Genomic DNA, 114950 nt, shown 5'->3' with positions numbered 1-114950 from the left:
GACCTGCTGACTCGAAGGGGCGAGCTGCCCGGGAACCGGCCGAGCGCGGTGGGACGGGAAGTCGGTGAGCACGGCTTGGGCCGCGCGCCGGCCGGAGACGAGGGCGCCCTGGAGGGAGCCGGTGTCGCGGTGGTCGCCGCACACGTACAGCCCGGCGCGCAGGCGCACCGGCTTGCGCAGCGGGTACGGCGGCGGCATCGCGGGCAGCGCCGCCGCGATCGGGTACGTGGCCACGTGCTCCCAGCCGGAGGTGTCCCCGTAGATCTCGCTCAGGCGCCGGCGGACCGGGCGTTCGTCGGTGTCCAGCCCCAGGACCGACGTGGACACCAGCGCTCGCCCGTCGGCGGAGTACTCCGGGGCCGCGTCCGTGAGAACCAGGGTGTCGGTGATGGCCCCGGTGGCGTCGACGATCTGGATCGGCTCCCGCAGGGGCGAGCGGGGAGCGGCGTGGTAGAAGGTGGTCACCGCGCGCATCGGCGGCACCTCGATCTCGCTCAGCAGGTCACCCGCCGACCGGGGGTCGGCGGCCACCACCACGGCCCGCCCGCCGATCGTGGTGCCGTCCGCGAGGCGCACGCCGCCGGCCGCGACCTCGCGCACGCGGGCGCCGAGGGTGACGGTGCCCGGCGGCAGCCGGTCGGCCAGCTGACGCGGGATCTGGCCCATGCCGAGCGCGGGCAGGCCGATGGTGCCGCGCGCGAACGCCCGCCAGAACAGGTGGAAGACGCGGCTGGAGGTCTCCAGGTCGCGTTCGAGGAGCACGCCGGCCAGGAAGGGACGCATCAGGCAGTCGATCATCTTGGCGGACATGCCCCAGGCGCGCAGTTCGTCCTCGGTACGCCGCTCACGCCCGCCGCGCAGGCGGGAGCCGGGCAGGACCAGGTCACGTGCGGTGACGGCGGCGAGCGCGGCCTTGTCGCGGAGCGTGCCGACGCCGGTCAGCAGCCCGCTCAGCGCGTGCCGGGGATGCCGCCACGGCAGCATCACCCTGGCCCGGGCGTGGGCCCCCTGGACGATCAGTCCCGAGGCGAAGGGCCGCAGGTCGAGCGCGCCGATGTCGAGGACGCGGCGGGCCTCGGGGTAGGCGGTGTTGAACACCTGGTAGCCGCGGTCCAGCCGGAACCCGCCGACGACGTCGGTGCGCACCCGGCCGCCGACGCCGTCGGACGCCTCCAGCACGCGTACCGGAACGCCGGCCTCGTGCAACCGCACCGCGCAGGCCAGCCCCGCCATCCCGGCTCCCACCACGATGACGGCTCCGCGCGTCTCCCGATCGTTGTCCATACCGCGGCCCTACCCGCGTTCACGCAGCTCAGACCTGCTGTGGGTGAACGCGGCCCCCCTAGTCCGGCAGGTCGGACTCCGCGTCGCGCAGCTCGTCGAGGGCCTCGCGCAGGTGTCCCGCCAGCTCCCACGGATCGGGCACCATCTCCCTGTCGGTGACCACGCCGATGTCCAGCGAGCCGTCGTAGGAGAACGCCGTCAGATTCACCCCGCCGCTCACGTCCGTGATCACCGACACCGGATAGTGGGTCAGCAACCGCGCCCCGCACACGTACAGGGGGAACTGCGGCCCCGGCACGTTCGAGATGGCCACGTTGATGGGCGGCGAGGTCTGCCCGACGAGCCCGAACGCCGACCTGGAGGCCAGCCCCATGAGCGCGGCCGGCATCGACTCGCTGAACTCGCGCAACCACCGCGCCGGCGACAGCGCGAACCTGTCCTTGATCCGCTGCATGGCCTGCCGCACCTGGTGCAGCCGCGCGACCGGATCGTCGAGGTGCACGGCCAGCGGCGCCGTCATGATCGCCACCTGGTTGCCGCGCCCCTCGACCCCGGCGGCCCGCAACGAGAACGGCACGCCGGCCACCAGCGGCTGGCGCGGGATCCCGCCGTGCGCGGCCAGCCAGCGGCGCAGCGCTCCCGCGCACACGGCCATGACCACGTCGTTGACGGTCACCCCGAACGCCTTGCGCACCTGCTTGATCTCCTCCAGCGGCAGCGACACGAACGCGAAGCGCCGATGCGCCGAGACGGGCCCGCTGAACGGCGTCCTCGGCGCGGGCAGCGTGGGCAGCTCCGGCGCCTGCCCGGACCCGGCCAGCCGGCGGGCGAGCCCCGAGACGAGGTGGCTGCCCGGGATCCAGGACACGACGGGGATCTCGTCGAGGTGGGGGATGGCGCGGGCCGCGAACCGCACGGCGTAGGCGGGATTGCCGGCCAGCCTGGCCAGCCCGCGGGCGAGCATCTCCGCCGCTCCGGGCGGCGGCGCGTCGCGTTCGGGTGACCCGGCGGGCGGCGCGGCGGGCGAGGGGCCGGTGTCGAGCAGCGCGGCCAGCACGTCGGCGCCGCCGATCCCGTCCACGGCCGCGTGATGGACCTTGGTGTAGAGGCCCATGCGGCCGCCGGACAGCCCGTGGATCAGGTAGATCTCCCACAGGGGCCGCGATCGGTCGAGCCGGCGGGCGTGCAGCCGGGAGACCTGCTCGGCGAGCTGCCGGTCGCCGCCGGGCGGCGGCAGGCCGATCTCGCGTACGTGGTAGTCGAGGTCGAGGTCGTCCTCCTGCCGCCAGTACGGGTGGTCGAGCCCGAGCGGCACCGGGGCGAGTTTGCGCCGCAGCGCGGGCACGTACGGGAGCCGCTGTTCGAGCAACGCCTGCAGGTCGGCCCGGTTGAGGTCGCCATCGAGGATGGCCAGGCCGGCGATGTTGGCGATGTTCGTGGCGGTCTCGAAATGGAGGAACTGCGCGTCCAGGGCGGCGAGCTGGGGCATGGGTCACACCTCCGCCCCGAACCAATCAGAGTCCGTCCGCCACTTCAAGCGCGGGCGCGGCGCCGGGCTCGGCGAAGGCCAGCAGACGCAGGCCCTCCTCCTCCAGGACACCAAGGTCCGGTACGCCGGGCGAGCTCGTGGTGAACGGGCTGATGAGGAGCGTGGCCTTCTTGGCCGTGCGCTTGATCTGCCAGGTCCCCGCCGCGAAACCGTCGATGAGATAGACGGCCTTGATCCGCAGGTTCTTGGTCGTGACACGGCTCCTGTGCTCGTCGGCCAGCACGCGGTTGCGGTCGGCGTGACCGAGGATCAAGGTGTCGAAATCGGGCAGGAAACGTACGGGCGCGGGCGTGTCGCCACCGGGCCGGGGCGCGCCGGGCAGGTCGAAGAGCGTCTTGCCCGCGAACGGAAGCCGTTCCAGGTCCATCGCCTCCATGACGGGCCGCAGACCGCCCAGCCCCGACCAGGTCTGCACGTCGGCGGGCGTGGCGGGGCCGAACGCGGCCAGGTATCGCTCGACCAGCGTCTCCAGCCCGCCGGACGGCCTCAGCTCCATGCCCGGCAGCGCGAACGCCGCATCGCGCGGAAAGCTCCACCGGTCCTCGGTCGGCACCATGACCAGCGGCGTGAGCATGCGCACCGCGTACCCGAGCGCCCGGTCGTCGGCCCCGGGGAACTCCGCCAGCAGCCGTGGCCGCAGCTCGTTGAACGTCAGCGGCCCGCCGGCGAGCAGCCGGTCGGCGGCGGCCACGACCGCCTCGACGTCGATGCCCTCGAACCGGCGCATCGCGGCGGCCAGCATCGGCCGCAGCGCGAGCCGGAACGCCGCGAAGTCCGCGGCCGTCACCAGGTGCAGCGTGGCGCGCCACATGGTGGCCCGCACCAGGGTGCGGGCGTGCAGCGCCGCGTGCAGATCGTCCCGCTCGAACCCCTCCAGCCGGGACCACACCCCCAGGTACGGCGGCCTCGGCTCCTGCGCCTGCAGCCCCGCCAGGCGGCCGATGACGTCCGCCACGTCCCCCTTGTGCCGGGTGAGCAGATGCTGGCGGGCCAAAGTCGCCCGGTTGAGGTCTCTGAGGGTGAGCATTTACCTATCATGCCTTTCCCGATTAAAGCGGTGCGCTCCTCGTATCCAGCCCTGACCGACGGCTACGCCTACCTCGACGGCGCCGCGGGCACGCAGACCCCCCGATCGGTGATCGACGCCATCTCCTCCGCCTACCGGACCGGGATCGGCAACGTGGGCGGCGCCTTCCCCGCCAGCCACCGCTCCGGCGCGATCGTGGCGGCCTGCCGCGCCGCCGTGGCCGACCTGGTCGGCGGCCATCCGGACGGCGTCATCCTCGGCCCGAACATGACCACGCTGACCTACCGCCTCGCCAGAGCGCTCGCCGGCCCTGGCGACGAGGTGGTGGTCTCCAGGCTGGACCACGACGCCAACGTGCGCCCCTGGACCCAGACCGGCGCCACCGTCCGCTGGGCCGAGGTGGACCCGGTCACCGGGGAGCTGCCGGTCGAGCAGTACGCGGAGCTGATCGGCGGGCGCACCCGCGTGGTGGCGGTGACGGCGGCCAGCAACATCCTGGGCACCCGGCCCGACGTGGCCGCGATCGCGGAGCTGGCGCACCGGGCGGGCGCCCTGACGTACGTGGACGGCGTGCACGCCACCGCGCACGGCCCGGTCGACATGCGCGCGCTGGGCGCCGACTTCTACGCCACCAGCGCCTACAAGTGGTCGGGCCCGCACATCGGCGCCGTGGTGGCCGACCCGGCGCTGCTGGAGACCGTCAGGCCGGACAAGCTGGCCTCCTCGGCCGACACGGTGCCGGAGCGGTTCGAGACCGGGACGGCGGCGTTCGCCGACCTCGACGGGGTGACGGCGGCCGTGGACCACCTGGCGTCCATGGTCCCGGGCGCGGGCGGCCGGCGCGAGCGCCTGCTGGCCTCGATGGCCGCGGCGGAGGAGCACGAGATGGAGCTGTTCGGGGCGCTGCTGGAGGAGCTGGAGACCATGCCGCACGTCACGGTGTACGGCAAGCCGGCCAGGCGGACCGCCACCGCCTATTTCAACGTGGCCGGCCGCACCCCGCGCCAGGTCGCCGAGCACCTGGCCGGGCGCGGCGTGAACGTCTGGAACGGGCACAACTACGCCTGGGAGTTGACCGCCGCGCTCGGCATCCGCGACTCGGGCGGCGCGGTGCGCGCGGGCCTGGTCCCCTACAACGACCGCTCCGACGTGGATCGCCTCCTGGAGGGCGTGGCCCGCCTGGGCTGAGGCGTGTTCGTCCCGTCGCCGACCGTCACACGGGCAGGTCTTGCCTCTTTCGCGACGCGCCGCTGACCCGGACGGCCCGGCCAGAATCGTCAAGCCTGCGCCAATGGCCGCCTTACGGCGATGAAAGGCGGGCGAGGCCGAGGTAAAAAGCCTTATCGGCGAGGCGGTGTTCGCGCAAGGAAAGCGCGCGAACACGTTTTGGCAATCGCCGGCGCCATGAGGCGGCCGAGAAAAAACAGCGGCCGCACCCTTGACGTTTCCCGGTCGCGACCGGCCACGATGAGAGAGGCAGGAGGACCAGCAAGCAGCGGGGAGGATTCCGTGCTCAAAGAAGCATGCGCTATCAGCGCCCTTGTGGCTGCCACTCTCGTCCCTTCGGCGGCCGCCCAGGCGAACGCCGCCAAGGTCAGAACCGCCGATACACCCACGTCATCCACCTCACTCGGCGACTGCGCGTCCAGCAGAAACGCGGACTGCAAGTGGTATGACAAAGGCAACAAGAGATGCCTCTTCTGCAAGAAAAAGAAGGGCGGCTGGAAGAAGCAGCACTGCGAACAGAAGGAGCATGAGTCGACCGAGACCGAATGCAAGACGACGACTCCGGACCCGGCCATGCCGAAACGCACTTGCAGAGTCTGCGTCAACCAGAAGGGTAAGCAGGTCTCCAAGGAATGCAGCACCGCGCCCTAGAGCCTGAAGCTGCGCCTCTCCCGACCCGGGTGAAATGAACGACTGCCCTTCCGCGCTTCGCGGGAGGGCAGTCGTCGTCCGGATCGCCGCCGCGAAGACCGGTAAGATCGTCCGGGTGAGCCTGCCTGTCCTACCTGACCTGGCGGCGCTGCCGATGGAGCCGGCGCGCGACCCGTACCACGTCTATCTCGACTCGCTCACCAGCCCGGAGTCGCGCCGCACCATGCGCGGCTGCCTCGACCGGCTGGCCCGGCTGCTCACCGGCGACGAGGCCGCCACGGGCGCGGGCCAGCCGTGGCATCTGCTGCGCTACGAGCACACCGTGCGCATCCGCACGATGCTCACCGGCCAGGGCTGGTCGGCCGCCTACGTGAACAAGCACCTGGTGGCGCTGCGGCGGGTGCTGAAGGAGGCGTGGCGGCTCGGCCAGAGCAGCGCCGAGGACTTCGCCCGCGCCTCCGACCTCGCTCCGGTACGCCAGAGCCGCCTGCCCACCGGTCACCACGTGCCGCCCGAAGTGGTCGGCGCGGCCCTGTCCGCCTGCGACGACGCACCGGCCGGGGTGCGCGACGCGGCACTGATCGCCGTCCTCTACTCCACCGGCTGCCGCCGCGCGGAGATCGGCGGGCTGGCGCTGGCCGACTACGACCCGGGGGCGCGCTCGTTGCGGGTGCGCGGCAAACGGGACAAGGAGCGGCTGGTCTATCTGACCACCGACGCCATCGGGCTGGTCGAGCGCTGGCTGGCGATCCGCGGCGGCGGCCCGGGGGCGTTGTTCTGCCCGATCAGCCGGGCCGGGCGGCTGCGGGAGCGCGACGGGCGCCCGGTCGGGCTGACCGGGCAGGGCATCGCCGACATCCTGGCCCGCCGGCTGGGCGCGGCGGGCGCGTCGCGGCGCACGGCGCACGACTTCCGCCGGACGTTCATCGGCGAGCTGCTGGACGCCGGGGTGGACCTGGCGACGGCACAGGCCCTGGTCGGCCACTCGTCGCCGGCGACCACGGCCCGCTACGACCGCCGCCCGGAGAAGACCCGCCGCGAGGCCGTGGACCGCCTCCGCCTGCCCGCCGCCCGCCCCCTCTCCTGACCCGCCTTCAGCCCGCCAGGCGCGGCACGATGCCGGTGGTGTGCAGCCGGTCGCGGGCGGCCGCGATGGCCTCCGTGGTCGTGGCGAAGACCTGCCCCGCCTGGCTCAGCCGGGCGATCACGCCGAGCGCCTCCAGCGGCTGGTGGTGCCCGTCGGGGATGCCGGAGACGTAGACCGAGATGCCGCGCCCTTCGAGGCGTTCGATGGCGTCGCCGAGCTTCAGCGCGCCGCTGGCGTCGATGGTGGTGACGCGCGACATCCGCAACACCACCACGGACACGCCGGTGACCTGCGACAACTCCAGCAGGAAGCGGTGGGCCGCGGCGAAGAACAGCGGCCCGGCCAGGCGGTAGGTGACGATGTGCTCGGAGAGCCGGGCGTGCTCGTCCACGGTGTGGTGCGGCTGCAGGTCGTGACGGAGCGGCTCGGCGTCGAGGCGGGCGTTGCGGGCCATCGCCCGCACGGCCAGCGCCCCGGCCACGACCAGGCCGAGGATGACGGCCAGGACCGTGTCGAGCGTCAGCGTGGCGACGGCGGTCAGCACGAGGACCAGCGCGTCTCCCCTGGTGGAGCGGAACATGGCCCGGACCGCGTCGACCTCCACCATGCGCACCGACGTGGCCAGCAGGACGCCGGCCAGCGCGGCGAGCGGGATCCGGGAGACGAGCCCGGCGGCGGTGTAGACGATCGCGCCGAGGATGAGCGCGTGGGCCAGCGCGGCCAGCCGGGACTGGGCGCCGGAGCGCACGTTGACGGCGGTGCGCACGATAGCCCCCGTGCCCGGCATGCCGCCGAACAGGGGCGTGACGAGGTTGGCCAGACCCTGGCCGAACAGCTCGCGGTCGGGGTCGTGCCGCGGCCCTCGGCTCATGCTGTCGGCCACGGTGGCCGACAGCAGCGACTCCAGGGCGGCCAGGGCGGCCACCGCGATGGCCGGCGCCATCAGGGACGGCATCGCGGCGGGATCGAGGAACCGCAGCGACGGCGCGGGCAGCCCGGCGGGCAGGTCGCCGATCCTGGCCAGCGGCAGGCCGGCCAGCTCGGCGGCGACGGTGGCGAGGGCCACGGCGAGCAGCGAGAACGGCAGCGCCGGCCGCAGGCTCGCGGCCACCAGCAACGCCGCGGCCATGAGCAGGGTGACGGACATGGCCCACCAGTGGGGCCTGGCGAGGAAGTCCATGAGCGCGTGCCAGGCCACGACGGCGACCTTGTCGCTCACCCTGGCGTCGACGCCGAGCGCGTGCGGGACCTGCTGCAGGCCGATCACGCAGGCGATGCCGACGGTGAAGCCCGCCACGACCGGAGCGGGGAGCAGGGCCATGTAGCGGCCGGCGCGGGCCAGGGCCAGCCCGACCAGCAGCAGCCCGGCCAGCACGCCCACCGTGAGCACGCCGGTGGCGCCGTGCGCGCTCATGATCGGCATGAGCACGACCGTCATCGCGCCGCTCGTGCCGGACACCTGCAGCGGCGATCCGCCGAACATCGCGGCCAGCGAGCCGGCGACCACGGCCGTGGCCAGGCCGGAGGCGGCGCCCATGCCCGAGCTGATGCCGAACCCGAGGGCCAGCGGCAGCGCGACGATCGCCACCGTGAGGCCGGCGAGCAGGTCCTGGCGGGGCCGGCGGCGCATGTCGGCCAGCGTGTCGCGTTCGGGAAGCAGGGAACGGATCCGCGCCCAGATCGCGAACAGCACGCCGGTCACGTGTTGTCGCCCTTCGAACTCGCCGTGTGATCGGTCGTGCGCGTGCAAGGTTCGCCCATCTTGCGCTCCTTTGGGTAAAGCCAGCCCCGCAATGTGGTCAAGAGGTCGTCAGGATATCAAGTACACCCCTTCCCACCTGGTTAAACGGGGTACGGCCAGGATGTTCGCCAGACGTGAAACTCACGGTCAGCGGGCGGCGAGCGACAGCAGGGCGAACGCGTGCTCGGCGGCGTCCACCGCCTCGCGCTCGACCTCCGCCAGCGGCCTGCCCGCCGCCAGCAGCGCCCAGGTGCGGCGCGACAACACCCGCTGCGCCGCGAGCGCCTGCGCGGCGACCAGATCGGCGGTCAGCTCGTCCGTCGTCTCGGCGAGCGCCTCGGCCAGCGCCCGCTCATCCAGCGACATCTGCTGGAACAGCCGGGCCACCAGGCTCGGGGTGGTGAACACCATCCGGTGATAGGCCACCACCTGGGGGTGGTCGTTGAGCCCGGTGACCGGATCGCGCCGGGCGAGCCCGTCGAGGAAGTGGCGGCGCAGCGCCTCCAGCGGCCGCTCGCCGGCCCGCCGCCCCCGGACCACGCGGGCGGCCTCGCCCCGATGGTCGGAGATCCGGTGCAGGACGAGGTCCTCCTTGGTCGGGAAGTACTTGAACAGCGTCGGCTTCGACACCCCGGCCGCGGCGGCGATCTCGGTCACGGGCACCTCGTCGAAGCCGCGCTCCAGGAAGAGCGCGATGGCCGCCGCCGAGATGGCCTCGTGCACACGCCGGCGCTGGAGCTCACGCAGTCCTGTCATGAAGCACACTCTAGCAAAGTGTTAACCTGGTCAATATCTTAACCGAGTTAACACTTGCGGAGGTGTCATGGCGACGCTCGACGACGAGCGGCAGTACGTCGAACACTGCCTGACCGGGCTGCGCAGAATGCTCGACGGCGCGCGGAACAACGTGATCGTCGGCGAGAGCGTGGCCGGCGACCGCTACAGCGCCGAACGGCTGGGCCGCCACCTCAAGAGCCTGGCCAAGGAGCTGAGCGAGGAGCCGGAGGGGCCGCCGTTCTTCGGCCGGCTCGACTTCGGCCAGGGCTCGGCCGAGCACCGGGGCCGGGCTTACCACATCGGCCGCCGGCACATCACCGGCGAGGGCGGCGGCCCGCCCGTGGTGATCGACTGGCGCGCGCCGGTCTCGCGCGCCTTCTACCGGGCCAGCGCCCGCGACCCCCAGGGCGTCGCGGTCCGGCGCCGCTTCGGCTGGTCCGGCGGCACGCTCACCGGGTTCGAGGACGAGCGCCTCGGACAGGGCGAGGAGGGCGAGAGCCGGATCCTCGCCGCCGAGATCGAACGCCCCCGCGTCGGCCCCATGCGCGACATCGTCGCCACCATCCAGCCGGAGCAGGACGACCTCGTACGCGCCAGGCTGGACGCCTCCCTCTGCGTCCAGGGCGCGCCCGGCACCGGCAAGACCGCGGTCGGCCTGCACCGGGCGGCCTACCTGCTGTACGCCCACCGCGACCGCCTGAACCGCTCCGGCGTCCTGATGCTCGGCCCCAACCGGGCCTTCCTCGGCTACATCTCGGCCGTGCTGCCCGCGCTCGGGGAGGTGGACGTCGAGCAGACCACCCTCGAACGCCTGCTCGCCTCCGTCCCCGTCACCGCGCGCGACCCCGAGCCCGCCGCGCTGGTCAAGCACGACGCGCGCATGGCCCGGGTCCTGCGCGAGGCTCTGTACGGGCGGATCGCGAAGCCGGCCGGGCCCGTGGTGGTGTCCGACGGCTCCTACCGGTGGCGGGTGAGCGAGGAGAGGCTGCGCCGCCTCGTGGACGACACGCGGCGCGAGGCCCTGCCGTACGGGATCGGGCGCGAGCGGGTGCGGGCCAGGATCGTCGAGGCGATCCGGCGCCAGGCCGAGGCGCGCGGGGCGACGGCGAACGCGGCCTGGACCCGCAAGATCGGCCGCGGCGTCACCCCGTTCCTGGACGCCCTCTGGCCGGCCGTCAAACCGGAGGAGGTCCTGTACGAGGTGCTGCGCGGCCCGGCGGACGGCCCGGACCCGGCGGCGGGCGTCCTGACCCCGGACGAGCGTGCGGCGATCACCTGGGCCAGGCCGCCGCGCAGCGTCAGGAGCGCCGCGTGGACGCCGGCCGACCTGGTGCTCCTCGACGAGATCGGCGCGCTGATCGAACGCCCGCGCGGCTACGGCCACGTCATCGTGGACGAGGCCCAGGACCTGTCGGCGATGGAGTGCAGGGCCGTGGCCAGGCGCAGCGAGCACGGCTCGCTGACCGTGCTCGGCGACCTGGCGCAGGGCACCACGCCGTGGGCCGCGACGTCCTGGCCGGAGCACATGGCGCTGCTGGGCAAGCCGGAGGGCCGGGTCATCGCGCTGACGACCGGGTTCCGCGTCCCGGCGGTGGTGGTCGAGCTGGCCAACACGCTGCTGGCGGCGCTGGAGGCGGAGGTGCCGGCGACCCGGTCGTACCGGTCGGACGGCAGGTTGCGCGTCACTCCGTCGCCCGCGTTGGCGGCGGGCGTGGTCGAGGCGGCGCGGGAGGCGCTGACGTTCGAGGGCTCGATCGGCGTGATCGCCGCCGACACCGCCGTGGAGACGCTCACGTCCGCGCTGTGGGACGCGGGCCTGGACGTCGGCGGGCGCCTCACCGTCATGCCCGCCTCGCTCGCCAAGGGCCTGGAGTACGACCACGTGATCGTCGCCGAGCCCGCCGCCATCGCCGAGGCCGAGCGGCGCGGCCTGAACCGGCTGTACGTCGCCCTCACCCGGGCCGTCTCCCGTCTGGACGTCGTGCACGCCAGGCCCCTTCCGCCGCAACTTTCTCGCCCTGTAGAAGCCGCCTGAAATGGGCAGATGTCCTGGTTACATCGACTCGACAGGACCTCGTGCTCGGTGTGTGATGTGTTTCACGTATCGAGAGGAGCCCGCTAGTGACCTCGTCGCAGGAGCCGCCCCAGGGTGACGATCCGCATACCCGCGAGGGTCAGTGGTCGCAACCTCCGCCTTATCCGCAGCCGCCCTACAAACAGCAGCCGAGCAACCAGGTCTTGTCGATCATCGGGTTCGTCTGCGCCGTGGTGGCCGTGCTGTTCATCCCGATCCTGTTCGGCCTGGCCGGCATCGTGCTCGGGATCGTCGGGCACACGCGGGGCGAGCCGCTGGGCAAGTGGGCCGCCGTCGCGGCGGGCGTGGGGATGATCGTCGGCATGGTGCTCGGCGCCATCGTCATGAGCGGCACGTCCGCCTGACCGGCGCGTCCGCCTGACCGGCACGCCTGACCGGCACGCCTGACCGGCACGGCTGACCGGCACGGCTGACCGGCACGGCTGACCGGCACGGCCGTCCGCCGCACGCTTTCGCGCACCCCGCCGTGACATCCTGGAGGGGTGCTGTCGCCCATCGACGTGCTGCGTGAGCAGATCATCGCCCATCTGGCCCTCTTCGACCGCCGCGAGGTGCCGCCCGTCGGAGGGGTGCGCCGGGCCGCCGTGACCGTGTGCGTGCTGGAAGACGCCGAGCGCCTCCCGTACACCGTGCTGATCAAGCGGGCCGCCCGTGGCCGCAACCCCGGGCAGTGGGCGCTCCCCGGCGGACGGCTCGACGACGGCGAGCAGCCGGTGGAGGCGGCGCTGCGGGAGCTGGCCGAGGAGACGGGCATCTCGGGGGTCGAGGTGGCCGGGCTGCTCGACGACTTCGTCACCGACTCCGGATTCGTGATCACGCCGGTGGTGGCGTTCGGCGGACGGCAGGAGCCGGTGGCCGATCCGCGCGAGGTGGCCTCCGTGCACGCGGTGCCGCTGGAACGGTTCCTGGCGCCCGGGGTGCCGCGCTGGCAGGGGGAGTTGCTGCAGATGCCGCTGGGGCCCTCGATCGTGGTGCACGCGCCGACCGGGGCGATCCTGTGGCAGTTCGCCGAGGTGGCGCTGCGCGGCCGTGAGCAGCGGGTCTTCGACGTGGTCCAGCCGCGCTGGACGCGGACGTAACCGGCCGGGCCGCACCACTACCGCCAATCCGGCCAGCACCACTATGCCGCGAATCCGGGGGCGGAGTGGTGCTGGCTCCGTCCCGGATCGGCGGCTTCCATAGGGGTCTGGCGGCGCGCCGGTCCTGACGGGCGCGCCGGGCGCGGCCGACGGGGGGACCGGCATGACAAGCAGGGACGCCACGATCTTCGGCGACATCGTCGCGGCGGCCCTTCGCGGGGGCTGGCGGGTGGCGGACCGGGGTTTCTGGCAACTGGCCGAGCCGGACGGCTACCGGATGCCCGCGCAGGGCTGGAAGCTGCACGTCTCGGCCACGATGCTGGCCGCTCCCGTCGTGCTGTCCAGGGTCGCTGGGGTGCTGGCGCGGGAGCGCTGCGCGTTCAAGTTCGCGGCCACGCTCGACGACTACTGGGAGCTGTGCGGGCCGCACGGCGACCGGGCGCAGGGCGGCAAGCTCGTCACCGTCTACCCGCCGGACGACCGCGCGTCGGCGCGGCTCGCGGGCCTGCTCGACGAGGCGACCCGCGGGCTGCCCGGTCCGGCGGTGCTGTCCGATCGGCCCTTCCGGCGGGGCGGCATCGTCCACTACCGGTACGGCGCCTTCGAGGGCCACCGGCTGCTCGGCGCCGACGGCTTCTACGAGGTGTGCCTGCGCTCGCCGCAGGGTGAGCCGGTACGGGACGAACGGCTGCCACGCTTCACACCCCCACCGTTCGCGATCTCCCCCTTCACCACCTCCGACATCTCCGCCGCCGCCGCCGAAACCGCCGAAACCGCTGGGACGGAGCCGGTGCGCGCGCCCGACGCGACGCCGCAGGCCGTGCTCCTCGACGGCCGGTACGTGGTCCGCGAGGCCATCAGGCACGGCAACCGCGGCGGCGTCTACCTGGCACGCGACACCGAGACCGGTGAAGAGGTCGTCGTCAAGGAGGCCCGGCCGCACGCCTGCGCCGACCTGAGCGGCGCCGACGCGCGCGACAAGCTGGCCGCCGAGCGCTCCCGCCTCGACACGCTGGCCGGCACCGGCGCCGTCCCGGCCGTGGTGGGCTTCTTCGAGCAGGGCGGGCACGTCTTCCTGGCCGAGGAGCTCGTGCCGGGCACCACCTTGCAGCGCTGGTCGGAGCGCACGGCCGGGCCGCTGGGCGACGACGGGTTCGGCGGGGCGGCCGGCGACGTGCTGCCTGTCGCGCGCGGGCTGGTGCGCGGGCTGACGGCCGTCCACGAGCGGGGGCTGGTGCTGGTGGACCTCTCGCCGGGGAACGTCATGGTGCGGCCCGATGGCGAGGTGCGGCTCATCGACCTGGAGTTCGCGGCCGAGCGCGGGGCGACCGTGCTGATCGGGGGCACACCGGAGTTCATGGCGCCCGAACTGGTGCCGCACCGGGGACGCCACAGACCGGCCCCGGAGCCGTCAGCCGACCTGTACAGCCTCGGGGCGATGCTGTTCTTCCTGGCCACCGGGAGCGGCCCCGGACTCATGGAGGGGACGGCTCCGGGGCGGGTGGCCGCGCACGCGCGCCGGGTCAGCGCGGCGAACCCGACGCTCGCGCTGCTGTGGCCGCTGGTGGCGGGCCTGCTCACCGGCCCGGAGGACCGCTGGCCCCTGGACAGATGCGCCGCCTTCCTCCAGCGGCTCACCCCGGACGAGCCCGCGCCCCACCCGGCCAAAACTCACGGCCGCCCCACGGAAGCCGGTGCCGCGGCTGCGGGGGAATGGGACGAGCTGATCTCGGATGGGCTCGCGTGGCTGGCCGAGACGATGGACCGCCGCGAGGACGCGCCGTCCCTGTGGCCGGACCGCGTCCAGGGCCTGCACGCCGACCCGTGCGCGGTCGCGCACGGAGCCGCCGGAATCCTCGCCGTGCACACCGCCGCCGCCGCCGACACCTCGGCGATCACCCGGTGGTTGCGGCGGCGCATGGAGGCCGAGGCCGTCTGGCCGCCCGGTCTGCACATGGGCCGGTCAGGAGCCGTCTGGGCCCTGTACGACGCCGCCACCGGCCCCGAGGACCGGGCCGCCGCGCTGCGCGCCGCGCGCAACCTGCCCACGGCCCACCCCAGAACCGACGTCACCCACGGCCTGGCCGGCTGCGGCATGGCGGTGTTGCGCCTGGCGCTGCTCTCGGGCGACGCGCGTCTGCGCGAGCAGGCGGTGACCACGTTCACCCACCTGCACGCCGCCGCCTCCTACCCCGGCGGCCACCCCCGATGGCCCGCCCACAGCCGCGACGCCCGCACCCGCGGCACCGGCGGCCATCTCGGGTTCGCGCACGGCGTCGCCGGCATCGCCACGGCCCTGCTGTACGCCGCCACCACCCTCGGCCGCCCCGACTGGATGCCGGCCGTGCACGGAGCCGCCGCCCTGCTGCGCCGACGCGCGGAGCTGGACGGCGACACCGCCTGGTGGCCCACCCTGCGCGACGACCCGGCCACGGCCAGGCCGCGCCGCCCGCACTGGTGCAGCGGATCGTCCGGCATCGGCTCCTTCCTGGTGCGCTACTGGAGGGTGACGGGCGACGAGGCGGCCCTGTCGCTGGCCGGGCAGGCGGCCTCCGCCGTGCACCGCTCCCGCTGGCGGATCGGCGCCGCGGCCTGCCACGGCCTGCCGGGCGAAGGCGACTTCCTGCTCGACATGGCGGCCTTCACCGGCGAGGCCCGCTATCGCCGGTGGGCCGGCGACGTGGCCGGGTGCCTGGCCGCCAAGGCCGTCAGGACGGGCCGGCTGCTGCTGGTCCCCGACCCGTTCGACACGTTCGTCCCCGGTTATCTGGGGGGCGTGGCCGGAACGCTCGCGTTCCTGCTGCGCCTGCGGCACGGGCACGCCCGGCCCTGGATGCTGGACGACGTCGCCGGCCTCGGCCGCCGGCCCGTTCCCGAACTCGCCGCCGCGGTCTCCTGACGGCGGCGGTCGACATATCGGCATCGAGACGAGGGAGGGGGTGAAACATATGTCGTTCGACGTTCAGGACCTCCAGGCTCTTGGCGAGCGTGAACCGGTCGCCTCAGCGGCCCTGTATACGAACTGCTTCAAGCACGTTGGATGCACCGACTGGGCCGGCAACGTCGCCGACTGACGCGGAGCGCGCCACGTCGCCCATGGCCGCGTGCGCCCGGAGCGATCCGGCGTACGCGGCCGCTCGTCTCACCTGAAGGACGTCAACGGGGGGTCCCGAACCCGCGCCGACCTGGAGCGAAGTGGCCTGCGCCGGTCATACGTCACCCAAGGGCGCGCCAAAGGGGCCGACGCGATTACCCCGATGGCCGGACCGTGTGCTTAACTCGATATTGCCGATGTGGTCTGTGTCCCCCGGGCCGCAAATTACCGCCTTCACGGAATACCGTTCGGCTGGAGCCGTGTTGTGCACCTCGCCGAGGAGGCGACCGCCACATCGGCCTTAACAGCTTTTCCCAGGCGTCCCGGCCATCAGGCCGGGACGCCTGCTTTATGGTGGGGTGGCCGACCGCCCGATGATCCAGGAGAGCTCGTTGCTTTACGAAGTGGTCAAGTTCGCCGCCGCACCGCTCGCCCATGCGATGTGCCGGCCGCACATCTCCGGCGCCTCGCACGTGCCGAGGACCGGACCCGCGATCCTGGCCGCCAACCACCTGTCGGTGCTCGACTCGTTCCTGCTGCCGGCGCTGCTGCCCAGGCACGTGACGTTCACCGCCAAGACCGAGTATTTCGCGGGCAACCCCGTCTCCGGGTTCTTCATGCGGCTGGGCGGCAGCCTGCCGATCGACCGCGAGAGCGCGCACGCCGCGCAGGCCATGCTCGACGCCGCCGCCGATCTGCTGGAGCGGGGGGAGCTGTTCGGCATCCATCCTGAGGGCACCCGCTCCCCCGACGGCCGCCTCTACCGCGGCAAGATCGGGGTGGCCTGGCTGGCGCTCAAGACGGGGGCGCCGGTGCTGCCGGTGGCACTCAGCGGCACCGAGAAGGTGCTGCCCCTGGGCGCGAAGGTGCCGAGGCCGGCTCGGATCGGCATCTCCATCGGGGAGCCCATGCGGTTCGAGGGCGACCACACCAAGGCGCGCGATCGCCGTCGGGTGACCGACGAGATCATGGCCGCGATCCAGAAACTGTCCGGGCAGGAATACGTTCCCGCCTACGCCTCCAGCGTCAAGGCCGCCGGCGGCGTGGCTTAGGCTCGGTCATCCGTCGTCGAGGAGCAGGGGGCTGATCAGTGGCACGGGGCCGTACCATCGCGATCGTGTCCGGCGTCACCGTGCTCGCGGTGGGGGCCGCGGCAGGCGGCGCGTACTACATGCTGCACACCAGGGGCACGCCCGCCGAGACCGCGCAGCGCTTCGTGGCCGCCTGGCAGGCGGGCGACGACCCGGCGATGGCGGCCGAGCTGGCCACTGCGCAGCAGCTCGGCGTCTATGACCAGCAGCGCAGTGCGCTCGCCGTGGAGTCCGCCGCGATCAAGCTGGGCCGGATCACCGAGGGCGACGGCCGCGCCAGCGCCCCCTACACCGCGACGTTCGCCCTCAAGAACGTCGGCGAGTGGTCCTACGACGGCCAGATCGACCTCGTGGTGGCCGACCGCCACTGGAAGGTCGACTGGACGCCCACGACCCTGCATCCGTCGATGACGCCGGGGGCCGCCTTCGCCCTCAAGACCGACTGGCCCGGCCGGGCCGAGATCACCGACGCCGGCGGCGACCGCATCGACACCGGCGCGGTGGGCGGGTCCGTGCAGCAGCTCGTCGGCTATCTCGACAAGGCCACCAAGAAGGACGTGGCCAAGCTCGGCACCTCCTACAAGACCGGGCAGGCCATCGGGCGCGGCGGGCTGCAGGAGACGTTCCAGAAGCGGCTGGCGGGCACGCCGGCCACCCAGATCCAGCTCGGCGGCAAGACGCTGCAGACCATCGAGGGCACCGACGGCGAGCCCGTGCAGACTACGCTCGACCCCCGCGTGCAGGCCGCCGCGGTGGGCGCGGTCAAGGACATGAAGAAGCCCACGTCGATGGTGGCGATCAAGCCGGCGACGGGCGAGATCCTGGCCGTGGTGAACAACCAGGGCGGGTTCAACCGGGCGCTGGACGGCCGTTATCCGCCCGGGTCGACGTTCAAGGCCGTCACGGCGATCGGGCTGCTGGCGGCGGGGATGGCTCCGCAGGACAGGGTGACGTGCCCGATGTACGCCACCGTCGGCGGGCTGAAGATCCGCAACTCGGAGAAGGAGGAGTTCGGGTCGTTGTCGTTCCTCGACTCCTTCGCGCACTCGTGCAACACCACGTTCGCGCCGCTGGCCGAGTCGAAGCTGGGCGCCGACAAGCTGCTCGACGTGGCTCAGGACGTCGGCTTCAACCAGCCGCTCAACATCGGGGTGCCCGCGGCCAAGGCCAGCTTCCCCAAGGCGCAGTCGGACGCCGAGCTGGCGGCCGAGGCGTTCGGGCAGGGCCGCATCACGGCCAGCCCGCTGTCGATGGCCTCGGTCGCCGCCGCGATCGCCGACGGCACCTGGCGGCCCCCGACGCTGGTGCCCTCGCTGAAGCAGAAGGCCACCGACCGGGAGCTGCCCGACGGGGTGAAGGACCAGTTGCACTCGATGATGGCGGCCGTGGTGTCCAAGGGCACCGCCAGGTCGGCGGGGCTGCCCTCGGGGACACACGGCAAGACCGGCACCGCCGAGTACGGCACCGGCGAGAAGCTGAACAGCCACGCCTGGTTCATGGGGTTCAAGGACGACGTGGCTTTCGCCGTGGTCGTGGAGGGCGGCGGCGGGGGTGGCGCGGTGGCCGCTCCGGTCGCGGCCTCCTTCCTCAAGGGGCTGTGAGCCGCCGGCGCGCGACGGTCTACGATCGGGTCTCGCACACGTGCTCGACGCGTCACCCGAGAGAAGGATCGCCCAGCATGACCCGCCTGCACTCCTATCCTGTCGTCGTCACCTGGACCGGCGACAAGGGCACCGGCACCAGCGGCTACCGCGACTACGGCCGCGACCATGACCTGTCCGCCGAGGGCCGTCCGGACATCGCGGGCACCTCCGACCCGGCCTTCCGCGGCGACCCGTCCCGCTGGAACCCGGAGCAGCTCCTGGTCGGCTCGCTGTCGCAGTGCCACATGCTGTGGTATCTGCACAAGTGCGCCACCTCGGGCGTGGTCGTCACCGCCTACGCCGACAACGCCGTCGGCACCATGGCCGAGACCGCCGACGGCGGCCACTTCACCGAGGTGGTGCTGCGCCCGGTCGTCACCGTGGCGTCGCCGGAGATGATCGAGAGCGCCGTCCGGCTGCACGAAGACGCGCACGCGGCCTGTTTCATCGCGCGCTCGGTCAACTTCCCGGTGCGGCATGAGCCCACCGTCGTGACCGGCTGACTCAACCGGGCGGCACGCGGCCGAAAGTCGGTGGATCTTACTGGCTCGGGTGCGCCACGCTGGGGGCGTGAACGAGCTTCTGGGCTATCCGGCCGACGCGCGGCTGCTGATCGTGAACACCGATGACTTCGGCATGTACCGGGCGGTCAACGAGGCGGTCGTCCGCTCGATCGAGGAGGGGATCGCCGGTTCGTGCAGTCTGATGACGCCGTGTCCTGGCGCGTCGCACGCCATGGAGCTGCTGCGGGATCGGCCGGAGATCTCCTTCGGCATCCATCTGACGCTGGTCTGCGAGGCGCCCGTCCAGCGGTGGGGGCCGCTGACGGCTCCGGAGAAGGTGCCGTCGCTGCTCGACGGGACGGGCGGGCTGTTCACGCCCGGCCGCATTCCCGAGTTGCTCGCCCAGGCGCGGCTGGAGGAGGTCGAGCTGGAGTTTCGGGCGCAGATCACCGCCGCCACGGACGCGGGGCTCGCGCCGACCCATCTGGACTGGCACTGCCTGGCCGACGGTGGGCGCGCCGACATCTTCGACCTGACCGTGGCGCTGGCCGGCGAGCACGGCCTGGCGGTGCGGGCCTGGCTCGATCCCGCCCGCCATAAGCTGCGCGAGCGGGGGCTGCCGGTCGTGGAGCACGACTTTCTGGACAGCTTCCGGCTGGACCTCGACGGGAAGGCGGCCGCGTACGCGGAGCTGCTGCGCGAGGTGCCGGCCGGATTGAGCGAATGGGCCGTGCATCCGGGGCTGGGCGACGCGGAGGCGCGGGCGGTGGATCCGGAGGGGTGGCGGGTACGGCTCAGCGACCATGAGTTTCTCACCTCGCCCGAGGCGCGCGAGCTGATCCGGCGGGAAGGGATCGTGGTGATCGACTACGGGACGCTACGGCGGGCATGGTGAGGCGGACCCCTCGGTGACGTCACGGGAGGACGTCGCCGGCGAGGCCGCTCGCTCGGGACTGACACTCAGAAGGCCGCGGCCAGCGCCAGGGCGGCGGCGGCCTCGTGCCGGAGAACCATGATCAGAAGGGTGGCGACCAGCGTGGCGATGAGCAGCCAGCTGATCAGGATGATGACCGTGGAGCGACGCGGCCGATGCCGGCCTGCGCTCTGATCGTTGGACCTCGCCTCGCTGCGACGAACCCGCTCGTTGAACGACTCAAGCCGTGCGACGAGTCGCGGATCGTCATCGACGAGGTGCTGCTCGATCTGGGCCAGCATCCGCTCCTCGTCCTGCGACCAGGCCATAGACGCACCTCCGGAACGCAAGCTCTGTGGCGTCTTTCTGCCCAACCCTGAAGATCATTAGCCCCCCGCTGACCATGTAATTGCCTGCTCTTTTCGGTTTGCGATCAAGCCGAACTCTTGTTCTAATCATGGAATGCGCTGGGACAACCTGCGCCCGGCCACCCCTGGCCGGGACGATCCGGCCGTGCCGCTGTTCGCCGGCGGCGCGGTCACCCGCACCTTCGGCACACCCGAGTTCAAGGGGATGACCTTCTACGAGATCCACGCGAAGTCCATCGTCAACCGGGTTCCCGGGGCCAGCCGGGTTCCGTTCGACTACACCATCAACCCTTACCGGGGCTGCAGCCATAGCTGTATTTACTGTTTTGCCCGAAAAACGCACGAATATCTGGATTTGGATTCCGGGGCGGACTTCGACTCCCAGATCATCGTCAAGGTCAACGCGGCCGAGCTGGCCCGCAAGGAGCTGGCCTCGCCGCGCTGGGGCGGCCACCCCGTGGCCATGGGCACCAACGTCGACTGCTACCAGCGCGCGGAGGGCCGCTACCGGTTGATGCGCGGCATCCTGACCGCGCTGCGCGACGCAGCCAACCCGTTCTCGATCCTCACCAAGGGCACCCTGATCCTGCGCGACCTCGACCTGCTGACCGAGGCCGCCGACGTCACCGAGGTGAGCGCCGGCGTGTCGGTCGGCTTCACCGACCCTGACGTGTGGCGGGCGGTCGAGCCGGGCACGCCCCACCCGCGCCGGCGCCTGGAGACGTGCGCGACGCTCAACGACAACGGCGTCGCGTGCGGCGTCCTGATGGCACCGATCCTGCCCTACCTCACCGACTCCCCCGCCCAGCTCGACCGCACCGTCAAGGAGATCGCCGAATCGGGCGCCACCCACCTCGTCCCGATCGTGCTGCACCTGCGGCCGGGGGCCAGGGAGTGGTGGCTGGCATGGCTCGCCCGCGAGCATCCGCGGCTGGTGCCCCGCTATCGGGAGCTGTACGGCCGCGGCTCCTACGCGCCCCAGGCCTACCAGCAGCGGATCACGGATCGGGTGCGGGAGCTCGCGCGGCGCCACGGCGTCGGCCGCGCCGTCCCGGCCATGGCCCGCCGCCTCCCACCCCGCCCCGCCCCGGGCGCCGCGGGCCCCCCGATGCCCGAGCAACTACGCCTGCTGTGACCACCCGCAAGCCGACGGCCCGGCACATGGCACCCGCAGGTGCGACGACGCGGTGGATCCCGGAGCCTTGGTGCACGAGTTCGAGCAGCGGGCCGCCGGAGCCGTGGCGCACGAGTTCGAGCAGCGGGCCGCCGGGGTCGGCGCATGGCGGCCGGAGCCGCCGGGCGCCGCCCCTCCCGTGAGGTGGTATGTCGTGTTTCGTGGATAGATGGGTATTAAGTGGCTTGGTGTGCCAATCTGGCGCATCTCGTCCGTTCAGGGGGATTCCACATGGCTGACACGAAGAAGAAACCGGCCGCGAAGTCCGGCAAGTCGAAGAAGCAGGCCATCAAGAGCAGCCGCCAGGCCAAGGAGACCAAGCGGGAAGGCCGGAAGACGACCGACGAAGGCTGACCCGGGCCGGGCGGGCGCAAGCCGCCCGGATGACATGATCTGACAGCCGAGGGCCGGTCCCCGGCTGTCAGATCGATCGTGGAGTTGCACTCATGTCGGCCTACCTGCGCTTCCCCGCCGTCTTCCAGGATGTGGTCGTCTTCGCCGCGGAAGACGACCTGTGGATGGTCTCCGCCCAGGGCGGCCGGGCGTTCCGGCTGACCGCCGGACTCGCCGAGGCCGGCTATCCGCGCATCTCCCCGCCCGGCGACCAGCTCGCGTTCGTCGGGCGCGAGGAGGGGCCGGAGGAGGTCTACGTGATGCCGTCCGGTGGCGGCGCGGCCCGCCGGGTGACCTTCCACGGGGCGCGCTGCACGGTGACCGGCTGGGACCCCGAAGGGCGCATCCTGTACGCCAGCGACCAGTCCCAGCCGTTCGAGGGCCGCAAGTGGCTGCACCGGGTCGCGCCGGGCGGAGTGCCGGAGCGGCTGCCGTACGGACCGGCGAACTCGATCGCGCACGGGCCGGACGGCATGATCGTGCTCGGCCGCAACACCGCCGACCCGGCGCGGTGGAAGCGGTATCGCGGCGGGACGGTCGGCGACCTGTGGATCGACCCGACGGGCGACGGCGAGTTCCGGCGGCTGATCAGGCTGCCGGGCAACCTGGCCTCCCCCTGCTGGAGCGACGGCCGGGTGTGCTTCATCTCCGACCACGAGGGCGTCGGCAACGTCTACTCCTGCACCCCCGACGGCGAGGACCTGCGCAAGCTGACGCGGCACGACGACTACTACGCCCGCAACCTGTCCGGCGACGGCCACCGGCTGGTCTACCACGCGGGCGGGGACCTCTACCTGCTGGATCCCGGCGAGCGGGCCCGCAAGCTGGACGTGCGGGTGGCCAGCTCCAGAACGCAGCGCAACCGCAGGTTCGTGGAGACCGCCGACTACCTCGACAGCGCCACGCTCAGCCCCGACGGCAGCGCGCTGGCGGTGACGGCGCGCGGCAAGGCGTACGCGATGGCGCACTGGGAGGGCCCGGTGCGCCAGCACGGCGCCCCCGACGGCGTCCGCTACCGCTTCCTGACCTGGCTGAACGACGGCGAGCGGCTGATCGCGGCGGCCAGCGGCGACGGCGACGAGGAGAAGCTGGTGCTCCTCGAAGGCCACGCGGGCGGGACGGCGACGGAGCTGGCCGGGCTGGGACGGATCAACGACCTGGTGCCCGACCCGGCGAACGACCGCGTGGCCGTGCTGAACCACCGCGACGAGCTGCACGTGCTCGACCTGTCCACGGGGCAGGCCACGCTCGTCGAGGCCAACCGGCACGGCCCGCCGGAGGATCCGGCGTGGTCGCCCGACGGGCAGTGGCTGGCCTACACCAGCCCGCTGGGCCCCCAGACGAGCGCGATCAAGCTGCACCATCCGGAGAGCGGGCGGACCACGCAGGCCACCGAGCCGGTGCTCAAGGACTCGATGCCGGCCTTCGATCCGGAGGGCCGCTACCTCTACTTCCTCGGCCAGCGGGTCTTCACGCCCGTCTACGACCAGCTCCAGTTCGATCTGGGTTTCCCGCTCGGCACCCGCCCGTACGCGGTGGCGCTGCGCGCGGACGTGCCCGACCCGTTCGTGCCGCGGCCGCGCCCCCTGGACGCCAAGGACCAGGACGACGAGGACGACGACGGCGAGGAAGGGGAGGAGCCGGAGCCGCTGCGCGTGGACCTGGACGGGCTGACCCGCCGCGTCACCGCCTTCCCGCTGCCGGAGGGGCGCTACGAGCAGGTGGCCGGGCTCAAGGGCAAGGCGCTGATCCTGACCAGCCCGATCGAGGGCGACAACACGCTGCACCTGTACGACTTCGCCAAGGGCAAGAGCGAGACGTTCGCCGAGGGCGTCAGCGAGTTCGAGCTGGGCCGCGACCACAAGACGCTGCTCTACCGGGCCGGCTCCAGGGTGCGGGTCGTCAAGGCGAACGAGGCGCCCGAGAACGACGAGGACGCCCCGGGCCGCGAGAGCGGCTGGATCGACCTGTCGCGGATCAAGGTGTCGGTGTGCCCGGAGGCCGAGTGGCGGCAGATGTTCCGGGAGGCGTGGCGGCTGCAACTGGAGAACTTCTGGACCGAGGACATGGCCGGCGTGGACTGGCAGGCCGTCTACGAGCGCTACCAGCCGCTGGTGGAGCGGGTGACGACCCGGGGCGAGTTCTCCGACCTGCTGTGGGAGCTGCACGGCGAGTTGGCCACCAGCCACGCGTACGAGAGCGGCGGCGAATACCGCCCGGGCCCCGACTACAGCCAGGGCAAGCTGGGCGTGGACTGGGACCATCGCGACGGCGTCTACCACATCCGCGCCATCGTGACGGGCGATCCCTGGGATCCGCAGTGCACCTCGCCGCTCAACAGGCTGGGTCTCGACGTACGCCCCGGAGACGCGGTCCTGGCCATCAACGGCGCCCCGATCGGCACCACGGCCACCCCGAACGAGCGTCTGGTCAACCAGGCCGGCGAGGAGGTCGAGCTGACCCTGCGCCGCGAGGAGCGGATCTTCACGGCCACGGTGCGCGCCATCGCCGACGAGCAGCCGGCCCGCTACCGCGACTGGGTCAACCTCAACCGCGCCGAGTGCCACCAGCGCACCGGCGGGCGCGTCGGCTACCTGCACGTGCCGGACATGGGGGTGGAGGGGTTCGGCGAGTTCCACCGCGGGTTCCTGTCGGAGTACGACCGGCACGCGCTCATCGTGGACGTGCGCTTCAACGGCGGCGGCCACGTGTCGGCGCTGCTGCTGGAGAAGCTGGCCCGGCGCCGCCTCGGCTACGACTACCCGCGCTGGGGCGACCCGGAGCCGTACCCGCCGGAGTCGCCGCGCGGCCCGCTGGTGGCCATCACCAACGAGTGGGCGGGCTCCGACGGCGACATCTTCAGTCACACCTTCAAGCTGCTGAAACTGGGCCCGCTGGTCGGCAAGCGCACGTGGGGCGGCGTCATCGGCATCTGGCCGCGTCACCAGCTCGCCGACGGCACCGTGACCACACAGCCGGAGTTCTCCTTCGCCTTCGACGACGTCGGCTGGCAGGTGGAGAACTACGGCACCGATCCGGACATCGACGTCGACATCACCCCGCAGGACTACGCGCGAGGCGTGGACACCCAGCTGGAGCGGGCCATCGACGTGGCGCTGGCGCTGCTGGCGGAACACCCGCCGCATACTCCTGATCCACGACACAGGCCGCGTATGCAACCTTAAGCACCCTTCCGGCGTCTAAAGATCATAGGTGGGGATAGCGCATAGGGGATGAACATCGTGCACCCCGCCCAGGCAAGACAATGGGCCGGTGGTGGGGCGTACGTCCTCATCACCGGCCACGTGTGTCCAGACTTGTTCCGCTAAAGAGGGGGTCTTGTCACGTGCGCGCACTGGCACGCAAGGGAAAGTCCACGGTCGTCCGGCTGTACCGGGGGTACAACCGGCGCAAGGTGCAGAAGGCGCCGCCGCCGTCGACCAAGCAGGTCCGCATCCTGCTGCTGCACGCCTACGGCATGGGCGGCACGATCAGAACCGTGTTCAACCTGGCGAGTTACCTGGCCAAGGAGCACGACGTCGAGATCGTGAGCATTCTGAAGGAGGCCGAGGAGCCGTTCTTCCCGATCGACCCGCGTGTGCGTTTCCGCTTTCTCGACGACCGGCTGCGTCCCAGCCCCGACCCGCTGCGGGCGGTGTTGTCGAAGATGCCCAGCCGGATCATCCCCAAGGAGGAGTCGGCCTACCACCGCTTCAACCTGTGGACCGACTACAAGCTGGCCCGCTATGTACGCTCGCTCGACACCGGCGTGCTGATGGCCACCCGCCCCGGCCTCAACCTGGCGATGGCCCAGTTGGCCCTGCCCAGCGTGATCACGATCGGGCAGGAACACGTGGCGCTGCGCACCCAGTCGGAGCCGATCCAGGAGCTCATCAAGTGGCGCTACCGCCGCCTCGACGCCCTGGTCACCTTAACCAAGGCCGACCTGCGCGACTACCGTGAGACGCTGCCGAAGAAGCCGAAGAAGCTGGTCCGCATCCCCAACGCCGTGCCGCCGATGTCGGGCGACGTGGCCAAGCTCGACGCCAAGGTGGCCATCGCGGTCGGCCGGCTGACCCGCATCAAGGGCTTCCACCGGCTCATCACCGCGTGGGAGACGGTCGCCGCCACGCATCCCGACTGGAAGTTGCGCATCTTCGGCGCCGGGCCGCAGGAGGAGAACCTGGCCCAGCAGATCGTGGACGCGGGCCTTTCGGGCAAGGTCGAGCTGCCGGGGCCGACCAGTGACGTGGGCGCCGAGCTGGAGAAGGCGTCGATCTACGCGCTCAGCTCCCGCCACGAGGGTTTCCCCATGACGATCCTGGAGGCGATGGCCAAGGGGCTGTCGATCGTCAGCTTCAACAGCCCGCACGGCCCCAAGGAGATGATCACCCACGAGGTGGACGGGCTGCTGGTCAAGCCGCGGACGAACGCGAACCTGGCCGCCTCCCTCATCCGGGTCATCGAGGACGAGCAGTTGCGCCGCGAGCTGGCCGCGGGCGCGCTGGAGACGGCCCGCTCCTACGACGTCGACGTGATCGGCCAGAAGTGGGACGCGCTGCTGGCCGAGCTGCTGGCCCGGCGCGACGGCACGTACGTCCGGCCCACCCCGCCACCGTCCCCCGGCACACCGGCCGCCGACGCACCAGCCTCGGATCCAGCGGCCACCGGAACACCGGCCTCGGACGCAGCGGCCCATGGCACACCGGCCGCCGGCACGGCGTCCGCCGGGGTCACACCTCGGAGCCCGTGAGCTCCACCGGCTCGGCGATGACGTCCACGAGGGCGCCGTTGCGGTAGACGGTGATCGGCAGCGGCCGCCCGATCGCCTCGGCGAACATCAGCCGCTGCAGGCTCTGCGCGTCACCCACCGGATGGCGGCCCGCGCTCAGGACGAGGTCCCCCGCGCGCAGCCCCGCCCGGTGGGCGGGCGAGCCGGGCACCACCTCCATCACGCGCAGCGCCCCGTCCTGCCCGGTGGGCCGCCGCAACCGCTCGGGCAGCGGCGCGGGTGAGGTGACGAGCCCCAGGAACGCCCGCCTGACCCGGCCGTCCCTGATGAGCGCGGCGATGATGGCGCGGGTCGTGCCGTTGATCGGCACGGCCAGCCCGACGCCGACCCCGGCCACGGCCGTGTTGATCCCGACCACCCGCGCGCGGGAGTCGGCCAGCGCGCCGCCGGAGTTGCCCGGGTTGAGGGCCGCGTCGGTCTGGATGACGTCCTCGATCAGGCGTACGGCCGCCCCGCTGCGCGCGGGCAGCGAGCGGCCGAGCCCCGACACCACCCCGGCCGTCACCGATCCGGTCAGCCCGAGCGGGTTGCCGACCGCGACCACGAGCTGCCCCACCACCAGCTCGTCGCTGTCGCCGAGCTCGACCGGCGGCGGGGTGGCCGTCCGGGCCCTGAGCACCGCGAGGTCCGAGAGCGGGTCGCGGCCGACCACCTCGAAGTCACCGGATGCGCCGTCGGCGAAGGCGACCGTGCCGGCGCGGGCGGAGCCGACCACGTGCGCGTTGGTCAGCAGGAAGCTCGGCGAGCCACGGGTGAAGACACGATCCGTCAAGACGTCGTTCGCGTCGATCACCACGCCGGAGCCGCTCCCCCTGGGCACGCGCACGGCGGCGACCTTCGCGAGGAGCTCGGCGGCGACCGAGGACACGACCTGGGAGTAGGCGTCGAGGGGATCGGCCACGGTGACCTCCAGATGATTACCCGCTTACACAGTAACTCCGGAGGCACCGTCGCGCCGCTACCCGACGGCCTGGGCCAGGAGGAGGCCGCCGCAGGCCGCGCCCAGGCCGGCGAGCACGCTGCCCACGGCGTTGGCGACGGCGTGGAATCCGGCCCCCTTCTCCAGCAGCCGCACCGTCTCGTAGCCGAACGTCGAGTACGTCGTCAGCGCCCCGCAGAACCCGGTGCCCGCCAGCGTCATCATCCCGTCGCCGACCGGCAGCGCGGCGAGGAAGGCGAGCAGCGCCGAGCCGATCACGTTCACCGTCAGGGTGCCCCACGGGAAGCCCGTGTCGTGCCGTGCCCGCACCGCCCGGTCCGTGAGGTAACGCACCGGCGCCCCCACGGCGGCCCCCAGCACGATCAGCAGCAGCGTCATCGCGCACCCGTCAGACGCCCGGCGGCCCGCCTGGCCAGCCAGGTGCCCGCGGCCACGGCGGCCAGCGCCGCCACCAGCGTCGCGGCCAGGTAGGCCAGCGCCGTCAGCGGCGCCCCCGCCCCGGCCACCCGCTGGATCTCCACCGCGTACGCCGAGAACGTGGTGTAGCCGCCCAGCACGCCCACCCCCAGGAACGGCCGCACCAGCCGGTGCGCCCGCCACACCTCCGTGACCGCCACCATGAGGATCCCGATCAGCAGGCAGCCCGACACGTTCACCCAGAACGTCCCCCACGGGAAGTCCGCGGGCCCGGCGGGCAACACCGTCTGCACGCCGTGCCGCGCCAGCGCGCCCAGCGCGCCCCCGGCCGCGATCACGGCGACCACCGGCCCCTGCGACTCGGCCCGCCGCTCGGCACCATGGGCATCGTGCGGCTCGGCACCATGGGCATCGTGCCGCTCGGCACCATGGGCATCGTGCCGCTCGGCACCATGGGCATCGTGCCGCTCGGCACCATGGGCATCGTGCCGCTCGGCACCATGGGCGTCGGCGGCCGGATCTTCTGGACGATCAGTCACACAACCCTCCCTGTGTCGAAACGGCCGATGCCGGGAATTTCTCTAGACAACTGGAGCCACGGGAGGCCTGATTGAGCACGAAGGACGCGATCGCGTTCCTCGCCGGAGCCATCATCGTCGCTTCCTTCGTCGGCACCGCCAAGTCTCCGCCGGCCACCGCGGCCAGCCCGCTGGGCAACGTCAGCGGCACGCTGCCCGGTCTGGCCCCCATCATCTCGGACGCCGAGAAAGCCGAGGCACGCGGTCTCGTCAAACGGCTGCGGGTCAAGGGCTTAGGCCCCAACACGGGTTACGAGCGCACGAGGTACGGCGAGAACTGGGCCGACGAGGCGACCGGGGTGCCGTACGCGCGCAACGGCTGCCGCACCCGCGACGACCTGCTGGCCCGCGACGGCCGCGAGGTGAAATATCGTTCGGGGTCGAGCTGCGAGGTCGTCTCCATGGAGCTGACCGACCCCTACACCGGCAGGATCATCCACTGGCACAAGGCCGACGCCGACGAGGTGCAGGTGGACCACGTGGTGCCGCTCAACTACGGCTGGCGCATGGGGGCGCCACGGTGGTCCATGTCCAAGCGGCTCGACTTCGCCAACGACCCGCTCAACCTGCTGCCCGTGGACGGTGCCACGAACGAGGAGAAGGACGCCTCGGGCCCGGCGAGCTGGCTGCCGCCGCAGAAGGTCATCCGCTGCGCCTACGTCACGCGCTTCGCGCAGGTGGCGCTGAAGTATGACGTGCCCGTCACCGCCTCCGACCGCAAGGCCATGCTCGCGCAGTGCCGTTAACGCGGGTCGATCCAGGAGAAGCCGTGCTTGAACGTCTGCTCCGCGATGACCTGTTGCCCGGCCGCGTTGGGATGGAAGTAGTCCCACCCGCTGACGTGGGCGATGGTGAAGGGGTAGGAGAAGACCGCGCCGCCGTCGGTGCGGCAGCCCGGGCCGTACGCGGCGCAGAGCTCGGCCGCCGCCCGGTTGTAGTCCAGCACCCGCGCGCGCACCCTGGCCCGGCGCTCGTCGTCGGCGCGCTTGGCCGAGCTGGGGTCGGCCAGCATCGTGGGGCAGACCTTGCCGAGGGTCCAGAACGTGCGGGCGAGCGCGTTGTCCTTGCCGACCTTCCACAACCGCCGCAGGTCGGGAACGCCCGCGATGAGCACCCTGGCCCGCGGCATCCCGGCCCGCAGCTCGGTGAGCGCCCCCGCCATCCGCCGCCGGTAGGCCGGCACGGGCGTCATGGCCTGCTCGGTGCGCGCGCACGCGTCGTTGGCGCCCACGAGGATCGTCACGTAGTCGGCCTTGGCCGCGATCGCCTTCTTCACCTGGCCGAGCAGGTCGGCGCTGGTCGCGCCGGGGACGGCGAAGTTGAGATTGTGCTTCTGGAGCGTTCCAGAGAGCTGAGCCAGGCGCTGGTAGTGGCTGCTGACCACGGGACTGTCACCGGCGGACCACGAGCGGGAGACGCACGAGACGTACCAGCCGCAGGCGTTGAAGCCGGTGGAGATCGAGTCGCCGAGCGCGGCCATGATCTCGGGGACGGGCTGGGCGGCCGAGGTGTCGGCGCGCGCGCCGACACCTGAACCGGACAGGACAACCACTGCTGCGAGGACGGGCCCCAGGCGACCGATCATGAGCCCAAAGGTAGGGAGCCGATCACGGGCCTGCTATGGCGTTTCGGCAAGGTCTGTGATTTCAGGACCCACTTCCTATCATCGCTTGACAGACCCCTCGCGATCAGGTTGCTCCCAATACCCACCGACGTGCGGTTTTATCCGGGTGCGTTGACCGTAATCTCGCATTCACGGGGGCCCGAGTCGAACGTGTTCAGTTCCCGCATAGAGTGTCTCGGGTGAGTGTCGCGCTCGGAACAACCCACCCGCTACCGGTTCGCACCACCCTCGTAGGCGACCCCGGCGACCTGCTGGCCTCCCTGCCCGCAACGGCACCCTATGCCTGGGTCAGACATGGTGAGGGCCTGGTCGGCTGGGGGGAGGCCGCCCGCGTGGCCGTCCCGCCGGGTCCCGGCCGGTTCGCCTGGGCCCGCCAGTGGCTGGCCACCGTCTTCGGTGACGCCCACGTCGACGACGCGGTGCGCACGCCCGGCTCCGGGCCCGTCGCCTTCGGCAGCTTCACCTTCGACGAGGACGCCGCCGGCTCCGTCCTGGTCGTCCCGCGGGCCGTGCTCGCCCGCCGCGACGGCCACGCCTGGCTGACCACCGTCGGCGAGGCGCCGCTGGAGTCGTTCACCCCCGTCCGCGAGCCGGGCCGCATCAGCTACGGCGACGGCAGCCTGACCGCCCCCGAGTGGGAGCACGTCGTGGCCCGCGCCGCCCAGCGCATCCGCGACGGCGAGCTGGAGAAGGTCGTGCTCGCCCGCGACCTGCTCGCCACCGCCGAGCGCCCCATCGACGTGCGACTGCTGCTCACCCGGCTGGCCCTGCGCTATCCCGAGTGCTACACGTTCTCGGTCGCCGGGCTCGTCGGCGCCACCCCCGAGCTGCTGATCCGGCGCACGGGGCAGGAGATCGAGTCGCTCGTGCTGGCCGGCACCACGGCGCGCGGCATCGGCCCGGCCGACGACATCGCCCGCGGGGCCGCGCTGTTCGCCTCGCAGAAGGACCGGCACGAGCACGAGTGCGCCATCGCCTCGGTGCGCCAGACCCTCGCCCCGCTGTGCTCGGCGCTGAAGACGCCCGACGAGCCCGAGCTGCTGGTGCTGCCCAACGTCCAGCACCTGGCCAGCCATGTCACCGGGCGGCTGGCCGACGGGGCGTCGGTGCTCGACGTGGTCGCGGCCATGCACCCGACGGCGGCCGTCGGCGGCACCCCGACGCCGACCGCCATCCAGGTCATCAGGGAGCTGGAGGGCATGGACCGGGCCGGCTACGCCGGGCCCGTGGGCTGGATCGACGCCCACGGCGACGGAGAGTGGGGCATCGCGCTCCGCTCCGGGCTGGTCCAGGGGCGCCGGGCGCGGCTGTTCGCCGGCGCCGGCATCATGGGCGACTCCGACCCGTCCTCCGAGCTGGCCGAGGCGCAGGCCAAGTTCCGCGTCATGCAGTACGCGCTGGAGGGGTGACCACGCGGCCCTGGCGCCGTTCGGCCACGCATGATCAGGCCCGTCGCGATCAGGCCGGGACGCGATCAGGCCGGGACGTGATCAGGCCGGGACGCGATCAGGCCGGGACGTGATCAGGCCGGGACGCGATCAGGCCGGGACGTGATCAGGCCGGGACGTGATCAGGCCGGGACGTGATCAGGCCGGGACGTGGATGTCGGCGCCCACGTCCACGCGGGCCCGCCCGGCCGTCAGCGTGGCCACCCAGTCGGTGAACGCCGCCACCTCGTCGTCGCCCACCGCGACCGCGAAGGTGACCTGGCCCGCGTACGTCACGTCCTGGACCGCGTAGCGGGAGGCGCGCAGGTCGTTCTCCACCCGCCCGGCCTGGTCGTGCGCCACCGCGACGCCGACCAGCTTGGCCGGGACCATCCGCACCGGCTCGGCCCGGTCGAGGGTCTCGGTGACCGCCGAGCCGTAGGCGCGCACCAGGCCGCCGGCGCCCAGCAGCGTGCCGCCGAAGTAACGCGTCACCACCGCCACCACGTCGCTGAATCCCCGGCCGACCAGGGCCTGCACCATCGGGGTGCCCGCCGTGCCGCCCGGCTCGCCGTCGTCGTCGCCCTTCTGCACCCGCTGCCCGACGACGTAGGCCGTGCAGTTGTGGCTGGCGCCGGCGTGCGCACGGCGGCGCCCGGCGATGAAGGCCGCCGCCTCCTCGACCGTGCGCGCGGGGGCCAGGGCGCAGAGGAAACGCGAGCGCCGCGCCTCGGTCTCGTGCACGGTGACGGTCGTGAGAGTGAGGTACGAGGCTGGCACATTCGACAGGGTATGCCCTGCGCCCGGAGAACTTCGCGGGCTACCATGCCGTCCATATGGACTTACGGGAGGGTCTTATGGACACTGCCAACGACATCATGCCCTTGGTGACCGCGGCTATCGGCGCCTATGGCACGAGTGTGCTGGCCAAGACCAACGAGCTGGCCGCCGAGACCGCCGTCGCCCGCGGCACCCGCATCCTGCAGCGGGTCTTCGGCCGCGGCGACACCTATTCCAGCAAGGTGGTCGAGCGGCTGGCGGGGTCCGACGACGAGGCCGCCCGCGAGGCGCTGCGGCTGGCGATCGTGGAGGCGTTCCAGGCGGACCCCATCCTCGCCGGCGAGGTCGCGGCGATGCTGCCCCGGGTGGCGGTGGCCGCGTCCGGGGACCGCTCGGTGCGAGATCGGCCGGCTCCCTGACGGATGGTCAGGGGAGGACCTCCCGCAGCAGCTCGCGCTCGCGCGTCCTGCGCTGCCACTCCCTGGGGTAACCGAGCGACACCTCCTCGAAGCGCACGCCGTCGTACCAGGTCACGCGGGGGATGTGCAGATGACCGTAGATCATCGCGGCCGTCCGGTAGCGCGTGTGCCAGTCTCTCGTGGCCGTCGTCCCGCACCATTGGGCGAACTCGGGATAGTGCAGCACGTCCGTCGGCTCGCGGACCAGCGGATAGTGGTTGACGAAGACGAGCGGCACGTCGTCCAGCTCCGCCAGCCGCCGCTCGGTCAGCTCCACCCGCGCCCGGCACCAGGCCTCGCGGCTCGGGTACGGGTCGGGGTGCAGCAGGAACTCATCCGTGCACACCACCCCGGTGCTGTGCGCGTAGGCCAGGCCGCTCTCCTTCGTGCGGTGGCCCGGGGGCAGGAACGTGTAGTCGTAGAGCAGGAAGAGCGGCACGATCCTGACCGGCCCGCCCCTGCCCTCCCACAGCGGGTACGGGTCCTCGGGCGTGAGCACGCCCAGCTCCCTGCAGATCTCCACCAGACGTTCGTAGCGGGCCACGCCCCGCAATTCCGGCAGCTCCCCCTTCGGGGTCCACAACTCGTGGTTGCCCGGCGCCCACACCACCCGCTCGAAGCGGCCGGCCAGCAGGCGCAGTGTCCAGGCGATGTCCTCCAGGAGCTCGCCGATGTCCCCCGCGACCAGTAACCAGTCGCCGGAGGACGTGGGTTTCAGGTCCTGCACGATGGCCCGGTTCTCGGCGTACGACACGTGCAGGTCGCTGACCGCCAGCAGTCTGCTCCCGTCATGCGAGGCCATGCAGGATCCCCCTTCGTCCGGTAGGACGAGCATGACACGGACGGGGCCGGCGCGGCATCAGGTGACCGGCGAGCTGGAAGCGGCGCCGTCGATCCGGCAGCCGCCAGCGCGGTCCCGGCGGCCCTTCCGGGCCGCCGGGTGAAAACCCGCGCCCCGGTAATAACGGTCCCGGGGGCCGATCGCACCACAGCTCCACGCCGAACGCCTTTACAAAGTAGATCCGGGTGTACGTCCCGCCGACAGGATCATTCCGCGTCCCGCGTCGAGGCCACCTCACGAACCCGTCAAATCTCCATCTGATCCCGCTTCAGCTCGTGGGCCAGCTCGTCCAGCTCCGCTCCGCCCGCCATGAGCGCGGTCAGCTCGTCCGTGGTGATCTCGGCCTTGCCGAACTCCCCCAGGCTGGTCCCCCGTTTGAGCAGCAGGAACCGGTCCCCCACCGGATAGGCGTGATGCGGGTTGTGGGTGATGAAGACGACGCCGAGGCCCCGGTCGCGGGCGCGGGCGATGTACCGGAGCACCACGCCCGCCTGCTTGACCCCCAGCGCCGAGGTGGGCTCGTCGAGGATGAGGACGCGGGCGCCGAAGTAGACGGCCCTGGCGATGGCGACCGACTGCCGCTCGCCGCCCGACAGCGTGCCGACCGGCTGGTCCACGTCGCGGATGTCGATGCCCATCGCCCGCAGCTCCTCGCGGGCCACCCGGCGGGCCTTGGCCACGTCGAAGGCCAGGCCCTTGCGCGGCTCGGAGCCGAGGAAGAAGTTCCGCCAGACCGACATGAGCGGGATCATCGCCAGGTCCTGGTAGACGGTGGCGATGCCCCGGTCGAGCGCGTCGCGGGGGCCGCCGAAGCGCACCTCCTCGCCGTCCACCAGCAACACGCCCTCGTCGTGCTGGTGCACCCCCGCGAGGATCTTGATGAGCGTGGACTTGCCCGCGCCGTTGTCACCGAGCACGCAGGTGACCCGGCCGGCCTCCACGGCCATCGACACCTCGCGCAGCGCCAGCACCGAGCCGAACGTCTTGCCGATGCCCCGGGTTTCCAGAATCAATGCTTCACCTCCTCGGCGTACCGCCTGACCAGGCGGTTGGCCAGCGTGGCCAGCAGCAGCATGGCTCCCAGGAAGAACTTGAACCAGTCGGCGTCCCAGCCCAGGAAGACGATGCCCTTGTCGGCCATGCCGAAGATGACCGCGCCGACGGCGGCTCCGACGGCCGAGCCGTACCCGCCGGTGAGCAGGCAACCGCCGATGACGGCGGCGATGATGTAGATGAACTCCTGGCCGATGCCGATGTTGGCCTGCACCGACGTGTAGCGCAGCGCCAGGATCGAGCCGACCAGCCAGGCGGCGAACGCCGTCGTCATGAACAACGCGATCTTCGTACGGGCGGCGGGCACGCCCACCGCGCGGGCCGCCTGCTCGTTGCCGCCCACCGCGAAGATCCAGTTGCCCGCCTTGGAGCGCATGAGCACCCAGGTGGCCAGCGCCGTCGCCACGATCCACCACAGGATCGCCACCCGGAAGGACGTCCCGCCGATCTCGATCGTCCCGGCGAACAGGGCGTTCGCGCCCTCGAACCCGGACGCCCGCCGCAGGCCGCCGACCTGCACGGTCCCGGTGATGGCCTTGGTCACGCCGAGGTTGACGCCCTGCAGCATGAGGAACGTGCCGAGCGTGACGATGAACGACGGCAGCCTGGTCCTGGTGACGATCAGCCCGTTGGCCAGCCCGATGCCCAGCGCCACGACCAGGCCGACCAGCATCGCCAGCCACACGTTGAACCCGTAGCGGGTGGCCAGCGTGACCAGGATCAGCCCGCTCGTGCCGGTCAGCACGCCCGCCGACAGGTCGAACTCGCCGCCGATCATCAGCAGCGCGACCGCGACCGCCATGATGCCGAGCGTGGCGGCCGGATCGAGCCAGTTGGCGATGCCGGCCGGCGACCTGAACACCGGGGACTGCGCGGCGAAGAAGGTGAAGACCACGACCAGCCCGACCACCGCGCCGAGCTCGGGCCTGATGAGCAGGCGGCGGGCCGGCCCGAGGCCGGCCACCCGCTCGTCGGCCCGCACCGGCGCGGTGGTCATCGGGTGCCCGCCGCGGCCAGCTCGGCCACCTGCTCGGCGTTGTCCTTGGTCACGAAGCCCGGCCCGGTGTTGACCGGCAGGCCGCCGCCGACGGTGTTGAGGTTGTTCTTGTACAGGCCGAGGAACGTGATCGGCAGGTAGCCCTGCAGGTACTGCTGCTGGTCCACGGCGAACAGGACCTCACCGTCCTTGATCGCGGTCACCACGTCGGCCGACAGGTCGAACGTCGCCAGCTTGGCCTGCGACCCCGCGTCCTTGATGGCGTCCCTGGCGGCCACGGCGACGGCCGGGTTGAGCGCGAGCACGCCGTTGACCTGCGCGTCCGTCTGGAGCTTGGCGGTCACCTTGGAGGTGACGTCGGCCAGGTTGCTCACGTCCACCTGCAGCCGCTCGACCGTGCCGCCCAGCGTCTGCTCGGCGCCCTTGCACCGCTGGTCGAGGCCGACGTTGCCGGCTTCGTGGATGACGCACAGCAGCTTGGTGACGCCGGCCGCCTTGAGCTGCTCGCCCGCGCCGCGCCCGGCCACGTCCTCCGACTGGCCGACGTGCGTGATGGCGCCGAGCGCCTTGGAGGAGTCGGCGCCCGAGTTGATCGTCACGACCGGGATCTTCGCCGCGACGGCCTTGCCGACGGCCTCCTTCAAGGCGTCGGGGTTGGCCAGGGAGACCACGATGCCGTCCACCTTCGCGGAGACGGCCTGGTCGATGAGCTGCGACTGTTTGGCGGGGTCGCCGTCGCCCTGGTAGGTGACCTGCACGCCGTACTGCTTGCCCGCGGCCTCGGCACCGTTCTTGACCACGTCCCAGAAGGAGTCGCCGGGGGCGCCGTGGGTGATGACGGCGAAGTTGCCGCCCGGCGCCGCGGGCGCGGAGGCCGCCGGCGCGCTCTGCGTGGGGCTCTGCCCTCCCGAGGATGAACAGCCGGTCACCGCGAGCGCGCCCAGCAGCGCCAGCACGATCGGGGTACGTCTCATAGGACACCTCCAAGACCAACGGGCTTGGCCCTGGTTCTACCTCAATATCATCTGTTTGTATAGACATGCTGACTTATGCCCAGCACGTTCACCGCTCGTTCCGTGTGAGGAGATGCCCGTGCATTCCTTCTTATCCACGCTGCTCCTGCTTCTCACCCCCGTGACGGCACCGGCCACCGGCCTGCCCACCGTGACGGCCGCCGCAGAGACCCCGCCCCTGCACGACGACGAGGCGGGCGGCCACGCCAACGGCGACGACCCGGCCATCTGGGTGCACCCGTCGCGCCCCGGCAGGAGCGTGGTGATCACCACCGCCAAGGAGGGCGGCCTGTACGTCTACTCCCTGTCCGGCGCGCAGCTCCAGCACCTCCCGGCCCAGCCCGCCCCCGGTCCCGGCCACGAACCGGGCCGGCTCAACAACGTCGACCTCGTCCACGGGTTCCGCCTGTCCACGGGCGCGCGGGCGGACCTGGCCGTGGCCTCCGACCGGGGGCGCGACCAGCTTCGGGTCTACGCGATCGACCCGGCCGCGGCCGCCGCCGGCCGGCCGCCGCTGACGGACGTCACCGACGCCTCGGCGCCGTTCGTGTTCAACGCGACCCAGGAGGAGGTCGACGCGGCCGAGACCGCGTACGGGCTGGCCGTCGCGGGCACCCACGTGCTCGTCAGCCGCCGCCACACGACCACGCTCGGCCTGCTGCGGCTCGTGGCCGCCCCCGGCGGCAAGGTCACCTACCAGCGGGCCCGCACCCTGGACCTGCCCGCGAGCTTCCCCCTGCCGGACGGGACCACCTGGGCGCCGTGCGCAGAGCCGGGTGAGCTGCCGCAGGTCGAGGGCATGGTCGTGGACGCCGAACGCGGCGTGCTCTACGCCGCGCAGGAGGACGTCGGCATCTGGCGCCTGCGCGCCGACCTCACCGGGCGGCCGGCGCTGATGGACAAGGTCAAGGAGTACGGCCGCCAGGACGCCTACGACCCGGCCACCGAGGAGTGCGTCCCCGGCCAGGACCGCGGCTACGGTGGCGAGCACCTGGCCGCCGACGCCGAAGGGCTGACGATCTACCGGGGCGACGGCGGCCGGGGTTATCTGCTGGCCTCCAGCCAGGGCGACGACACCTTCGCCGTCTACGACCGCGACGGCGGCGCGCACCTCGCCCAGTTCCGCGTCGGGCCCGGCGACCGGGCCGACGGCGCCGAGGTCAGCGACGGCGCGATGGTCACCAGCGCGTCGCTGGGCGGCGCGTTCCCCCAGGGCCTGCTGGTCGTGCACGACGGCGCCGACACCCCGGCGGACTCCGACCGGGAGACCACCAACTTCAAGCTCGTGGACTGGCGCAAGGTGGCCCGCATCCTGGAGCACCGCGCTTAGGCGGCGAACACCGTCACCAGTCGCCCCGGTAGAGCTGGCCGCGTACCGCGCCGCCGGGGAACTCGGCGGTGTGCAGGTTCACGTACCAGTTCTTCGGGTTGTTCCAGATGCGGCGGCCCAGCGCGGCGGGGGTGGCCACGCTGCCCGCCACGCCGTTGACGCCGGCCGGCAGGCCCTTGGCCGCGGCGAAGAACGGCACGACCACCGGCCCGTTCCTGCCCTTGACGGCGCGGTGGATGTGCGCGCCGACCGGCGCCCCGATCCGCTTCCACGCGGTGGCGAACCACACCCGGCCGCCCTCCGGCTGCACCAGCCACCCGGCGCGCCCGTCGCCGTCGCCGACCTTCGTGCCGGGCGCCGCCACCTCCTGCCGCCCGTCGGCCCGCGTGGTCAGCGTGTGGCCGAACCCGTGCGACAACACCGACTCCAGCTCCACCGGCCGGATCCGGTGGAGCTGTGCCCGTACGGCGCCGCCGCCGAATTCGGCGTTGTGCAGGTTGGCGTACCAGTTACCGGGATTGTTGATGATGCGGCCGAGCAGGTTGAGGTCCTTGACCACGACCGTGCCCTTGACGGCGTGCAGCGAGGCGGGCAGCGCCTGGCCCAGGAACGGGACCCTGACGTCGCCGTTCTGGCCGGCCCGGCCCCGGTGGATGTGGAACCCGCTGGGTGCGGCGAGCCGCTGCCACCGGACGGCGTAGTCGACGCGGTGGCCGTGGATGCGGAACACGGCGAGCGCGCTGCCGTCCGGGTCGCCGACCTTCGTGCCCTGAGCGGGCACCTCGTTCGCGCCCTTGAGCGACGCGGCCAGGTAGATGGGCGTGCTTGCCTGCGCGGACAACGGGCTGAGCGACGTGGCGACCAGGGCGACGGCCGCGGCCAGGCCGGTGACGATGAGGGGGCGCATGTTCATGATGACCCTTTCGGTGGTCTCTGGCGTGGTACGGCTTCCTCCGCCGCCAGGTTCAACCACCGGAGAATCGAGCGCCCGGCGCCTAACGCGGCAGGCCCGCCGCGGGCCGGGTGCCCGTCGCCTTGAGCGCCTCGATCACGCTGCCCAGATGGCGGCGGACCGCCAGCTCCGCCGCCCGTGGATCGCGGGCGCAGATCGCCTCGATGATCGCCTGGTGCTCAAGGAGGGAGACCGCGGGCCGGCCGGGCTGCAGGGCCAGCCGGAACTGGTGGCGCACGCTGCGCGCGCGCAGCCGTTCCAGGACGCGCTCCGCCGTGCCCTGCTCGCCGAGGTCGCGGATCCGCCGGTGCAGGAGCTGGTTGGCCGCGGAGTAGGCCAGCACGTCGCCGGCCGCCACCGACTCCGCCATCCGGGCGCCGATCCGGCGGAGCTCCTCGATGTCGGCGGCCGTCACCCGCTCGGCCGCCTTGGCCGCGCACAGGCCCTCGACCACCATCCGGACCTCGGAGATCTCGATCGCCTCGTCGAGGGGGACCGCGCGCACCCGCGCGCCACGGTTCTGCACGCGCTCCACGAGTCCCTCGTTGGAGAGCTGGAGCAGCGCCGCGCGGACGGCGCTGCGGCTGGCCGAGAAGCGTGCCGCCAGGTCGACCTCCACGAGGCGCTGGTCCGGAACGTATTCGCCGGTGGCGATGGCGTCGCGGATCTCGCCGAGCACCTGGTCCGGATCCGTCTCCACCCGCCTGACGGGCGGGGACCCGGGTGCGGGCGCGGCCGTGGCGCCGGCCTGCGGGGTCTTCAGCTCAGCCGACACGTCAAGTTCCCCCACGTCCCACCAGTCATCCGCAGCCGTGCTGACGAGATGAATGGTAGCGGCCACCCGGACGGGATCATGGCGCGATGTCCGGCGCCTATACTGTCAACCACTTCAAGTCGCCATTCTGCGGCGACCGGCGCGGGAGGAAGGCATGGGAGCGGGCGACCCCCAGGACCTCGTCGTGCAGATCCGCCGCTCGGTGCTGGACGGGCACTTCGCCGCAGGACAGCGGCTCGTCGAAGCCGAGCTGTGCGGCCTCTACCACGTCAGCCGGTCCACCGTGCGGCAGGCACTGCGCGAGCTCGTCGCCGACGGCCTCATCGAGGTGCAGCGCAACAAGGGGGCGCGGGTCCGGGTGATCTCCACCGCCGAGGCCGTGGAGATCACCGAAGTGCGGATGGTGCTGGAGGGCCTGCTGGCGGCGAAGGCCGCGCAGCGGGTGACGTCCGAGCAGGCCGGCCGGCTCATCGGCATCAAGGAGGCGATGCGCGAGCGGGTGGCGGCCCACGACCCGCTGGCCTACTCCGACCTCAACGCCGCGCTGCACGAGCTGATCCAGGAGATCGCCGGGCAGGTGACCGCCCGGACCATCCTCATCCGGCTCCAGGGCCAGCTCGTCCGCCACCAGTTCCGGCTCTCCCTGCAGCCGGGGCGTTCCAGCGTGTCGCTCGGCCAGCACGAGAAGATCGTCGATGCCATCGTGGCCGGCGATCCGGCGGGCGCGGAGGCCGCGATGCGCGCGCATCTGAGCGACGTGATCGCCCAGATCTCGCGGACGGCGGCGCCGCACCTGGAGAGCGCCGTGGTGACCAAGGCCTGAGCTCCCAGGCTTCTCCGGAGCACCGCAACACCCTTTGATCAGCAGGTCCTGGCCGTCCGCGCCGGGGCCTGTTCGCGCATGTCGTGACCCGAAAAGTGCAGACAACTTCGGCGTAGCACTTGGCGTACAAATCGTTGACAATCTCGTTCATCATTCATAGCATCAACTCCACCCAACGAGCGGTGTCATCGGGAGGACAGACCGCGCGTCCCGACCCGGCGGGCCTCGTCCGTGACGAGTGCCCGGCATCTCCACCCCTGACCGACGCCTGGAGAGAACACCGTGATCAAAATCCGCGCGGCTCTGGCCGCCGCCTCCGCTCTCCTTCTCGCCGCGTGCGGCGGCGGGCAGAGCCCTCCCGCGGACGCCGGCGGCGCCTCGGGAGCTCCCACCCCGGTGAAGGTCAGCGTCATCCCGATCATCGACGTGGCGCCGATCTACCTCGGGAACCAGCAGGGATTCTTCGCCGCGGAAGGGCTGAAGCTGGAGCTCGTCCCCGCCCAGGGCGGCGCCGCCATCGTGCCCGCCGTCGTCAGCGGCCAGGTGGAGTTCGGATTCAGCAACTTCACCTCACTGATCATCGCCAAGTCCAAGGGCCTCCCTCTCAAGGTCGTCGCACCCGGCGCCGGCTCGACGGGGACCCAGGGCGAGGACTTCGGCGGCGTGGTCGTCAAGGCGGGCAGCCCGCTGAAGTCCGCCGCCGACCTGGCCGGCAAACGCGTCGCGGTCAACACGCTGAACAACATCAACGACACGACGGTGCGGGCCTCCATCCGGGCCGCCGGCGGGGACGCCAAGAACGTCACCTTCACCGAGCTGGCCTTCCCCGACATGCTCGCCGCCCTGGACAAGGGGAACGTCGACGCGGTCCAGGTCGTCGAGCCGTTCCTGGCGACCGCCAAGAAGAACGGCGACCGCGTGATCGCGTCGAACTACGTGGACACCGCCCCCGGCCTGACCATCGCCGGCTACTTCACCTCCCAGCAGACCCTCACCGCCAAGCCCGACCTGGTCAAGCGCTTCACCTCCGCGATGCAGAAGTCGCTGAAGTACGCGAGCGACAACCCGGACGCGGTGCGCAAGGTCCTGCTCACGTACACGAAGATCGACCCGTCGCTGACCGGCTCGCTCACGCTCCCCACCTATCCGGCGGAGGTCAACGGCGACTCGCTGGAGACGTTGTCGAAGCTCGCCGTGCAGGACGGCCTCATCCAGAGCGCTCCCGACCTCAGCGGGCTCCTTCCGTGACAGCGGTGGCGACGGCGGGCCGGGGCCGGGACACCCGCCGGCACCACCCGCCGCCCGCCTGGCTGCTGGGCCTGATCGGCCTGGCCGGGCTGGTCATGGTGGTGGAGCTGGCGCCCAGGATCGGGCTGGTGGACGAGCGGTACCTGCCGCCGTTCAGCTCCATGGTCGCGGCCCTGGCCGAGCAGGCCGGGACGGCGGAGTTCTGGCAGTCCCTGGCGCAGACGCTGCGCGGCTGGGCGATCGGCCTGTCGATCGCGATGGGCGCGGGCGTGCTGCTGGGCATCGTGATCGGCGGTGTCCCGCTGGTGCGGGCGGCGCTGAACTCGACGATCGAGTTCCTGCGCCCGATCCCGTCGGTGGCGCTGATCCCGCTGGCCGTGCTGCTGTTCGGCACGGACATGCGCTCGACGCTGCTGCTGGTGGTCTACGCCGCCTTCTGGCAGGTGCTGGTGCAGGTGCTGTACGGCGTGCGGGACGTGGACCCGGTCGCCAGGGAGACCGCCCGGTCCTACCGGTTCCGTGCGCTGACCCAGGTGCGCACGGTGATCTGGCCGACCGCGCTGCCGTACGTGCTGACCGGCTTCCGGCTGGGCGCGGCGGTGGCGCTGATCCTGGAGATCACCGGCGAGCTGATCATCGGCTCCCCCGGGCTCGGCCGGCAGATCGCGGTGGCGCAGAGCTCCGGCGCGGTCGCCTCGATGTACGCCCTGGTCATCGTGGTCGGCCTGATCGGTGTGGTCGTCAACGTCATCGCGCGCGCCACCGAGCGCCGGGCACTGCGCTGGCACCCCTCGATCCGCAGGGAGGTGTCCGCGTGAGCCGCGCGGGCCGCAGGGTCCTGCTGCTGCTGGCGGTGCCGGTGCTGCTGGTCGCGGCCTGGTGGGCGGCGACGGCGGACAGCACGAGCTTCTTCTGGCCGCCGCTGAGCCAGATTGCGGGCACCTTCGGCGAGACCTGGTTCACCGGGCGCTTCGCCGCCGACGTGCTGCCCAGCCTGGCCCGGCTGCTGGCGGGCTACCTCGCGGCCGTGGCGCTGGGCGTGGGCCTGGGCACCGCGATCGGTTCGTCGCCCACGCTCCGGGGCCTGCTGGAGCCGGTGCTGGAGTTCTTCCGCGCCATCCCGTCTCCGGTGCTGGTGCCGATCCTGATGTTGTTCGCCGGCATCGGGAACGGGATGAAGATCCTGGTGATCGTCTCGGGCTGCGTGTGGCCGGTGCTGCTGAACACGGTGGAGGGCGTCCGCGCCCTGGACGAGGTGCTGCGCGACACCGCCCGCAGCTACCGGCTGCGCCGCCGGTCCCGGCTCGTCCATCTGGTGCTGCGCGGGGCCAGCCCGCAGATCGCCGCGGGCGCGCGGCAGGCGCTGTCCATCGGGATCATCCTGATGGTGATCAGCGAGATGTTCGCCGCGAGCAACGGCGTGGGCTTCACCATCATCCAGTTCCAGCGCAGCTTCGCGATCCCGCAGATGTGGACCGGGATCATCATGCTCGGGCTGATCGGCATCGCCCTGTCGATGATCTTCCGAGTGGTGGAGAGCCGGTTGCTGCGCTGGTACACCGGTCTGCGCATGTCACAGCGAGAGGGCTGAGATGACCACCACACCCGTCGGCGCCGCCGCGCGCCCGGAGAGCGTCACCACGATGCTGGACGTCCGCGGCCTCAAGAAGGTCTATGAGGGGCGGGGCCGCAGCGTCGAGGCCGTCCGCGACCTGACCTTCACCGTCGGGTCCGGCGAGCTCGTCTGCATCGTGGGGCCTTCGGGCGCCGGCAAGACCACCCTGCTGAAGTGCATCGCCGGCCTGCTGGACAGCACCGCCGGCGCGGTGCTGCTCGAAGGCGAGCGGGTCACCGGCCCGCCGCGCGGCATGGCCGTGGTCTTCCAGGAGTACGGCCGCAGCCTGTTCCCCTGGATGAGCGTGCGGCAGAACGTCGAGCTCCCGCTGAAGGAGAAGAAGGTCCCCAAGGCCGAGCGGCGGCGGCTGGTCGCGGAGGCGCTGGACGCCGTCGGCCTGACCGAGGCCGGGGACGCCCACCCCTGGCAACTGTCCGGGGGCATGCAGCAGCGGGTGGCCATCGCCCGCGCGGTCGCCTACGAGCCGCATCTGCTGCTGATGGACGAGCCCTTCGCCGCCGTCGACGCCCAGACCCGGGCCGATCTCGAAGACCTCGTCCGCTCGTTGTGGCGGCGCCTCGGGGTCACCGTGTTGTTCGTCACCCACGACATCGACGAGTCGGTCTATCTCGGCCGGCGCGTCATCGTGCTGTCCGACTCGCCGACGGTCGTGCTCGAAGACGTCGCCATCGACCTGCCGGACGAGCGCGACCAGCTCACCACCCGCTCGCTGCCCCGCTTCGCCGAGTTGCGGGCCCACGTCTACGAGCTCATCCAGCGGGCCAAGGGCGGCCATCGCCCAGGTCCATGACCTTCTCCGCACGCCCGCCGGCTCCCGGTCCGGCGGCCCCCCTGAGAGGCGGTTGTCCCATGCGCGGCTTCTTCGTTCCTGGCAGGAGGCACCGGTCGAGCGTCGCGGAACGCGCGCGCGGCCGGTCCGGCCGGCCGGCCGGTGCCCTCGTCGTCGCGGTCCTGGTGGCCGCCCTGGTCCCGGCCATGAGCGCGGGCAGCGCGGCCGGCGCCGATCCCGCGGCCGGTGCCGATACCGCAGTCAGCGCCGATAGGGCGACCGGTGCCGACAGCGCGTACGGTGCCGGTTCCGGGCGGCGCCCGATCACGGCGGCGGGGCTCGCGGACCTGCCCGCGCTGCGCCCCGTGCTGGACTGCGCCGCTCTGACGGGCCTCGACCTGGACGGGGTCACCGACGCGCCGGTCACGATCCGGTCCGCGACCGTGGCCACCGCGGGCGCGCCGGCTCCGTACTGCGACGTCCGGGGCACCATCGCCCCCGCCGACACCATCGTCCTGCGCCTGCCCGTGAACGGCTGGACACAGCGCTACGTGCAGACCGGCTGCGGCGGCCTGTGCGGCAGCGCCAACATCGGCTACACGCAGGCGTCGGCCTGCCCGCCGATCGCGGACGGCACGGTCGCCAGCGCGACGACCGACATGGGTCACCAGGGCCGCAACGACGGGACCTGGGCGGCGGGCGACCCGCAGGCGCAGATCGACTTCGCCTACCGGGGCGTGCACGTGACGGCCCAGGTCGCCAAGGCCGTCATCACCCGGTTCTACGGCCGCGCCCCGGTCTACTCCTACTTCAACGGCTGCTCCGACGGGGGCCGCGAGGCGCTGATGGAGGCGCAGCGCTTCCCCGGCGACTTCGACGGCATCGCCGCCGGCGCGCCCGCGAACAACATGGTCGTCCAGAACACCTTCCACCACGCGTGGAACGTCCTGACCAACCTCGATGAGGACGGGCGCTCCATCCTGCTCGCCGGCAGGCTGCCGCTGATCCACGACGCCGTGCTGGCCGCCTGCGACGGAACGGACGGCCTGACGGACGGTGTGATCGACGACCCCCGCCGGTGCGGCTTCGACCCGGCCACGCTGATCTGCGAGCCGGGCGGGGATCCGGCGGCGTGCCTGTCCCCGGCCGAGGCCGGGGTGGTCCGCCGGCTGCACGACGGCGCGGTGGACGAGCGGGGCCGGCGGCTGGAGCCCGCGATCGCCCACGAGTGGGGATCCGAGCTCGAATGGACCCTGTTCGTGCCGGCGGCGCAGGGACAGACCGTGGGCAGCGAGAACTTCGTGGTGAGCTTCGCGCGCTACCTCGGCTACACCAACGTGGTGAACCCGAGCTGGAAGCTGTCCGATCTGAAGTTCACGGTCGCGTCGTTCTGGAACACGGTGCGATCCTCCGCCTACCTGTCCGCGATGGACCCCGACCTCGGCCGCTTCCAGCGCGGCGGCGGGAAGCTGCTGCTCTGGCACGGCTGGAACGACCAGCACATCTCGCCGCAGGGCACGCTGGCCTACTACGACGCCATGCGCGCGAGCATGGGGCAGCGAACCGTCGACCGGTTCGCCAAGCTCTACCTCTTCCCCGGGGTCGCGCACTGCGGCGGCGGCGAGGGGCCGAACACCTTCGACATCCTCACCCCCGTGATGGCCTGGACCGAGAGCGGCCGGGAGCCCGCGAGGATCGTCGCGTCGAAGGTGGCGGACGGCGCCGTCACGCGGACGCGGCCGGTGTATCCCTACCCCGCGGTCGCGCGCTACGACGGCACGGGCAGCGTCGACGACGCGGCGAACTTCGCCGCCCACACGCCTCGCCAGGAGCCGCGCTCCGACTACCACTGGCTCGGCGAGCGGCTGTTCTCCTCCGACTACCAGACCTGGTGCACGGCCTCGGGTACGACACTGCTGTGCCGACCGGCCGAGACGTGGCTCACCCGCCGGGCGCGCCAACAGTAGAACGGAACCTTACGTTCCCATATGCTAGGGGTATGAGCACCGCACCCATGAGCGGCCGCAAGGCACAGGCCGCGCGTAACGACGAGTTGATCCTCCAGGCGGCACGGGCGGTCTTCACCGCCGATCCCGGCGCCCCCATCGCGGCCGTGGCCGAGAAGGCGGGTGTCGGGATCAGCGCACTCTATCGCCGATACCCCAGCAAGGAGGCGCTGCTGCAGAAACTCTGCGGCGACGGGCTCAAGCTCTACGTCGAGGTCTCCGAGCGGGCGCTGGCCGACGACGGCGAGCCGTGGGAGGCGTTCGCCGGATACCTGCGCGGCATCGTGGACGCCGACACCAACTCGCTGACGATCAAGCTGGCGGGCACCTTCCAGCCCACGCAGGAGCTGCACGAGGACGCGGCCAGGGCCGGCGCCCTGGCCGCGGAGGTGCACCACCGGGCGGTGGCGGCGGGCGTGCTGCGGCCGGACGTGACGGCGGCGGACGTGGCGATGTTGTTCGAGCAGCTCGCCTCGATCAAGCTGGGCGGCGAGGAGCGCACCCGGCAGCTCCGCCTGCGTTACCTGGCCCTGATGGCGGACTCGCTCCGGGTGCCGCCCGCGCACCGCGAGCTGCCGGGCCCGCCGCCCGAGGACGTCGAGCTCTCCGAACGCTGGAGCCCCTCCACCTGGTCTCCGGCGGCCGGCGACGGATCGCGAGACGAGCGCTAGCCTCCGGAGGCCGGGCCGTCGCCGGCGAGCCGCTTCGCGAGGGCCAGCGTGCGGCGGGCCCTGGCGACGATGGGGGCGTCCGCGAACCGGCCGTCGGGCAGGGCGACCGCGCCGATCCCCGACCGTTCGGCGCGCTCGGCCGCCTCGACGATCTCGGCGGCCCTGGCCGTCTCCTCGCCGGTGGGCCGGAACGCCCGCCTGATCGCGGGGATCTGCCGGGGGTGGATCGCGGTCCTGCCGAACAGGCCGATCGCCCGGCCCGCCACGCAGGAGGCGAGCAGGCCCTCCTCGTCGCGGATGTTGGGGTAGACGGACATGGGCACCGGCGGCAGCCCCGCCGCGGCGGCGGCGAGGACGACCTGGAGCCTGAGGTGGTTCATGGCGTGCTCGTCGGTGATCGACAACTCGGCGGCCAGGTCCTGCTCGCCGAGCGCGACCCCGGCGACGCGCGGGTGCGCGGCGACGGCGCGGGCCTCGACGATCCCGGCCGCGGACTCCAGCAGCGCGTACGCGGGCGCGGCCCCGGTGATCGCGTCGAGCGTCCCGGCCGACTCGACCTTGGGCACCCGCACGGCGTCGGCCAGGTCGCCGACCGCCTCCAGGTCCGCCCGCCCGCGCTCGCCGGCCAGGTCGTTGATCCGCACGTGCACCCGGGCGCCCGCCGGGCGCTCGCGCAGGTAGGCGACGGCGTTGGCGCGGGCCTCGTCCTTGCGGGCGGGCGCGACGGCGTCCTCCAGGTCGATGATGACCACGTCGGCGCCGGAGGCGACCGCCTTGGCGAACCGCTCGGGGCGGTCGCCGGGCACGTAGAGCCAGGTGACGTTCACGCGATCACCCCGTCCGCGCGCAGGGCGGCGATGTCCTCGCCCGAGTAGCCCGACTCGGCGAGCACCTCGTCGGTGTCGCGGCCGATCGGCCGGCCCGGCCAGCGGATCTCGCCGGGAGTGTCCGACAGGCGGAAGAACACGTTCTGCATGGTGAGCGAGCCGAGCTCCTCGTCGGGCACCTCGACGAAGGTGTCCAGCGCCGCGTACTGCGGGTCCCGGGCGATGTCGGCGACGTCGTAGATGGGCGCGACCGCGGCCTGGACCTCCTCGAAGCGGGCGATGACCTCCGCGGCGTCCCGCTCGGCGATCCACGAGGCGACGGCCTCGTCGAGCTCGTCCACGTGCTGGACGCGGCCGTGCCCGCTGGCGAACCACGGCTGCTCGACCAGGTCGGGCCGCCCCACCAGGGTGACCACGCGCTCGGCGATGGGCTGGGCGCTGGTGGAGATCGCCAGCCACCGGCCGTCGCGGGTGCGGTAGGTGTTGCGCGGCGCGTTGCTGCTGGAGCGGTTGCCGGTGCGCTCCGGCACGACGCCGAGCGCCTTGTACGCGCTCATCTGCGGCCCCAGCAGGCCCAGGATCGGCTCGATGATCGCCATGTCGATGACCTGGCCGCGGCCGGTCTGGTCGCGGGCGCGCAGGGCGACCATGATCGCGTACGACATGGCCAGGCCCGCGATGCCGTCGGCGAGGGCCAGCGGCGGCAGGGTGGGCGCCCCGCCGGGCTGCCCGGTCATGGCCGCGAACCCGCTCATGGCCTCGGCCAGCGTCCCGAACCCCGGCTGCTTCGACATCGGCCCGAACTGCCCGAACCCGGTCATCCGGGCGACGATCAACCGCGGGTTGGCCGCCAGCAGATCCTCGGGGGCCAGGTTCCAGCGCTCCAGCGTGCCGGGGCGGAAGTTCTCGATCAGCACGTCGGACCGCCCGGCCAGGCGGCGCAGGATGTCCTGGCCGCCGGGGTGCGACAGGTCCACGGCGGCGGTGCGCTTGTTGCGCGACAACGTCTTCCACCACAACCCGACGCCGTCCACGGACGCGCCGTGGCCGCGTGAGGGATCGCCACGCCGGGGATGCTCGATTTTGATCACGTCGGCGCCGAAGTCGCCCAGCATCATCGCGGCGGAGGGACCGGCGAACAGCGTCGCCGCGTCGATGACCCGGAGGTCGGCGAGGCTCGTCATGGTTATGTAACTTATAAGAAATATGTCATAGGTCAAGATTTGGACTGACGAACTGCGATGTTGCGGGACACTTAACGACATGCCGACCAGCGAGCCCCGGCCGCCGATGAGCAAGGCGGAGTACGTCTACAGCGTGCTGCTCGACGACATCCGCACCGGCCGCATCCCCGGCGGCGCCGCCGTGCGGGCCGGCGAGGTGGCCAAGCGGCTCGGCGTCTCGGTCACGCCGGTGCGCGAGGCGCTGCGCCGGCTGGAGAAGGACCTGCTGATCAGCTACGAGGCGCACCACGGCGCGACCGTGGTGGACCTGGGCGATGAGGCGCTGGCCGAGTACTACGGCCTGCGCGCGGTGGTCGAGGGGCTGGGCGCGCGCCTGGCCGCCGGGCGGATCACCGCCGGGGAGCTGGCGTCGCTGCGGGAGCTGCACCACGCGATGGCCGCCGACGCCGAGCAGGGCAGGCACGAGCGGCTCGGGGAGCAGAGCCGCTCGTTCCATCTGCGCATCACCGACATCGGCGGGCCCGCCTTCCTGGGCGCGCACGCCAGGTCGGTGCGCAACAACGTCCCCGTGCCCGCCGAGGCGTCGCTCTGGCTGGACGAGACCCAGGTCAAAGCCCAGCTCGACGCGCACGAGGGCATCCTGGCCGCGCTGGAGGCCGGCGACGCCGACGCGGCGGAACGCATCATGATCGACCATGTGCGCCGCGCGGGGGACTACCGCCAGCGGCAGTGACCCCTGTCAGGCGGTCAGCGTCCCGCGCAGCCCGGCGAGCACGTCGGCGGTGCGGTCGCGGGGAAAGGCCGACAACGACAACCGCGCGAACGCCTGCTGGTGCTCCTCGATCCGCCGCCGGTCCTCGATGACCACCGGGGCGTGCAGCAGGTGCAGCACCAGCACGTCGGCCCGGTCCGGCTCGGGAAAGCGCAGCAGCGTGAACGGCGGCCCCTGGTAGACGTAGCCGGTCTCGGCGCGCGGCCTGGCCAGTTGCACGGCGATGTGCGGCCGCTGGACGGCCTGCATGATCGCGTCGAGCTGGGCCAGGCGGTCCCCGGGGTCGGGCAGCGGCGGGTCGAGCAGCGCGTGCCGGTCGAGCACCGTCCACAGATGCGGCCCGTCGCGCCGGCCGAGCACCGTCTGCCGGCGCCCGGCCAGATCGGCGACGCGGGCGATCCGCTCGTGCGGCGCGCCCGGCGGGAGCGCGGCGTACGCGGCGGACTCGGCGTAGGCCTGGGTCTGCAGCAGCGGCGGCACGTGACGCGGGCAGTAGGTGTAGATCACCTGCGCCCGGTCCTCCAGCGCCAGGAACCCCGACAACCCGATCGGCACCGCGGGCGCGTCGTACCAGCCGGGCACCCGCTCCTCGCGCAGCAGCGACAGCAGCCGCGGCGCGTGCTCGCCCTCGCCGTAGAGCTCCAGCAGGGTGCGCACGGTCGACTCCCGCGGCGCCACGAGACCGTGCTCGATGCGGAAGATCGTGGACGTGTTGAGCCCGGCCGCCCGCGCCGCGACCTTCATCGACATCCGGCATTCGGCGCGCAACGTCGCGAGCCGGGCCGCCACCACGCTCAACTGCATACGCACGTCATGCGCATCGATGACAAAAATCAGCGTTTACACCTGGTCTGTTGCAAGGAAGTGACGGGTGATGCACGATGCCACTCTAGTGGTCTGACACGTAATGCATATGCCGATCGGGAAAGGGGCGGGGACTGTGGCGGACGCGTGGATCCTGCATCCCGACTACCGGACTCCGCCGATCCCCGCAGACCCCGGCCTCGCTCCCGGGCCGTGGCGCCACCCCGACGGCGGCCAGATCATGAACGGCACCTACGAGCGCCGCCGCGCCAAGCGGCAGATCGAGGTCGTCACCATCTGGTTCGGCTACACCCTCAGCCACTGGCGTGGCCCGCGCATGCCCCGCTTCAGCAGCCCGCTGGTGTCGGCCTGGAACCCGGTGCTGGCCCAGGGGCTCACCGTCGATCCGCAGGCCCCCGCACCTTACCGCGACGAGCTGTGGTGCGACCGGTGGATCGCCGAGGCGCTGCTGTACGGGCGCAAGCCGTACGGCGCGTTCACGCTGCCGGCCGAGGAGGCGCTGCGCTGGTTCGCCAAGAGCGGCGGGACCGGGCTGGTCTACCACGCGCGGACGACCGGCGACCTGATCAGGGTGGTGGCGGGCACGGCCGAGCGCTACGGGCAGCTCTTCGACCTGAACGCGCTGATCGCCGACTACCGCGAGGCGCTGCCGCGGGAGCTGGCCGAGCCGGAGGCCGAGGCCCTGGACGAGCACCGGGCCCGCTCCCCCGCGCTGTCCTACGTCCTGAGCGACGACGCCGAGTCGCGCTTCGCGCGGGCGCCGCTGGCCGTACGCGGGCTGACGCTCGGTTACCCACCCCGCGAGACCGCCGCCCGGATCGCCGCCGGTACGCTTGGCCCGTGATCAAGGGCATCCTGTTCGACCTGGACGGCACACTGCTCGACCACCGGGCCGCGTCCGACGCCGCGATCACCGCCTGGCTGTCGGGCCACTCCCCCGGCCATCCGCGCCTGTCCGAGGTGCCCGCGCTCTGGGCCGCCCTTGAGGGCCCCTACCTGGCGATGTGGCAGGCGGGCGAGTGCACGGTGACCGAGCAGCGGCGCCTGCGGCTGAGCGCGCTCTGCCGGGAGCTGGCCGTGCCGGCGCCCGGCGACCTCGACGCGGCCTACGCCGGGTTCGCCGGCCGCTACCGGCAGGGCTGGGCCGCCTACCCGGACGCGGCGGAGGTGGTGGCGGGGCTGGACGGGTTCGTCCTGGGGGTGCTGACCAACGGCGCGCAAATCGTGCAGGAGGCGAAGGTCGAGGCGATCGGCCTGGCCGGCCCGCTGCGCACGGTGCTGACGGGCGAGGTGCTGGGCGGTCACTACAAGCCGTCGCCGGCCTCCTACACCGGGGCCGCGGCGGCGCTCGGGCTGGCGCCGGAGGAGGTGCTGCTGGTGGGCGACGACGTGGACAAGGACGTGACGGGGCCGGCGGTGACCGGGATGCGCTCGGTCTGGCTCGACCGGCTCGGCGTCCAGCCGGCGCCGATCGGCTTCCCCCGCATCACCTCGCTGACCGCCCTCCCCCGGCTCGTCCCCTAGCCCGACCGGGCCGAAGCCGCCTCAGGCCGTAGCCGGACCTGCAGCGCCGTCAGAACCGTCGTGCCCGTTCCCGCGCGCATGACTCGTTTGTCAGGACATTCTGACCTCGGTTAAGCTGATCAGCATGACCGCGAACCTGGCCATCGACCTGGACCGATCCAGCCCCGTGCCGCTCTATTTCCAGGTGGCCGAGCAGATCGCCGAGGCGATCCGGCGCGGTGACCTGGCGCCGGGTTCCCGGCTGGACAACGAGATCCTGCTGGCCGACAAACTGGGGTTGTCGAGACCCACGATCCGCCAGGCCATCCAGTATCTCGTGGACAAGGGCCTGCTGGTCCGCAAGCGCGGCGTGGGCACGCAGGTGGTGCACGGGCAGGTCAAGCGCTCGGTCGAGCTGACGAGCCTCTACGACGACCTGCGCAGGTCAGGTCAGGAGCCGGCCACGCAGGTGCTGGCCCTGGAGCCGCGCCCGGTCGATGAGGACATCGCCGCCATCCTCGGCGTCGAGGCCGGGGCCCAGATCCTCTACCTGGAGCGCCTGCGCTTCGCGGCCGGGGAGCCGCTGGCCGTGCTGCACAACTGGCTCCCGATCGGCCTGGCCCAGCTCACGGCCGCCGACCTGGAGGGCCGCGGCCTGTACGAGCTGCTGCGCGGCGGGGGCGTGCGGATGCGGGTGGCCAACCAGCGCATCGGCGCCCGCGCGGCCACCCAGGCGGAGGCCCGGCTCCTGGACGAGCGCCGGGGAGCCCCGCTGCTCACCATGGTCCGCACCACCTACGACGACCAGGGCCGGGCGGTCGAGCACGGCTCACATGTCTACCGGGCCTCCCACTACTCCCTTGAGGTCACCCTCATCGAGCGCTGAGGCGGCGCGGCGCCTGAGCCAGAGCGTGGTGGCGATCCCGAACAGCACGGCCACCACGAGCGCGACCCACGAGAAGCCCTTCAGCCACTTCTCCGCGACCAGCCCCAAAGAGTAGATCACCGCGGTGGTGCCGCCCGCCCACACGATCCCGCCGAGCACGTTGGCCACGGCGAACTTCCAGTACGGCATGCGCAGCGCCCCCGCCAGCGGCCCGGCCAGAATGCGCAGCAGCGCGATGAAGCGGCCGACGAAGACCGCCCACATCCCGAACCGATGGAAATATTCCTCGGCCTTGCCCACGTGGCGCGGCCCGAAGTGCTTGGGGAAGCGCCGCCCGAGCCGCGCGAACAGGGGCGCGCCGCCCTTGCGGCCGATGGCGTAGCCGGCGGAGTCGCCCGCGATGGCCCCGGCGCTCGCGCACGCGCCCACCCAGAGCGGGTCCACCACACCCTTGGCACTCAGGATGGCGGCACTGACCAGGACGATCTCACCGGGCAGCGGAATGCCGAGGCTCTCCAGGCCGATGACGAGGGCGACCGTCGCGTACAGCCACCCGGCCGGAATCACCTGGAGCCATTCGTCGATGTGCACGCGGCCACGATAGCGCCGCCGCACCACCACCGCGCCCCTCGTGTCCCGCCTGTGCCCGCCCGCGCCACGCCCTGTGCCGCGCCCCTTACCGCCCGTTGTGCGCCCGCAGTGAGCTTGCTGTGCGCTCGCGGCGAGCGTGGTGTGGACGGGGTCAGCGGCCGGCCGCCAGCAGGCGGGCGGCGTCGGCGCGGGAGGCGACCCGGACGAAGGTCAGATGCGCCAACGCGGGGTCGGCGGCCGCCTGCCGGTAGCGCTCGCGATAGGTCGCGTGCTTGGTCCAGGCCCACCAGATGATGGACTCGTCACGGTCGAACAGGAAGCGGAAGGACTCCTTGTTGCCGTTCCAGAGCTCGGTGCGGCCCGCCATCCGGCGCAGCGTCCTGGACAGGAGGCGGCGCATCACCGTGCCTCGCGGCAGGTCGATCCAGACGACGGTGTCGGCGCGGGACCACACCATGTCGCGTACGGCGGAGTAGTTGCCGTCGACCACCCACCCGTCACCGTCCGTGAACCGCTCCACCTCCGACCGGAACTCCGCCACCGGCCGGGGTGTCCACCCCGGCATGTGGAAGATGGAGTCGAGCTCCAGCCAGGGCACGCCCAGCCGCCCGGCCAGCCCGGCGGCCAGCGTCGACTTGCCCGACCCGGAGTTGCCCACCACCGATACGCGTCGCACCGGGCAACTCTACTGAGCCCGCGGCAACGCGACCGCGTCGGCCGGTCGGGTGGCCCGCCGGCCGGTCGGGGCGGTCACACGGGCTTCAGCGTGTTGTCCCAGAAATTGTCCCGGACGACGGAGGCCTTCTTGCAGGCGGTCCAGGCCCCGTACGCGCCGCCCTTGGCGGAGAAGTTGCGGCCGAACCTGTTGGCGATGACGCGGTAGTCGCGGCTGACGTCGCGCGGGCAGTAGAGCGTGTACGCGCCGCCCGCCAGCAGGTTGCCCTCGACCAGGACGTTGGCGTTCCTGCTGGGGTGGCTGATGATGGCCGACGTGCCGCCGGGGACGAAGATCGTGTTGTGCACGATCCTGATGTTGGATCCGCCGGCGAGCTGGATGCCGTCCGCGTGGCCGGTGGCGCCCTCGTACAGGTCGTGGATGTAGGAGTCGAGCACGCTGGTGGTGTCGTCGATGTCGAAGCCGTTCTCGCAGCCGTGCACGTTCAGCCGCCTGGCGGTCATTCCGTAGGATCCGACGCCGGTGGTGTTGTGGTCACGGCAGTCGATCTCGACGTCCTCGATGAGCAGGCCGCCGCCCTTGTAGGTCTCGATGAAGTTGCCGATGGCGTAGTAGCCGGTGCAGGTGACCTTGGAGCGGCGGATGGTCACGTTGGGCGCTTTGACGAGGACGCAGCCGCGGATGTCCTTGCCCTCCACCACGGCGCCGGCCTTGGCGATGGAGAGGTCGCCTTTCACGACGGTCAATTTCGTCCCGGCCGGAACACCGGTATTCGTGGCGTCGGGATAACCGCAGCGACTGGGTTTCAAGGCGCAGTTCGCCGGTCTTCCCGTGATATCCGGCCCCGTGATATTCGGCGGAGCCTCCGCCTGAGCGGTTAGGGTGGTGCCGAGCTGCGTCGCGGAAATGATCAGCAGCAACGCGAGGATCGGGCGCGCAGTGAGCGGCATGGTGCGACTCCTGGGGGATGAGCAGTGGGGACTCGCACACCATAGAACGCAAGCGCCGCAATAGACCCGCAATTCCCACATTTAATCCATACCGGATAGAACGGCGTTATCCGCGGCCAGTGCTCAATGGCACTGCGACGCCCGGCCGCTGACAGCTGAGCGGAAAGAGCCGAAAGAGCGGAAATTTCCAGGAATCGCGGGGGCCGGCGATTCAGGGCGGGTCACGTTCCACGTGTGTCCGTGAGGCTTGGCAACACCGCTTCCGGACGCCTAGGGTTCAGTGCAATGCCACACCTTATTGAAGTTTCACGGCGCCCAAGCAGGTCAAGCCGCTGTCCGAACGACCGCGCCGGGCACGGGTGATCTGCGACGAGGCGGCGGGCCGGGTCATCGAGCCGGGCGAGACCGCCCGGGTCTTCGGCGATCCGCAGGACGAGCACACGCGGACGCTGCCGGCGGCCATCCCGCGCATCAACCCGGAGTGGGACCGCCGCAGGAGGGAGCTTCGATGATCACCGCTGATTACAGCATTCCCGGGATGCGGGTGCGCGACCATCTGGTGGAGGTGCCGCTCGACTGGTCGGACCCGGAGGACACGATCACGGTCTTCGCCCGTGAGCTGGTCGATCCCGTACGCGACCACGAGGACCTGCCGTGCCTGCTCTACCTGCAGGGCGGCCCGGGAGGCAAGGGCCCGCGGCCGGTCGGGACGTCGGGCTGGCTGGGGCAGGCGCTGGGGACGTACCGGGTGATCCTGCTCGACCAGCGCGGCACCGGCCGCAGCTCGCGGATCGACGGCCGCCTGATGAGCGGGCTCGGCGCGCGGGAGGGCGCCGAGCACCTGGCGCGCTTCCGCGCCGACTCCATCGTGGCCGACGCCGAGCACCTGCGCACCACCGTCTTCGGCGGCCGGCGCTGGTCGACGCTGGGGCAGAGCTACGGCGGCTTCCTGACGCTGACGTACCTGTCGCAGGCGCCCGAGGGCCTGAGTGCCTGCTACGTGGCGGGCGGCCTGCCGGCGCTGGAGCCGGACGCCGCGGAGGTCTACCGGCGCACCTATCCCCGGGTCGCGGCCAAGAACGCGGAGTTCTACCGCCGCTACCCGCACCACGCCGGGACCACCGCCCGCCTGGCCGACCGGCTGGCCGCCGGCGACGTGCTGCTGCCCGACGGCGACGTGCTGACCGTGCGGCGCCTGCAGTCGCTCGGCATCGACTTCGGCATGAAGCCCGGCTACGAGCGCATGCACTGGCTACTCGACGAGGCGGCCGGCCTGCCGGAGACGTTCCTGCACCAGGTGCTGGCCCGCTCCTCCTACGCCGACAACCCGCTGTTCGCCGCGCTGCAGGAGAGCATCTACGGCTCCGGGCCCGGCGCGACCGCGTGGGCGGCCGAGCGGGAGCGCGCCCGGCAGCCGGCCTTCGCCGAGGACGCCAGGCCGCTGCTGTTCACCGGCGAGATGATCTATCCCTGGATGTTCGAGGAGATCCGCGCGCTGCGGCCCTTCCGCGCCGCCGTCGAGCTGCTCGCCGGACGCCCGGACTGGCCGCCCCTGTACGACCTGGACCGCCTGGCGGCCAACGAGGTGCCGCTGGCCGCGGCGGTCTACTTCGACGACATGTACGTCGACTCCGGCCTGCAACTGGACACCGCCCAGAGGGTCGGCAACGCTCAGGCCTGGGTCACCAACGAGTACGAGCACGACGGCATCGGCGAGGAGCGCGTGTTCGCCAGGCTGACCGGGCTCGTCCGCGACATCGGAGGAGGAATCACGGGTGAGTGACGGCAGACTTCCCAAGCTGGCCGAGATCCCCGCGTTCAACGACTACATCGCCCAGGGCTGGGACTCCCCCGCCCGCACCCCCGGCGTGGTGCCCGGCGCGGCCGAGGCGGCGGCGGCCCACCGGGCCCGGCTCGCCGCCGCGCTGCCCGGCCGGAGCGTGGTCGTGGCGGCCGGGCGGGCGCCGGTGCGCAGCAACGACACGGACTACGACTTCCGCGTCGACAGCGACTTCTACTGGCTGACCGGCTGCGCGGTGGAGCAGGCGGTGGCCGTGGTCGCCGGCGGGGACGCCACGCTGTACCTGCCGCCGCCCGCGCGTCCCGGCGAGACCGCGTTCTACGCCGACTCCGTCCACGGGGAGTTGTGGGTGGGCCCGTCACCGTCCGTGGCCGAGTGGTCGGCGGCGCTCGGGATCGCGGTCAAGCCGCTGGCCGACTACGACGGCGCACCCGGCGACACCCCGCCGGAGGAAGCCGGGCGGGTGCTGGCCGAGCTCCGCATGATCAAAGACGACTGGGAGACCGGGCAGCTCCGCGAGGCCGTGGACCGCACGGTCGAGGGCTTCGCGGCGGTGCTCGCCGAGGTGCCGGCGGCCATCGCCGGGCCGGGCGAACGCTGGCTGCAGGGCACGTTCGACCGGTACGCCAGGGCGTACGGCAACGGCCCCGGCTACGCCTCCATCGTCGGCAGCGGCGCGCACGCCCCCACCCTGCACTGGGTGCGCTGCGACGGCCCCGTCCTGCCGGAGGAGCTGCTCCTGCTGGACATGGGCGTCGAGACGCGCAGCCACTACACCGCCGACGTCACCCGCACCTTCCCCGCCTCGGGAACCTTCTCCCCGGTCCAGCGGCAGGTGCACGACCTGGTGGAGCGGGCGCACCGGGCCGGTCTCGCCCAGGTGGCGCCGGGCCGCCGGTTCACCGATTTCCACCACGCGGCCATGGAGGTCATCGCGCGCGGGCTGCACGGCTGGGGCCTGCTGCCGGTCTCGGTGGACGAGGCCCTGTCCGAGCGCGGCCAGCACCACCGCCGCTATCTGATCTGCGGCATCGGCCACCACCTGGGCCTGGACGTGCACGACTGCGCCAGGTCCGCGCCGCAGGCCCACCACGGCGCCGAGATGGCGCCCGGCATGGTGCTCACCGTGGAGCCCGGACTGTACTTCCACGCCCATGACCGCACGCTCCCTCCGGAGCTGCGCGGGATCGGCGTGCGCATCGAGGACGACCTGCTGGTCACGGCGGAGGGCGCGGAGATCCTCTCCGCCGCTCTGCCCATCGACGCGAGCGGGATCGAGAACTGGAACAAGGAGAGAGCATGACCGCCCCCGTCTGGGCTGCCGGTCGTGGCCTGCGGCAACCTCATCGACACGAAGGTGGACGTGGCCAAGGGCCACCGGTGCGCCATCAGGCCGCGCTGGTGTAGCGGGCGCGCCGGGCCGCGGCCGTGAGCGCCGCCGCCCTGGCCGCCTCGGTCGGGGTGAACGGCAGCTCGGGGCGCCTGATCAGCAGCGCCCGGTCGGGGTTGACGGAGATCACCATGGTGGTGTTGAGTTCGGCGCCCTCGTCCACGGTGTCGCCGGGCCGCCGCCACTCGACCTGGGAGACCCGCAGCAGCTCGGCCATCGCCTCGGGCAGCCGGTCCGGGTCGTCGCCGACCCGCTGGGCCAGGACCAGCGCCTGGACGCCTGGGTCGATGAGGTCCTTGACCTGCGCGGGCACGACCACCACGCCGTGGCCGCCGGCCTCGGTCAGCGCGGCGGCCAGCACGCCGAGCGCCAGGTGGCGCGGCGCCTCGATGACGAACTCGTCGAGCGCGTCGCATCCGGCCGGCGTGATGGCGCTGCTGCCGGTCGGCGCGATGTGCAGCGCCAGGATGTTGCAGCCGAGGCGGCCGAACGCCCCCGCCACGGTGGCCAGCCGCCCCGGCCGCTCCACCACGCGCATGCGGATGCGCCACAACGTCATCGGCGGCCCCGCGCCCTCCCCCACCGGGAGCGCGGGGGCGCTCCGCACGGGCCGGCGGCCCAGCCGCTTGTGGATCGCCGCCCCGGCGATCAACGCCACCCCCAGCCCGACCAGTACGACGGGACCCGGCTCCTCGTGCCCGAGCAGGGTCGCGAGCAGGTGCGCCAGGCCGACCGCGAGGAACAGGGCGGCGAGCTCCGCGATCTCCCGCCGCCAGGAGTGCGCCGTCCGCGCCCCAGGTCCGGAACGTGGATGTGTCACCTTCGGTGCATCGCTCATGACACCGAGCATGCACCGCGCAGGTAACCGATCACGGGCGCCGGGGTTGCGGCGGCATTAAACCGGCTTCACCTCGTGACCGGAACATGACGGCTCGGCCGTGCTCCGGAAGGGCGTCCGCGTCCAGGGCGGCCGGCGCGGGTCACGGCACGTACACGATCTTCCTGGTGGAGCGGCCCGGGTAGACCACGATCAGGTGCTCCTCGGCGGGCAGGTCGGCGCCGGCGTGCTCGCGATGGCGGGCGTAGACGCGCATGCGGTAGTGGCCGGGGCCGCCGATCGCCAGGCTGGGCAGCTCCTTCAGGGCCCCGCCGTCGTCCCACTCCCCGAGCTCCGGCACGATGAGCCGGCCGCTGACGCTGGCGATGCCCACCTCGGCCACGTCGTCCCAGCCTCGCAGGCGCCGCGGCGGCGCGGTGGTGAACGCCTTGACGGTGACGCAGATCGTCTCGTTCTCTCCGTAGGTCATGACGACGGCGCTGCTGCCGGCGGCGTCGATGAAGCCGTCGTCGATGGCGGCGTGGACGTCGGCGCCCTGGTGAGAGGACTCGTCCCGGTCGTCCAGGACGTAGTATCCGCCGGCTTCGAAGAGCTCGTAGGCGGCGGTGCCCTGCCGCCGGGCTCGCACCTTCGGCCAGGGGTCGGCGCACCGGGCGTTGCGCTCGGCGTTCGCCGCCGCGACCCGCGCCTTCTCCGCCCGGTCCGCCACGGCCAGGTCGCGGGCGGCCAGCGCGATCCGGCGGCCGGCGACGTCAGGGCAGAGGAAGATCAGCATCTTGGTGAGCTCTTCCTCCCACGGGGGGCCGGGCTCGGTGCACAGGGCCTTGCCGTGGGCCAGGATCCGCTGGTCGGGCACGTCGCCGGGGAACATCGGCGAACGGGTGATGCCCTGCCTGGCCAGGCAGAGGAAGGCGGCCCGCCGGTCCTGCGGCGGGGTGGCGTCGTAGGACAAGGATCCGTCGATCCAGGCGTCGCAGCGCTCGTCCCGGCCGCTGAAGGTGGCCCGCGACCCGTCCTCGGCGGCTACCAGGCCGGCCACCAGCACCAGCGCCGTCGTGGCCGCGGCCAGCCGGGGCGGGCGCGCCCGGACGGCGGGCGGCGGTGGCGCGGCCAGCTCGTGGGCGGTGCGCGCGGTCCACACGAGGACCATGACGTTCAGCGCCTCGAGGGCCGCGGCGATGAGCACGTTCCCGCCCCGCAGGCCCATGAGGAACCCGAAGACCAGCGAGTAGCCCAGGCTCAGCCCCAGGACCCACCAGCCGGTCGCGACGGTGGCGCGGCTCCACCGGCCGTCGCGCCGCTGCCCGGCGAGGAGCGGCGCCAGCCACGCCAGGGCGGCCAGGTCCAGGAAGAAGAACGTCCTCGCGTCGAGTTCCAGGCCGGTGGCCTCTCCCAGCAGGAGCAGCGGCGTGGGTGCCACGCTGACCAGGCCGAGCACGAGGATGGCCGCCCGGTGCGCGGCCGAGATCCCGGCGATCACCCGGGCGAGCAGCACGATCTTCGCGATCTCGACGCCCAGCGGCACGACGGCCCCCGTCTGGCCGGGCAGCCGGTCGAGCACGTCCCACAGGACCAGGAGCCCGGCGACGCTCAGGTAGAGCAGCCGCCGCAGCCAGCGAACCTGGCGGCCGAGCCCGGCCGCACGCGGGAGCGCGGGGCCGCGGAGGACCTGCCAGAGCATCCAGGCGTTGAGCGCGCAGACGGCCGCGAACACGGGGAGCGGCGCCCATCCCGTGGTGTCCTCCCACGGCAGGTCGGGCACCAGGAACGTGGCCGGCGCGACGTGATCGCCGGTGACGACGGCGACCGCCGTGGCGGCGACCGCGGCGCTCACGTAGAGCGCGACGACGACGGCGGCCACGCGGCCGAAGCGGTATCGGCGGGCAGACGCCCGGATGCGAGCTAAGATGCGGCGATCTTAGCGCCAGGCCGCGAGAATCCAAGAATCGCCCGATCAGCGGCAAAGCGCCCATTCGATGGGACAATTCCGCACAACGTACTGTCGGCGCCGTTCGTGAACGGCACATGAATTCTGCCGTAAGGTCGCCTTTCCGGCCGCGCAGCGCCCATGAGCGCCATCCCATAATCCCAGACATGGGGGTTATTTCAGGAAACGGGGTGCGATGAAGCGGTGGATCGGCGTCATTCTGGCCGTGGTGCTCGCCGGGGCGGCGGTGGTCGCGGTCCTCCTGGGCGGCCGGGCGGACGAAGGCCCCGAGGTGGCCGTGGTGCGGGGGGTCATCGGCTCGGAGAAGAAGGCGTTCTTCGACGATCCGCGCGTACGGGCGGCCTTCGCCAGACACGGCCTGCGCGTCGAAGCCGACACGGCCGGCTCGCGGCAGATCGTCACGGACGTCGACCTGAGCCGGTACGCCTTCGCCTTCCCCTCCAGCGTCCCGGCGGCGGAGCGGATCAAGCACGATCGCAAGGCCACGACGACGTTCTCGCCGTTCTACTCGCCGATGGCGGTGGCCACGTTCGCGCCGATCGCGGCCCTGCTCACGAGGGCCGGCGTGCTCCACGATTCCGACAAAGGCTACCAAACTCTCGATATTAAGAAATATCTAGAGTTAGTGGCTAAAGGCACCCGTTGGGATCAACTTCCCGATAATTCGGCTTATAGGGCTCGCAAGCGGGTGCTGCTCACCACCACCGACATCCGCACGTCCAACTCCGCCGCCATGTACCTGTCGGCGATCGGCTACGTGGCCAACGGCGACGACGTCATCAGCTCCGACGCCCAGATCGCCGCGATCGCGCCCGTCGTCGCCCCCGCCGTGCTCGACCAGGGCTTCGCCGAGTCCACCAGCGAGGCGTCGTTCGACGACTACCTGGCGCTGGGCGCCGGCAAGACGCCGATGCTGGTCGTCTACGAGGCGCAGTACCTGTCCCACGTCTTCGCCGGCGACGGCGCGATCAAGCCGGACATGCGGCTGGTCTACCCGTCGCCGACCGTGCTCAGCAAGCACACGCTGGTCCCCCTGTCCGATCAGGGCACGAGGGTGGGCGAGCTGCTCACCGGGGATCCCGAGCTGCTGTCCCTGGCCGCCGCGCACGGGTTCCGCACCACGAACCCCCAGGCGTTCGCCGGCCAGGCCGCCAGGGCGAAGGTTCCGGCGGCCGACCTGGTCGACGTCGTCGAGCCGCCCGCGTACGAGCGGCTGGACAAGCTGATCGCCACCATCGACTCCGCCCGGCCATGAACAGGAGAGCTCTCACGTGTCCGATCTGGTGCTGACGCCGCCCCAGCCGGTGCCGCCGGTCCCACCCGAGACGGCGGCGAGCATGTTGCCGATGGCCGCCGAGCGCGCCGCCGAGCTGACCGGGAAAGGGCGGGACTTCGCCGGGGAGCTGAGCGGGCTGGACCCGCGCTCGCCGGAGTTCTCCCGCAAGGTGCACGACGTCGCCTCGATGGGCGACACCGAGATCAGGTCGGCCTCGCAGGTCGCCAACCGCATGCTCAAGCGGCCGGTCGCCGCCCTCTCCGCCGCCAGGGGCGAGGGCGCCGACGCCCAGGCCGCGGTGGCCGGCCGGCTGGTGGCGCTGCGCCGTACCATCGTGGATCTGGACCCGAAGCAGGCGGCGGGCGGGCCGCGCCGGCTGCTGGGGCTGATCCCGTTCGGCGACCGGCTGCGCGACTACTTCGCCCGGTTCCACTCCGCGCAGAAGCACATCGACGACATCATCCGCGCGCTGAAGTCGGGCCAGGACGAGCTGCTGCGCGACAACGCCGCCATCGAGGGCGAGAAGGCCGGCCTGTGGGAGGCGATGACGCGCCTGCAGGAGTACGCGGTCATGGCCCAGGCGATGGACGCCGCCCTGGAAGAGCGGATCATGCTGGCCGACGAGGCGCGGGCCACGGCGCTGCGCTCGGACGCGCTGTTCGCCGTGCGGCAGAAGCACCAGGACCTGCTCACCCAGCTCGCCGTCTCGGCGCAGGGCTATCTGGCGCTCGACCTGGTGCGCAGGAACAACCTGGAGCTGAGCAAGGGGGTGGACCGGGCCACCACCACGACGGTCGCCGCGCTGCGCACGGCGGTCACGGTGGCGCAGGCGCTGGCCGGCCAGAAGCTGGTGCTCGACCAGATCACCGCCCTGAACGCCACGACCGGCGACCTGATCCTGGCCACCAGCGAGATGTTGCGCACGCGGGCGGGCACGATCCAGAACCAGGCGGCAGCGGCGACCGTGGATCTGGACACGCTGCGGCAGGCGTTCGACAACGTCTACGCCACGATGGACCTGATCGACGGCTTCCGCGCCAAGGCCGTCGAGAGCATGGCGACCACCGTGGACAGCCTGTCCGCCGAGCTGCGGCACGCGAAGACGTACCTGGAGCGGGCCCAGGAGAGCGCGTCATGAGACGGGCGCTGATCGCCGCCCTCCTGCTCATCAGCGCCTGCGCCGCCGATCCTGCGGGCACTGCGGACGGCCCCCACGTGCTGCGGGTCCTGGCCGGCAGCGAGATCAAGGACCTCGAACCGCTGCTGAAGCGCGCCGAGCGGGAGGCCGGGGTGCGGGTCGCCGTCACCTACACCGGCACCCTCGACGGCGCCGAGCAGGTGGCGACCGGCCGCAGGGGCGATCTCGTGGACGCCACGTGGTTCTCCTCCAACCGCTATCTGTCGCTGATCGACGGCGCCCAGGCCAGGCTGTCCACCCAGACCAAGATCATGGTCTCGCCGGTCGTCCTCGGGCTGAAGCGCTCGAAGGCGGCCGAGCTCGGCTGGGACCGCGGGCCGGTGTCCTGGACGGACATCGCGGCGGCGGCCAAGGAAGGCCGGTTCAGCTTCGGCATGACGAACCCGGCCTCCTCCAACTCGGGGTTCTCCGCCCTGGTCGGCGTGGCCGCGGCGCTGTCGGACGCGGCCGGCGCGCTCAGCGCCGAGCAGGTCGGCGCGGTGACACCCCGGCTGAAGGAGTTCTTCTCCGCGCAGCGCCTGACGGCGGGCTCGTCCGGCTGGCTGGCCGACGCCTACGCCCGCGACCCCCGGGTGGACGGCATGGTCAACTACGAGTCGGTCCTGCTGGGCCTGCGCGAGCCGCTCACGCTCGTCTATCCGAGCGACGGCGTGATCACCGCCGACTACCCGCTCACGCTGCTCGCCTCCGCCCCGGAGGAGAAGAAGGTCCTGTACGGCAAGCTCGCCGCCTGGTTGCGCACCCCTGCCGTGCAGAAGGAGATCATGACGGTCACCCACCGGCGGCCGATCGTGCCCGGGGTGACCCCCGACGCCAGGTTCGGCTCCGCGCCGCTCATCGAGCTGCCGTTCCCGAACCGGCGCGGCACCGCCGACGAGCTCATCGCCACCTACCTCAACCAGGTGCGGGTCCCGGCGCGGACGACGTTCGTGCTGGACACCTCGGGCTCGATGGCGGGCGACAGGATCGCGGCGCTGCGGCAGGCCCTGGTCGCGCTGACCGGCGCGGACGACTCGGCCTCCGGCGTGTTCTCGCGCTTCAGCAACCGCGAGGCCGTGACGATGATCCCGTTCAGCGGCTCGGCCGGGACACCGGTCCCGTTCACCGTTCCCGAACACGATCCGCGGCCGGTGCTCGCCCAGATCAAGGAGTTCGCCGAGGGGCTGGACGCGAGGGGCGGCACCGCGATCTACGACAGCCTCAAGGCGGCCTACGACCGCCCGGCCGTTCCCGGCCACTACTCCTCGATCGTGCTCATGACCGACGGCGAGAACACCGACGGCGCCGACTACGCCGCCTTCGCGGCCCACTACCGGTCGCTGCCGGAGGAGCGGCGGCGGACGCCGGCGTTCGTGGTGCTGTTCGGGGAGAGCGACGCCGAGGAGATGCGCGAGGTGGCCGAGCTGACCGGCGGCGCCGTGTTCGACGCCCGGACGACCTCGCTGAGCAGCGCGTTCAAGGAGATCCGTGGCTACCAGTGACCGGGTGCTCCGCTACCTGGGCTCGACCAGGAACATCGCCGGCTGCTCGCTGGCGCTGCTCGGCCTGGCGGCGCACTTCCTGGGGCTGGCGGGGGCGTACTGGCCGGTGGTCGTCGCCGCGCTCTACGGGGTGGGCGCGCTGCTCGCCCCGCCCGAGCGGGTGCGGCTGACGATCTCGCACGCCGAGGTGGAGACGCGGGCGCTGCGGGCCGACCTGGACACGCTGCTGCGGCGGATCGAGGGGCGCTTCCCCGGCGACGTGCGGGCCGCCGTGGCCGCGCTGGCCGAGGTCATCAGGGGTGTGCTCGGCCGGGCCGAGCAGCTCACCACCTCCCCCGACCAGCTGCACGTGGTGTCGCAGACGATCCGCCACTACCTGCCGGCCAGCCTGGAGGCGTACGCGAACCTGCCCAGGGGCTACGCGCTCACCCGGCGGGCCGGCCGCGAGCACAGCGCCCACGAGGAGCTGCTCGCGCAGGTGGCGCTGCTCGACGCCCAGTTGCGCAAGGTGGCCGAGGCGATCCACGCGGGCGACGAGCAGGCGCTGCGCGACCAGGGCCGCTTCCTGCGCGACCGCTTCGGCGGCTCCGAACTGGACCTCTGACCCGGCTCCGCTGGACTCGGGCCCGGCTCCGCGCTCGGAGCCGGGCTTTTCTCGGGGTGGGGAGGGTCAGCCGGGTACCCGGTCCAGCTCCACGATGAGCGCGGAGGCCGGGCGCAGGGCCGGCGCGGGCAGCCCGAGCTCACCCAGCACCGCCCCGCGCAGCCGCACCGGCCCGGCCGCCCATTCCGGCAGGAGCGCCCCCTGCGGTGTCGGCCCCGCCACCCGTACCTCGTACAGGGCGGCCGGATCGAGCCCCGGCAGCCGCACCGGCTCGGGCAGCACGGCCACCCTCGACGTGAGCTGCACGACCGCGAACACCGCGCGCTCCGGCAGCACCACGCCATGCACCAGCGCCGACGGGTCGGCGTGGTCGGCGCGGACCACCCGCCCGGCGTGCAGCACCGGCCGCAGCCGCTTGTGCAGCGCGATCCAGGTGGCCAGTTCCTCCAGCTCGGCCGCGCTCGCCGAGGTCAGGTCCCACTCCACGCCCATGTGCCCGAACAGCGCGGTCGCCGCCCTGAACGCCAGCGGCAGCGACCGGCCGGTGATGTGGTCGTGCGGCGCGCCGATGTGGCAGCCCAGCCGCTCCGGCGGGACGAGCAGCCCGGTCCAGCGCTGGATGGACTGCCGGTCGAGGGCGTCGTTGCTGTCGGAGGTCCAGACCCGGTCGGTGCGGGCCAGCACGCCGTAGTCGATGCGCGCGCCGCCCGACGAGCACGACTCGATCTCCAGCCCCGGGTGACGGCGGCGCAGCTCGTCCAGCAGCCGGTAGGCGGCCAGGGTCTGCGCGTGCACGCCCGCCACGCCGTCGTGGACGGGCTCGGCGATGTCGCGGTTGTGGTCCCATTTGAGGTAGTCGAGCGCGTACTCGGTGACCAGGCTGTCGAGGCGTTCGAGCAGGTAGGCGTACACCTCGGGCCTGGCCAGGTCGAGCACCTGCTGGTGGCGCTGGGGCGGCGGCGTGCGCCCGGCCTGCCCGAGGATCCAGTCGGGGTGCGCGCGGGCCAGGTCGGAGTCCGGGTTGACCATCTCCGGCTCGAACCACAACCCGAACTGCATGCCGAGCTCGCGCACGTGGCCGGCCAGCGGGTGCAACCCATCGGGCCAGACGCCCTCGTCGACGTACCAGTCGCCGAGCCCGGCCCGGTCGTCGCGGCGGTGGCGGAACCATCCGTCGTCGAGCACGAACCGCTCGATCCCCGCCGCGGCGGCCTGGCCGGCCAGCCGCAGCAGCCGGTCGAGGCCGTGGTCGAAGTAGGTGGCCTCCCAGTTGTTCAGCGTGACGGGCCGGACCGGCAGCGTGCGGGCCGCGCGCAGGTGGTCGTGCAGCCGGCCGCTCGCCTCGTCCAGCCCGCTCGCCGACCAGGTGAAGTAGACGTACGGGGTCGCGTAGCTCTCCCCCTCGGCCAGGATGATCTCCCCTGCCTCGACCAGCTCGCCCCCGGCCAGCACACCGGGCCCGTCGACCGGCCGCTCGGCGTAGTGCACGTGGTTCCCGCTCCAGCCCGCGTGCACCGCCCACACCTCGCCGGCCCGGAACCCGAACCCCTCGGTCCCGGCCACCAGCAGCCCGGTGCCGTCGTGCCCGGTGCGGCCCCGCCGGTTCTCGCGCGACCACACGCCGTGCCCGAACGCCCTGCGCTGCGGCACCTTCTCCAGCGCCCAGCGGCCGGTGAAGTCCAGCAGCTCCCCGGCCCGCGCGGGCAGCGGCAGCGCGCAGGTCAGCCCCTCCAGCCGGTACGGGGACGCGGCCGCGTTCGTGACCGTGTGCCGCATCCGCACCACCCCGCCCGCATCCATGGCCAGCTCGCTCACCAGCTCCAGCCCGGCCCTGGCGTCGGAGGCCGCGACGGTCACCGTGCCGCCCGCACCGGGGACGGCGTCCGCGTCGAAGCGGCCGGTGGTCCAGCGCACCGGCCAGTGCTCGCCGGCCCTGCTGCCGGACAGGCCCGGCCGGCCGTACCAGCCGTCGCCCTGGGCGGGCAGCAGCGGCGGCGCGCCGGCCGGCGCGAGCGGCAGCTCGGACCCGGCGACGGCGCCCAGGCCCGCGCCGAAGTGGCACACCCGGGGCAGGCCGGGCCCCGAGCCGTCGATCACGAGGGCGGTGCCGGCGGCGGAGAGAATGACGGGCGGCAAAGTCAGGGCTCCTCTCTCGGCGGGCGCCAGGCGCCCTTTTGCACGCGACGCTACCGGAATGCGGGCCTTCACCCTGATCGTGGTGGTGCATGGCGAAGCCCCCCTGGCCTGCGCGCCAGGAGGGCTTCGATCACGGGGGCGGGATCAGACGGAGATCCGTCCGGCGCCGGCGCCCGCGGTCACGATGGACTTGACGCCGGAGGCGGTGTCGAGCGAGTAGGAGTAGGGGATGGAGCCGACGCTGCCACTGGCCTGGCCGCTGCCGGAGTTGACGAAGTGGTTGTTGCGGGCGACCAGGGTGCCCGGACCGGAGTCACCCTCGCCGAGGTGGTACGGGTCGTCGGTGTTCTCGAAGTAGTTGCCCTCGACGAGCACGCCCGCGCCCTCGGTGGAGGCGACGCCGTAGCTGCCGATGCTGCCGTAGAAGTTGTTGTAGACGTGCACCGGGTTGCCGAAGCGCACGCGCGGGTGGCGCTGGTTGCTGCCGTCGAACCAGTTGTGGTGGTACGTGACGCGCAGGTGGCCGCGGTCCTCGCCGCCGTTGCCGTCGTCGTGGCCGAGCAGCATGGACTTGTCGTGGTTGGTGACCTTGTTCCAGGAGATGGTGACGTAGTCGCTGGCCCGCTTGACGTCCACGGCGCCGTCATAGCCGTTGCTGAAGGTGTTGTGGTCGATCCACACCCGGGTCGAGTACTGCACGTTGATGGCGTCGTCGTTCCAGTCGCGGAAGCTCAGGTTGCGGACGATCACGTTGGAGGCCTCGGCGATGTTGAACCCGCAGCCCGCGATGGTCGCGCCCGAGTTGCCGAGCACGGTCTTGTTCGAGGCCACCCGGAGCATGCCCGAGCAGGAGATCGTGCCCGACACCCGGATCACCGAGGCGCTGCTCGACGACAGCGCGCTGGTCAGGGCCGAGGCGCTGGTGACGGTGACCGCCGAGGCGCTGCCGCCGCCGCTGGTGCCGCCGCCCTGCGTGGCCCAGCCGACCAGGCCGGTCGGGTTACCGGTCGGAGGCGGCGTCACGGTCGGCGTCACGGTCGGGGTCGGGCCGGGGGTGCCGCCGCCCGAGGGGACGAGCCGCCACTGCTTGGTCGCCACCGAGTCGCAGGAGTTCTGCTGCACGAGGGCGCCGGAGGAGGTCGCGTTGTCCTTGATGTTGAGGCACTTGCCGCCGTTGGCGTTGACGATCCTGACGGTGCTGCCCGACTCGGGCAGCGTCCAGGTCTGGGACGACGCTCCGGTGCAGGTCTCCTGCTGCACGGCCTTGCCCGCGGAGGTGCTGGCGCCCTGCACGCCCGCGCACTTGCCGCTGTGGGCGGCCTTCAGCGTGTAGCCGCTGCCGCTGGCCGCCACGTTCCAGATCTGGGCGGCGCCGCCGCAGCCCGTCTGGCTGAGCTGGACCGCATCGGAGGAGCTGGATCCCGGTACGGTGAGGCACAGGCCGCTGCCGTTGTTCACCACGGTGTAGGCGCCTGGCGCCGGAGCGGCCGCCGCCGATGAGGCGGCCGCGATGCCGGCCACCGTGGTGCCCGTCAGGGCGATGACGCCCGCGATGACCGCGGCCGTTCTGCCATTGATTCTGTGTCGCACGATTCAAGCTCCTTGCTGGCCCGGCAGGCCCCGTACGGCCTGCGACGTGGTGTCCCCCCAGCGAGCACTCGTTCACATATGTGGTTCTCATACGTGTGAGCGAACACGCCACAACATAGGTAAGCGCTTTCCCGCTGTCAATGAGTTGTGAAACTTTCATCACACCCCTTGTCCGGAGTAGTGCGGACACCTGTTGACCTGGCCATACGCGCCTATTCACGACATTTCATGACTCTGTGCGATCGATCCCGAGTGGCCAACTTCCGGGCAATCGATTAGGTTAGCCTGGCCTAAGAATTGGAGCCGGGGATGACCGAACCCTTCCGCATGTTCGACGTACGAGTGGACAGGCTGCGGCGCCTGAGCCCGTCGTTCCTCCGTGTGACCTTCACCGGAGACGATCTGCGCCACTTCGCCGACAACGGGTTCGACCAACGGCTCAAGCTCTTCCTGCCGGTCCCCGAGCACGGTCTGGCGCATCTGCCGACAGGCTCGGACTGGTACCTCAAATGGCGGCAACTCGATGCAGAAAAGCGCAACCCGATGCGCACGTACACCGCCCGGCTGGTGCGGCCCGAGGCGGCCGAGGTGGACGTGGACGTGGTCATGCATCCGGACGGCGGCCCGGTCGCGCGCTGGGCGGAGGGGGTGCGGCCCGGTGACGTCGCCGTGCTCTTCGGGCCCGACGGGCGGCACGAGGGGCAGCACGGCGGCGTGGAGTTCCGGCCGCCCGCCGAGACCGGGTGCGTGCTGATCGCCGGCGACGAGACCGCGGTGCCCGCGATCTGCTCCGTCCTGGAGCGGTTGCCGGCCGGGCTGGCGGGCGAGGCGTTCATGGAGGTGCCCGGCGAGGACGACGTCCTCGACGTGGTGACGCGGTCCTCCGTCAAGGTCAACTGGCTGGCCAGGAACGGCGCCGAGCGCGGGGCCGGGCTCATCCCCGCCGTCCGGGCCGCCGCGGGGCGGCTGCTGCCACCGCTGCCGGTGCCCGCCAGTTTCGACGACGTGGACGTCGACGCCGAGGAGTTGTGGGAGGTGCCGCCGGAGGGCGCGTACGGGCCGCTCTACGCGTGGCTGGCCGGCGAGGCGTCGGTGATCAAGACGCTGCGGCGGCATCTGGTGGCCGAGCGCGGCATGGACCGGCGCGCGGTGGCGTTCATGGGCTACTGGCGGCAGGGCCGCGCGGAGAACACCGGCTGACGGTCACCAGCCCCGAAGAGCGGAGAACACCGGCTGACGGTCACCAGCCCCGAAGAGCGGAGAACACCGGCTGACGGTCACCAGCCCCGAGCGTGGAGAACAGCCGCCGGACCGTCACGGGCCGACGGATCCGAACGCCGGCCGTCACGGGCTCTGCGTGGGTTCGGGGCGGTTCTCGACCACCGGGGCGGTGGGCAGGGGCGCGACGACGTTGTTGACCAGCGCGGTGGCCAGCGTCGTGCCGACGGCGATGGAGGCGGCGGCCAGCGGCGCGGCCAGGGCGCGCAGCGTGCGGATGTTCCTGACGCGCGCCCACGGCTCGCCGGCCAGCGCCATCAGCCGCCACTCCCACCACAGGCCGAGCCCGATGCTGACGACCGCGATGTTGCCGCCGGCCACGAGCACCCCGACGAGCGCCTGGTCAGGGCTGGGCACCGCGCCACCGGCGAGGTCCGTGCCACTGGCGGCGGCGATCACCAGCGTCTGGACGTACACGGGCAGCTCGATCAGCAGCGCCGCCAGCAGGAACGTCAGGGATTTCGCGATCGGGCCGGTGCCGCGTACGCGCGGGTAGAAGTAGCCGAACACCATGCACAGCGCGGGCAGCGACAACAGCGTCAGGGCCGCGAGCAGCAGCTCGCCGGCGCTCCCCTGGCCGCCGCGCACCGACTCGACGACGCGGATCGTCGAGAACGGCACCGACAGCACCGCCCCGACGCCCAGCGCGGCCAGCGCGTTCTGCCACGGAGTGCGCCCGGCCAGGGTCGCGAGTGCAAGGTCCGAGTCCACGGGCCCAAACCGCTCGTCGCCTTCCTGTTCCAGCGCCCGGCGCCGCTCCTCGAAGTCGCCGCCCGCCGGCTGCCGCAGCAGGTTCGTCAGCGCGAGACGGGCGGACTTGCGCCGGAGCATGTCGCGGACGAGCTGCCGGTGCTCCGTCTCGGAGATCGGCCGCACGAGGTGCCCGCGGGCGGCCGGAAGCAGGAACGACACGCCCGCCCACGCCAGCAGCACCGTGACGCCGAGGAGTCCGGGGTGGGCGATGCCCGGCAGGCGCAGCAGGAGCACGAACAGCACGGCGGTGTGGAAGGGGGTCGCCTCGACGAGCCCTTCGGGGGTCCGGCCGGCACGGCGGGCCCGTACGAGCAGCATGGCCAGCGACAGCAGCGGCAGGCTGAAGAAGAGGAACAACAGTGTCATGTAGGAGAACAGGCCCTCCTCCTGTGGGAACCACTCACCGCTGGACCACGTGACCGCGAAGTCGGGGTAGGCCAGCATGCCGGTGGTCACCATCACGAGCGCCACCCATTGGAGCACCGCGCGCAGCGACCAGCGGCGGTTCGTCTCGGTGGCCCAGCCGGCCGCCACGGCCGAGACCGAGATGGCGATCAGTACGATGCACATCATCGTCGGCGGAAAGAACCCGATCGAGGCGCCCCGCCCCGCGAGCAACACCCCTGATCCGAACACCAGGAAGCCCAGCACCGGCAGCCCGGGGCGGAGCCGGGGCACCACTGCGAGCACCACCGCGAACACCACCGCCAGCGCCCCCACGACGACCGGCCAGCCGAGGTCCTGCCACGAATTCACGAGCCACGTCAACGCCCAGCCGTACAACATCACGCCCGCCAGCGCCGCCGCCACCGCCCCGGCCCTGACCAGCGCCACGCCCGGCGGCACCACAGAAGCCGCCTCAGACGGCACCACTGGCGGCTCTTCCGGCGTCCCCGCAGACGGCCGCTCCGACGACCCGGCGGGCAGCACCGCAGACGGCGCAGAAGACGGCTGCGCAGACGGCACGGCGCGGGCCGCCGAGAGAAGGGCCACGACGGGCACACCGACCAGCAGCAGGGCGGCACCCGCGATCCCCAGGAGCTGCGACGAGCCGACGAGGACCACCATCACGGGTCCGGCCACCAGCAGGGCGACGATCAGCAGGTTGCTGAAGCGGCGCCACCACGCCCGGCCGAGCGCCAGCACGAGGGCACGCAGCAGCACCACCACGGCGGCCACCCAGGCGACGAAGAGGAACGCCGTCCAGAGCCCGTCGAGGAACGTGGGTATCTCGCGGGAGAAGCTCTCCGTCTCCGAGCCTGCCTCCGAGTTCGCCTCGGGGTCGCTGTCGTCGAGGTAGGCGCCGATGTACGCGTCGTCGGTCAGGTAGCCGGAGACGTCGGCGGTGTGGCCGTCCTCGGTGAAGGCGAGCCGCATCAGGCCGGCGTTCAGACGCAGGTAGTGCGAGTCCTGCTCCAGGGGCGCGGGTCCCCACACCCCCGCCAACGTCCAACCGGTCGCGGAGACGACGACGTCGTGGGCGGTCAGGGGCGGCACCCCCTCGCCCTGCCAAGGGGTGTAGGAGACGCCGACGTACCGCTGCCCGCCGCTGCGACTCAAGGCGCTGACGTAGCCGGTGCCTCTGTAGGTGATGACGGCCTGGCGGGAGCCGCGCTCCACCTTGACGACCGGCGTGTCGAAGGCGAGAGAGACCGAGCTGTCGGTGCCGTCCGCGACGACGACGCCCATCCGGTGCTCGGTGAACGTGGCGGGCGATGATCCGGCGCCACCGGCGCGCAGGCCGGCCACGTCCGGGTCATCGGCGGGCACCTGGACTTGGTGCGTCACCTTGAGTTCCAGGATCGGGGCGACCAGATAGACGTCGCGCTCGCCCCGGATCTCGGGGTGGTTCAGCCAGGAGCCTGGCTCGGCCGGGGAGAGCGTGATCCAGGTGGTGGCGACGCGCGGTGGTCCGGACGGCCGGGAAGCGCCCTTGGTGACCTGGATCACGGCGCGGCCGAACGGCCCCTGGTCACCGCACTTGACGATCACGTCATAGGCGCCGGGGGTGAGGCCGGCGTCCACCTCGAAGTCGCCCTGCAGATCTGCGGCCACACGCCGATCCATGGACACCGCCCCGTCGAACGCGCCGGAGACGGCGACGGCGCTGGTCTCCGCACAGGGGGCGGTCACCCGCACCTGCTCCGTCCCGGCCGGAAATCTCGGCGGATCGACGACGACACGCAGGGGGTCGGGCTCCGGGTTCTCGGAGGGCTCGGCGACCGGCGTGCCCTCCGTCGCCGGGGGCGGCACGACATGCGCGACCGCCCACAACCCGCCCCCCAGCGCCACCAGCGCGGCCACCACGACGAGCCATCCGCGGCCCGGCCATCCGCGGCCCGGCCATCCGCGGCCCGGCCATCCGCGGCCCGGCCATCTGCGGCTGAGCCCGTCCGGCGACACCCCCACCTCAGCATGATCCAACCCGGACCTCGCAATCAGTCGCCGAGATGCACAATCGTGACGTCGACCGGGCAGATCACCGCAACTCCGACGAGCTCGCGGCGGTGAGCACGGTCTGCCGCTCCTCCCCGGTCGGCGGCCGCACCCAGGTCAGGCCGGGTCCGCCGGCGGTGACCAGATGCGCCGTGGCCTCGCGCAGCAACTCCGCCGCCGCCGCGTCGGGCCGCTCCGCGCGTGCCTCCCGGTAGCGGTCGAGCACCCGGGCCAGATCCAGCATCAACGTGTTGGCGTCCGGACTTCCGCCCTCGTCCCGCGACGTGCCGCCCGGCCGCTCCTCGACCAGCGTGCCGGCCGCGCCGTGCACGAGCTTCCCGTTGACCTGCGGCGACGCCTCCTCCACCGGGGCCGGCTCGGTCGAGGCGGGCTCGGTCGGGGCCGGCTCGGTCGAGGCGGGCTCGGTCGGGGCCGGCTCGGTCGGGATCACGGTGACCCGCAACGAACCGGCGCCGTCGTCGGCGGTCGCGTGGTCGTCGCCGCCGGCGCACACGATCCCGCGCACGGCCTCGGCGAACCGCGTACGGTCCATGCCGTCCACCTCACCGGCCAGCCAGTCGCGGCGCAGATGCAGCACTCCGGGCCGCTCCGCGTCCGCGCACCACGCCATCAGCCCCGCCACCGTGCCCTGCGGATCATGCATCGCGGCGTCCCCTCTGGCCGCGAACCCGTCGGCGAGCAGCTGCAGCGAGATCAGCAGCGGCGGCTCGTCCACCGTGAGCACCCCCTGCTCCCCGGCGACGCTCAGCGGATGGCCCGCGTCACGATAGGCCCGCAGGCCCTCCATGAACGCGGCCTCCGCCTCGGACGAAAGCCGGAGCCCCCAGCCGCCCGTCCCCGCGGTGTCGAACGTCGTCTCCCCGATGCCGCCGGCGGAATCGCGGCGGAACCACCAGACCGCCGCACCGAGAACGGCGGCGGTCAGCACTAAAACTGCTATCCACACGATGCGTTTACTTTCCCCTCGTATGTTCCCGAGGTAGCAGCGTAGTGCGATCTAGCCTCATAAAGCCGCACATTTCCGCAAAAGTCGGGCGTCGTCGCCACACCGGGTGATCTGGCCGGTCAGGTCGGCGACCCGCGCTCGCCACGTTCACGGGAACCGCGCCGCCTCCCGCGATCGCCCGCGCACACGGGCCGCACGATGCGCGCGGGGTGAGATTTCCTCCACCGGAAGACCGGAATTGTTTTCCTGAGGAATTCTCTCATCCTCCGATTAGCCGCCCGCTTCTCAACCGGGACGATCGGACATGTACACTCCATTCCGATATCGAACAGTAGCGCTTAGTAACGCACATGCCTACGGCAAAGGGCGGGTCCGCGCATCGGACAGGACGTTCCCGGCCCTGACGGAGCGCGGAGCCGCACATGCACCCACTGCACCTGACCACCAGCCGCCATAACGGCACCCTGACCCTCAGCGTGGCCGGAGAGCTCGACATCGCCACCACCGAGCTGCTCCGCGGCCACCTGCTGGAGCTGCTGCGGGAGGCCGGCCGCCGGCCGGCCACGCTGGTCATCGAGCTGAGCCGCCTGTCCTTCATCGACGCGGCCGGACTCGGCGTCCTCGTCTCCATCCGCAACCAGGCCGAAGGCCAGCGCACCCCGCTGCGGATCGCGAACATTCCGCCCGTCATGCGGCGGCTCCTGCGCATCACGGGACTGGACGGCCACCTCACCTGATCGGCGGCTGCCGCGCCGCACGGGCTGGACGACCACTCACCCGATCGGCGGGCGGGACGGCCACCTCACTTGCGCGGCGGCGCCTGTAGGTTGTGGCCATGATGCAGGTGCCCGATGAGATACCCGTCAGGCTGGAAGACGGGTTCGAGCGGATCAAGCGGGAGCTCGAGCTCCCCGCCGGCTTCCCCGACGCCGTGCTCGACGAGGCCTCGTGGGTGGCTCAGGTGCCCAGGCTCGCCGCCGAGGACCTGTCGCACATGCCGTTCGTCACCATCGACCCGCCCGGCTCGATGGACCTCGATCAGGCCGTCCACCTGGAGCGGCTGGGCGCCGGCTACCGCGTCTGGTACGCCATCGCCGACGTCGGCGCCTTCGTCCGCCCGGGCGGGGTCATCGACGCCGAGGCCCGCGCCCGCGGCGCGACGATCTACCTGCCCGCGGGCCGGGTGCCGCTGCATCCCCAGGTGTTGTCGGAGGACGCGGCCAGCCTGCTGCCCGGCGCGCTGCGCCCGGCCGCGGTGTGGCGGATCGACCTCGACGCCGATGGGCGCATGCTGGGCGCCGACGTGCAGCGGGCCCTCGTCCGCAGCCGCGAGCGCCTCGACTACGCCTACGTTCAGGCGGCCGTCGACACCGGCACCGCCGACGGCACGCTGGGGCTGCTGGCCGAGATCGGCGGGCTCAGGCTGGCCCTCGAACGCGCGCGCGGCGGCGTCACCCTCCCCACTCCCGATCAGGAGATCGTGGCGGGCGACGGCGGCTACCGGCTGGAGTTCAGGATGCCGCTGGCCGCCGAGGCGTGGAACGCGCAGATCTCGCTGCTGACCGGCATGGCCGCGGCGGCGATGATGCTGGACGCCGAGATCGGCATCCTGCGCGTGTTGCCCCGGCCGCACGCCGTCGACCTGGCGAAGGTCCGCCGGGTGGCGCAGGCGCTGGACGTGCCGTGGCCCGACGGGGCCGGCTACGGCGAGGTGGTGCACGACCTGGATCCGAAGCAGGCGCGGCACGCCGCGTTCCTGCACGAGTCGAAGGTGCTGCTGCGCGGCTCCGGTTACGTGGCCTTCGACGGCGCGCCGCCCCGGCTGGCCGAGCACGCGGCGGTGGCGGCCCCGTACGCGCACGTCACGGCGCCGCTGCGGCGGCTGACCGACCGCTACGCGACCGAGGTGTGCCTGGCGGTCGCCGCGGGCGAGCCGGTGCCCTCCGGCGTGCGGGCGGCGCTGGCGAACCTGCCCGACATCATGGCGGCGACCGGGCGGCGCGCGGGCGCGGTGGATCGCGCGTGCGTGGATCTGGTGGAGGCGTTCGTGCTGCGGGACAGGATCGGGCAGGCGTTCGAGGCGATGGTGATCGACGTGGACGAGCGGCGCGGCGGCGGTCAGGTGCAGCTCGGCGACCCGGCCGTGATCGCCCGCTGCGACGGCGACCTGCCCCTCGGGGAGCGGATCACCGTACGCCTGGCGCGGGCGGATCCGGCGACCCGCGAGGTGCGCTTCACCCCGGCCTGACCCCGCCGTCCCCGCCGCCCGATCAGGCCCGCATCCCCTGGCAGATGACCTCGGCCAGTCGCACCGCCCCGCCTCTGGCCCGCGCCCTGCGCTCGGCGACCAGGCCGCCCCGTAACAGGTCCAGCACGTCGCCGGCCACCAGGTCCCGCCGCACCGCGCCGGCCCGCTGCGCCCTGTCCAGCAGCCGCCGCACCACACCGGCGAAGTCGTCCTGCAACGTCGAGCCCTGCCTGAACGCCATCCCGGAATCGCTCTCCAGCATCTCGCACAGCGCCTGGTTGGCCGACGCCTGCTCGATCACCCGCGAGAACCAGCCGAAGAACGCCTTGCCCGCGTCCTCGGACGTGCTCAGCGCGCGCCCGTCGGCCACGAACCGCTCGATCCGCCCGAGCAGCACCGCCTCGAACAGCGCCTCCTTGGTCGGGAAGTGCCGGTAGACGGTGCCCACGCCGAACCCGGCCCGCCGGGCGATCTCGTCGAAGGAGATGGTCAGGCCGTCACTGGCCAGGGCCTCCTGCGCGATCTGCAGGACTCGCTCGCGGTTGCGCCGCGCGTCGGCGCGCAGCGGCCGGGCGGAGCTGTGGTCGTCGCCCATGACATCAACCTGCCTTCGACAAACGGAGAGGGCTCTCCGATTCTATCGAGGACATTTCTCACCTTCACCCCAAATCCGCAACCGGCATCGCACGACGGCACCCGCCCTCCTCGGGCGGGTGCCGTCAGCCGGTACGTACGGGCACATCAGGGCGGAGCCGACAACCGCGCCGCGTGGCCGGGAATGCCGACCCGCTTGAGCCGGATACGGTCCTCCCTCGGCACCGGCTCCACCTCCACCGTCCTGGCCCCCTCGGGCACGTGCCGCAGATCATGCGTGATCAGCAGCGTCGTCCGGCCGGCCATGAGCCGGCGCAACGGCTTCATGATCTGCGCGACCGTGGCCTCGTCCAGCCCGTTCATCGGCTCGTCGAGCACCAGCACCGGCGCGTCCCGCAGAATGGCCCTGGCGATGGCGATGCGCTGCCGCTGCCCGCCGGACAGGAGCCGTCCCCGCTGCCCGACCGGCGTGTCGTAGCCCTGGGGCAGCAGTTTGACGAAGTCGTGCACCCCCGCCGCCTCGGCCGCCCTGATCACCTCGTCCAGTGCGGCGTCCGGCCGGCCGTAGGCGATGTTGTCGCGCACGGACCCCGAGAACAGCAGCGTCTCCTGGTGCAGGACCGTGACGTTGTCACGCAGCGACCGGCGCGTCAGGCCGCGCAGGTCGGTGCCGTCCAGCAGGACGCGCCCCGCGTCCGGGTCGTAGAAGCGCAGCAGCAGCTTGGCCAGCGTGGACTTGCCCGCCCCGCTGGGCCCGGTGAGGACGACGACCTCGCCGGGCGCCGCGGCGAACGTCACGTCCCGCAACACCGGCCGCCCCCGCCCCGGATAGGTGAATCCGACCCCCTCGAACTCGACGAGGCCGCGGCTGCTCCCGGCCGCCACGGCGCCCGGGTCGTCGGTCACGGCGGGCCGGGCCCCGAGGACCTCGATCACCCGGTCGGACCCCGCCGCCGCCTCCGAGACCGTCAGGGCCAGCTCCCCCAGGCTCTGCACGGCCGGGTACAGCAGGGCCAGGTAGGCCGCGAAGGCCAGCAGGCCGCCGATCGTCAACCGGCCCGCGGCGATCTCCCACGCCCCGAACCCGAGGATGACGATCAGGCAGACGGTCTCGATGACCTGCACGGCCGGGCCGTACAGGCCGGACAGCCACGCCTGGGACATGTTGGCGCTCAGCCAGCGGCGGCCCTCTCCGTGCAACCGCCGCGACTCCGTCCCCTGCCTGTTGTACGCCTGCACGAGCGGCTGGTTGGCCAGCCCCTCCTCCAGGACGCTGTTCATGGCCCCGTTGCTGGCGCGCTCCCGCGCGGCGGCCGTCCTGAACCGGGCCGCGAACAGCTTGGAGATCACCAGGAACGCCGGGATCAGCGCCATCGTGACGAGCGCGAGGTCCCAGCGGATGAAGAAGGCGGCCCCCGCGAAGAACACCACGCTGGCGACCGTGGTGACCATCTTGACCAGCCCCGACCCGACGAGTTCCTCGATGGCCTCGATGTCGTCGGTGAGGCGGGCCATCAGATCGCCCAGCCGCCGGTTCTCCGAGAAGTCGGGCGCGAGCGTCTGCAGGTGCTCGAAGACCCGGTCGCGCAGCGCGAGCAGGAATCGTTCAGCGCCGAGCGCGGTGGCGTACGTGCCGGCGAAGGAGGCCACCCCGGCGACCGCGGCGAGGCCGAGCCAGCTGAACGCGGGCGTCCAGAACGCCGCCAGATCCCGGGTTGTAAGGACTTTATCGGTGATGTGACCGAAGAGGCGAATTGCGGCTACCTCACAGAGCGCGGCCACGATGGCGAACACCACCCCGGCCGCGAAAAAGCGCCGCAATCCCCGAGTGTCCGGCCAGAACTCGCGAAAGGTGCGGCGAAGCGAAATCGCCGGCGCGAGTTCACGGCCGGAGGCGCTCAAGGAGAGCCGGCGGCCAGGCCGCCGGCTCTCACGGGTGTTAACTAGCACCCCCACCACCGACGGCGGCAGCCCCAGCCCCAGCGGCGACGACGGCGCCTACGGCAGCCCCATCCCTGCTGGTACCCGACCTGAGAGAACTTCGCGCTAGCCATGTTTCCTCCCCCGTTGGCTGACATCTGCACAATTTGGACGCTAGCACCTGAATTGCGATAAAGCACGAGATATTGTGCGATTCCAACAAGGTTTGACCAGTAAATCCAGCAGACAAAGGGAAATCCGCACGGCTGTTAAATCATGCGTAAATGAGTAAAGTCGCCGGCCGGAGTCAGGCGAAAGTCAAGGATGCTTATCAGAACTGGTTCTCAGACACATCCGCGCCTTACACGAAGAGTTACTCTCAGCGGTCAATTAATTACAGAAAGTAACAGAATGCGCGTGCGGCTTTCCGTCAATTCACTCGATACTTTGGTTCGTTGGAGTGACCGCCCGCCCCTGACATCCTGGACCCATGGCGTTCCTCGGTGTGATCCTCATGATCCAGGGCTTCGGCGGCCTCATCGCCCGCCACATCTTCGACAGAGACTTCGGCGTGCTGCACAACTGGCTCGACGGCGGCCCGCTGACGGCCGTGAACATCGCGGCGGGCCTGGCCGGCCTGGCGCTGACGGTGCTGAGCGGCCGGAAGAAGGAGACCGAGTAGAACGCGGCGGCGGCCGGGCACCCGCCCGGCCGCCGCGCGAACACGCCGAGGATCAGGTCAGCGAGGAGTAGGCCACCACGCCCCGGCGCATGGCGTCCATGGCCTTCCCCGCCGTCTGCTTGATCTTGCTGCCCTGCGGCGCCGCGTTTCCGAGCTGCCCCAGCAGGTCCATCAGCTGCTTGATCCAGCGGACGAAGTCGCCGGCGGCCAGCTCGTTGCCGTTGATGCCCTCCATGAGCACGGCGTCCAGATTGTGCCCCTTGGTCCAGCGGAACGCCGCCCACGCGAAGCCCAGATCGGGCTCACGGATCGTGGAGAGGCTGTGGTCGGACTCGATGCCTTCCAGCTCGCCCCACAGCCGCATCATGGCCGTCAGCGCGTCCTGGGCCCGCCCGGCGGGGATCTTGGGCCGGCGGGCGTCGTCGGACGCCCGTGCCTCGAACACCAGCGCCGAGACGCACGCGGCCAGCTCGGCCGGCTCCAGCTCCTCCCACAGGCCGTTGCGCAGGCACTCGGCGGTGAGCAGGTCGAGCTCGGTGTAGAGGCGGCCGAGGCGCCGGCCCTCGTCGGTGACGGCCTCGTCGTCGAGGTAGCCGAGCTGCTCCAGGACCGAGCAGATGCGGTCGAAGGTACGGGAGATCACGTGGGAGCGGCCCTCGACGCGGCGCCGCAGCCCCTCGGTCTCGCGCAGCAGCTTGTAGTAGCGCTCGGCCCAGCGGGCGTGGTCCTCGCGCTCGTCGCAACCGTGGCACGGATGCTGGCGGATGCTCCGGCGCAGCTCGTTGACCTCGTCGTCCTCCATCGTGTGGTCGCGCGCCCTGACCGGCTTGCCGAGGTCGCGGTCGCCCATCTTGGCGAGCAGCGTGGAGATGAGGTTGGCACGCTCCTTGGGCGAGCGCGCGTTGAAGTTCTTCGGGATGCGCAGCTTCTCGATGGGCTCCACCGGCACCGGGAAGTCGGCCGGGTCGAGCTTCTTGACCTGCTTGCCGATCGTCAGCACCAGCGGGTTGGGCCCCTGGCCGCGCGGGTTGCGCCCCGGATCGAGCACGATGGCCAGGCCGGCCCGGCGTCCGCCGGGCACCCGGATCACGTCGCCGGGCTGCAGCTCCTCCAGCGACCGCACGGCCGCCGCCCGCCTGGCGGCGCCGCGCTGCTTGGCCAGCTCCGCCTCGCGGTCGGACAGCCTGCGGCGCAGCGCGGCGTAGGCGGGGAAGTCGCCCAGGTGGCACGTCATGGCCTCCTGGTAGCCCTCCAGGGCCTCCTCGTGCTTGCGGAGCTGCTTGGCCAGCCCCACGACCGCGCGGTCGGCCTGGAACTGGGCGAACGACTCCTCCAGCAACGCCCTGGCGCGCTCCCTGCCGAACTGGCCGACGAGGTTGACCGCCATGTTGTACGAAGGCTGGAAGCTGGAGCGCAGCGGGTAGGTCCGGGTGCTGGCGAGGCCCGCGACCGACAGCGGATCCATGCCCGGCTGCCACAACACCACGGCGTGGCCCTCGACGTCGATCCCGCGCCGCCCGGCCCGGCCGGTGAGCTGGGTGTACTCCCCGGGTGTCAGGTCGGCGTGGGTCTCGCCGTTCCACTTGTCGAGCTTCTCGATCACCACGCTGCGGGCCGGCATGTTGATGCCCAGCGCCAGCGTCTCGGTGGCGAACACGGCCTTGACCAGCCCGCGCGTGAACAGCTCCTCGACGACCTCCTTGAAGGCCGGCAGCATGCCCGCGTGGTGGGCCGCCAGGCCGCGCTCCAGGCAGTCGCGCCACTCCAGGTAGCCCAGCACCGTCAGGTCCTCGTCGGGCAGGTGCGCCGTGCGCTCGTCGACGAGCTGCCTGATCTCGTGCCGCTCGCGGTCGGTGGTGAGCCGGATGCCGGCCTGCAGGCACTGGCGGACGGCCGCGCTGCAACCGGCCCGCGAGAAGATGAACGTGATCGCCGGCAGCAGCCCCTCGGCGTCGAGCTTCTCGATGACCTGCACGCGGTCCGCCGGCCGGGAACGCTGCGGGCGGCCGTAGCCGCGCCGGCCGCGGCCGGCCGTCAGGCGCTCGGCGTCACGCGTGACCCGCATCAGCGTCGGGTTGATGCGCGGCGTCAGCTCGTCGGCCACGAACAGGTCGTAGACGCGGTTGCCGACCAGCATGTGCTGCCACAGCGGCACCGGGCGGTGCTCGTCGACGATCACCGAGGTGTCGCCGCGCACGTCGCCCAGCCACTCGCCGAACTCCTCGGCGTTGCTGACCGTCGCCGACAGCGCCACCAGCCGGACCGACTCCGGCAGGTGGATGATGACCTCTTCCCACACCGCCCCGCGGAACCGGTCGGCCAGGTAGTGGACCTCGTCCATGACCGCGAAGCCCAGCCCGGCCAGCGTCGCCGAGCCGGCGTAGAGCATGTTGCGCAGCACCTCGGTGGTCATGACCACGATCGGGGCCTCGCCGTTGACGCTGTTGTCGCCGGTCAGCAGGCCGACCTTGGCGGTGCCGTAGCGTTTGACCAGGTCGTTGTACTTCTGGTTGGACAGCGCCTTGATCGGCGTGGTGTAGAAGCACTTGCGGCCCTGCTCCAGGGCCAGGTGCACGGCGAACTCGCCGACCACCGTCTTGCCCGAGCCCGTGGGCGCCGCCACCAGGACGCCGTCACCGGCCTCCAGGGCCCGGCAGGCGTCGAGCTGAAAGTCGTCCAGCTCGAAGTCGTAGTGACTGCGGAACGATTTGAGAGCCGCCCCGTCGTCCCCGTGCTTCTGACGGAAGGCCGCGTAGCGTTCCGCTGGCGTTGTCATACCTGCCAGCCTACCGAAATCGGCATTCCGGTCCGTCCCGCCCGTTCCCCGGTGGCCCCAGCAATTCCGGCCGAGTGCGCCCCACGCGCACGACACAACACCATATAGGCACCCTAAGGTGATCACTCATCACTGTCCACCCCAAACTGTACAGTCTGGACTGAAGGTTCTACCGTGGGCGTCATGGACGACAGCGGAGACGAGCTGGCGGCCCGCGCGGCGGGCGACGTCTGGGTCGTATTCAGCCGCCTGCGACGCAGGCTCAAGGACCTGGCCGGCGAGGGCGACCTCACCCCGGCCCAGGTCTCCGTGCTGGCCCGGCTGGACAAGCAGGGGCCCGCGTCGGCCAGCGACCTGGCCGCGGCCGAGCGGGTACGCCCCCAGTCCATGGCCAAGATCGTCACCGCGCTGCGCGAGGCGGGCCTCGTGCAGCGGCACCCCGACCCGCAGGACGGGCGCCGCCAGCTCGTCACCCTGACCGCCCAGGGCCGCGAGCACCGGCTCGGCGACCGCCGGGCCCGCCAGGAGTGGCTGGCGCGGACCCTGCGGGAGCGGTGCGCCGAGGAGGAGCTGCGCGCCGTCATCGAGGTGATGGCGCTGCTGGACGACGTGGCGCACGCATGACACGGCGCGGCGGGCCCGCGTATCCGGCGGACGCCTTTACAAAGTAGATCTCACGCGATGACGCGCAGCGCGCCCGGCCGCACCTCGCAGTCCACCGGCACCGGCCCGACCCGTTCGCCGTCGGCGTAGACGACGGTGTCGGCCGCCTCCAGCCGCACGCTGCGCACCCGCCGCACCGTCACCGCCCGGTGCCCCACGTGCGTCCCCCGGTACACGCTGGGGAAGACCCGCAGGAACTCCGCCTTCGACACGGCCTCCAGCATCACCACGTCCAGCAGCCCGTCGTCGGGCCGCGCGTCGGGGCACACCCGCATGCCCGCGCCGTAGGACCGCGTGTTGCCGACGGCCACCAGCATGGCCTCCCGCTCGATCACCTCGTCCCCGTCGAAGGTGACCCGGAACGGGATCGGCCGGAACGAGCGCAGCTCCCCCGCCGTCGCGACCAGGTAGCGCGCCATGCCGGGCGGCCAGGTGAGCCGGTTGGCCCGCTCGTTGACCCGCGAGTCGAACCCGCAGCACAACACCCCGGCGAACAGCTCGTCGGCCTGCCCGGCCCGGACGCGGGCGACGTCCACCAGCCGCGACTTCATCCGCAACACCGCGCGGGCGGCGGCGATGGGGTTGCCGGGCACGCCGAGCGCGGCCGCGATGTCGTTGCCCGTGCCCGCGGGGATGATGCCGAGCGGCACGTCGGTGCCGGCCACAGCCTGCACGGCCAGGTGCACCAGGCCGTCGCCGCCGAAGGCCACGAGCGCGTCTGGGCGCTCGGCGACGGCGGTGCAGGCACGTTCCAGGGCGTCGGTGGCGTTCTCTCCGACGATCACCGACAGCTCGGCCCCTCCGGCGCGCAGGCGGCGCGCCACGGGTTCGAGCAGTCGCAGCGTACGGCCGCCGCGGGCGGCGGGGTTGACGAGCAGGGCGAGTTGAGGGGACACGCCCGGAATTTATCGCTTATCGCCCGGAACCGGAATCCTCTGGGGTGCGCTTCTCTTAGGTGCGCTTCGCATCGGGATCATCGTCGATGGGCGTCGCGGGGTCCACCGGCGCGGCGTCGCCGACCGGCGCGGAGTCCTCGATGAGCTCCGAGGCCTCGTCGTCGGACAGATGCGAGAAGTCGTCTCCGGCGGGCGTGCGTCTCTCGCGCAGCCACATGACGCTTTCGGCGACGAAGTACAGGATGATCATCGGGGCGGCCAGCGCCATCATCGTGATCGGGTCGCCGCCGGGGGTGACGATCGCGCCGAAGACGAACATCGCGAAGACCACCGTACGGCGGTGCTTCTTCACGGTGCTGTGGGACAACACGCCGATGAAGTTGAGGAAGACCAGCAGCAGCGGAAGCTCGAACGAGATGCCGAAGATCAGCAGCATGATCAGGACATAGTCGAGGAAGTCGTCGATGCCGATCGTGGCGACGGTTCCGTCGAGCGAGAACCCCAGCAGGATGCCGAGGCTGGTGTCCATGATGACGTAGGCCAGTCCGGCGCCCAAGGCGAACAGCGGGACGGCCAGGCCGAGGAAGGCCAGGGAGTAACGCTTCTCGGTGCGGTAGAGGGCCGGGGTGACGAACGCCCAGATCTGGTAGAGCCAGGCCGGCGAGGACACCACCAGGCCGATCATCAGCGAGACCTTCAGCGTGATGAAGAACGACTGGAAGATACCGCTGTAGGTCAGGCTGCACGTCCCGTTGAGCTGGCGCGACTGGGGCGTCTCACAGTAAGGCGCCTTGATCAGCTCCCACACCGGATCGAAGAAGATCCATCCGATGATGATGCCCACCACGATCGCGCCCAGCGCGAGGAGCAGCCGGTTGCGCAACTCGCGCAGGTGCTCCATCAGGGGCATGCGGCCTTCGGGGTCGGACGCGGGGCGGCTCGACCGTTTCAGCAGCGCCATCTAGCAGTCCAGGTGACGAGGAGGGACGGGGATCAGAGACGCTTGTCGGCCTGCGCGGCGCCGGCGCGCAGGCGGGCGGCCTGCTCCTCAAGCTGGCGGGCCTGCTCCTCGGCGGACAGCGCCGGGGCGGGGGCCGGAGCCGGAGCGGTGGGGGCGGAGGAGAGCTGCTGCGGCTGCACGGGCTCGGGCTGCGCCGGAGCGGGGGCCTGCGCCTGGGCCTGCACGGTGTGCTCGGTGTCATCGTCGTCGCGGAGCTTGGCGGTCTCCGACTTGAAGATGCGCAGGGACCGGCCGACGCCGCGGGCCATCTCGGGCAGCTTCTTCGCACCGAACAGCAGGACGAGCGCCAGCAGGATGATCAGAAGTTCGGGAACTCCAAGGTTCGGCATGTAAACGCCCTTTTCTAGCGATTGCCTGTTTCAGCCACGATCGTACGCTGCCCGGGGCGTGCTCTCATCCCCCCGGGGCGCCAATCTGGGCCGCCTCGGCTCGAGCTGGGCCTTCGCCTCGGCGACTTCCCTCATCAGCGTACGTGCCGCCGCGACGATCCGGGCGCCGGCGATCCCTAGCACGACCAGCCCGGCCAGCCCGAGGCCCGCGGCCAAGAAGATCCACGTCATGGCTGGTGAGCGTACAGGGCCAGGGCGCGTTCGGCCTCCTGCCGCACGGTCTCGGCCATCGCGGGCGGTGAGACGACCCGGCCGGTGTCGCCCAGGCGCAGCGCCAGCTTGATGATCCAGTCCTCGTCGCGGGCCCGCAGCGTCACCCGCAGCCGCCCCTCGCCGAGCTCGGCGATCCGCTCGCACGGGTAGTACTCGGCCACCCACCGGCCCGCCGCGCTGACCTCCAGCTCGACCAGCTCGTCGGTCGGCGAGGGCCGGAAGACGCCCTGGGCGACGTCGATGGGCTCGGCCTCCGCCGGCGGATCGGCGGCCACGTCGAGCACGTCCACGCCGAGCACCCGGTCCAGGCGGAACAGCCGCATCGCCTCGGCCCGGTAGCACCAGCCCTCCAGGTAGGCGCGGCCGTCGACGACCACGACCCGCATGGGGTCGACCTCGCGCGGCGTCACCTCGTCGCGGCCTGGCACGTAGTAGCGCAGCGACAACCTGCGGCCCCGCCTCAGCCCGTCGCGAACCCGCGGCAGCGCGTCGGGGGCGGCGTCGACGTCCACGGTGACCTGGCTGCTGACGGTGGCCGCGCCCTCGCCCGCGGCCCGTTCCAGCTTGGCCGTCACGCGGGGCAGCGCGTCGCCCGGCACCTCGGCCAGCTCAGGGGTGGCGGCCAGCATGCGCAGGGCGACCAGCAGCGCGCTGGCCTCGTCGATGCCGAGCCGCAGCGGCCTGGCGATGGTGTCGGCGTTGTCGATGATGATCTCGCCGCCGTCCCAGGACACGTCGATCAGGTCGCCGGGGGTGTGCCCCGGCAGCCCGCACATCCAGACGAGCTGCAGGTCGTCGATGAGCTGCTTGTCGCTCAGCCCGAACACCGCGGCCACCTCGCCGACCTGCGCCCCGGGATGGGACATCAGGTACGGCACCAGCGCCAGCAGCCTCGGCAGCCGGTCAGCCGACCCACTCATGCGCAGGCCCCTTTCAATCGGCGGATGACGGCCTCGCGGGCGTCCGGCGGCTCGACGACCTCGACGTCGGCGCCGAGGCTGGCCATCCAGCCGGCCAGCCGTTCGGCGTCGGAGAAGGGCAGTTCGGCCTCGTCCCACCCGTCGGTGCCCTGGTGCACGGCCCTGGCGAGCTGCCGCAGGCCCTCGCACACCCCCTGGCGCACCCGGACGACGGCCACCCGCTCCTCCAGCGGCTCGTCGGGGAAGCCGACCATGGCCCGCAGGTCGACGCCCTCGGGCACCTCGACCGCGCCCGGCCGGCCGGTGGCGGCGACCTGGCCGCTGATGCGGCTCAGCCGGAAGGCGCGCGGGGCGTCCCTGTCGCGGTCGAAGCCGGCGAGATACCAGCGGCCGCGGCGGCTGACCACGCCCCACGGCTCCACCGTGCGGCTGCGGACGGTCTCGCTGCCGGAGGCCCGGTAGTCGAAGCGCACCACGCGCCGGTCGCGCACGGCGTCCCACAAGGCGGGGAAGGCCGGGTCGCGGGTGTCGACGCGCAGCTCAAGGGCGCCGGTGCCGACGGGGGCGTCGGTGGCCACGCCGCCGGCGCGCAGCTTCAGCAGCGCCCCCGAGGCGGCCTCGGCCAGGCTCGCGCGCTGCCACACCTGCGCGGCCAGGCCCAGGACCGCCGCCTCGTCGGGCTCCAGGGTGATCTCGGGCAGCTCGTACGACTGCCGCTCGATCCGGTAGCCCGGCTCGTCCTCCCACGGGTCGCGCACCACGTCGATGGGGATGCCGATCTCGCGCAACTCGTTCTTGTCCCGCTCGAACATGCGCTGGAACGCCTCGTCGCCATCGCGGTCGTATCCGGGCACGGCCTGGCGGATCTGCTCGGCCGACAGCGGGCGGCGGGTGGCGAGCAGGCAGATCACGAGGTTGAGCAACCGTTCCGTCTTCCGGCGCGACATCCGCACTCCTCCTTCATCGGCGCTACCCTGCCCCCGTGATCAGATGGCGCAAGGGCGAGGTCGTTCGGATCCGACGCGAGTGGCCGGGAGCGGTGGAGCTGGACGTCGCCGTCCCCGAGGGGGAGTGCCGGGCGCTGGCGTATCCGCCGTTGGTGGGGCGTCCGGAACCCGGTGACGAAGTGCTGCTCAACACGACCGCGCTCGCGATGGGTCTCGGTACGGGAGGTTACGCCATGGTGGTGGCCGTCCCTAACCGTTTGCCGCAAGATCCTGAGGGGCCCGGGCACCTGGTGAAGGCCAGGTACACCCCGCTGCAGGCCACCGTGCAGGGCGCGGACGAGCAGGATTCCCCCTATCACGACCGTTTGCGGGAGGCCGACTCCCTCGACGGGATGCCGGTGATCGTGGCGGATCTGCACTCGGCGCTGCCGGCGATCCTGTGCGGTCTGTACGCCGCGGCGCCCGCCACGCGGGTGGCCTACGTGATGCTGGACGGCGGCGCGCTGCCCGCCTGGTTCTCGATGGCGGCGGCCCGGCTGCGCGAGATCGGCTGGCTGGCCGGGGTGGTCACGGTCGGGCAGGCGTTCGGCGGCGACCTGGAGGCGGTCACCGCCCACACCGGGCTGCTGGCGGCCCGGCACGTGCTGGAGGCCGACGTGGCGATCGTCACGCAGGGGCCGGGCAATCTGGGCACGGGCACCCGGTGGGGCTTCTCCGGCGTCTCGGCGGGCGAGGCGGTGAACGCGGCGAGCGTGCTGCTCGGCCGCCCGGTGGCGGCCCTGCGGGTCAGCGAGGGCGACCGGCGCGAGCGCCACTACGGCGTCTCCCATCACTCGCTGACCGCCTACGGCCGGGTCGCGCTGGCGCCGGCCGACGTGCCGGTGCCGGTGCTGCCCGGCGCGTTCGGCGAGCGGGTCAGGGACCAGGCCGAGCTGCTGGCCGTACGCCACCGCCTGGTCCCGGTCCCGGTGGACGGCCTGCACGAGGCGCTGCGGGACTCACCGGTGCGGTTGTCGACGATGGGCCGGGGGCTGACGGAGGACCTGGCCTACTTCCTGGCCTCGGCGGCGGCGGGCAGGCTGACGGCCTCGCTGCTGTCGTAGCCGTCCTTGTAGGTGAAGGCCGCGGGGCTCGGCCCCGCGGCCTTCAGGTGCTCCAGCCGCGCCATCGCCTCGGCCAGCGACGGGATGCGCCCTTCGGGGACCCACCACATCACCATGTACGGCTCCGCCATCCGCAGGAACCACTCCCTGCGGCGGCGCAGCACGTCCAGATGGGCACTGCGGTAGGTGTAGTCCCAGAGCGTCTCCCGCGACTCCCACACCGAGAAGTTGACCAGCAGATGGTCGCCGTAGCCGTGGATCGTGGTGGCCGCCGGGTCGTCCTCGCTCGCCTTCAGCCGCCACACGAACCCCGGCGCCTCGTCGGCGAGGGCGTTGACGGGGGCGAGCAGGGCCACGAACTCGGCGAGCTCGGGCGAGGCGACGGGGGCGCGCAGGTGAGCGATGTTCAGCTGGGCGAGGTGCATGGGCCCAGCACACCATCACCCGGCTTCTATGTCAACGTCTATTTGTTTTAGTGAGACGCAACATTCGCCGGGGCGCGGGTCGAGCGCCGCCCGGCCGGGGTCGTCGCCGAGCCCTTCGAGCAGCCCCTGGCACAGGGCCAGGTTGATCGAGCACACCAGCAGCGGCTGTTCCCCGGCCAGAACGTGGAAGGGGCAGTTGCGCAGCCGCGTCACGCCGCCCTCCGCGTACGGCTCGTAGCCGCGCGAGGCCAGCACCCGCTCGGCGGGCTCACCCCGGTGCCGCCCGGCCATCCGGGCGCCGGCCTCGCGCGCCGACCGCTCGGCCTGCTCCTCGGCCCCGAGCTCGTCCACCACGTGCGCCAGGACCGAGGCGAGCGCGGCGTAGTCGCGCGGCGGCAGGCTCACCGAACGCTCGCCCTTGGCCCTGCGGTAGACCTTGGCCGGCCGGCCGCTGCCCGGCCCCTTCTTCTCCTGCTGCCGCAACCCGCTCTCCAGCAGGCCGGCCTCGACCAGCTTGTCGAGATGGTGCCCGGCCAGCGTCCTGGACACGCCCGCGGCCTCGGCAGCCTCCGTCCTGCCCACGTCGCCGCCACGCGCCGTGACGACCGCGTAGAGGCTGCGGCGTACGGGGTCGTGCAGGAGGGCCAGCGCCTCGAGGTCGTCATCGCTCACACGCGGAGTCTATGAAAGCCGCCGCCCGGCCGGGCCCTTCCCGCTGCCGCACGGGCCGAGGCCCGGCAGCGCCGGGCGGCCGGGCGCGGGGGCCGGTCAGTAGGCGGCGATGACGTCCACGACGAAGACGAGGGTGTCGGAGCCCTTGATGCCGAACGCCGGATGGCCGGGCTCGCCATAGCCGTACGCGGGCGGGACGATCATCAGGACCCGGCTGCCGGCGGGCACGCCGACCAGGGCCTTGTCCCAGGCCTTGATCACGCTGCCGTCCCCGATCCTGAACGCCTTGGGCCGCCCGCTCGTCCAGGTCGCGTCGAAGACCCGCCGCGGGCCCCAGATCGCGCCCTCGTACTGCGTGACGACGAGCTGCCCCGCCTGTGTCGCCCGCCCGCGGCCTCTGACCAGCACCTTGGCGGCGAACCCGGCGGGCGGCGCGGTCGCGGGCACCGCGAGCCGGGGCCGGGCCCCGCCGGTGACCCGGACGCCCGCCAGCGTGCCGCCGCTCCCCTCGACCGAGACGCCCTTGGCGTGCGCGCCGAGGATGTCGACGACGTAGAACAGCTCCTCGCCGGGCTCGACGCCGCGCGGCGGGTTGGGACCGAAGCCGTCCTGGGGCGGGATGGCGGCGATGACCCGGCTGCCCACCGTGCGGTCCCGCAGCGCCGTGTCGAGCCCGGGCACGAGCCCGCCGACGGGGAAGGCGGCCGGGGTGCCGCGGTTGAAGCTGGAGTCGACCAGGCGGTTGCGCCCGCCGTCCCACACGTGCGCGGTGTACTGGACGATCGCCACGTCGTCCTGGTGCAGCCGCGCGCCCGTGCCCGTGGCCAGCTCGTCGACCTGGAGTCCGGCCGCGGGCTTGCCGCCGGGGAAGACGATCGTCGGCCGGGCGCCGAACGCGCCGCCCACCCGCAGGTCCAGAGCGTCGGCGGCCTGCCCCGTGCAGCCGGCCGCCAGCAGCGGCGCCAGCAGTGACAACGCGGTGACACGGCGGAGCATCGGCCCTCCTGCGCGGGACGGCCCGGCGGCGCTGCGCCACCGGGCCTGCAGATGCTACCGCGTCACGCCTCGGCGAACGGCCGGAACGCCCATCCGCGACTCAGTAGGCGGCCAGGATGTCCACCACGAACACCAGGGTGCTCTTGGCCGGGATGCCCTGCTGCTCCTGGTCGCCGTAACCGAGGTCCGGCGGGATGCTCATCACGACCCGGCTGCCGACCGGCACTCCCGCCAGGCCCTGCTGCCAGCCCTTGATCACGCCGCTGAGCGAGAACTCGGCGGGGCTGCCCCGCTCCCAGCTCGAGTCGAACGCCTTGTCGGTGCCCCAGAGCTTGCCGGTGTAGTGCACCACGAGCGTCTGGGTGGCCTGCGCCTTCGGGCCGGTGCCGGTGATGAGCGTCTTGACGACGAGTTCCTTCGGCGCCTTCTCGTCCGTCTTGGTGGTCAGCGTGGGCGCCTTCTCGCCGCCCGGGTTGTCGACCTTGACGCCCTTGATGCTCTCCTTGGTCTCCTTGCCGGTGGCGGCCTTGAGCGCCGGCGGCTGGGCGCCGACCACGTCGAACACGAACACCTTGGTCGGCTCGGCCGGCGTCGTCTGCTGCTGGGCGACCGAGTCGTTGGCGAGGACGGCCAGGAGCCGGCCGCCGTGCTTGACCTTGGTGAAGCCCTCCTGGAGCACATCCGGGAGCTGCTGGTCGATCGCGATCGTCTCAGGCGTCTTGGTGTCGTAGGAGGAGCCCTGGACGGCGTTGCCCTTGCCGTCCCAGTTGTAGACGGTCAGGTTGACGATCACCCTGTCGCCGGACTTGACGCCGGAGCCGTTGCCCGCCTGGATCACCTCGTACGACGACTTCGTCGCCGGCGTGCCGGCCGGGAAGGTCACCGTGGGCTTGGCGCCCACGGCTCCCCCGACCTTCAGCCCCGACGCGGCGGCGGCCCCGGCGGTGGTGGCCCCGGCGGTGGCGGCGGTGCCCGCGCCGTCGTCGGAGCCGCACGCTGCGGCGAGCAAGAGCAGAGGCACGGCGGCCAGTACGGCCAGAGCGCGGCGCATGGGTTTCCCTCGGAAAGACGGCAGATTCGCGTCACACTACCCGACATCACGGTAGGCCCGAGGTAAACGGATCCCTACATGCCCGCTATGAGCTTGTCGACCCGCTCGTCCACACTGCGGAACGGATCCTTGCACAACACCGTGCGCTGGGCCTGATCGTTCAGCTTGAGATGCACCCAGTCGACGGTGAAGTCGCGCCGCTTCTCCTGCGCCTTGCGGATGAACTCGCCGCGCAGCCGCGCCCTGGTCGTCTGCGGCGGCACCGACTTGGCCTCGAAGATCTTCAGATCGGAGGCCACCCGCTCCACCGAGCCGCGCTTCTGCAGCAGGTAGAACAGGCCGCGCTTGCGGTGCACGTCGTGGTAGGCCAGGTCGAGCTGCGCCACCCGCGGCGAGGACAGCGGCAGATCGTACTTCTTCCGGTAACGCTCGATGAGCTGGTATTTCGTCACCCAGTCGATCTCCCGGGAGACCAGGTCGAGGTTGCCGGTGTCGACCGCGTGCAGCGTGCGCTCCCAGAGCTCCAGCACCCGGTGGGCGATGGCGTCGCCGCCGCGGCGCTCGACGAAGTCCTTCGCCTTCGACAGGTATTCCTGCTGGATCTCCAGGCTGGAGGCCTCGCGCCCGTTGGCCAGGCGCACCCGGCGCCGGCCCGTCATGTCGTGGGAGACCTCGCGGATGGCCCGGATCGGGTTCTCCAGCGACAGGTCGCGCATCACCGTGCCCGCCTCGATCATGCGCAGCACCAGGTCGGTGGCGCCGACCTTGAGCAGCATGGTGGTCTCGCTCATGTTGGAGTCGCCCACGATGACGTGCAGGCGGCGGAACCGCTCGGCGTCGGCGTGCGGTTCGTCCCTGGTGTTGATGATGGGCCTGGACCGGGTCGTGGCGCTGGAGACGCCCTCCCAGATGTGCTCGGCCCGCTGCGAGACGCAGTAGACGGCGCCGCGCGGCGTCTGCAGCACCTTGCCGGCCCCGCACACGATCTGCCGTGTCACCAGGAACGGGATCAGCACGTCGGCCAGCCGCCCGAACTCCCCGTGCCGGCCGACCAAGTAGTTCTCGTGGCAACCGTAGGAGTTGCCCGCCGAGTCGGTGTTGTTCTTGAAGAGATAGATGTCACCTGCGATGCCCTCTTCGCGCAGCCGCTTCTCCGCGTCCACGAGCAGGCCCTCGAGAATGCGCTCGCCCGCCTTGTCGTGGGTGACGAGCTCGATGACGTTGTCACATTCGGGTGTTGCGTATTCAGGGTGGCTGCCCACGTCGAGATAGAGACGCGCGCCGTTGCGGAGGAAGACGTTGCTCGATCGGCCCCAGGACACGACCCGCCGGAACAGGTAGCGCGCGACCTCGTCGGGGGACAGCCTGCGCTGCCCCCTGAACGTGCAGGTCACGCCGTACTCGTTCTCCAGCCCGAAGATGCGACGATCCATCACCTCACACTATGCCCACGGATCGGCAAGCGGGAGAGATCTTCCCGGGTGTTTTCACACCCAGCCCTTTTTGCCCGTTTCGTCCCGCGCCCGCCCCTGTGGGGCGCGAGTAGCCCCGGGCGGATGTCAAGGAGTCCAGATCTCCTGGACCTGGACGATCTTCCCCTGGTGAACGGTGATGAGCGACGGCACCTGCTGGCGGCCGTGCCGCTTGGTGAGCACGGTCTTGGAGCAGCGCTTGGCGCCCAGGCCCGTGTTGCGGCCGACCGTCATGTCCGCCATCGACGTCTTGCACCCGTACGCCGACAGGAAGACCACGTTCTTGGCGATCGGCGAGGCGTAGGCCCGGACGTCGCCCTCGGGCGGAGACACGAAGTTGCCCTCGTGCTGGGTGCCCTTCTTCCACTTGATCGGCTCGTACTCGGCCACGCCGCCCCGGACGTAGGTGATCCAGCCGCGCAGGATGCCGTCGCGGCGCGGGCTGATCCGCTTGGTGAAGTCATGCCCGGGATCGGCCTGATAGGTGGTGCCGAACACCTTGGGGGCCTTGTACTTGGGATACGCGGCGTCTTTGGCATACGCGGCCGTGCCGGCGGCCCGGCTCGTGCCGGTGGTGGCGGCGTGGGCGGCCGTGCCGGAGGTCAGCAGCACTGCGGCGGCGGCGCCGGCCAGCAGGCTACGCAGGGGTGTGTTCACAGATCATGAGATCCCCGATCACCCCGCGGAGTTCGGCCCCGCCATTGTGAAACAGCTCACACCCGAACCCGGCCCCGCCCACACGAACGGGGCCGCGCGTGGGCGGCCCCGTTCGGAGAAGGTCCTACAGCGGCGAGGAGCCGTCGTCCACGTCACCTTCGGGCCCTGTGGGAGGCGGCTTCTCCTCCGAGGCGGGCGGCGTGGCATCGGGCGGCGTGGTCGGCGTCGTGGTCGTGGTGGTCTGGCCGAGCAGCCGCTCCAGCCGGCCCCCGGTCAGCCGCAGGAACTTGCGGTGCTCCCGGTTGCGGTCGAGCACCGCCACCTCGAGCTGCCCCACCGGCGGCCGCTCGCCGCCGGGCTCGGTGAGCGCCGCCAGCGCCACCTCCAGCGCGTCGGCCAGCGACATCGACTCGCGGTAACGCTCCTTCAGCCGCCCCGACACGGCCTCCGCCTGCCCGCCCATGGCCGCGAAGCCGTGCTCGTCGAAGACCGACCCGTCGAAGGTCAGCCGGTAGATCGCGTCGCCGTCCTTGTTGTCGCCCACCTCGGCGACGACGACCTCCACCTCCAGCGACTTGATCGACTCGGTGAAGATGCGGCCCAGGTTGGAGGCGTAGAGGTTGGCCAGGCCGCGCCCGGTCACGTCGGAGCGGTCGTAGGTGTAGCCGTTGATGTCGGCGTAGCGGATGCCGCCGAGCCGCAGCTCCTCGAACTCGTTGTAGCGCCCGACGGCCGCGAAGCCGATCCGGTCGTAGATCTCGCTGATCTTGTGCAGCGCCCGCGACGGGTTGGGCGCCACGAAGAGGATGCCGTCGACGTACTGCAGCACGACGACGGACCGGCCCCGCGCGATGCCCTTGCGCGCGTAGTCGGCCTTGTCCCGCATGATCTGCTCAGGGGACGCATATCCAAAAGGCATGGACACGTGCGGTGGTCCTTTCTAGCGCAGCGGGGCGATGGGGCCGTCGGGCGAGATCATGCGGGATTCGAGCATCCGCTCGACGAAGGCGGAGACCTCGCTGTCGGGGAGGCGGCGGAAGCCGTCGCCGTCGATCACCGACACGATCGGCCAGATCTTCCTCGTCACGTCGGGGCCGCCGGTCGCCGAGTCGTCGTCCGCCGCGTCGTAGAGCGCCTGGATGAGGGTCATCACCATGTCGTCGGCCGTGGAGCCGTCACGGTAGAGCTTCTTCAGCGCCCCGCGCGCGAAGATCGAGCCGGAGCCGATCGCGTCATAGCGCTCGCGCTCGTAGGGGCCGCCCGCCACGTCATAGCTGAAGATGCGCCCCTCGTCCCGGTCGGGGTCGTAGGCGGCGAACAGCGGCACCACCACGAGCCCCTGCATCGCCATGGCGAGGTTGCCCCTGATCATGGTCGCCAGCCGGTTGGCCTTGCCGGCCACCGACATCGTGCGGCCTTCGAGCTTCTCGTAATGCTCCAGCTCGACCCGGTAGAGGCGGGCGAACTCGATGCCCGTGCTGGCCGTGCCGGCGATGCCCATGCACGAGTAGTCGTCGGCGCGGAAGACCTTCTCCACGTCGCGCTGGGAGATGATGTTGCCGGACGTGGCCCGCCGGTCGCCCGCCATGATCACGCCACCGGCGAAGGTGGCGGCCACGATCGTGGTCGCGTGCGGAACCTGGTCGCCGATCGGGGTGGCCAGGACCTCGTCCCGCTGCGGAAGCAAAGCAGGCGCATACGAGCTGACAAACTCCGTGAACGAGGAATTTCCGCTGTTTCGGAAAAGCTGGTTCACCAAGCCGACGGGCAGATCCCTGTGCGATGCCACGCGACTCCCTCCAAACGTCAGTGTTCCTAGGGCGACCCTACTCATGTTGCGTTGCTGTCTGCACTTCCCACGATCAGCTCACGGCGAACCCATGTCCCGGCGGCAGCGCGGAAGAGCCGCGGTCTCGTGTTCAGATCGTTTCTTTACGCCCGCCATCCGCCATGCGATTGTCGGTATGTCTGCACGTCCTGAACAGGAGGCCGACATGCGAGTCCCCAGCCGACCTGCGGTGATCGCCGCCGGCGCCGCCCTCGCCACCGTCGCCGCCCTCGCGCTCGCCTCCTGCGGCACCGGCGCGGACACCAGCGGAGGCAGCGTCACCCTCACGATCGCCGCCAACTCCATCTCCGGCGGCAAGAACTCCGAGTCGGCCGACTGGATCAAGCAGTGGGTGATCCCCGAGTTCGAGAAGACGCACCCCGGCGTCAAGGTGCTCTTCCAGCCCAGCGGCGTCGACGACGAGCAGTACAAGACGAAGATCGCGCTCGATCTCAAGTCGAAGACCGGCGCCGACGTCATCGACGTCGACGGCATCTGGGTCGGCGAGTTCGCCCAGGCCGGCTACGTCAAGCCGCTGTCGGAGGTCGGCGGCGCCACCGTCGGCCAGTGGGAGGGCTGGGCCCAGATCCCGCAGGCCGTGCAGGGCCTCGGCATCTTCGACGGCAAGAAGTACGGCCTGCCCCAGGGCACCGACGGCCGCGTCCTGTTCTACAACAAGACCCTGTTCGCCAAGGCCGGGCTGCCGGAGCCGTGGGCGCCGGCGAGCTGGCAGGAGATCATCGACGCCGGCGTCAAGCTGAAGGCCGCGGGCGTGCCGACCCCGATCCAGATCGACGCCGGCACCGCCATGGGCGAGGCCACCACCATGCAGGGCGTGCTGCCGCTGCTGGCCGGCGCCGGGTCGGAGATCTACACGGCCGGCAAGTGGACCGGCGCCTCCCCGGCCATGAAGGACGTGCTCGGCTTCTACCAGCAGATCTACGGCGGCAGCGGCCTCGGCGACCCCAAGCTCCAGCAGGAGGCCAAGGGCCGCGACAAGTCCTTCGCCCAGTTCGCCGCCGGCAAGATCGGCATCCTGGCCGAGAGCGACTACTTCTGGCGCTCCGTCATCGAGCCCACCGCCGGGGTCGCCCCCATGAAGGACCGCGACCAGGTCGTCGGCTACGCCAGGATCCCCGCCAAGCAGCCCGGCACGGGCCTGCGCGGCCAGGACTTCGTCAGCATGTCCGGCGGCGCCGTACGCGTGCTGAACCCGTTCTCCAAGAACCCCAAGCTCGCCTGGGACCTGCTCGCCTTCATGCACTCGGCGCCGGCGACGAAGTCGCAGCTCGCCGGGCAGGCGCGGATCAGCTCGCGCACCGACGTCAACGACGAGGTGCTCATCGTGGACGACATGCTGGGCTACATCGCGGACGAGGTGCTGCCGGTCACCGCCTACCGGCCGGGCCTGGCCGTCTACCCGCAGGTCTCCACGGCCCTGCAGGAGGCCACGGCCGCGGTCGTCAGCGGCAAGAGCGCCGACGAGGCGGCCGCCGCCTATCAGGCCAAGCTGGAGGGACTGGTCGGTGGCGCGGCCAACGTCGGCGGCTGACGCGGCGGGGCTGGGCCGGGGCAGGGCGGTCGCGTTCGTCCTGCCCGCTCTCGTCCTCATCGCCGTCTTCCTGATCTTCCCGGCTCTGTGGACCGTCTACCTCGGGCTCACCGACTACCGCCTCACCGGCCTGTCCGCCGCCGATCCGCAGGTCGTCGGGCTCGGCAACTACGCCGACGCGCTCGCCGACCCGCGCTTTCGCACCTCGCTGTGGCTGACCCTGCTGTACGTCGGCGGCTCGGCCATCATCGGCCAGGCCGGGCTCGGCTTCGCGCTCGCCTGGATCATGCGCTCGCGCACCGGCCCGCTGCGCCGGGTCGTCGAGGGCGTCGTGCTGCTGTCGTGGATCCTGCCCAGCACGGTCGTCGGGTTCCTGTGGTTCGCGCTGCTCGACCGTGACGACGGCACCCTGAACGCCCTCCTGCACACACCGGGTTTCGCCTGGCTGCTCGACTACCCGCTGCTGTCGATCATCGTCTTCAACGTGTGGCGCGGGACCGCGTTCTCCATGATGCTCTACTCGGCGGCCCTGGAGAACGTGCCGCCCTCCCACCTGGAGACGGCCCGCCTGGCCGGCGCGAGCGTGCCGCAGCAGTTGCGCGACGTCGTCTTCCCCCGCATCCGCCGCCACATCCTGACGAACCTGCTGCTCATCAGCCTGTGGACGTTCAACGACTTCACCCCGTTCGTCCTCACCGGCGGCGGCCCCGAGGGCCGCTCGGAGATCCTGCCCGTGTACGTCTACCGCGTCGCCCTCAGGGACGGCCGGCTCGGCGCCGGGGCCGCCATCTCCTTCCTCATCCTGCTGATCAACCTCCTCTTCGCGCTGGCCTACCTGCGGCTGCTGCGCGGCCGGCGGGAGGCCACCGTGACGGGAGGGCCGCCCGCATGATCCGGCACACCCTCGGCAGGCTCGCGGCCACCGTCTTCGTCGCGGTCGTCCTGGCCTTCTTCGCCCTGCCCATGCTCTGGCTGGCCAGCGCGCCCTTCGACGACACGCCGTCGATCACCACGTCGATCCCCGAGTTCACGCTGCGCAACTTCGCCGCCATCCTGGACAACCCGTACGCGCTCGGCTCCATCGGCAACTCCCTCATCCAGGGCGGCGGCGCCGCGGCGCTCGTCGTCGTCCTGGCCGCCCTGGCCGCCTACGCCCTGTCGCGGGTCCGCGTGCCAGGCCGCGACGTGCTGCTCTACCTGCTGCTCCTGCTGTCGTCGGTGGTCACGGGCACGGCGGCCATGGTGCCCATCTTCGAGCTGGCGACCCGGCTCGGCCTCATCGACACCCACCTGGGCGTCATCCTCGTCGTCTCCGGCGGCCTGCTGCCCGCCGCGATCTTCATCCTGAAGGACTTCATGGACGAGACGCCCACCTCCTACGAGGAGTCCGCCCGCGTCTTCGGCGCCTCGCCCCTGCAGATCCTGCGTCACATCGTCGTCCCGCTGGTGCGCCCCGGCCTGGCCACCATCGCGGTGTGGGCGCTGGCCAGCGTGTGGGGCGGCTTCCTGTTCCAGTTCATCCTGCTGCGCGACCCCGGCAAGGCGCCCGGCTCGGTCATCCTCTACACCCTCTACACCGAGGGCGGCGCGCCCAAGCTCGACCTGATCTCCACCTTCTCGCTGCTGTACTCGCTGCCGGTGGTGGTGATGTACCTGTTCGTCTCCCAGCGCTACGGCTTCCGCTTCCACGGAGGGATCAAACGGTGATCTCCCTGCACGGCCTGACCAAGGTCTTCCCCGGCGGAGTGCGCGCCCTCGACGGCATCGACCTCACGGTCACGGACGGGGAGTTCTTCGCGCTGCTCGGCCCGTCGGGCTGCGGCAAGACGACGCTCCTGCGGGCCATCGCCGGCCTAGAAATCCCCACTTCCGGAAATATCCGCATAAACGAGGTGAACGTCACCGCGCTGCCGCCGGGCGACCGCGACGTCGCCATGGTCTTCCAGGACTACGCGATCTTTCCCCACATGGACGTCACCGACAACATCGCCTACCCGCTGCGCATCAAGAAGGTCCCCCGCGCCCGGCGCACCGCCAAGGCCGCCGAGGTCGCCGCCCGGCTCAGCCTCACCGAGCTCCTGCACCGCCGCCCCGCCGCGCTCTCCGGCGGCCAGCAGCAGCGCGTCGCCCTCGCCCGGGCCATCGCCTGTCACCCCGCCGCCTTCCTCTTCGACGAGCCCCTGTCCAACCTCGACGCCCGCCTGCGCCTCGAAGCGCGCACCTTCCTCAAACGCCTGCAGCGCGAGCTCGCCGTCACCACCGTCTTCGTCACCCACGACCAGGCCGAAGCCCTCGCCCTCGCCGACCGCATCGCCGTCATGAGCCGGGGGCGCATGATCCAGGTCGGCACCCCCGCCGAGATCTTCCACCGCCCCGCGACCACGTTCGTCGCCTCGTTCATCGGCTCGACCCCGATGAACCTCCTGCCCGCCGAGATCACCGCCGGCGCCCTGCGCGTGGCCGGCGCCACCCTCCCCCTCCCGGACGGCCTCACCGCCGACGACGAGATCGTCTACGGGGTACGCCCCGAGTACATGGACCTCTCCCCCGCCGAACGCCCCGACGGCCTCCCCGGCGTCATCTCCGTCCTGGAGAACCTGGGCACCCACACCCTCGTCACGCTCGAATCCCCCGCCGCGCTCATCCAGCTCGTCGTCCCCGAAGGCGCGGAACCACCCCTCGGCACACCCGCCTGGGCCGTCCCCCGCCGCGCGCTCGTCTACCGCGACGGCGACCTCCACAGCACCACCTGACCCCCTCCGGGCCACGCCCCCGTATCGACGGCCGCCTGACCGCCTGGACCACGCCCCTTACGGACCGCCGCCTGGCCACCTGCGAGCCACGCCGCCATACCGACGGCCACCTGACACGGCACAAGGCCATACTGGTCACCATGTCCACCAGGGACTGGATCCTGCACGTCGACCTCGACCAGTTCATCGCCGCCGTCGAGCTCCTGCGTCATCCCGAGCTCCGTGGCAGGCCCGTCGTCGTCGGCGGCTCAGGGGATCCCACCCAGCCCCGCACGGTCGCCGCCACCGCCACCTACGAGGCCCGCGAGCACGGCGTCCACTCCGGCATGCCGCTGCGCACCGCCCTGCGGCGTTGCCCGGAGGCGACCTTCCTGCCCAGCGACCCGCCCGCCTACGAGGCCGCCTCGGAGCGCGTCATGGCCGTGCTCCGCGGGTTTCCGGTGCTCGTCGAGATCTGGGGCTGGGACGAGGCCTTCATCGGCGCCGCCACCGACGATCCGGAAGCCCTCGCCGCCGACCTGCGGCGAGCCGTGCGCGAGCGTACCGGCCTGTCCTGCTCGGTCGGCATCGGCGACAACAAGCACCAGGCCAAACTCGCCTCCGGCTACGCCAAACCAGCCGGAATCTACCGTCTCACCAGCGACAACTGGGCCGAGGTCATGAACGACCGCCCCACCGAAGCCCTCTGGGGCATCGGCGCCAGGATCTCCAAGAGACTCGCGGCACTCGGCCTCCGCACCGTCGCCGAGCTCGCCGCCGCCGACCCCGCCGAGCTGGCCCGGCACTTCGGCCCCACCAACGGCCCCTGGTACCGCTACCTCGCCCTCGGCAAGGGCGAAGCCGAAGTCGTCACCACCCCGTGGGTCGCCCGCGGCCACAGCCGCGAGACCACCTTCCAGCACGACCTCACCGACAAGGCCGAGATCGCCCGGCACGTGGCCGCGCTCGCCGGCCAGGTCGCCCAGGACGCCGCCGCGGCGGACCGCCAGGTGGCCCGTGTCTCGGTCAAAGTCCGCTTCACCCCGTTCCGCACCCGGACCCGCCAGTCGAAACTTCCCGCCCCCACCATCGACGCCCGCGTTCTGTCCGGCGCGGCCGTCGCCATCCTCGGCCGCTTCGACCTCGACCGCCCCGTCCGCCTGCTCGGCGTGGCCGTCGAATACACCATGCCCGAGGAGTGAAAGGCCGGCCGGCCCCGGCGGGCGAGCGTGCGCTCCTCTCGCACGGCCTTGCCCTGCCCGGCCGTCCGCTCCCGGCAACCTGAGTGGAACGCCTCCAGAAGCGGGCCTCCCGACACCGCGCCCGCCGTGCGGCCACGCGCCGCCGGTCGGCCACAGGATCGGACCCGAACGCGGGAACCGGCTTGACGCCGGTCGGCCGCGCGCTCGCCGGGCCCGAACGCGGAGACCGCCTTGACGTCCCCACCGCCCGGACACCGCTCCTCAGGCGCTTCCACCCATGCGTACGTTTTGCTCTACTCGCCGCCCTTTTGGACGTAGCTGCGCACGAACTCCTCTGCGTTCTCTTCGAGAACTTCGTCGATTTCGTCCAGAATCGCGTCGACGTCGTCGGTGAGCTTCTCCTGCCGCTCCTGGACGTCAGGTGCCGCCGAGGCCTCGGTCTCCTCGACTTCGGACTCGCGCTTGCCGGCCTGCTTCTGGCCGCCGGTGTCCTTGGTTGCCATGTCCTACCTCCGCTTGGGGGACTGCCTCTACCGCATATCTTCCCCGAACCGGGCGACATTTCGCGCCGAACGCCCAGCGATCTTGCGACGTTGACTAGATAGCAGTCCTATCCAATAATGGGGGCCCGTACCCACAGGAGGTCCAGATGTCCCCATCGTCCCTGAGCACAGCAGGTGTGCTCCTCATCACGGTCCCGCTCGTCGCCTTCGGCGGCGTCTCGTTGTTGTCGTTCCTGATGAAGAACGTCCCCGGCTACCTGGACAACCCGGTGCGCCGCGGCCTGTGGCGCGCGGGGCACGCCCACGCGGGCGTCCTGGTCCTGTTCGGCCTGGTGGCGATGCTCTATGTGGATCAGACGAGCCTGTCGGAGGGGTGGAAGGGCCTGACGCGCACGCTGATCGTCGCGGCCCCGATCCTGATGCCGCTGGGCTTCTTCCTGTCGGTGGTGCGCCCGGGCGACACCAAGCCGAGCAGGCTGATCTGGCTGACGTACGCGGGCGGCGCGTGCCTGGCGGCAGGCACGCTGACACTCGGCATCGGCCTGATCTGAGCCGACCTGATCCGAGGCGGCCCCATCTGAAGCGGCCCGACTTGAGGCGGCCCGATCCGAGGCGCTCTTCGCCTGGGCGGGTCCGGGGATCCGAGGCGTGCGCCGCCCGGCCGGACGAGGAGGTTAGTCGCCGCCGGTGAGGGCGGCGACGAGTTCGGCGGCGGTGCGGCAGCGGTCGAAGAGCTCGCCGACGTGGGCCTTGGTGCCGCGCAGCGGCTCAAGGGTGGGCACGCGCTGCAGCGACTCCCTGCCGGGGATGTCGAAGATGACGGAGTCCCAGGAGGCGGCGGCGACGGATTCGCTGTACTGGCTCAGGCAGCGGCCGCGGAAGTAGGCGCGGGTGTCGCTGGGCGGGCTCTCGACGGCGCGCTGCACGTCTTCCTCGGTGATGAGGCGCTGCATGCGGCCACGGGCCACGAGCCGGTTGTACAGGCCGCGGTCGGGCCGGATGTCGGAGTATTGCAGGTCGACGAGCTGCAGCCGGGGATGGGACCAGGACAGGCCGTCGCGGCTGCGGTAGCCCTCGAGAAGTTCGAGCTTGGCGACCCAGTCGAGCTCGCGGGAGAGCTGCATGGGGTCTTCGGCCAGGCGGGTGAGGACGGACTCCCAGCGGTCGAGGACGTCCTTGTTCATCTCGTCCTGGGCGGTGCCGCGCTCTTCGACATATTTGCGGGCCTGCTCCAGGTATTCCATCTGGAGCTGGATGGCGGTGAGCTTGCGGCCGTCGCGCAGGGAGATCTCGTAGCGGCAGCTCGGGTCGTGCGAGACGGCGCGCAGGGCCTGGACGGGGTTCTCGACGGCGAGGTCGCGCGTCAGGAAGCCCTCCTCGATCATGGCCAGGACGAGGGCGGTGGAGCCGAGCTTCAGGTAGGTCGAGATCTCCGACATGTTGGCGTCGCCGATGATGACGTGCAGCCGCCGGTATTTCTCGGGGTCGGCGTGCGGCTCGTCCCGCGTGTTGATGATGGGCCGCTTGAGCGTGGTCTCCAGGCCGACCTCGACCTCGAAGAAGTCGGCCCGCTGGCTGATCTGGAAGCCCTCGCCCCGGGAGTCCTGGCCGATGCCGACCTTGCCGGCGCCGACGACGACCTGCCGGGAGACGAAGAACGGCGTGAGGTGCCGGACGATGTCGGCGAAGGGGGTGGCCCGCCGCATCAGGTAGTTCTCGTGGCAGCCGTAGGAGGCGCCCTTGGCGTCGGTGTTGTTCTTGTAGAGCTGGATGGGCGCGTTGGAGGGGATGGCCGAGGCTCTGGTGGCGGCGTCGTACATGACGCGCTCGCCGGCCTTGTCCCAGATGACCGCCGCCCGGGGGTTGGTGCATTCGGGCGAGGAGTATTCCGGATGGGCATGGTCGACGTAGAGCCTGGCGCCGTTGGTGAGGATGACGTTGGCGAGGCCGAGGTCCTCGTCGGTGAGCTGGGTGGAGTCGGCGACCTCACGGGCCAGGTCGAAACCGCGCGCGTCGCGCAGCGGATTCTCCTCTTCGAAGTCCCACCGGGCTCTGCGCGCGCGGGCCGCCGAGGCGGCCAGGTAGGCGTTCACCACCTGCGAGGAGGTCACCATCGCGTTGGCGCCTGGCTGACCAGGTACGGAGATGCCGTACTCGGTCTCGATGCCCATCACCCGACGCACCGTCATGCAACACCCTCTGTTCGTCCGGGTCTGTCTATCCGCCGTTTATATGCCCGAGCCTATGCCCTTCACAGTGCCCCGAGGCCACAGAGTTATGGCACCGACGCCTTTTCAACCTGTACGACCGGAGCTGATGTGGTTCGTGATGATCTGCGGGGCTTGAGTAGCCGCTGGATGGGGCGTTCGGCAAAGGCGTACACCAGATATGCCACCAAGATGGCCGTCAGCACGGTCACGGTAACGGTGGCCCAGGGGGGCAGGTGCCCCGTCAGCGCCGGGATCAGCGCCACCGCGACGACGCCATGGAACAGGTAAAGCGGGTATGTGACGCCGCCGAGGGTGGTGAGCGTCCTGGACGGTTTCAGCCTGAGCAGGCCGAGCGCCACGAGCGCCATCAGGACGAAGATCAGCGTGATCGCGATGATCACACTGGTGTCGGTGACGGGCATGTTCTTGAACCCGGCGGCGTCGACGCGCCGGTGCACGCGGTCGAGGGCGGAGCCGATCGACAGGGCGTAGCCGGCGGCCACGTAGAGCCATGGGAGCCAGGCACTGCCGTGTTTGTGGATCAGATACAGGGCCATGCCGGCGATGAAGTAAGGGGCGTAATCAGGCATGACGATCTCGTTGAGCAGGTCGTCGCCGAGCAGTCCCGCGGCGAACGCGGCCACCAGCCACACCCCCGCGAACACCAGCACGCGCCCGTACGTGACGCCGATGATCACCAGGATGGACATCAGCAGGTAGAAGCGGAGCTCCGCCCAGAGCGACCAGTAGACGCCGCTGGCATCAGTGATCTTGAACAACCGCTGGAACATGGTGGCGTTCAGCAGGTAGTCGCCTGGTGAAAGTTTTGGATCGAGCGCCTTGGCGCCGGTGAGCCCGTAGAGGGCGGCGACGGCTCCGAGACTGAGCCAGTACGCGGGATAAAGCCGGGCGAACCGGGAACGCACGAACCCGCCGAGACCACGCCCCCACACCGTCATGAGAATGACGAACCCGCTGATGATGAAGAACAGCTCGACGCCCAGAATGCCTAACCCCGCGATGGGCGCCAGCGCCGGGAACAGCTCGGCGGGCCTGTCACCCCAGACGGAGGCGTAGGCGACCAGAAGGTGGAAGCCGACGACGGCCAGGGCGGCGGCGAAGCGCAGGAGGTCGAGCTCGGCCAACCGGCCGTCCCCCCGAGCATGTTTGGACCGGCTGGGTGGTTGCACGCCCCCTTTGACGTAACACTGATCACTTTGGTTCCACCGGGCCCTCGGTTCCCACCAGCAACACCCTTGATCCGGCGTCCAGGCCCAGCGCGCCGCGCGTGGCGGGGCCGAGAGCCAGCAGCCCCGCGGCTCCGGCGGCGCCGCAGTCCGACAGGGCCACGTCGTGGCTCGCGAGCAGGCGGGCGGCGGCGGCCGCCTGGTCGTCGGCGATGGTCAGGTAGAGGTCGGCGAGGTGGTGGAGGAGGCGGTGGGCGAGCAGGGAGGGTTCGAGGCAGTCGAGCCTGCCCAGGGTGGTGCGGCCGCCGGGCACGCGGACGGGTTCGCCGGCGCGGGCGCTTTCGAGCAGGCAGGGCGCGGCGTCCGGCTCGACGATGACGATCTTCGGCCGCTCACCCCAGCGGTCGCGTACGTAACCGGCGGCCGCGGCGGCCAGCCCGCCCACGCCGGCCTGCACGAACACATGCGTCGGCCCCCCACCCGCCGGCGCCTCCGGCCGCACGCCCGCCAGCGCCTCCGGCCGCACGCCCGGCAGCACCTCCGGCACTCCGCCCGGCAGCGCCTCCGGCACCCCGCCCGGCAGCACCTCCGGCACTCGGGCACCGCGATCGGCACCCCCGTCGCCGAACACGCCGCCGGGGTCGGCGAGTTCGTCGAACAGGACCGTGTAGCCGCGCATGACGTCGAGCGGGACGCCGGTGTAGCCCTCCCATGAGCTGTCGGCCACGAGCCGCCACCCGTGCTCGCGCGCGGCCCGCAGCGCGGCGGCCATGCTCGCCTCGTAGTCCGCTCCGCCGCGCCGCACCTCGGCGCCCAGCGCCCGCAGCCGCTCCGCGAAGGGCTCCGGCACACCCTCGCTGAGATGGACCACGCACGCCGCCCCCACCTCGCGCGCGCCCGAGGCGACGGAGATGCCGTGGTTGCCGGCGCTGGCGCAGACGAACGGGGCGCCGGATCCGTCGCGTTCGGCGAGCAGGTGGACGGCGTACGCGCCCCCGAGGGCCTTGAAGCTGCCCAGCCCCATGCGCCCGCTCTCGTCCTTGATGTACACGGCCTCCGTCCCGGCCAGTCCCGGAACGGTGTGGACGGGCGTGGGCCGGTAGGCGGGATGCGCGGCGAAGCGGGCGCGGGCCCGGCGGGCGTGCTCGGCCCCGATGAGCGCACGATCCTGCGCGGTGTACGGGGCGCGGGCCGGGTTGAGGTACTCCATGATCGCCATGCTAGGTCCACGTGCCCCGCGTCCCGTCGAACGGGACACACCGGCTCCCGGGAACGTTCCCGACGCCGGTCCGCACGCCCGCCCGGACGCCGGTCCCACGACGCCCGGGTCCTACGACGACCGGTCTCGCGCGGCGGCGATGGCGGCCTGACCGAGGCTGACGCCGCCGTCGTTCGGCGGCACGCGCACGTGCTTGAGCACCCGGAACCCGGCCCCTTTCAGCCGCTCCACCGTACGTCCGAGAAGCAGCGCGTTCTGGAAGACCCCGCCCGACAGCGCCACCGCGGTCAGCCCCGTACCCTCCCGGATCATGACGCAGGTGCGGGCGACGGCGTCGGCGAGACCGTTGTGGAAGCGCCCGGCGACGACACCCGTGCCCGCTCCGGCGATCAGGTCGGCGGCGGCGGCGCGGACGAGGTCGGAGCCGTCCACGACGAGCAGGCCGTCGTCGAGGACGGCGGCGGGGTAGCTGCCGCGTTCGGCCGGGTCGGCGCGCTGTTCGAGCTCGATCGCCGCCTGCCCCTCGTAGGTGATCGTGTCCCGGACGCCGAGCAGCGCCGACACGGCGTCGAAGAGGCGGCCCGCGCTGGACGTCAGCGGCGAGTTGACCCCGCTGGTGGCGATCTTGAGCACGTCGGTCCAGCGTTCGGCGTTGCGGCGGACGACGTCCAGGCCGGGATGCTCGTCGCGGAGGTAGGCGGCGGCCATGCGCCACGGCTGCCTGACCGCGGCGCTCCCGCCGGGCATCGGCACGGGGGCGAGGTGGCCGAGGCGTTCGAAGGAGGTCAGGTCGGCGCGCAGGAACTCCCCGCCCCAGATGGTGCCGTCGGTGCCGTAGCCGAGCCCGTCGAAGGCCACGCCGATCACGGGCCCCTGGTCGCCGTTGTCGGCGAGGCAGGAGGCGATGTGGGCGTGGTGGTGCTGGACGCCGACGAGCTCGACGTCGGGGATCTCCAGGGCGTGCTTGGTCGACAGGTAGTCGGGGTGCAGGTCGTAGGCCACGGTCTCGGGCCGGATGCCGAACAGCCCGCAGTAGTGGTCGATGCCCTCGACGAACGTCCTGAGCGTCTCGTAGTTCTCCAGGTCGCCGATGTGCTGGGAGACGAAGGCCCGCCGCCCCCGTACGAGGCAGAAGGTGCTCTTGAGCTCGGCGCCGCAGGCGAGCACGGGCCGCGGCGCCGGCCGGCGCAGGGCGAGCGGCTCGGGGGCGTAGCCGCGGGCCCGGCGCAGCACGCTCACCTGCCCCGCCATCGGCCGCACGACGGAGTCGTCGGTGCGGACGTGGATGCCGCGATCATGGACGAGGAAGGCGTCGGCGATGCCGCCGAGGCGGGTGAGCGCGTCGGCGTCCTCGTGGGCGATGGGCTCGTCGGAGACGTTTCCGCTGGTCAGGACCATCGGACCGGGGAGCTCGGCCAGCAGGAGGTGATGCAGCGCCGTGTACGGGAGCATCAGCCCGAGGTTGCGGTTGCCCGGCGCGACGGACGGGGCGAGGGGCGCGCCGGGCAGGCGGGGCAGCAGCACGATGGGCCGGGCGCGGCTGGTGAGCAGGCCGGCCGCGTCGTCGTCGATCTCGCACAACCGCCGCGCCTGCGCCAGGTCGGCGACCATGACGGCGAACGGTTTGGCCTCTCGGTGCTTGCGGCCGCGCAGCGCGGCGGCGGCCCGCTCGTCGGCGGCGAGCACGGCGAGGTGGAAGCCGCCGAGGCCCTTGACGGCGACGACGCGCCCGGCGCGCAGCAGCGTGGCGCAGCCGCTGACGGGGTCGCCGCAGAGCTCGACGCCCCGCGCGTCCTGCAGGCGCAGCGCGGGCCCGCAGGCGGGGCAGCAGATGGGCTGAGCGTGGAAGCGGCGGTCGCCGGGGTCGTGGTATTCGGCGGCGCAACCGGCGCACATGCCGAACCCGGCCATGGTGGTCAGGAGCCGGTCATAGGGGACGCCGCGCACGATGGTGAAGCGGGGCCCGCAGTTGACGCAGTTGATGAAGGGATAGCGGTGCCGGCGGTCGGCGGGGTCGGTCAGCTCGCGCAGGCAGTCGTCACAGGTGGCGGTGTCGGCCGAGACGAGCGCGCGGCGCAGCCCCGACGGATCGCTGGCGGCGATGGTGAAGCCGCTGTGCCCGGCCGGTTCGCCGCTGACGACGGTCACCCGGTCGATCTCGGACAGAGCGGGGGCTTCGCTTTCGAGGGCGGTCAGGAACTCTTCGACGCCCGTCAGAGCGCCCTCGATCTCGATGAACACTCCGTCGACGTCGTTGCGCACCCGGCCGGCCAGGCCCAGCCGGTTGGCGAGACCGTAGACGAACGGACGGAAGCCCACGCCTTGGACAATGCCTTCGACGTGCACGTCTACGCGTTTGAGCGTGGTCACAGGCCCAGTGTGCGCCTCATCGCCGTGGCGTGCATGTGTATCGCCCGTGTCGCCGTGTCCTTTCGCACCACGGCCGGACGCCGGTTGTGCGGAGACGAAAGGGAAGGGCCGCGCGGCTGCCCGCGCGGCCCTTCCTCGCAGCGGTCTTACAGGTACTGGCCGGTGTTGGCGACGGTGTCGATGGACCGGCCGGCTTCGGTGCCCTGCTTGCCGGAGACGAGCGTGCGGATGTAGACGATCCGCTCGCCCTTCTTGCCGGAGATGCGGGCCCAGTCATCGGGGTTGGTGGTGTTGGGCAGGTCCTCGTTCTCGGAGAACTCGTCCACGCAGGCCGTGAGCAGGTGCTGCACCCGCAGGCCCTTCTGGCCGCTTTCGAGGAACTGCTTGATGGCCATCTTCTTGCCCCGGTCGACGATGTTCTGGATCATCGCGCCGGAGTTGAAGTCCTTGAAGTAGAGGACTTCCTTGTCGCCGTTGGCGTAGGTCACTTCGAGGAAGCGGTTCTCTTCGCTCTCGGTGTACATGCGCTCGACGACACTCTGGATCATGCCCAGGATGGTGCCCTCGCGGGAGTCGGAGTGCTCCGAGAGGTCATCCGGGTGCAAGGGGAGGTCGGGGACGAGGTACTTGGAGAAGATGTCCTTGGCCGCCTCGGCGTCCGGCCGCTCGATCTTGATCTTGACGTCCAGGCGGCCGGGCCGCAGGATCGCCGGGTCGATCATGTCCTCGCGGTTGGAGGCGCCGATGACGATGACGTTCTCCAGGCCCTCGACGCCGTCGATCTCCGACAACAGCTGAGGGACGATGGTGTTCTCGACGTCGGAGGACACGCCAGAGCCTCGGGTACGGAAGATCGAGTCCATCTCGTCGAAGAACACGATCACCGGGGTGCCCTCTGAGGCCTTCTCGCGGGCCCGCTGGAAGACCAGCCGGATGTGCCGCTCGGTCTCGCCCACATACTTGTTGAGCAGCTCCGGACCCTTGATGTTGAGGAAGAAGCTCTTGCCGGACTGGCCGGTCTTCTCCGCGACCTGCTTGGCCAGGGAGTTGGCGACGGCCTTGGCGATGAGCGTCTTGCCACAACCGGGCGGCCCGTAGAGCAGCACGCCCTTGGGGGGCCGCAGCTTGTGCTCGCGGAACAGGTCGGCGTGCAGATAGGGCAGCTCGATGGCGTCCCTGATCTGCTCGATCTGCCGCATGAGGCCACCGATCTCCTCGTAGGAGATGTCGGGGACCTCTTCGAGCACGAGCTCTTCGACTTCGGACTTGGGGATGCGCTCGTAGACGTAGCCGGAGCGAGGTTCGAGCAGGAGCGAGTCGCCGGCCCTGATGGGCTGGCCGACCAGCGACTCGGCCAGTCGCACGACGCGCTCTTCGTCGGCGTGCGAGATGACCAGGGCCCGCTTGCCCTCGTCGAGCAGTTCTTTGAGCATCACGATCTCGCCGACCTCTTCGTAGCCGAGCGCCTCGACCACGTTGAGCGCCTCGTTGAGCATGACCTCCTGGCCACGCGCCAGCGAGTCGACGTCGACGGCGGGGCTGACGTTCACCCGGAGCTTGCGCCCTCCGGTGAACACCTCGATCGTGCCGTCTTCTCGGGCCTCCAGGAAGGTGCCGAAACCGGATGGCGGTTGCGCCAGCCGGTCGACCTCCTCCTTGAGGGCGACGATCTGGTCCCTGGCCTCCTTGAGTGTTGCCACAAGGCGCTCGTTCTGGCCTGTCACGGCCGCGAGATTCGCCTGTGCCTCATGGAGACGCTCTTCGAGGACTCTGGCCTGACGGGGTGACTCGGCCAGCTTCCGCCTCAGCGCGGTGATCTCCTCCTGGAGGAAGGAGACCTGTGTTGAAAGATCAGCGACCTCCCGTTCGCGCTGCGCGGCTCGAGCCTCAGCATCATCGCGAGCTGCCACGCCCCGTCACCTCCTTCCCAGTCGAGGGCGACTACTAAGGACCTTACCTATCTCGGGCCCCTCCGTAACCTGGCCGGGCAGTGTTCGTCGAGTGACATTCAGTGTTCGTTGAATAATCCCCAATAGCGGGTTTAATACACCCAGCATATGAACCCGGCGATCTGTTCCCGTGTCACGCACCAACGCACCCTCGTGGCCAAATTGTCATAGTTCCTCAGTCGTCCCCTTCGGTCGTCGACGGCGGGGCGGCGGCGTCACGCCGTCGGCCATGCGGCGGGCGGCGACGAGGAATCCGGTGTGGCCGATCATCCGATGATCGGGCCGCACCGCGAGTCCCTCGACATGCCAGTCGCGAACCAGGGTCTCCCACGCATGCGGCTCGGTGAAACACCCGTGATCGCGAATAGCCTCCACCGTCTTGGACATCTGGGTCGTCGTGGCCACGTAACAGCAGATCACGCCGCCGGGCGTGAGCGCCTTGGCGGCGGCGTCGACGCACTCCCAGGGAGCCAGCATGTCGAGGATGATCCGGTCGACGTCGGTCTCGTCGATGGAGGCGACCAGGTCGCCGACGACCAGGCGCCAGTTGCCGTCCATCGAGCCGCCGTAGAACTTCTCCACGTTCTTGCGCGCGACGTCGGCGAACTCCTCGCGCCGCTCGTAGGAGGTGACGTGCCCCTCGGGGCCGACGGCCCGCAGCAGGAAGCAGGTCAGCGCGCCGGAGCCGACGCCGGCCTCGATCACGCGGGCGCCGGGGAAGATGTCGGCCATGCCGACGATCATCGAGGCGTCCTTGGGATAGATGACGGCCGCGCCACGCGGCATGGCCAGCGTGTAGTCCTGCAGCAGATGGCGGAAGGCGAGGTACTGGGTGCCGCCGGAGGAGCGCACGACGGAGCCCTCAGGTTGCCCGATCAGCTCGCTGTGCGGGATGGCGCCCTTGTGGGTGTGGAAGACGCCGTCCTCTTTGAGCGTGATCGTGTGGCGCTTGTTCTTGGGGTCGGTGAGCTGCACCTGATCCCCCACCTGGAAAGGCCCATGCCTGCGGAAACCCATGTCGGCAAGGTTATAGGGCTTTCGAGCGCGTCCGGGCGCGCGGTATCTATGGGGGATGCTCCCCCGCGACATGATCTCTACCGGTTCCCTCATTCTGCGGCCCCCTGTGGCGGCGGACGCGGAGGCGATCGTGGCGGCGTCCGCAGACCCGGCGACGGCCACGTTCCTGCCGCTGCTGCCCCAGCCGTACACGATGGCGGACGCGCGCGCGTACCTCTCCACGGCCGACGCCAGATGGGCGGAAGGCGGCGCGGACTTCGCGATCACGGAGAACGGCCGGTGGGTCGGCTCCGCCGGCGCCACGCCGCCGGACCACTGGGGCACGGCGCGGATCGGCTACCTGGTGGCGCCGTGGGCGCGGGGCAAGAACGTGGCGGGGACGGCCGCGCGGGCGCTGTCCGACTGGCTGTTCGACCAGGGCGCGCGCCGGCTTGAGCTGCGGAGCGCGGTGGAGAACCTGGCCAGCCTGCGGGTGGCGTACAAGGCGGGCTTCCGGGAGGAGGGGCTGCTCCGCGAGGCCAAGCGGATGCGGGACGGGCGGTACGCCGACTACGTCTCCTTCAGCAGGCTCGCCGGGGACACGGTGGCGGTGGCGGAGCCGTACCTGCCGTTCTTCGACGGCGGGGAGCTGAGCGACGGAGTGGCGCGGCTGACGCCGCTGGCAGTGGCGGACGTCGGGGACTTCCACCGGATGCTGACCGAGCCGAGTGTCGCGGCCTACACGGTGGGGCTCGTCAGCACCCAGGAGGAGAACCAGCGGCGGTGCCGGTACACCGGCTACTGGTGGTTGTCGGGGCAGCGGATCGAGCTGGCGATCAGGGACGCGTCCTCCGGGGCGTTCGCGGGGCATCTGCAGCTCACGCAGGTGACGCCGGCGCTGGGGCAGGCCATGGTCGGCTACTCGCTGCTGCCGGCGTTCCGGGGGAAGGGGCTCATGACGCGGGCGGTCGATCTGCTGGTGGGCTGGGCGTTCGCGAAGACGGCCCTGCACCGGATCGTGGCGGGGACCAACGCGGCGAACACGGCGTCGCAGGCGGTGCTGGAGCGGGCGGGGTTCAGCAGGGAGGGGGTGCATCGGGAGATGTTCCCGAAGGCCGAGGGGGCGCCGCGGGCCGATGACGTGATGTGGGCCCGTTTGCGGCCTTCCTAGGGTTTTGTGGTGGCTGGGGCGGGCGTTTCCGCACGACTGTGCTGGCTTTTCGGGGCGTTTGCGCTATTCCGTGGGACTCATGATGACATGTGCAAACTTGTGTGGTTTGTTCGGCTTTAACCGGCAGCGTCCGGTACGGGCGGGGTGTGGACAGGTGTCATGCGCGGGCCGTGCCGTTCGGGGCGGGGCGTTGCGGCGGGGGCGGACACCAGGCCGAAATGGGCAAAAATCCCGATTTCCAGTTGAAGACTAGTCAAGGGCCGCGTCGGGGGTGATAGTCGGGGCACCCGCTTTTGAGTTCGCGCGATTGGGCTGCGCGATCTCAACCCCCTCCCCCCGAGGGACCTCCGCGATGCCATGCAACCGTGTCGATGTCGCCATGCGTGAACTCATCACCCTGTTCTCCTGCCTGGAGGCCGCGGACCTGGTCGACCGGCTGGCGCGTGCCGCCGCCGCGGTCGCGGACACCGCGTACTCGGGCTTCGTGCGCGTGGACACGCTGCGGCGGGAGGCCCACGCGATCCACGTGCACGCCCCCCCTGACGATCCGCTGCGCGTGTGTCTGTGGCTGGCCGAATCCGGGGTGCTGAAGGAACTGGCGGCGGAGGAGGCGCCGGTGCGGCTGGCGCGTGACGTCACCGTGGGCGAGCCGGGATTCCTGGCGGCTCCCGTGCCGACGGTGGCGCGGGACCGCACGTTCGTGTGGGTCGCGGGGCGGGGGTTCGAGGTCGACGACGAGCATCTGCTGGGCCGTTTCGCGACGGCGGCCGGGCGGGCGCTGGAGGCGGCCAGCGGGCTGGACGCGGCGGTGCGTCTGTTACGGGGCGTACGGTCTTTCCGACCGGCCTAGGTGTCGACCTCCCTATTGGACCGACCGGATCGTGAAGAAAGAGACGACCGATTCTCGGGCTCCTTTCGCGGGGAATCTCCACCCGACAGACGTGCCCGCATAAGCCCCTTTCCGAAGATTTTTCGTTTATTCACCGCCTTATCGCTAAAATCACGACATTTCATATGAAGCGGTAAGACAATCTGCTTGCCACCTTTATAGCGGCGCACATCGGCGCCGGAATCGCCGATCCGGCCCCTTTCGCCCCCTCTCCGCCTTGCCGCCGCCCGCCCGCCAGGATCGCGGCTTCAGGGGCGTGGCCCGGACTTATGTCGCGTTTGCCGTGGTCCTGGCGAACAGGCCGAGGAGCTAAGGTGGCGGCCTGTGAGGGTTCTGATCGTGGGTGGGAGCGGCTTGCTCGGTGGCGAGCTCGTACGCCGATGCGCGGCGGCCGGTCACGACGTGGCCGCGACCTACCTGACGCGGCCCGGGGAACGCGCCGAGGCGAAGTGGCTGCCTCTGGACGTGCGATCGAGTGCGGACGTGAACGCCGTCGTCGAGGCGTACCGGCCGGAGGCGACGGTGAACGCCGCGTACCGGCAGGCGGACTGGGCCACCACGGCCGACGGTGCCGCGCACGTCGCCCTGGCCCTCTCCCGGGCCGGTGGGCGGCTGGTGCACGTCTCCAGCGACGCCGTCTTCTCCGGCGCCGCTCCCCGCTACGACGAGACGTGCGCCCCCGACCCGATCACCCCGTACGGAGCGGCCAAGGCGTCGGCCGAGACGGCGGTGCGGGCCATGGTGCCCGGCGCGGCCGTCGT

The 114950-nt window shown here is 71.7% G+C and carries 106 protein-coding genes (3 of these 106 only partly in view); 54 read left to right on the top strand and 52 right to left on the bottom strand.

Annotated features, from left to right (window positions below; translation table 11 throughout):
- Positions 1-10, top strand: the 3' end of a protein-coding gene (locus tag ACWD0F_RS13045) for an nSTAND1 domain-containing NTPase (protein WP_449874870.1). It extends 4109 nt beyond the left edge of the window; 10 of the gene's 4119 nt are visible here — the last part of the coding sequence; its start codon lies beyond the left edge, outside the window; its stop codon occupies positions 8-10.
- Here ACWD0F_RS13045 and ACWD0F_RS13040 read toward each other — a convergent pair.
- The 3 genes in view from ACWD0F_RS13040 to ACWD0F_RS13030 are tightly spaced (at most 58 nt apart) and all read right to left on the bottom strand, a layout consistent with a single transcriptional unit that may run on beyond the window.
- On the bottom strand, positions 1-1284 hold the 5' portion of the coding sequence (locus tag ACWD0F_RS13040; RefSeq protein WP_449874868.1) for an NAD(P)/FAD-dependent oxidoreductase. Its footprint begins 9 nt before the window's first position; 1284 of the gene's 1293 nt are visible here — the first part of the coding sequence; its start codon is at positions 1282-1284; its stop codon lies beyond the left edge, outside the window. The two genes, ACWD0F_RS13045 and ACWD0F_RS13040, sit on opposite strands and share 19 nt — an antisense overlap.
- Positions 1285-1342: 58 nt before the next feature.
- Positions 1343-2773, bottom strand: a complete 1431-nt coding sequence (locus ACWD0F_RS13035) for a WS/DGAT/MGAT family O-acyltransferase (RefSeq protein WP_449874866.1) — start codon at positions 2771-2773, stop codon at positions 1343-1345.
- Between the two features lie 25 nt (positions 2774-2798).
- Positions 2799-3860, bottom strand: coding sequence for a winged helix DNA-binding domain-containing protein (locus ACWD0F_RS13030; protein ID WP_449874864.1), 1062 nt, complete (start codon positions 3858-3860; stop codon positions 2799-2801).
- A 9-nt stretch (positions 3861-3869) separates the two neighbouring features.
- Between ACWD0F_RS13030 and ACWD0F_RS13025 the strand changes: the two genes are divergently transcribed.
- The 3 genes from ACWD0F_RS13025 (at position 3870) to ACWD0F_RS13015 (ending at position 6825) form a co-directional block, all read left to right on the top strand.
- Positions 3870-5048, top strand: a complete 1179-nt coding sequence (locus tag ACWD0F_RS13025; RefSeq protein ID WP_449874862.1) for a cysteine desulfurase-like protein — start codon at positions 3870-3872, stop codon at positions 5046-5048.
- Between the two features lie 321 nt (positions 5049-5369).
- The gene (locus tag ACWD0F_RS13020) at positions 5370-5738 is read left to right on the top strand and encodes a hypothetical protein (RefSeq protein WP_449874860.1); all 369 of its coding nucleotides are present in this window, start codon (positions 5370-5372) and stop codon (positions 5736-5738) included.
- A 115-nt stretch (positions 5739-5853) separates the two neighbouring features.
- The gene (locus tag ACWD0F_RS13015) at positions 5854-6825 is read left to right on the top strand and encodes a tyrosine-type recombinase/integrase (RefSeq protein ID WP_449874858.1); all 972 of its coding nucleotides are present in this window, start codon (positions 5854-5856) and stop codon (positions 6823-6825) included.
- 7 nt (positions 6826-6832) lie between these two features.
- Here the strand turns inward: ACWD0F_RS13015 and ACWD0F_RS13010 are convergent, their stop codons facing one another.
- Together ACWD0F_RS13010 and ACWD0F_RS13005 are read right to left on the bottom strand one after the other, a co-directional pair.
- Positions 6833-8455 (bottom strand): SulP family inorganic anion transporter, encoded by a 1623-nt coding sequence (locus tag ACWD0F_RS13010; protein ID WP_449875023.1) that lies wholly within the window; start codon positions 8453-8455, stop codon positions 6833-6835.
- A gap of 258 nt (positions 8456-8713) precedes the next feature.
- Positions 8714-9322, bottom strand: a complete 609-nt coding sequence (locus ACWD0F_RS13005; RefSeq protein ID WP_449874856.1) for a TetR family transcriptional regulator — start codon at positions 9320-9322, stop codon at positions 8714-8716.
- A gap of 67 nt (positions 9323-9389) precedes the next feature.
- Between ACWD0F_RS13005 and ACWD0F_RS13000 the strand changes: the two genes are divergently transcribed.
- The 8 genes from ACWD0F_RS13000 (at position 9390) to ACWD0F_RS12965 (ending at position 19743) form a co-directional block, all read left to right on the top strand.
- A complete protein-coding gene (locus tag ACWD0F_RS13000) occupies positions 9390-11378 on the top strand; it encodes a HelD family protein (RefSeq protein ID WP_449874854.1) in 1989 nt (662 codons plus the stop codon).
- Between the two features lie 86 nt (positions 11379-11464).
- The gene (locus ACWD0F_RS12995) at positions 11465-11782 is read left to right on the top strand and encodes a hypothetical protein (RefSeq protein WP_449874852.1); all 318 of its coding nucleotides are present in this window, start codon (positions 11465-11467) and stop codon (positions 11780-11782) included.
- 138 nt (positions 11783-11920) lie between these two features.
- Positions 11921-12517 (top strand): NUDIX hydrolase, encoded by a 597-nt coding sequence (locus tag ACWD0F_RS12990; RefSeq protein WP_449874850.1) that lies wholly within the window; start codon positions 11921-11923, stop codon positions 12515-12517.
- A 163-nt stretch (positions 12518-12680) separates the two neighbouring features.
- A complete protein-coding gene (lanL, locus tag ACWD0F_RS12985; protein WP_449874848.1) occupies positions 12681-15416 on the top strand; it encodes a class IV lanthionine synthetase LanL in 2736 nt (911 codons plus the stop codon).
- Between the two features lie 587 nt (positions 15417-16003).
- A complete protein-coding gene (locus ACWD0F_RS12980; protein WP_449874847.1) occupies positions 16004-16663 on the top strand; it encodes a lysophospholipid acyltransferase family protein in 660 nt (219 codons plus the stop codon).
- A gap of 65 nt (positions 16664-16728) precedes the next feature.
- Positions 16729-18303, top strand: coding sequence for a penicillin-binding transpeptidase domain-containing protein (locus tag ACWD0F_RS12975; RefSeq protein ID WP_449874845.1), 1575 nt, complete (start codon positions 16729-16731; stop codon positions 18301-18303).
- Between the two features lie 77 nt (positions 18304-18380).
- Positions 18381-18848: an OsmC family protein gene (locus tag ACWD0F_RS12970; protein ID WP_449874843.1), complete on the top strand. Its 468-nt coding sequence runs from the start codon at positions 18381-18383 to the stop codon at positions 18846-18848.
- Positions 18849-18915: 67 nt separating this feature from the next.
- The gene (locus ACWD0F_RS12965) at positions 18916-19743 is read left to right on the top strand and encodes a polysaccharide deacetylase family protein (protein ID WP_449874841.1); all 828 of its coding nucleotides are present in this window, start codon (positions 18916-18918) and stop codon (positions 19741-19743) included.
- Positions 19744-19808: 65 nt separating this feature from the next.
- Here the strand turns inward: ACWD0F_RS12965 and ACWD0F_RS12960 are convergent, their stop codons facing one another.
- Positions 19809-20090, bottom strand: coding sequence for a DUF3040 domain-containing protein (locus ACWD0F_RS12960; RefSeq protein ID WP_449874839.1), 282 nt, complete (start codon positions 20088-20090; stop codon positions 19809-19811).
- 133 nt (positions 20091-20223) lie between these two features.
- Here ACWD0F_RS12960 and ACWD0F_RS12955 point away from each other — a divergent pair, with 133 nt between their 5' ends.
- From ACWD0F_RS12955 to ACWD0F_RS12940, 4 genes are all read left to right on the top strand, one after another.
- Positions 20224-21264, top strand: a complete 1041-nt coding sequence (locus ACWD0F_RS12955) for an Rv2578c family radical SAM protein (protein ID WP_449874837.1) — start codon at positions 20224-20226, stop codon at positions 21262-21264.
- 270 nt (positions 21265-21534) lie between these two features.
- A complete protein-coding gene (locus ACWD0F_RS12950; protein WP_449874835.1) occupies positions 21535-21657 on the top strand; it encodes a hypothetical protein in 123 nt (40 codons plus the stop codon).
- 92 nt (positions 21658-21749) lie between these two features.
- Positions 21750-24881, top strand: coding sequence for a S41 family peptidase (locus ACWD0F_RS12945; protein ID WP_449874833.1), 3132 nt, complete (start codon positions 21750-21752; stop codon positions 24879-24881).
- A 161-nt stretch (positions 24882-25042) separates the two neighbouring features.
- Complete coding sequence (locus tag ACWD0F_RS12940) at positions 25043-26449, top strand: glycosyltransferase family 4 protein (RefSeq protein ID WP_449874831.1); 1407 nt, start codon at positions 25043-25045, stop codon at positions 26447-26449.
- Here ACWD0F_RS12940 and ACWD0F_RS12935 read toward each other — a convergent pair.
- Genes ACWD0F_RS12935 through crcB form a run of 3 tightly spaced genes read right to left on the bottom strand, consistent with a single transcriptional unit; the run spans position 26430 to position 28192 of the window.
- Positions 26430-27389: a S1C family serine protease gene (locus ACWD0F_RS12935; RefSeq protein ID WP_449874829.1), complete on the bottom strand. Its 960-nt coding sequence runs from the start codon at positions 27387-27389 to the stop codon at positions 26430-26432. The two genes, ACWD0F_RS12940 and ACWD0F_RS12935, sit on opposite strands and share 20 nt — an antisense overlap.
- Before the next feature lie 57 nt (positions 27390-27446).
- The gene (locus ACWD0F_RS12930; RefSeq protein ID WP_449874827.1) at positions 27447-27806 is read right to left on the bottom strand and encodes a fluoride efflux transporter FluC; all 360 of its coding nucleotides are present in this window, start codon (positions 27804-27806) and stop codon (positions 27447-27449) included.
- Entirely contained in the window at positions 27803-28192 is a 390-nt protein-coding gene (crcB, locus tag ACWD0F_RS12925) for a fluoride efflux transporter CrcB (protein ID WP_449874825.1), read from the bottom strand. The genes ACWD0F_RS12930 and crcB overlap by 4 nt, the downstream gene beginning before the upstream one ends.
- A 33-nt stretch (positions 28193-28225) precedes the next feature.
- Between crcB and ACWD0F_RS12920 the strand changes: the two genes are divergently transcribed.
- Positions 28226-28459 carry a hypothetical protein gene (locus ACWD0F_RS12920; RefSeq protein WP_449874823.1) on the top strand — a complete coding sequence of 78 codons (234 nt, stop codon included), beginning with the start codon at positions 28226-28228 and terminating at the stop codon, positions 28457-28459.
- On the top strand, positions 28456-29169 hold the full coding sequence (locus tag ACWD0F_RS12915; protein WP_449874821.1) for an HNH endonuclease family protein: 714 nt from the start codon (positions 28456-28458) through the stop codon (positions 29167-29169). Before ACWD0F_RS12920 ends, ACWD0F_RS12915 begins: the two co-directional genes overlap by 4 nt.
- Here the strand turns inward: ACWD0F_RS12915 and ACWD0F_RS12910 are convergent.
- Positions 29166-30008: an SGNH/GDSL hydrolase family protein gene (locus tag ACWD0F_RS12910; protein WP_449874819.1), complete on the bottom strand. Its 843-nt coding sequence runs from the start codon at positions 30006-30008 to the stop codon at positions 29166-29168. The two genes, ACWD0F_RS12915 and ACWD0F_RS12910, sit on opposite strands and share 4 nt — an antisense overlap.
- Positions 30009-30226: 218 nt before the next feature.
- Between ACWD0F_RS12910 and ACWD0F_RS12905 the strand changes: the two genes are divergently transcribed.
- Positions 30227-31456, top strand: a complete 1230-nt coding sequence (locus ACWD0F_RS12905) for an isochorismate synthase (RefSeq protein WP_449874817.1) — start codon at positions 30227-30229, stop codon at positions 31454-31456.
- A gap of 177 nt (positions 31457-31633) precedes the next feature.
- On the opposite strand, the gene ACWD0F_RS12900 is transcribed toward ACWD0F_RS12905, so the two are convergent.
- Positions 31634-32254, bottom strand: coding sequence for an IMPACT family protein (locus ACWD0F_RS12900; protein WP_449874815.1), 621 nt, complete (start codon positions 32252-32254; stop codon positions 31634-31636).
- 107 nt (positions 32255-32361) lie between these two features.
- On the opposite strand from ACWD0F_RS12900, the gene ACWD0F_RS12895 reads away from it, so the two are divergent.
- On the top strand, positions 32362-32673 hold the full coding sequence (locus ACWD0F_RS12895; RefSeq protein WP_449874813.1) for a hypothetical protein: 312 nt from the start codon (positions 32362-32364) through the stop codon (positions 32671-32673).
- 7 nt (positions 32674-32680) lie between these two features.
- On the opposite strand, the gene ACWD0F_RS12890 is transcribed toward ACWD0F_RS12895, so the two are convergent.
- From ACWD0F_RS12890 to ACWD0F_RS12875, 4 genes are all read right to left on the bottom strand, one after another.
- Positions 32681-33514, bottom strand: coding sequence for a metallophosphoesterase family protein (locus ACWD0F_RS12890; protein ID WP_449874811.1), 834 nt, complete (start codon positions 33512-33514; stop codon positions 32681-32683).
- Positions 33515-33798: 284 nt separating this feature from the next.
- Positions 33799-34566, bottom strand: coding sequence for an ATP-binding cassette domain-containing protein (locus ACWD0F_RS12885; RefSeq protein ID WP_449874809.1), 768 nt, complete (start codon positions 34564-34566; stop codon positions 33799-33801).
- Positions 34563-35603, bottom strand: coding sequence for an ABC transporter permease (locus ACWD0F_RS12880; RefSeq protein WP_449874807.1), 1041 nt, complete (start codon positions 35601-35603; stop codon positions 34563-34565). Before ACWD0F_RS12880 ends, ACWD0F_RS12885 begins: the two co-directional genes overlap by 4 nt.
- Positions 35600-36577, bottom strand: coding sequence for a sugar ABC transporter substrate-binding protein (locus ACWD0F_RS12875; RefSeq protein WP_449874805.1), 978 nt, complete (start codon positions 36575-36577; stop codon positions 35600-35602). The genes ACWD0F_RS12880 and ACWD0F_RS12875 overlap by 4 nt, the downstream gene beginning before the upstream one ends.
- Before the next feature lie 118 nt (positions 36578-36695).
- Here ACWD0F_RS12875 and ACWD0F_RS12870 point away from each other — a divergent pair, with 118 nt between their 5' ends.
- Positions 36696-37946, top strand: coding sequence for a phytase (locus ACWD0F_RS12870; protein ID WP_449874803.1), 1251 nt, complete (start codon positions 36696-36698; stop codon positions 37944-37946).
- Positions 37947-37959: 13 nt separating this feature from the next.
- Here ACWD0F_RS12870 and ACWD0F_RS12865 read toward each other — a convergent pair whose 3' ends face one another.
- Together ACWD0F_RS12865 and ACWD0F_RS12860 are read right to left on the bottom strand one after the other, a co-directional pair.
- Positions 37960-38859 (bottom strand): CHRD domain-containing protein, encoded by a 900-nt coding sequence (locus ACWD0F_RS12865; RefSeq protein ID WP_449874801.1) that lies wholly within the window; start codon positions 38857-38859, stop codon positions 37960-37962.
- Between the two features lie 82 nt (positions 38860-38941).
- Positions 38942-39673 (bottom strand): GntR family transcriptional regulator, encoded by a 732-nt coding sequence (locus tag ACWD0F_RS12860; protein WP_449874800.1) that lies wholly within the window; start codon positions 39671-39673, stop codon positions 38942-38944.
- A 154-nt stretch (positions 39674-39827) separates the two neighbouring features.
- Here ACWD0F_RS12860 and ACWD0F_RS12855 point away from each other — a divergent pair, with 154 nt between their 5' ends.
- The 7 genes from ACWD0F_RS12855 to ACWD0F_RS12825 all read left to right on the top strand — a co-directional run bounded on the left by ACWD0F_RS12855 (position 39828) and on the right by ACWD0F_RS12825 (position 46826).
- Positions 39828-40496, top strand: coding sequence for a GntR family transcriptional regulator (locus ACWD0F_RS12855; protein WP_449874798.1), 669 nt, complete (start codon positions 39828-39830; stop codon positions 40494-40496).
- A 282-nt stretch (positions 40497-40778) separates the two neighbouring features.
- Positions 40779-41744 carry an ABC transporter substrate-binding protein gene (locus ACWD0F_RS12850; protein WP_449874797.1) on the top strand — a complete coding sequence of 322 codons (966 nt, stop codon included), beginning with the start codon at positions 40779-40781 and terminating at the stop codon, positions 41742-41744.
- Positions 41741-42562, top strand: coding sequence for an ABC transporter permease (locus ACWD0F_RS12845; RefSeq protein ID WP_449874795.1), 822 nt, complete (start codon positions 41741-41743; stop codon positions 42560-42562). The genes ACWD0F_RS12850 and ACWD0F_RS12845 overlap by 4 nt, the downstream gene beginning before the upstream one ends.
- The gene (locus tag ACWD0F_RS12840; RefSeq protein WP_449874793.1) at positions 42559-43335 is read left to right on the top strand and encodes an ABC transporter permease; all 777 of its coding nucleotides are present in this window, start codon (positions 42559-42561) and stop codon (positions 43333-43335) included. The genes ACWD0F_RS12845 and ACWD0F_RS12840 overlap by 4 nt, the downstream gene beginning before the upstream one ends.
- 52 nt (positions 43336-43387) lie before the next feature.
- Positions 43388-44170: an ABC transporter ATP-binding protein gene (locus tag ACWD0F_RS12835; RefSeq protein ID WP_449875021.1), complete on the top strand. Its 783-nt coding sequence runs from the start codon at positions 43388-43390 to the stop codon at positions 44168-44170.
- Positions 44171-44229: 59 nt separating this feature from the next.
- Complete coding sequence (locus ACWD0F_RS12830; protein WP_449874791.1) at positions 44230-46116, top strand: tannase/feruloyl esterase family alpha/beta hydrolase; 1887 nt, start codon at positions 44230-44232, stop codon at positions 46114-46116.
- 32 nt (positions 46117-46148) lie between these two features.
- Positions 46149-46826 carry a TetR/AcrR family transcriptional regulator gene (locus tag ACWD0F_RS12825; protein ID WP_449874789.1) on the top strand — a complete coding sequence of 226 codons (678 nt, stop codon included), beginning with the start codon at positions 46149-46151 and terminating at the stop codon, positions 46824-46826.
- Here the strand turns inward: ACWD0F_RS12825 and ACWD0F_RS12820 are convergent.
- Positions 46823-47653, bottom strand: a complete 831-nt coding sequence (locus tag ACWD0F_RS12820) for an HpcH/HpaI aldolase/citrate lyase family protein (protein ID WP_449874787.1) — start codon at positions 47651-47653, stop codon at positions 46823-46825. The two genes, ACWD0F_RS12825 and ACWD0F_RS12820, sit on opposite strands and share 4 nt — an antisense overlap.
- Complete coding sequence (locus tag ACWD0F_RS12815; RefSeq protein WP_449874785.1) at positions 47650-48837, bottom strand: CaiB/BaiF CoA transferase family protein; 1188 nt, start codon at positions 48835-48837, stop codon at positions 47650-47652. The genes ACWD0F_RS12820 and ACWD0F_RS12815 overlap by 4 nt, the downstream gene beginning before the upstream one ends.
- 79 nt (positions 48838-48916) lie before the next feature.
- On the opposite strand from ACWD0F_RS12815, the gene ACWD0F_RS12810 reads away from it, so the two are divergent.
- Complete coding sequence (locus tag ACWD0F_RS12810) at positions 48917-49570, top strand: GntR family transcriptional regulator (protein ID WP_449874783.1); 654 nt, start codon at positions 48917-48919, stop codon at positions 49568-49570.
- A gap of 6 nt (positions 49571-49576) precedes the next feature.
- On the opposite strand, the gene ACWD0F_RS12805 is transcribed toward ACWD0F_RS12810, so the two are convergent.
- Complete coding sequence (locus ACWD0F_RS12805) at positions 49577-50413, bottom strand: helix-turn-helix domain-containing protein (protein ID WP_449874781.1); 837 nt, start codon at positions 50411-50413, stop codon at positions 49577-49579.
- 136 nt (positions 50414-50549) lie between these two features.
- Between ACWD0F_RS12805 and ACWD0F_RS12800 the strand changes: the two genes are divergently transcribed.
- The 3 genes from ACWD0F_RS12800 to ACWD0F_RS12790 all read left to right on the top strand — a co-directional run bounded on the left by ACWD0F_RS12800 (position 50550) and on the right by ACWD0F_RS12790 (position 52823).
- Positions 50550-51278, top strand: a complete 729-nt coding sequence (locus ACWD0F_RS12800) for a hypothetical protein (protein ID WP_449874780.1) — start codon at positions 50550-50552, stop codon at positions 51276-51278.
- A complete protein-coding gene (locus ACWD0F_RS12795; RefSeq protein ID WP_449874778.1) occupies positions 51275-51958 on the top strand; it encodes an HAD family hydrolase in 684 nt (227 codons plus the stop codon). Before ACWD0F_RS12800 ends, ACWD0F_RS12795 begins: the two co-directional genes overlap by 4 nt.
- A gap of 124 nt (positions 51959-52082) precedes the next feature.
- Positions 52083-52823 carry a GntR family transcriptional regulator gene (locus ACWD0F_RS12790; RefSeq protein WP_449874776.1) on the top strand — a complete coding sequence of 247 codons (741 nt, stop codon included), beginning with the start codon at positions 52083-52085 and terminating at the stop codon, positions 52821-52823.
- Here ACWD0F_RS12790 and ACWD0F_RS12785 read toward each other — a convergent pair.
- From ACWD0F_RS12785 to ACWD0F_RS12775, 3 genes are all read right to left on the bottom strand, one after another.
- Positions 52767-53414, bottom strand: a complete 648-nt coding sequence (locus tag ACWD0F_RS12785; protein WP_449874774.1) for a DedA family protein — start codon at positions 53412-53414, stop codon at positions 52767-52769. The genes ACWD0F_RS12790 and ACWD0F_RS12785 overlap by 57 nt on opposite strands.
- Before the next feature lie 151 nt (positions 53415-53565).
- A complete protein-coding gene (locus ACWD0F_RS12780; RefSeq protein ID WP_449874772.1) occupies positions 53566-54090 on the bottom strand; it encodes a hypothetical protein in 525 nt (174 codons plus the stop codon).
- Between the two features lie 74 nt (positions 54091-54164).
- Positions 54165-54827 carry a hypothetical protein gene (locus ACWD0F_RS12775; protein ID WP_449874770.1) on the bottom strand — a complete coding sequence of 221 codons (663 nt, stop codon included), beginning with the start codon at positions 54825-54827 and terminating at the stop codon, positions 54165-54167.
- A gap of 572 nt (positions 54828-55399) precedes the next feature.
- Here ACWD0F_RS12775 and ACWD0F_RS12770 point away from each other — a divergent pair.
- Genes ACWD0F_RS12770 through ACWD0F_RS12760 form a run of 3 tightly spaced genes read left to right on the top strand, consistent with a single transcriptional unit; the run spans position 55400 to position 58144 of the window.
- Positions 55400-55552 carry a hypothetical protein gene (locus ACWD0F_RS12770; RefSeq protein WP_449874769.1) on the top strand — a complete coding sequence of 51 codons (153 nt, stop codon included), beginning with the start codon at positions 55400-55402 and terminating at the stop codon, positions 55550-55552.
- A complete protein-coding gene (locus ACWD0F_RS12765) occupies positions 55549-56823 on the top strand; it encodes an alpha/beta fold hydrolase (protein WP_449874768.1) in 1275 nt (424 codons plus the stop codon). The genes ACWD0F_RS12770 and ACWD0F_RS12765 overlap by 4 nt, the downstream gene beginning before the upstream one ends.
- Positions 56816-58144, top strand: a complete 1329-nt coding sequence (locus ACWD0F_RS12760; RefSeq protein WP_449874767.1) for an aminopeptidase P N-terminal domain-containing protein — start codon at positions 56816-56818, stop codon at positions 58142-58144. The genes ACWD0F_RS12765 and ACWD0F_RS12760 overlap by 8 nt, the downstream gene beginning before the upstream one ends.
- Before the next feature lie 85 nt (positions 58145-58229).
- Here ACWD0F_RS12760 and ACWD0F_RS12755 read toward each other — a convergent pair whose 3' ends face one another.
- Together ACWD0F_RS12755 and ACWD0F_RS12750 are read right to left on the bottom strand one after the other, a co-directional pair.
- Complete coding sequence (locus ACWD0F_RS12755) at positions 58230-59069, bottom strand: ACT domain-containing protein (protein ID WP_449874766.1); 840 nt, start codon at positions 59067-59069, stop codon at positions 58230-58232.
- A gap of 142 nt (positions 59070-59211) precedes the next feature.
- Positions 59212-60930 carry a hypothetical protein gene (locus tag ACWD0F_RS12750; RefSeq protein WP_449874765.1) on the bottom strand — a complete coding sequence of 573 codons (1719 nt, stop codon included), beginning with the start codon at positions 60928-60930 and terminating at the stop codon, positions 59212-59214.
- Between the two features lie 262 nt (positions 60931-61192).
- On the opposite strand from ACWD0F_RS12750, the gene ACWD0F_RS12745 reads away from it, so the two are divergent.
- From ACWD0F_RS12745 to ACWD0F_RS12730, 4 genes are read left to right on the top strand one after another with little or no spacing between them, the layout of a single operon-like run.
- On the top strand, positions 61193-62272 hold the full coding sequence (locus ACWD0F_RS12745; RefSeq protein WP_449874763.1) for a hypothetical protein: 1080 nt from the start codon (positions 61193-61195) through the stop codon (positions 62270-62272).
- A 16-nt stretch (positions 62273-62288) separates the two neighbouring features.
- The gene (locus ACWD0F_RS12740) at positions 62289-63431 is read left to right on the top strand and encodes a toxic anion resistance protein (protein WP_449874761.1); all 1143 of its coding nucleotides are present in this window, start codon (positions 62289-62291) and stop codon (positions 63429-63431) included.
- Positions 63428-64972 (top strand): substrate-binding domain-containing protein, encoded by a 1545-nt coding sequence (locus ACWD0F_RS12735; RefSeq protein ID WP_449874759.1) that lies wholly within the window; start codon positions 63428-63430, stop codon positions 64970-64972. The genes ACWD0F_RS12740 and ACWD0F_RS12735 overlap by 4 nt, the downstream gene beginning before the upstream one ends.
- The gene (locus ACWD0F_RS12730; protein WP_449874757.1) at positions 64959-65576 is read left to right on the top strand and encodes a hypothetical protein; all 618 of its coding nucleotides are present in this window, start codon (positions 64959-64961) and stop codon (positions 65574-65576) included. The genes ACWD0F_RS12735 and ACWD0F_RS12730 overlap by 14 nt, the downstream gene beginning before the upstream one ends.
- 66 nt (positions 65577-65642) lie before the next feature.
- On the opposite strand, the gene ACWD0F_RS12725 is transcribed toward ACWD0F_RS12730, so the two are convergent.
- Both ACWD0F_RS12725 and ACWD0F_RS12720 read right to left on the bottom strand, forming a co-directional pair.
- Positions 65643-67712 carry an alpha-galactosidase gene (locus ACWD0F_RS12725; RefSeq protein WP_449874755.1) on the bottom strand — a complete coding sequence of 690 codons (2070 nt, stop codon included), beginning with the start codon at positions 67710-67712 and terminating at the stop codon, positions 65643-65645.
- 144 nt (positions 67713-67856) lie between these two features.
- The gene (locus ACWD0F_RS12720; RefSeq protein WP_449874753.1) at positions 67857-69302 is read right to left on the bottom strand and encodes an RICIN domain-containing protein; all 1446 of its coding nucleotides are present in this window, start codon (positions 69300-69302) and stop codon (positions 67857-67859) included.
- A gap of 309 nt (positions 69303-69611) precedes the next feature.
- Between ACWD0F_RS12720 and ACWD0F_RS12715 the strand changes: the two genes are divergently transcribed.
- Positions 69612-70502 (top strand): siderophore-interacting protein, encoded by an 891-nt coding sequence (locus ACWD0F_RS12715; RefSeq protein WP_449874751.1) that lies wholly within the window; start codon positions 69612-69614, stop codon positions 70500-70502.
- A 144-nt stretch (positions 70503-70646) separates the two neighbouring features.
- On the opposite strand, the gene ACWD0F_RS12710 is transcribed toward ACWD0F_RS12715, so the two are convergent.
- Together ACWD0F_RS12710 and ACWD0F_RS12705 are read right to left on the bottom strand one after the other, a co-directional pair.
- Positions 70647-73640, bottom strand: a complete 2994-nt coding sequence (locus ACWD0F_RS12710; RefSeq protein WP_449874749.1) for a hypothetical protein — start codon at positions 73638-73640, stop codon at positions 70647-70649.
- Between the two features lie 172 nt (positions 73641-73812).
- Entirely contained in the window at positions 73813-74718 is a 906-nt protein-coding gene (locus ACWD0F_RS12705) for a hypothetical protein (RefSeq protein WP_449874747.1), read from the bottom strand.
- Between the two features lie 440 nt (positions 74719-75158).
- Between ACWD0F_RS12705 and ACWD0F_RS12700 the strand changes: the two genes are divergently transcribed.
- Together ACWD0F_RS12700 and ACWD0F_RS12695 are read left to right on the top strand one after the other, a co-directional pair.
- Entirely contained in the window at positions 75159-75473 is a 315-nt protein-coding gene (locus ACWD0F_RS12700; RefSeq protein WP_449874745.1) for an STAS domain-containing protein, read from the top strand.
- A gap of 98 nt (positions 75474-75571) precedes the next feature.
- Positions 75572-76984 carry an RNB domain-containing ribonuclease gene (locus tag ACWD0F_RS12695; RefSeq protein WP_449874743.1) on the top strand — a complete coding sequence of 471 codons (1413 nt, stop codon included), beginning with the start codon at positions 75572-75574 and terminating at the stop codon, positions 76982-76984.
- Positions 76985-77006: 22 nt separating this feature from the next.
- On the opposite strand, the gene ACWD0F_RS12690 is transcribed toward ACWD0F_RS12695, so the two are convergent.
- Together ACWD0F_RS12690 and ACWD0F_RS12685 are read right to left on the bottom strand one after the other, a co-directional pair.
- A complete protein-coding gene (locus tag ACWD0F_RS12690; protein WP_449874741.1) occupies positions 77007-77579 on the bottom strand; it encodes a TetR/AcrR family transcriptional regulator in 573 nt (190 codons plus the stop codon).
- A 146-nt stretch (positions 77580-77725) separates the two neighbouring features.
- Positions 77726-79399 (bottom strand): ABC transporter ATP-binding protein, encoded by a 1674-nt coding sequence (locus ACWD0F_RS12685; RefSeq protein ID WP_449874739.1) that lies wholly within the window; start codon positions 79397-79399, stop codon positions 77726-77728.
- A gap of 589 nt (positions 79400-79988) precedes the next feature.
- Here ACWD0F_RS12685 and ACWD0F_RS12680 point away from each other — a divergent pair.
- A complete protein-coding gene (locus ACWD0F_RS12680; protein ID WP_449874737.1) occupies positions 79989-80180 on the top strand; it encodes a hypothetical protein in 192 nt (63 codons plus the stop codon).
- Positions 80181-80232: 52 nt separating this feature from the next.
- Here ACWD0F_RS12680 and ACWD0F_RS12675 read toward each other — a convergent pair whose 3' ends face one another.
- Positions 80233-82956 (bottom strand): DEAD/DEAH box helicase, encoded by a 2724-nt coding sequence (locus tag ACWD0F_RS12675; protein ID WP_449874735.1) that lies wholly within the window; start codon positions 82954-82956, stop codon positions 80233-80235.
- A 183-nt stretch (positions 82957-83139) separates the two neighbouring features.
- On the opposite strand from ACWD0F_RS12675, the gene ACWD0F_RS12670 reads away from it, so the two are divergent.
- Positions 83140-83580 carry a MarR family winged helix-turn-helix transcriptional regulator gene (locus ACWD0F_RS12670; RefSeq protein WP_449874733.1) on the top strand — a complete coding sequence of 147 codons (441 nt, stop codon included), beginning with the start codon at positions 83140-83142 and terminating at the stop codon, positions 83578-83580.
- 50 nt (positions 83581-83630) lie between these two features.
- On the opposite strand, the gene ACWD0F_RS12665 is transcribed toward ACWD0F_RS12670, so the two are convergent.
- The 5 genes from ACWD0F_RS12665 to ACWD0F_RS12645 form a co-directional block, all read right to left on the bottom strand.
- Positions 83631-84515 carry a diacylglycerol/lipid kinase family protein gene (locus ACWD0F_RS12665; protein WP_449874731.1) on the bottom strand — a complete coding sequence of 295 codons (885 nt, stop codon included), beginning with the start codon at positions 84513-84515 and terminating at the stop codon, positions 83631-83633.
- 55 nt (positions 84516-84570) lie between these two features.
- The gene (tatC, locus tag ACWD0F_RS12660; RefSeq protein WP_449874729.1) at positions 84571-85476 is read right to left on the bottom strand and encodes a twin-arginine translocase subunit TatC; all 906 of its coding nucleotides are present in this window, start codon (positions 85474-85476) and stop codon (positions 84571-84573) included.
- A 32-nt stretch (positions 85477-85508) separates the two neighbouring features.
- Entirely contained in the window at positions 85509-85865 is a 357-nt protein-coding gene (gene tatA / locus ACWD0F_RS12655; RefSeq protein WP_449874727.1) for a Sec-independent protein translocase subunit TatA, read from the bottom strand.
- A 227-nt stretch (positions 85866-86092) separates the two neighbouring features.
- On the bottom strand, positions 86093-87058 hold the full coding sequence (locus tag ACWD0F_RS12650; protein WP_449874725.1) for a helix-turn-helix transcriptional regulator: 966 nt from the start codon (positions 87056-87058) through the stop codon (positions 86093-86095).
- On the bottom strand, positions 87055-88005 hold the full coding sequence (locus ACWD0F_RS12645; RefSeq protein WP_449874723.1) for a helix-turn-helix transcriptional regulator: 951 nt from the start codon (positions 88003-88005) through the stop codon (positions 87055-87057). Before ACWD0F_RS12645 ends, ACWD0F_RS12650 begins: the two co-directional genes overlap by 4 nt.
- A gap of 35 nt (positions 88006-88040) precedes the next feature.
- On the opposite strand from ACWD0F_RS12645, the gene ACWD0F_RS12640 reads away from it, so the two are divergent.
- Positions 88041-89108, top strand: coding sequence for a DUF3866 family protein (locus ACWD0F_RS12640; RefSeq protein WP_449874721.1), 1068 nt, complete (start codon positions 88041-88043; stop codon positions 89106-89108).
- Here ACWD0F_RS12640 and ACWD0F_RS12635 read toward each other — a convergent pair.
- The 8 genes from ACWD0F_RS12635 to prcB form a co-directional block, all read right to left on the bottom strand.
- Complete coding sequence (locus ACWD0F_RS12635) at positions 89054-89533, bottom strand: DUF3291 domain-containing protein (protein WP_449874719.1); 480 nt, start codon at positions 89531-89533, stop codon at positions 89054-89056. The genes ACWD0F_RS12640 and ACWD0F_RS12635 overlap by 55 nt on opposite strands.
- 15 nt (positions 89534-89548) lie before the next feature.
- Complete coding sequence (locus ACWD0F_RS12630; RefSeq protein WP_449874717.1) at positions 89549-90205, bottom strand: helix-turn-helix transcriptional regulator; 657 nt, start codon at positions 90203-90205, stop codon at positions 89549-89551.
- 96 nt (positions 90206-90301) lie between these two features.
- Positions 90302-91201: an FKBP-type peptidyl-prolyl cis-trans isomerase gene (locus tag ACWD0F_RS12625; protein WP_449874715.1), complete on the bottom strand. Its 900-nt coding sequence runs from the start codon at positions 91199-91201 to the stop codon at positions 90302-90304.
- 100 nt (positions 91202-91301) lie between these two features.
- Complete coding sequence (locus ACWD0F_RS12620; protein WP_449874713.1) at positions 91302-92252, bottom strand: FKBP-type peptidyl-prolyl cis-trans isomerase; 951 nt, start codon at positions 92250-92252, stop codon at positions 91302-91304.
- 74 nt (positions 92253-92326) lie between these two features.
- Positions 92327-93685 carry a Pup--protein ligase gene (pafA, locus tag ACWD0F_RS12615; protein ID WP_449874711.1) on the bottom strand — a complete coding sequence of 453 codons (1359 nt, stop codon included), beginning with the start codon at positions 93683-93685 and terminating at the stop codon, positions 92327-92329.
- A gap of 126 nt (positions 93686-93811) precedes the next feature.
- Positions 93812-94381 carry a hypothetical protein gene (locus ACWD0F_RS12610; RefSeq protein ID WP_449874709.1) on the bottom strand — a complete coding sequence of 190 codons (570 nt, stop codon included), beginning with the start codon at positions 94379-94381 and terminating at the stop codon, positions 93812-93814.
- A gap of 124 nt (positions 94382-94505) precedes the next feature.
- On the bottom strand, positions 94506-95300 hold the full coding sequence (gene prcA, locus ACWD0F_RS12605) for a proteasome subunit alpha (RefSeq protein WP_449874707.1): 795 nt from the start codon (positions 95298-95300) through the stop codon (positions 94506-94508).
- Between the two features lie 21 nt (positions 95301-95321).
- Positions 95322-96170 (bottom strand): proteasome subunit beta, encoded by an 849-nt coding sequence (gene prcB / locus ACWD0F_RS12600; protein WP_449874705.1) that lies wholly within the window; start codon positions 96168-96170, stop codon positions 95322-95324.
- A gap of 205 nt (positions 96171-96375) precedes the next feature.
- On the opposite strand from prcB, the gene ACWD0F_RS12595 reads away from it, so the two are divergent.
- From ACWD0F_RS12595 to ACWD0F_RS12575, 5 genes are all read left to right on the top strand, one after another.
- Complete coding sequence (locus tag ACWD0F_RS12595; protein ID WP_449874703.1) at positions 96376-97761, top strand: extracellular solute-binding protein; 1386 nt, start codon at positions 96376-96378, stop codon at positions 97759-97761.
- On the top strand, positions 97736-98653 hold the full coding sequence (locus tag ACWD0F_RS12590) for a carbohydrate ABC transporter permease (RefSeq protein WP_449874701.1): 918 nt from the start codon (positions 97736-97738) through the stop codon (positions 98651-98653). The genes ACWD0F_RS12595 and ACWD0F_RS12590 overlap by 26 nt, the downstream gene beginning before the upstream one ends.
- The gene (locus tag ACWD0F_RS12585) at positions 98650-99468 is read left to right on the top strand and encodes a carbohydrate ABC transporter permease (RefSeq protein WP_449874699.1); all 819 of its coding nucleotides are present in this window, start codon (positions 98650-98652) and stop codon (positions 99466-99468) included. Before ACWD0F_RS12590 ends, ACWD0F_RS12585 begins: the two co-directional genes overlap by 4 nt.
- Entirely contained in the window at positions 99465-100514 is a 1050-nt protein-coding gene (locus tag ACWD0F_RS12580; RefSeq protein ID WP_449874697.1) for an ABC transporter ATP-binding protein, read from the top strand. Before ACWD0F_RS12585 ends, ACWD0F_RS12580 begins: the two co-directional genes overlap by 4 nt.
- A 140-nt stretch (positions 100515-100654) precedes the next feature.
- Positions 100655-101695: a DNA polymerase IV gene (locus ACWD0F_RS12575; RefSeq protein WP_449874695.1), complete on the top strand. Its 1041-nt coding sequence runs from the start codon at positions 100655-100657 to the stop codon at positions 101693-101695.
- Between the two features lie 293 nt (positions 101696-101988).
- Here ACWD0F_RS12575 and ACWD0F_RS12570 read toward each other — a convergent pair whose 3' ends face one another.
- Entirely contained in the window at positions 101989-102198 is a 210-nt protein-coding gene (locus ACWD0F_RS12570) for a ubiquitin-like protein Pup (RefSeq protein ID WP_449874693.1), read from the bottom strand.
- Positions 102199-102344: 146 nt separating this feature from the next.
- Between ACWD0F_RS12570 and ACWD0F_RS12565 the strand changes: the two genes are divergently transcribed.
- The gene (locus ACWD0F_RS12565; protein WP_449874691.1) at positions 102345-102749 is read left to right on the top strand and encodes a hypothetical protein; all 405 of its coding nucleotides are present in this window, start codon (positions 102345-102347) and stop codon (positions 102747-102749) included.
- A 123-nt stretch (positions 102750-102872) separates the two neighbouring features.
- Here the strand turns inward: ACWD0F_RS12565 and dop are convergent, their stop codons facing one another.
- The 6 genes from dop to ACWD0F_RS12535 form a co-directional block, all read right to left on the bottom strand.
- Positions 102873-104387: a depupylase/deamidase Dop gene (dop, locus tag ACWD0F_RS12560; RefSeq protein ID WP_449874689.1), complete on the bottom strand. Its 1515-nt coding sequence runs from the start codon at positions 104385-104387 to the stop codon at positions 102873-102875.
- 86 nt (positions 104388-104473) lie between these two features.
- Positions 104474-105553 (bottom strand): acyltransferase family protein, encoded by a 1080-nt coding sequence (locus ACWD0F_RS12555; RefSeq protein WP_449874687.1) that lies wholly within the window; start codon positions 105551-105553, stop codon positions 104474-104476.
- A gap of 67 nt (positions 105554-105620) precedes the next feature.
- On the bottom strand, positions 105621-106805 hold the full coding sequence (locus ACWD0F_RS12550; protein WP_449874685.1) for a pyridoxal-phosphate dependent enzyme: 1185 nt from the start codon (positions 106803-106805) through the stop codon (positions 105621-105623).
- Positions 106806-106925: 120 nt separating this feature from the next.
- On the bottom strand, positions 106926-109184 hold the full coding sequence (gene hypF / locus ACWD0F_RS12545; RefSeq protein WP_449874684.1) for a carbamoyltransferase HypF: 2259 nt from the start codon (positions 109182-109184) through the stop codon (positions 106926-106928).
- Positions 109185-109330: 146 nt separating this feature from the next.
- The gene (gene arc, locus ACWD0F_RS12540; RefSeq protein ID WP_449874682.1) at positions 109331-111094 is read right to left on the bottom strand and encodes a proteasome ATPase; all 1764 of its coding nucleotides are present in this window, start codon (positions 111092-111094) and stop codon (positions 109331-109333) included.
- A gap of 204 nt (positions 111095-111298) precedes the next feature.
- A complete protein-coding gene (locus ACWD0F_RS12535) occupies positions 111299-112150 on the bottom strand; it encodes a tRNA (adenine-N1)-methyltransferase (protein WP_449874680.1) in 852 nt (283 codons plus the stop codon).
- A gap of 55 nt (positions 112151-112205) precedes the next feature.
- Between ACWD0F_RS12535 and ACWD0F_RS12530 the strand changes: the two genes are divergently transcribed.
- From ACWD0F_RS12530 to ACWD0F_RS12520, 3 genes are all read left to right on the top strand, one after another.
- Positions 112206-113300, top strand: a complete 1095-nt coding sequence (locus ACWD0F_RS12530) for a GNAT family N-acetyltransferase (protein ID WP_449874679.1) — start codon at positions 112206-112208, stop codon at positions 113298-113300.
- A gap of 379 nt (positions 113301-113679) precedes the next feature.
- Complete coding sequence (locus ACWD0F_RS12525) at positions 113680-114150, top strand: hypothetical protein (RefSeq protein ID WP_449874677.1); 471 nt, start codon at positions 113680-113682, stop codon at positions 114148-114150.
- 363 nt (positions 114151-114513) lie between these two features.
- Positions 114514-114950, top strand: the beginning of a protein-coding gene (locus ACWD0F_RS12520; protein ID WP_449874675.1) for an SDR family oxidoreductase. The gene runs 451 nt beyond the window's last position; the window shows 437 of its 888 coding nt (coding positions 1-437); the start codon lies at positions 114514-114516; the stop codon falls past the right edge of the window.

The organism is Nonomuraea sp. NPDC002799, assembly GCF_053592075.1.
This window is presented reverse-complemented; position numbering and strand designations above follow the sequence as displayed.

Bases quoted from the DNA above. Each gene is read 5' to 3' on its own strand.
- ACWD0F_RS13035 (WP_449874866.1), bottom strand. From the start codon at position 2,773: ATGCCCCAGCTCGCCGCCCTGGACGCGCAGTTCCTCCATTTCGAGACC.
- ACWD0F_RS13030 (WP_449874864.1), bottom strand. From the start codon at position 3,860: ATGCTCACCCTCAGAGACCTCAACCGGGCGACTTTGGCCCGCCAGCAT.
- ACWD0F_RS13025 (WP_449874862.1), top strand. From the start codon at position 3,870: ATGCCTTTCCCGATTAAAGCGGTGCGCTCCTCGTATCCAGCCCTGACC.
- ACWD0F_RS13010 (WP_449875023.1), bottom strand. From the start codon at position 8,455: ATGCGCCGCCGGCCCCGCCAGGACCTGCTCGCCGGCCTCACGGTGGCG.
- ACWD0F_RS13005 (WP_449874856.1), bottom strand. From the start codon at position 9,322: ATGACAGGACTGCGTGAGCTCCAGCGCCGGCGTGTGCACGAGGCCATC.
- ACWD0F_RS13000 (WP_449874854.1), top strand. From the start codon at position 9,390: ATGGCGACGCTCGACGACGAGCGGCAGTACGTCGAACACTGCCTGACC.
- lanL (WP_449874848.1), top strand. From the start codon at position 12,681: ATGACAAGCAGGGACGCCACGATCTTCGGCGACATCGTCGCGGCGGCC.
- ACWD0F_RS12970 (WP_449874843.1), top strand. From the start codon at position 18,381: ATGACCCGCCTGCACTCCTATCCTGTCGTCGTCACCTGGACCGGCGAC.
- ACWD0F_RS12960 (WP_449874839.1), bottom strand. From the start codon at position 20,090: ATGGCCTGGTCGCAGGACGAGGAGCGGATGCTGGCCCAGATCGAGCAG.
- ACWD0F_RS12955 (WP_449874837.1), top strand. From the start codon at position 20,224: ATGCGCTGGGACAACCTGCGCCCGGCCACCCCTGGCCGGGACGATCCG.
- ACWD0F_RS12950 (WP_449874835.1), top strand. From the start codon at position 21,535: ATGGCTGACACGAAGAAGAAACCGGCCGCGAAGTCCGGCAAGTCGAAG.
- ACWD0F_RS12945 (WP_449874833.1), top strand. From the start codon at position 21,750: ATGTCGGCCTACCTGCGCTTCCCCGCCGTCTTCCAGGATGTGGTCGTC.
- ACWD0F_RS12930 (WP_449874827.1), bottom strand. From the start codon at position 27,806: ATGACGCTGCTGCTGATCGTGCTGGGGGCCGCCGTGGGGGCGCCGGTG.
- ACWD0F_RS12920 (WP_449874823.1), top strand. From the start codon at position 28,226: ATGGGCATCGTGCGGCTCGGCACCATGGGCATCGTGCCGCTCGGCACC.
- ACWD0F_RS12910 (WP_449874819.1), bottom strand. From the start codon at position 30,008: ATGATCGGTCGCCTGGGGCCCGTCCTCGCAGCAGTGGTTGTCCTGTCC.
- ACWD0F_RS12890 (WP_449874811.1), bottom strand. From the start codon at position 33,514: ATGGCCTCGCATGACGGGAGCAGACTGCTGGCGGTCAGCGACCTGCAC.
- ACWD0F_RS12880 (WP_449874807.1), bottom strand. From the start codon at position 35,603: ATGACCACCGCGCCGGTGCGGGCCGACGAGCGGGTGGCCGGCCTCGGG.
- ACWD0F_RS12875 (WP_449874805.1), bottom strand. From the start codon at position 36,577: ATGAGACGTACCCCGATCGTGCTGGCGCTGCTGGGCGCGCTCGCGGTG.
- ACWD0F_RS12865 (WP_449874801.1), bottom strand. From the start codon at position 38,859: ATGAACATGCGCCCCCTCATCGTCACCGGCCTGGCCGCGGCCGTCGCC.
- ACWD0F_RS12855 (WP_449874798.1), top strand. From the start codon at position 39,828: ATGGGAGCGGGCGACCCCCAGGACCTCGTCGTGCAGATCCGCCGCTCG.
- ACWD0F_RS12835 (WP_449875021.1), top strand. From the start codon at position 43,388: ATGCTGGACGTCCGCGGCCTCAAGAAGGTCTATGAGGGGCGGGGCCGC.
- ACWD0F_RS12830 (WP_449874791.1), top strand. From the start codon at position 44,230: ATGCGCGGCTTCTTCGTTCCTGGCAGGAGGCACCGGTCGAGCGTCGCG.
- ACWD0F_RS12825 (WP_449874789.1), top strand. From the start codon at position 46,149: ATGAGCACCGCACCCATGAGCGGCCGCAAGGCACAGGCCGCGCGTAAC.
- ACWD0F_RS12815 (WP_449874785.1), bottom strand. From the start codon at position 48,837: ATGACGAGCCTCGCCGACCTCCGGGTCATCGACGCGGCGACGCTGTTC.
- ACWD0F_RS12810 (WP_449874783.1), top strand. From the start codon at position 48,917: ATGCCGACCAGCGAGCCCCGGCCGCCGATGAGCAAGGCGGAGTACGTC.
- ACWD0F_RS12805 (WP_449874781.1), bottom strand. From the start codon at position 50,413: ATGCAGTTGAGCGTGGTGGCGGCCCGGCTCGCGACGTTGCGCGCCGAA.
- ACWD0F_RS12790 (WP_449874776.1), top strand. From the start codon at position 52,083: ATGACCGCGAACCTGGCCATCGACCTGGACCGATCCAGCCCCGTGCCG.
- ACWD0F_RS12765 (WP_449874768.1), top strand. From the start codon at position 55,549: ATGATCACCGCTGATTACAGCATTCCCGGGATGCGGGTGCGCGACCAT.
- ACWD0F_RS12755 (WP_449874766.1), bottom strand. From the start codon at position 59,069: ATGAGCGATGCACCGAAGGTGACACATCCACGTTCCGGACCTGGGGCG.
- ACWD0F_RS12745 (WP_449874763.1), top strand. From the start codon at position 61,193: ATGAAGCGGTGGATCGGCGTCATTCTGGCCGTGGTGCTCGCCGGGGCG.
- ACWD0F_RS12735 (WP_449874759.1), top strand. From the start codon at position 63,428: ATGAGACGGGCGCTGATCGCCGCCCTCCTGCTCATCAGCGCCTGCGCC.
- ACWD0F_RS12715 (WP_449874751.1), top strand. From the start codon at position 69,612: ATGACCGAACCCTTCCGCATGTTCGACGTACGAGTGGACAGGCTGCGG.
- ACWD0F_RS12700 (WP_449874745.1), top strand. From the start codon at position 75,159: ATGCACCCACTGCACCTGACCACCAGCCGCCATAACGGCACCCTGACC.
- ACWD0F_RS12695 (WP_449874743.1), top strand. From the start codon at position 75,572: ATGATGCAGGTGCCCGATGAGATACCCGTCAGGCTGGAAGACGGGTTC.
- ACWD0F_RS12690 (WP_449874741.1), bottom strand. From the start codon at position 77,579: ATGGGCGACGACCACAGCTCCGCCCGGCCGCTGCGCGCCGACGCGCGG.
- ACWD0F_RS12680 (WP_449874737.1), top strand. From the start codon at position 79,989: ATGGCGTTCCTCGGTGTGATCCTCATGATCCAGGGCTTCGGCGGCCTC.
- ACWD0F_RS12675 (WP_449874735.1), bottom strand. From the start codon at position 82,956: ATGACAACGCCAGCGGAACGCTACGCGGCCTTCCGTCAGAAGCACGGG.
- ACWD0F_RS12670 (WP_449874733.1), top strand. From the start codon at position 83,140: ATGGACGACAGCGGAGACGAGCTGGCGGCCCGCGCGGCGGGCGACGTC.
- tatC (WP_449874729.1), bottom strand. From the start codon at position 85,476: ATGGCGCTGCTGAAACGGTCGAGCCGCCCCGCGTCCGACCCCGAAGGC.
- tatA (WP_449874727.1), bottom strand. From the start codon at position 85,865: ATGCCGAACCTTGGAGTTCCCGAACTTCTGATCATCCTGCTGGCGCTC.
- ACWD0F_RS12650 (WP_449874725.1), bottom strand. From the start codon at position 87,058: ATGAGTGGGTCGGCTGACCGGCTGCCGAGGCTGCTGGCGCTGGTGCCG.
- ACWD0F_RS12645 (WP_449874723.1), bottom strand. From the start codon at position 88,005: ATGTCGCGCCGGAAGACGGAACGGTTGCTCAACCTCGTGATCTGCCTG.
- ACWD0F_RS12635 (WP_449874719.1), bottom strand. From the start codon at position 89,533: ATGCACCTCGCCCAGCTGAACATCGCTCACCTGCGCGCCCCCGTCGCC.
- ACWD0F_RS12625 (WP_449874715.1), bottom strand. From the start codon at position 91,201: ATGCTCCGCCGTGTCACCGCGTTGTCACTGCTGGCGCCGCTGCTGGCG.
- ACWD0F_RS12620 (WP_449874713.1), bottom strand. From the start codon at position 92,252: ATGCGCCGCGCTCTGGCCGTACTGGCCGCCGTGCCTCTGCTCTTGCTC.
- pafA (WP_449874711.1), bottom strand. From the start codon at position 93,685: ATGGATCGTCGCATCTTCGGGCTGGAGAACGAGTACGGCGTGACCTGC.
- prcA (WP_449874707.1), bottom strand. From the start codon at position 95,300: ATGCCTTTTGGATATGCGTCCCCTGAGCAGATCATGCGGGACAAGGCC.
- ACWD0F_RS12595 (WP_449874703.1), top strand. From the start codon at position 96,376: ATGCGAGTCCCCAGCCGACCTGCGGTGATCGCCGCCGGCGCCGCCCTC.
- ACWD0F_RS12585 (WP_449874699.1), top strand. From the start codon at position 98,650: ATGATCCGGCACACCCTCGGCAGGCTCGCGGCCACCGTCTTCGTCGCG.
- ACWD0F_RS12575 (WP_449874695.1), top strand. From the start codon at position 100,655: ATGTCCACCAGGGACTGGATCCTGCACGTCGACCTCGACCAGTTCATC.
- ACWD0F_RS12570 (WP_449874693.1), bottom strand. From the start codon at position 102,198: ATGGCAACCAAGGACACCGGCGGCCAGAAGCAGGCCGGCAAGCGCGAG.
- ACWD0F_RS12565 (WP_449874691.1), top strand. From the start codon at position 102,345: ATGTCCCCATCGTCCCTGAGCACAGCAGGTGTGCTCCTCATCACGGTC.
- dop (WP_449874689.1), bottom strand. From the start codon at position 104,387: ATGACGGTGCGTCGGGTGATGGGCATCGAGACCGAGTACGGCATCTCC.
- ACWD0F_RS12550 (WP_449874685.1), bottom strand. From the start codon at position 106,805: ATGGAGTACCTCAACCCGGCCCGCGCCCCGTACACCGCGCAGGATCGT.
- ACWD0F_RS12535 (WP_449874680.1), bottom strand. From the start codon at position 112,150: ATGGGTTTCCGCAGGCATGGGCCTTTCCAGGTGGGGGATCAGGTGCAG.
- ACWD0F_RS12530 (WP_449874679.1), top strand. From the start codon at position 112,206: ATGCTCCCCCGCGACATGATCTCTACCGGTTCCCTCATTCTGCGGCCC.
- ACWD0F_RS12525 (WP_449874677.1), top strand. From the start codon at position 113,680: ATGCGTGAACTCATCACCCTGTTCTCCTGCCTGGAGGCCGCGGACCTG.